Below are 113,635 nucleotides of genomic sequence, written 5' to 3' on the forward strand. Positions count from 1 at the left end.
TCTCTCGTGGGACTCTAAAAAACACCCCGCCCGCGGGGGGGGGGTGGGGTCTCCTCACCCCCCCCAGCCTTTGTGTGGTGTGATTGGGGGGGGCCCCCCCCCCCCCCCCCAAACCCCCCCCACACTCGTCTGCTCGCACCGGGTGACCTTCGGCGGTATCCGCCCGAGCCCGCTGCGAGGAGCATGCAGTCCATGCGCAGCCGTCACCAGATCGAGGGACACGCGGTGCTGGCCCGGGCGCGGCGCTTCACGGAAGCCCGCGGCAGGGAGCTCGCCGTGGGCGCCGCGCACTGGCGCTACGTCCGGCTCGGCAGCGGGCCGGCGGTGCTCTGGCTCACCGGCGGCCTCCGGCGGGCGGCCCTCGGGTCGGCCTTCCTCGAGCGGCTGGCGGCGACCCATACCGTCGTCGCCCCCGACTATCCTCCCGTGACCGCCTTCGCCGAGGTCGACGCGGGGCTCTCCGCCATCCTCGCGGCCGAGGGGATCGAGCGCTGCGACCTTGTGGGCCAGTCCTACGGAGGCCTGCTCGCCCAGGCCTTCCTGGCCGCCCACCCGGAACGGATCCGACGGCTGGTGCTCTCCAGCAGCGGGCCCGCCGACTACGGGCGCCGGTGGCTGCCCGTGCTCGCGCTCGCCGTCGCGGTGGTGCGGGTGCTGCCGCGGCCCCTGCTCACTCGTCTCCTCGTCCGAGGCCTCAGTGGCCTGCTGCCCTCAGGGCCAGGTCCCCGGGCGGAATGGACCGCGGTGCTGTGGCGCACCATCGGGCGGGACCTGACCCGTGCAGACGCGGTGTCCCACTTCGCCGTCGCCGCCGATGTGGTGCGCAGGGGACTGGTGCGTCCCGACCGGTTCGCGCGCTGGCCCGGGGACGTCATCGTGCTCCGCGCCGAGAACGACCCCACCCAGGCGGCCGAGGACGTCCCCCGGCTGGAGCGGCTGCTGGGCCGGCCCGTGCGGGTCATCTCCATGGGGTCTGCCGGCCACACAGCGGTGCTGCTCGCACCCGACCGCTACGCGCAGTGGCTCGAGGACGCGCTGGCTGTCCGGCCTCTGGACATGTGACAGGCGCGGATCAGCGCACGCTGCTAGCGTCGGGAGCGAACAGGACGGCGCCGCGGCCGCACCCTCCGCAGTCCGTGCGTCCGCCAGCCGTGCCTGTCGCCTGCAGTCGAAGGCCCACCGTAGACCGGTTTGCCCCGAATCCGAGGCCTGCCTCGGGAGAGGAAGGAAGCAGATGACCGACAACCAGCAGGGCGGATGCCCGGTGATGCATGACAGCGCAGCGGCCCAGGGGAGCGCGACGTCGAGCGGCAGCGAGAGCGAGAATCCCGCCATCGATGCCCCCACGGCCAAGACGGACCACCCGCGGAAGAACTCCGACTGGTGGCCGAACAGGCTCGACCTCTCGGTCCTCCACGCCCACCACCCCGCGGGCAACCCGCTCGGCACCGGCTTCAACTACCGCGAGGAGTTCGCGAAGCTGGACCTCGAGGCGCTCAAGCGGGACGTCATCGAGGTCCTGACCACGCCGCAGGACTGGTGGCCCGCCGACTTCGGCCACTACGGCGGCCTCATGATCCGGCTCAGCTGGCACGACGCCGGCACGTACCGGGTGTTCGACGGCCGCGGCGGCGCCGGCGACGGCAGCCAGCGCTTCGCCCCGCTGAACAGCTGGCCGGACAACGCCAACCTCGACAAGGCGCGCCGCCTGCTCTGGCCGGTCAAGCAGAAGTACGGCCAGAAGATCTCCTGGGCGGACCTGCTCGTCTACGCCGGCAACGTGGCCCTCGAGTCCATGGGCTTTGAGACGTTCGGCTTCGCGTTCGGCCGCGAGGACGTGTGGGAGCCGGAGGAGATCTTCTGGGGCTCCGAGGACACGTGGCTCGGCCCCGACCGCTACGTCAGCGAGGACGAGATGGTCCCCGTGGTCGGCGCGACGGAGATGGGCCTCATCTACGTCAACCCCGAGGGCCCCCAGGGCAATCCGGACCCCGCGGCCGCGGCGGTGTTCATCCGCGAGACCTTCGGCCGGATGGCGATGAACGACGAGGAGACCCTCGCGCTGATCGCCGGCGGCCACACGTTCGGCAAGACCCACGGCGCCGCCCCCGCGGACGCCCACGTGGGCCCCGAGCCGGAGGGCGCCGACCTCGAAGCGCAGGGCCTCGGCTGGCTGAGCACCTACGGCAGCGGCAAGGGCTCCGACACCATCACCTCGGGCCTCGAGGTCACCTGGACGGACCGGCCGACCGAGTGGAGCAACCGGTTCTTCGAGATCCTCTTCGGCTACGAGTGGGAGCTCACCAAGAGCCCGGCCGGGGCCTGGCAGTGGGTGGCGAAGGACGCCCCGGAGATCATCCCGGACGCGTTCGACCCGGAGAAGAAGCACCGGCCCACCATGCTCACCACGGACCTCGCGCTGCGCGTGGACCCGACCTACGAGAAGATCGCCCGCCGCTTCCTCGAGCACCCCGACGAGTTCGCGAAGGCCTTCGCGAAGGCCTGGTACAAGCTCCTGCACCGCGACATGGGACCCGTGGGCCCGCACATGCTCGGCCCCTGGGTGCCCGAGCCGCAGGTCTGGCAGGACCCGGTCCCGGCCGTTGACCACGAGCTGGTGGACGAGGCGGACGCCGCCGCGCTCAAGGCCCAGCTCCTCGAGGCGCTCCCGGCCCAGACGCTCCTGCGCACGGCCTGGGCCTCGGCGTCGACCTTCCGCAAGACCGACGGGCGCGGCGGCGCGAACGGGGCCCGCATCCGGCTCGAGCCCCAGCGCGGCTGGGAGGCCAACGAGCCGGAGCAGCTCGACTCCGCGCTGCGGGCCCTCGAGGGCGTGCAGGAGGAGTTCAACGCCGCCCAGACCGGCGGGAAGAGGATCTCCCTCGCCGACCTGATCGTGCTCGGCGGCGCCGCCGCGGTCGAGAAGGCCGCCCGGGACGCCGGCTTCGAGGCGACCGTGCCGTTCCGGCCCGGACGGACCGACGCCACCCAGGAGCAGACGGACGTCCAGTCCGTGGGCTACCTCGAGCCGCGCGCGGACGGGTTCCGCAACTACCTGCGCCCGGGGGAGAAGACCCCGGCCGAGAAGCTGCTCGTGGAGAAGGCCTACATGCTGGGCCTCTCGGCTCCCGAGATGACGGTCCTCGTGGGCGGCCTGCGGGTCCTCGGCGGCAACGTGGGCGGCTCGTCCCACGGCGTCCTCACCGACCGGCCGGGAGCGCTCACCACCGACTTCTTCGTCAACCTGCTCTCTCCGGGCACCCGGTGGAAGGCCTCGGAGACCGAGGAGAACGTCTATGAGATCGCCGACGCCGCCACCGGCCAGCTCAAGTGGACCGCCACGGCCGCGGACCTCGTCTTCGGCTCCAACTCCCAGCTGCGCGCCCTCTCCGAGGTGTACGCGAGCAGCGACGCCGGGCAGAAGTTCGTGGACGACTTCGTCGCCGCCTGGACCAAGGTCATGGAGGCGGACCGCTTCGACCTGCGCTGATACCCTGCGTTGACGGCGTCCGGCTGCTGACGGCCCACCGCTGACCGCTCAGCCGCACTGAGGGCGGAGCCTGCACCCGCAGGCTCCGCCCTCTCTGCTTGCCCGACGCGCCCCCACATGACTCCCCGTGACTCCCCGTGACCGCCCGTGAACCCACCCTTGGGCGGGCCCCCGCCGCTCGTCCATGCTTGAACGCATGATCCCGCAGACCCCCACCCGCACGGTGCGAATGCGCCGATGTCGGGCCCGTCGATAGGCCCCATCCGAGACCTGACGACCTGCGAGACCAAGGACTTCCCCTTCCATGAGCGAGACCACCAAGAACCCCGGGACCATCCGCATCACCGCCGACGCGGGGCCGCCGAAGCGGCGCCGCGGCCTCGCGCTCGGGATCGGTGCCGCCGTCGTCGTCGCCCTCCTCGGCGGGGCCACCGCGGTCGCCGCCGCCGTGATCGGCGGGGAGCAGCGCACGACGCCGGCCTCCGCCGCCGGGGTCCCCGCACCGCAGCTGCGGCTCGGCTACTTCGGCAACGTCACCCACGCCCCGGCGCTCGTGGGCGTCCAGGACGGCCTCTTCGCCAAGACGCTCAAGGACGCCGGCACGGACGGCTTCAGCACCCAGGTGTTCAACGCGGGCCCGGCCGCGGTCGAGGCGCTCAACGCCGGGGCGATCGACGCGGCCTACCTCGGCCCGAACCCCGCCATCAACTCCTTCGTGCAGAGCCACGGCGAGTCCCTCTCCGTGATCGCGGGGGCGGCCGCGGGCGGCGCGCAGCTCGTGGTCAGGCCCGGCATCACGGCCCCGGACCAGCTCAGGGGCGCGGTCCTCGCCACGCCCCAGCTCGGCGGCACCCAGGACGTGGCGCTGCGCGCCTACCTCGCCTCCAAGAACCTGAAGGCCAGCCCCAACGGCGGCGGCGACGTCACGGTCAACCCGACCGACAACGCCCAGACCCTCAAGCTCTTCCAGGACGGCAAGATCGACGGCGCCTGGCTGCCCGAGCCCTGGGCCTCCCGCCTCGTCCTGCAGGCGGGCGCGAAGGTGCTCGTGGACGAGAAGGACCTGTGGGACGGCACTGGCACGGGCAAGCCCGGCCTGTTCCCGACCACCATCCTCGTGGTCAACAGGGCCTTCGCCGCGCAGCACCCGCAGACCGTCGAGGCCCTGCTGCGCGGCCATGTCGCCGCCATCGACTGGCTGGGCCGAGCGACCGCCGCCGAGAAGGCCGCGACCGTCAACGCGGCGCTGAAGAAGGCTGCCGGCTCCGCCCTGCCCGCGAACGTGATCGAGCGCGCCCTGGCCAACATCACGTTCACCACCGACCCGCTCGCGGGCGCCTACCCCAAGCTCCTCGCCGACGGCGTTACCGCGGGCGTCACCAAGCCCGCGGACCTCCACGGCCTCTTCGACCTGCGCGCCCTCAATGCCGTCCTCGCCCGGGGCCCCGGGCACGCCAAGGCCAGCGCCGCCGGCCTGGGCCAAGACTGAAGACCCGGAACTGGAAGCCAGGACTGGGAAGAAGGGACCCCGACATGACTGTGGTGCTCGAGAACCTCGGCAAGCGCTTCGGCGCCGGCGCTCCGGTGCTGGACGGCGTCACGGCCTCGATCGGCCAGGGCGAGTTCGTCGCGCTCCTGGGCGCCTCGGGCTGCGGCAAGTCCACGCTGCTGAACATCATCGCCGGCCTCGAACGGCCCAGCGCGGGCGCGCTCGAGGTGCCGGCGGACGGCGCCGCCTTCATGTTCCAGGAGGCCGCCCTGTACCCCTGGCTCACCGCCCGCGGGAACATCGAGCTCGCCCTGCGCCTGCGCGGCGTGCCCAAGGGCGAGCGGCGGGCGCGCGCCGTCGAGCTCCTCGACCTCGTCCGCCTCGGCGAGGCCGCGGAGAAGCGCCCGCACGAGCTCTCCGGCGGCATGCGCCAGCGCGTCGCCCTCGCCCGCGCCCTGTCCCAGGACCGCCAGGTGCTCCTCATGGACGAGCCGTTCGCCGCGCTCGACGCCATCACCCGCGACCTCCTCCACGAGGAGCTCACCCGGATCTGGCGCGAGACCGGACGGACCATCATCTTCGTCACCCACAACGTCCGCGAGGCCGTGCGGCTGGGCCAGCGCATCCTGCTGCTCTCCTCGCGCCCCGGCCGCGTCGTCTCGGAGTGGGCGGTCGGCGACGCCGTCAAGCACGACGCCGGAGCCTCCGCCGCCCTCGCCAACGAGCTCACCGCCCGCCTCCGGCAGGAGATCGCCCGCCATGCCAAGTAACCCCACGCTCACGGAGCCGGCCTCCCTCGACGCCGAGCTCGCCGCCATCGAGGCCGGCCTGGACGAGCTCCAGTCGGACACCGTGCGGCGGCGCCGGGACCTCTCCCGGGTGCTCCTGCCGCTCATCGCCGTCGTGGTCCTCGTCCTCGCCTGGCAGCTCTACGTCACCCTCGGGCTCAAGCGCCGCGACCTCGTCCCCGGCCCCCTCGACGTCGCCGCCTCCCTCGGACAGCTGTGGGCCGAGGGCAAGGCCCAGGAGGCCGTGTGGACCTCACTCCAGCGCGGCCTGCTCGGCTTCGCCGTGAGCGTGGTCGTGGCCACCCCGCTCGGCCTGCTCCTGGGCCAGGTGAAGACGCTGCGCCGGGCGTTCGGACCGCTCATCTCCGGCCTGCAGGTCCTGCCGTCCGTCGCGTGGGTCCCCGCCGCGATCATCTGGTTCGGGCTCACCGACGCGACCGTCTACTTCGTGGTGCTCATGGGGGCCATCCCCTCGATCGTCAACGGGCTCATCTCCGGGATCGACCAGGTCCCGCCGCAGTACCGCTCCGTCGCGAAGGTCCTGGGCGCCTCCCGGGCCGAGCTCGCGCTCCAGATCATCCTCCCCGCGGCCCTGCCCGGCTACGTCGCCGGGCTCAAGCAGGGCTGGGCGTTCTCGTGGCGCTCCCTCATGGCGGCGGAGATCATCGCGGTGGGCGGAACGCTCGGCTTCGGGCTCGGCTCGCTCCTGGACCAGGGCCGCACGCTCAGCGACATGGGCGTGGTCATGGGTGCGATCCTGATCATCCTCGCCGTCGGCATCGCGATCGAGCTCGCGGTCTTCTCACCCCTCGAGCGGCGCCTCCTGGCACGCCGCGGACTTCTCACCGGAGGCACGCGATGAGCGGCATCGACCTGTACCCCACCTCCCTGCGACTGCTGGGCCGCGACGTGCTCGTAGTCGGCGGCGGGAAGGTCGCCGCCCGCCGCGCGCAGGGCCTGCTCGACGCCGGCGCGAAGGTGACCGTCGTGGCGCCCGAGGCGGCGCACGACGTCGTCCGCCTGGCGGAGGCTGGAGTCGTCGCCTGGGCGCGCCGCGGCTACGAGACGGCCGACCTCGAAGGTGTGTGGTTCGTCCAGACCGCGACCGGGGTGCCCGCCGTGGACGCGCGCGTCGCGGCCGAGGCCGAGGAGCGCCGGATCTGGTGCGTCAACGCCGCCGACCACGAGTCCTCCGCCGCCTGGACCCCTGCCACAGCCCGGGTCGACGACGTGACCGTCGCGGTGAACGCCGGGGGAGACCCTCGCCGCGCCAAGGCCCTCAAGGACGCGGTGGCCCTCGCGCTGCGCACCGGCAAGCTCCCGCTGCGCCGGCGCCGGCAGTTCGCAGGGCGCGTCGCCCTCGTCGGCGGCGGTCCCGGCGACACCGGGCTCATCACGGTCCGCGGGCGGACCCTCCTCGCCGAGGCGGACGTGGTCGTGGCCGACAGGCTCGGCCCGCGCGGACTCCTCGAGGAGCTCGGGGACGGAGTGCGCGTCATCGAGGTCGGCAAGGCCCCCGGCGCGCACACGGCCACCCAGGACGAGATCAACGAGATCCTCGTCCGCGAGGCGCAGGCCGGCAACGTCGTGGTGCGGCTCAAGGGCGGCGATCCCTACGTCCTCGGCCGCGGCGGCGAGGAGGCCGCGTTCTGCCGGCGCCACGGCGTCGACGTCGAGGTGGTCCCCGGGGTCACGAGTGCCGTATCCGTTCCCGCGGCGGCCGGGATCCCGGTCACCCACCGCGGCCTCGCGACCGGATTCAGCGTCGCCACCGGCCACGACGAGCTGACCGAGCTCCCCGCGCGGCCCGACCACACCATCGTCCTGCTCATGGGCGTGCGCCGGCTCGCGGACTCCGCCGCGGTCCTGCGCTCGCGCGGGCTCGGCGACTCGACGCCGGTCGCGATCGTCGAGCGCGGCTGGACCCCCGAGCAGCGCGTCACCATCGGCACACTGGGTACGATCGTTGATCGGGCCCGCGCCGTCGGCGTCGCGAATCCCGCCGTGATCGTCATCGGCGACGTCGTCCGCGTGAGCCCCTACGCGCCGTCGGACGTCGCCGAGGCCCCCCTCTCCACGAACCGCCAGTGACCCGAAGAAGAAGCCAGAAGGAAACCCCGTGACGAACTCCCAGCAGCGCCCGCTGCGCATCGCCATCATCGGCTCCGGCCCGGCGGGCGTCTACGCCGCAGACCTGCTCACCAAGAGCGCCCCCGTCGCCTCCGGCGAGCTGACGCTCAGCATCGACCTCTTCGACCGCTACCCGGCCCCGTACGGGCTGATCCGCTACGGCGTGGCCCCGGACCATCCGCGGATCAAGGGCATCGTCAACGCCCTGCACAAGGTGCTCGACCGCGGCGACATCCGCTTCTTCGGCAACGTGGACTACGGCACGGACCTGTCGCTCGAGGACCTGCAGCGCCACTACGACGCCGTGATCTTCGCCACGGGTGCCATCAAGGACGCCGACCTGAACATCCCCGGCGTCGAGCTGACGGGCTCCTTCGGCGCCGCCGACTTCGTCTCCTGGTACGACGGGCACCCGGACGTGCCGCGCGAGTGGCCGCTCACGGCGAAGGAGATCGCGGTGATCGGCAACGGCAACGTGGCCCTCGACGTGGCCCGCGTCCTGTCCAAGCACGCCGACGAGCTCCTCGTCACCGAGATCCCGGACAACGTCTACCGGGCCCTCAAGTCCAGCCCGGTCACCGATGTGCACGTGTTCGGCCGCCGCGGCCCGGCACAGGTGAAGTTCACCCCGCTCGAGCTGCGCGAGCTGTCCCACTCGCATGACGTCGACATCGTGCTCTACCCGGAGGACTTCGAGTTCGACGAGGCCTCGGACCGCGAGATCCAGACCAACAACCAGGTCAAGACCATGGTCGGCACGCTCACCAACTGGATCGCCGAGCAGCCCGAGGACCCGGCGGAGCTCACCGCGTCCCGCCGCCTCCACCTGCACTTCCTGCAGAGCCCGGTGGAGGTCGTGGACTCGCCCGAGACGCCCGGCCACGTGGCTGGGATCCGGTTCGAGCGCCAGGAGCTCGACGGGACGGGCAACGTCCGGGGGACCGGCGAGTTCGTGGACTACCCCGTCCAGGCCGTCTACCGCGCCATCGGGTACTTCGGCTCGGCCCTGCCCGGGCTCGAGTTCGACCACCGCCGTGGCGTCGTCCCGAACGACGGCGGCCGCGTCCTCGGCGCCGACGGCGAGTTCGTGCCCGGCGTCTACACGACCGGGTGGATCAAGCGCGGCCCCGTGGGCCTCATCGGCCACACCAAGGGCGACGCCCTCGAGACCATCGGCCACCTCCTGGCCGCGCGCGAGGATCTCCCCGCCGCCGCGGAGCCCAGCGAGGCCGCCGTCCAGGAGCTGCTCGAGGCCCGCGGCGTCGAGTACACGACGTGGGAGGGCTGGCTCGCCCTCGACGCGCACGAGAAGGCCCTCGGCGCCGCCGCCGAGCCCGCGCCCACGCACAAGGGCGAGGTCGCGCGCGAGCGCGTCAAGGTGGTCTCCCGCGAGGAGATGGTCGCGATCTCGAACGGCGCCCCCGTCGCCGGCTGACGGGCTCAGGCCTTGGCGACCTTCTTCACCGCGAGCGCGAGGTACAGCTGCACCCGGTCGGCGGTCACGGCCGGGTCGTACCCCGTGAGCTCGGCGATCTGCCCGAGCCGGTAGCGCACGGTGTTCCGGTGCAGGTTGAGCTGCTCGGCCACCTGCGCCACCGAGCCGTTGAGGTTCAGGTACGTCTCGAGCGTGTGCACGAGCTCCGAGCCGTGCTGCCGGTCGAACCGGACCAGCGGGCCCACGGCCTCGCCGGCCATGTCGGCGAGCGGCACGTCCTCGCTCGCGAGCAGCAGGGACGTGATGCTCAGGCGCTCGGGCTCGTTGACGTCGAGCCCGCGCCCGGCCGCCTCCTTGGCCTCGAAGTAGCTCCACCGCAGGCCGTTCGGCTTGGTGTACGAGCCGCCGATCCCGATCGTCGCGTGGATCCCCGCCTCGGTGAGGTGGTCGGACAGTGCGCGGCCCAGCCCGGGTGCGCGGGCGCCGTCGTCCTCCACCACGACGACGAGGTCCCGGTCGAGCGTCGCGGTGACCGCGCCGTCGAGCGCGGCCGGGAGGGTGGTGCCGCGGAGGTTGCGGTGGTGCGCGGCGGACTCGGCGAGGATCACCACGTTGCGTTTGGTCGAGTTGATCCCGGTCCCGGCGAGGCGGCGGGAGGCCTCGTCGGCGTCGAGGGTCCCGCGCACCACGTCGTTGACCACCTGCCCGGTCAGCGCCCGCTGGGCCTGGCGCTGCTTCATGAGGTTGCTGAGCTCGATGCTGATGAGGTTCTGGGCGTAGGAGATGATGCCCGTGTCCTCGAAGGGCTTCTTGGCCCAGAGGGTGCATGCGTCGCGGCGGCCGGTGGGAATGGGGAAGGGCACCCACCGGTCCATCGACGGCATGCCGGCCTCCGGGCTGGAGGCGTAGAGCTGGGCGGTGAACTGGGTCAGGATCAGCTCCGTGCCGAGCATGGAGCCGAGGTGGCGGAGCAGCTCTTGGAGGCCGCCGCCGGTCAGGAGCGAGCGGGCGAGCACCTGGTGGGCGGCGATGAGGCGCTCGAGGCTCGCGTAGTGGTCGGAGGAGTGCGAGTCGGCGACGAGCTTGCCGATGGCCATGAAGGGGGTGCGGTAGGGCACCTCGACCACGGGGACGCCCCACCGATTGGCCTCGGCGATGAGCGCCGGCGGGATGGAGTCGTGGCCGAGGGCCACGCCGAAGCCGATCCCGAGGGCGCCGGCGCGCTGGAGGACGCGCACGAACCGCCGCTGCTCGGCCGCGGTGCGCTGGCGCACGCCGGTGGTGAGGACGAGCTCGCCGCCGGTGAGGAACGGGGCCGGGTTCTCGAGCTCCGTGACGGCAACCCAGCGGATCTCCTCGCGCAGCGTCGAGGTGGCCGAGCCGGCGAGCCGCAGGCCGAGGTCGGGGTGCGCGAGAAGGTCGGCGAGGGTCAGGGCCATGCCCTCAATGATAGGGGAGCAGGCTAGCCGATCGCACGAGAGCGACGGCGAAGCCTCGTGCGATCGGCCATTCATCGTGTGGCGTGTCTCGCACTAGGTTGGGACCGACGAAAGGAACCCCAGTCATGGACATCCAGTACCGCCTCGAGCAGAAGCGCAAGGTCCTCGCGGACTTCCCCGGCCCCCGCTCCCTCGAGCTCGCCGCCCGCCGCGCCCAGGCCGTCGCCGCGGGTGTCGCCTCGTCCGTCCCGGTCTACGTCGCGGACGCCGACGGCGGCATCATCCACGACGTCGACGGCAACTCCTTCATCGACCTCGGCTCCGGCATCGCCGTGACCACCGTCGGCGCCTCCGACGCCGCCGTCGTGGGCGCCGTCAAGGAGCAGGTCGAGCACTTCACCCACACCTGCTTCATGGTGTCCCCGTACGAGGGCTACGTCGCCGTGGCCGAGAAGCTCAACCAGCTGACCCCCGGCGAGCACGCCAAGCGGACCGTGCTGTTCAACTCCGGCGCCGAGGCCGTCGAGAACGCCATCAAGATCGCCCGCATCGCCACCGGCCGCACCGCCGTCGTCGCCTTCGACCATGCCTACCACGGCCGCACCAACCTCACGATGGGCCTCACCGCGAAGGCCATGCCGTACAAGCACGGGTTCGGCCCGTTCGCCGGCGAGGTCTACCGGGCGCCCATGAGCTACCCGTTCCGTGAGGAGAACCCGCAGATCACGGGCAAGGAGGCCGCCGAGCGCGCCATCCTCATGATGAGCAAGCAGATCGGCGCGGACCAGATCGCGGCCATCATCATCGAGCCCATCCAGGGCGAGGGCGGCTTCATCGTCCCGGCCGACGGCTTCCTCCCGCGACTGGCGGAGTTCGCCAAGGAGAACGGCATCGTCTTCATCGCGGACGAGGTCCAGTCCGGGTTCGCCCGCACCGGCGAGTGGTTCGCCGTCCAGCACGAGGGCGTGGTCCCGGACCTCGTCACCACCGCCAAGGGCATCGCCGGCGGCATGCCGCTCTCGGCCGTGACCGGCCGCGCCGAGCTGCTCGACGCCGTCCACGGTGGCGGCCTCGGCGGCACGTACGGCGGCAACCCCGTCGCATGCGCCGCTGCGCTCGCGGCGATCGACACCATGGAGACCCAGGACCTCCGGGGCCGCGCCCGCGAGATCGAGGCCACCGTCAAGGAGCGCCTCGGCAAGCTCCAGGCGGAGCTCGGCGAGGCGAGCATCATCGGCGAGGTCCGCGGCCGCGGAGCCATGCTCGCCCTCGAGTTCGTCGAGCGCGGCAGCGCCTCCACGGCCAAGGTCCCGGACGCCGCGGCGACGAAGAAGATCGCCGAGTACTGCCTCAAGGAGGGCGTCATCATCCTCACCTGCGGCACGTACGGCAACGTCGTCCGCCTCCTGCCGCCGCTCGTGATCTCGGACGAACTGCTCGCCGACGCGCTCGACGTGCTCGAGGCGGCCATCCGCTCCGTCGCGTAGCGGCACAGGTCCTCCAGCGAGCCTCCGGCGACACGGCCCTCTGCGGGCCGACCGGCCGGTAGAGTCTGCGGTACCAAGCTGCAGACCGGACGAGGGCGCCCGGGATCCCGGGCGCCCTCGCCGTCTGCCGTGACGCGACCTGTGAAGGGGTGGCCCATGCGTTATGTCGTCGGATACCAGCCGGACCAGCGGGGTGCGGACGCGGTGGCCCTCGCCGTCGCGATCGCCCGGGCGCAGGGCGCCACGCTGGACCTCATGCTCGTGCTCGGGGAGGACGCCCCCTACATCGCGGCGAACCCCGACGGCCCGCGGGTCCACCCCGAGGAGCAGCGGACCCTCACCGCCCAGCGCCAGGCGCTGGCCCTCGTGCCCGCTGACGTCGAGGCCACCTTCCATGTGCGCCACGGCCACTCCTTCGCCGCGACCCTGATCGAGGCCGCGGTGGAGTTCGAGGCCGCCCTGATCGTGGTCGGCGCCGCGAGCAACGGGCTCTTCAAGCGGTACACGGTCGGCTCGGTCGCGAATGCGCTCCTGCACGCCTCGCCCGTGCCCGTGGCGCTCGCGCCGCGCGGGTACCACCGCACGGACCCGGTGGAGCGCATCACGGCGTTCATCGGCCGCCGCGAGGGGGCCGACGCCGCGGTCGACGTCGCGCTCATTGCCGCCGGGCGGCGCAATGTGCCGCTCCGCTTCGTCTCGCTCGTCGAGCTCGACGAGCGGGGGGACTCCGGGGAGAACATCAACGCGGCCCACCGCCACGCGAACACCGTCCTGACCGAGGCGGCGCGCCGCCTGCCCGCCGGCCACGAGGCGAGCGTGGAGGTGGCGCACGGCCGCACCCTCGAGGAGGCCGTGGACAGCCTCGACTGGCTCGAGGGCGAGCTCGTCATCATCGGCTCGAGCCGGCTCGCGCAGAAGAACCAGCTCTTCCTCGGCTCGACGGCGAACAAGGTCCTGCGCGCCCTGCCGGTGCCCATGGTCGTGGTGCCGCGCGACTACGAGCGGGCCGAATCCCACCCGCTGGGCTGAGCGCCATGGACTTCGCGGCCAGCATCAGCACCGCCGAGCCCGAGCAGGCGCCCCGCGCCGTCCCGACCGAGGGGCTCGTGATCGAGCATCACCGCACCCGGGCGGCCGAGGTCTCGTTCGCCGTTCCCTCCGGCGGGCACCTCCTGCACCTGGCGATCGCGACGTGCGTGTTCAACGACCTGCACGCCGCCGCCCATGCCCGGGGGATCACCCTCGGCCGGGTCCAGGTCCGCGCCGACGGCGGATTCGACGAGGCCCTGACCCGCTCGACGGGGGTCGAGCTCGATATTGAGGCCGAGGGCACCGGCCACCTCGACGAGCTCGGCGCCCTCGTGCAGGGCGTCGTCGAGAATGCCGTGATCGTGCGGATCGTCAGGGCGTCCGCCGAGGTGCGCCTCCGCTCGCTCGAACTGCGCTCAACGCCGCCCGGACCCGTCTAGCCCCCCCGTCCCCGGTCCCCGGTTTCGGGTACGCATCTCGTCGCGGCTCTGGCGTTTCTGGTACAGATCTCGTCGCCCTTTCCGGCTTTCGGGTACGCCCGACGGCGGTGCCCGGCCCGCGCGAGCCTGGCACCGCCGTCGGGCGTCGCCGGCGCCTTTACGCTCCGAGCGGGAGGGGACACCATGGACCATGAGCGCAGAACCGCACGCCGCGCCCCCGCTTCCCGCAGCCGGTGACGAGCGCGCCGCGCCTCCGCAGGCCCCGGGCGCATCCCCGGCGGTCCTCGCCACCATCCTCGCGACCGAGCACTGGAGCCTGCTCGGCACACGGGGCATGCTCTGGAACGAGCTCATGAGCCGGATCAGCATCCACCTCACGGTCTCCTCGGCGTCGCTTGTGGTGCTCGCACTCGTTGCGCAGGCGACGGGGTTCGGCGCCGGGTTCTGGGTGATGGCGATAGGGCTCGCGTCCATGCTCCTGGTGCTCGGGTCGCTGACGCTCCTGCGCGTCTCGATCGGCAGCCAGGAGGACCACCTGCTGATCGCCGGCATGAACCGGCTCCGCGGGGCCTACCGCGACCTCGCGCCCGGGATCGACGCTTCCTTCATCACCTCGACCTCCGACGACGCGGAAGGAACCTTCGTCACGTACACCCTGGGGGCGCGGCGTCCGGTGCTGCTGCATGCGGTCTCGAGCACGGGGTTCTTCCTCACGTGCTTCAACTCGATGGTGGCGGGGGTGCTCGGCGCTCTCATCGCGTTCGTCTCCGGCGGCTCGGCGCTCCTCGTCGCGCTCGTCGGGACGGCAGCGGGCGTCGCGTACCTCGCCGCGTCCACCCTCACCGCGGGGAGGATCTTCGGTCGTCTGGGCGCCCCGCCTGGACATGTGGCGACCGAAACCCGGAAAGACTAGCGGGTTCCGCGTGCGCGGACGGACGACGGCGCGTGGCCGGGCCGCGCGGGCCGGGAACCCGCCGTCGTGCGTCGGCGCGTGGTGCCGTGCGTACCCGGAACGCCGAAAGGGCGTCGAGATGCGTACCCGGAACGCCGGAAGGGCGTCGAGATGCGTACCCGGAACGGGTCAGGCGGGGCGGTGCGCCGCGTCCAGGCCGGCCCGGCGCAGGGCCGCGCGGCGGCGGCCGGAGACGAGCAGCATGTCCGCGGTCAGCACCGCGAGGGCGGCCCAGACGATCCCGAACCCGATCCACCGTTCTGGGGCCATGTGCTCGCCGAGGACCGTCACGGCCATCGTGAACTGCAGCAGGGGGGCGAGGTACTGGAGGAGCCCCACGGTCGTCATCGGCAGGCGGCGCGCGGCGGCGCCGAAGAGCAGGAGGGGGACCGCGGTGATGACCCCGCTCGCGGCGAGGAGCCAGAAGTGCCCGGCGCCGTGCCCGGTGAGCGTCAGCGTCCCGGCCGCCCCGAGCCACCCGACGACTCCGAGGGCGAACGGGGTGAGCACGATCGTCTCCATGGTCAGGCTCGTGACGGCGTCCACCTTGGCGCCGACGCGGTTCTTGACGAGCCCGTAGAAGCCGAAGCTGAAGGCGAGGATCAGGGCGATCCACGGGACGCGCCCGTAGGCCACCGTGAGGACCACCACCGCGACCGCGCCCGTGCCCACTGCTGCCCACTGGAGCGGACGCAGCCGCTCCTTGAGCACCAGCACGCCGAGGAGCACGGACACGAGGGGGTTGATGAAGTACCCGAGGGCGGCCTCGATCGTCTGCCCGCTCAGGACGCCGAAGGTGTAGGTCAGCCAGTTGACGGCGATGAGCCCGGCCGCGAGGGCGAGCGCCCAGAACGTCCGGCCGCTGCGGAACACGTCGGCGAGAGCCCGCCAGGAGCGGGTCACCGCGATGAGCACGAGGCACACGACGAGGGAGAAGAGGACGCGGTCCGCGACGATCTCGACGGGCCCGGCGGGGGCGAGCGTCATGAAGTAGAGGGGGAGGAGGCCCCACAGCCCGTAGGCACCGATGCCGTAGAGGAGGCCGGTCGTCCCGCCCGGGCGGGCGCGGTCGGCGGCGGTTCTCGTGGGGGCGGGGGCGGCTGCGGTCGGCTCAGAGGTCACGGCTGCAGCCAACGCTGCCGTGCGCCGGGTTATTCCCGCGCCTGCCCCCAGCCGCGGGACGTGCACAGCCACAGGGCGACGGCGGCGGCGAGCGCGTCGACGGCCAGGAGGGAGACGAGCACCACGAGCTGCACGATCGCGGCGTCGACGGGGCTCGCACCGCCGAGCACCATGCCCACGAACGCCCCGGGCAGGGTCACCGTGCCCACGGTCCGCGTCTGGTCGAGGGGCGGGACGAGGGCCTCCCGGGCCGTGTGCCGGGCGACGAGGAGCCGCGCCGCGGGCCACTCGAACCCGAGCGCCACGGCGGCCTCGACCTCTCCGCGCCGCCCCGCGAGCTCCGCCGCGACGCGGCGGCCGGCGAGGCTCGCCGTCGTCATCGCCCCGCCCACCTGCTGGCCCACGAGAGCGATGAGGGCCAGGCCCTCGAACGGCAGGACCCCGGTGGCCAGGAGCGCGGCGGAGGCCGGCAGCACCCCGGCGGCGATCGGCGCGGCGGCCCACCACCAGCGGGCCGGGTCGACGCGTCGTCCTGTCGTGGCGGTCGCGACGGCGAACATGAGCGCGGCGAACCCGAGCGCGAGCCACGGGCTCTGCCCGAGCTGGGAGACGAGGAGGGCGACGACGGCGAGCTGGCCGACGGCGCGGAGGCTCGCCGCGAGCGGGGGGATCCACCCGCCGCCGAGTGCCCAGCGGTGGACGGCCGCGGCGGCGGCGGCGAGGACGACGACGGAGACGACGACGCCGGGCCCGAGTCCCAGAAGCGTCCCGGTCTGCACGAGAACTACAATAGGGGGCTGGGCGCGCCCCACCCGCGCGCCGACCACCGGAAGGAATCCGACGTGTCCGAAGCCCCCGCCCGCCCGCTGCGTGTTGCCATCATCGGCGCCGGTCCAGCCGGCGTCTACGCTGCGGACATCCTGACCAAGTCCAACGAGGTCAAGGGCGGCGACGTCGAGGTCAGCATCGACCTGTTCGACCAGTACCCGGCGCCCTACGGCCTGATCCGCTACGGCGTCGCGCCGGACCACCCGCGCATCAAGGGCATCGTCAACGCCCTGCACAAGGTCCTCGACCGCGGCGACATCCGCTTCATCGGCAACGTGACGTACGGCCGCGACCTCACGCTCGCGGACATCCGCGGCTTCTACGACGCCGTCATCTTCGCCACCGGTGCCCTCAAGGACGCCCCGATGGACATCCCGGGCGTGGAGCTCGAGGGCTCGTTCGGCGGCGCCGACTTCGTCTCCTGGTACGACGGGCACCCGGACGTGCCGCGGGACTGGCCGCTCACGGCGAAGGAGGTCGCGGTGATCGGCAACGGCAACGTGGCCCTCGACGTGGCGCGCATGCTCTCCAAGCACGCCGACGACCTGCTGGTCACGGAGATCCCGGACAACGTCTACCGCGCGCTCAAGGCCAGCCCCGTCACGGACGTCCACGTGTTCGGCCGCCGCGGCCCGGCGCAGGTGAAGTTCACCCCGCTCGAGCTGCGCGAGCTCTCCCACTCCCGGGACGTGGACATCGTGCTGTACCCGGAGGACTTCGAGTTCGACGACGCCTCCGACGAGGCCATCAAGACCAACAACCAGGTCAAGACCATGGTCAACACCCTCGCGAACTGGATCGCGGAGGACCAGGACACCGGCGCCTCCCGCCGCCTCCACCTGCACTTCCTGCAGAGCCCCGTGGAGATCTACGACTCGCCCGAGACGCCCGGGCACGTGGCCGGCATCCGGTTCGAGCGCATGGAGCTCGACGGCACGGGCAACGTCCGCGGCACGGGCCAGTTCGAGGACTACCCGGTCCAGGCCGTGTACCGGGCCATCGGCTACCGCGGCTCCGAGCTCGCCGAGATCGAGTACGACGCCCGCCGCGGCGTGATCCCCAACGAGGGCGGCCGCGTCCTCGACGAGGATGGGAACCCGATGCCCGGCCTCTACACGACCGGGTGGATCAAGCGCGGCCCCGTGGGCCTCATCGGCCACACGAAGGGCGACGCCCTCGAGACGATCGGCTGCCTCCTCGAGGACCGGGACTCGCTGCCCGCGGCGGAGAACCCGGACGAGCACGCCGTCATCGCCCTGCTCGAGGAGCGCGGCGTCGAGTACACGACGTGGGAGGGCTGGAACGAGCTCGACGCCCACGAGCGGGCCCTCGGCGAGGCGTGGGCCGGGGACGCGGCCGACGCCGGTGCTGCCGCCGGCGCCGCGGGCGGCGGCGGGCAGGTGCGGCGCGAGCGCGTGAAGGTGGTGCCGCGCGAGGACATGGTCCGGATCTCGCGCAAGGCCGCCCGGGGCGCCTGAGTCCGAGCATCTGGGGCCGGGCCGCGGTGTCCGGACGCCTGGGACGCGGGGGCGCAGAAGGTCTCACATGGTGAGACCTTCTGAAGGTCTCACAGGCTGGACCCGTACAGTAGACAGGTTTGTTCGTCACTGAAGACCAGGAGTGTGGGATGCAGATCCTCCGCACGAAGCCGATCGAGGCCACGATCGCGGCTTCGCAGGAGTCCGGGCGCCGGCTCAAGCGATCGCTGAGCACGTGGGACCTCATGATCATGGGAGTCGCCGTCGCCGTCGGTGCCGGCATCTTCTCGGTCGGGGCCAAGGCCGCCGCCAGCTTCGCGGGGCCGGCCGTCACGGTCTCCTTCGCGATCGCCGCCGTCGCGTGCGCGCTCGCCATCATGTGCTACGCCGAGTTCGCCACGGCGATGCCGGTGGCCGGGTCGGCCTACGTGTTCACGTACGCCACGATGGGCGAGCTGCTGGCCTGGATCATCGGCTGGAACCTGATCCTGGAGCTCTTCACGGCAGCCGCCGTGATCGCCAAGTACTGGGGCATCTACCTCAGCAAGGTCTTCTCGCTCGCGGGGCTCGATGTCCCGCCGAGCATCCAGCTCGGCCCGGTCGAGCTCGTGTGGGGCCCGTTCCTCATCGTCGCGATCTTCACCGTGCTCCTCATCCTCGGGACCAAGCTCTCGGCCCGGGTGGGCAACGTCATCACGATGATCAAGATCGCCGTCGTGCTGTTCGTGATCGTGGTCGGGTTCTTCTACGTCAAGGCCCAGAACTACAGCCCGTTCGTCCCGCCGGCCGTCCCGGCGTCCGGTTCGGGGGGCACCGAGGTGCTCAAGCAGTCGTTCTTCTCCTTCCTCACCGGAGCCGCGCCCGCGCAGTACGGCGTGTTCGGCGTGTTCGGCGGCGCCGCCCTCGTCTTCTTCGCCTTCATCGGCTTCGACGTCGTGGCCACGAGCGCCGAGGAGGTCAAGAATCCGCAGAAGACCCTTCCGCGCGGCATCTTCGGCGGCCTGGCCGTCGTGACCCTGCTCTACATCCTCGTCTCGCTCGCGCTGACGGGCATGGTCCCGTACACGGTCCTGGCCAAGGCGGAGGCCCCCACGCTGACCACCGCCTTCGAGGCCGTCGGCAACACCGACGCCGCCAAGGTCATCGCGTTCGGCTCCCTCGTGGGCCTCACGACCGTGATCATGGTCCTGCTCATGGGCCTGGCCCGCGTGATCCTGGCAATGAGCCGCGACGGCCTGCTCCCGCGGGCGCTGTCCGTCACGAGCGAGAAGCGCGCCACGCCGGCGCGCCTGCAGATCATCTGCGGAAGCGCCGTGGCGCTCGTCGCGGGCCTGACCAAGGTGGACGTGCTCGAGGAGATGATCAACATCGGCACGCTCTCGGCGTTCGTCGTGGTCAGCCTCGGCGTCGTGGTGCTCCGCCGCAAGCGTCCCGACCTCAAGGCCGCGTTCCGCGTGCCCTTTGGGAAGGTGCTCCCCATCGTCTCGGCCCTGCTGTGCCTTTACCTCATGACCAACCTCGCGGTCGAGACGTGGATCTACTTCGCCGGCTGGCTCGTGGTGGGCCTGGTCATCTACTTCGCCTACGGACAGCGCCATTCGCGGCTCAACGAGCGCTTCGCGGTGGAACGCAGCTCGGTGTCGGATCCGGCGCAGTAGTCGGGGCCTGCTCTCTGGGAGTTTGCCCGGACCGCCACGTGCATTGCAGATACTGTCAACATCCGTGATGGTCCGCGTCTAGGATGGGGCCATGGCGAGACCTCCACGGCCAGAGCGGAAGTACGAGCTGCTCGACCAGATCCTCGACCACCTGCTCGACTCGACGCTGGCCGACCTGACGTTCCGCAGCCTCGCAGACGCGCTGGGTATCAGCAGCTATGTGCTCGTGTACCACTTCGGCAATCGGGAGCAGCTGGTCACCGAGATCATCCGCGGCATCATGCGGCGGCTCGAGCCGCTGACCACGCTCAGGCCCGCGTCCGACTCCCCGGAGGACGTGGTCGCCCTGGCCCGCAGGGCGTTCGAGCTGGGCCTCGACCACCGCGGCCGGCACCTGCAGCGGCTCGAGTTCGAGGCGTCGGTGCAGGACGTGGTCGCCGACGATCCGCGCCGGCCGTCTGCCGAGTCGTTGGAGCACTGGTGCGGGCTGCTGGCCAAGTGGCTGCGCGGCCGGGGCCTCCCTCCGCGCGCCGCCCGCTCGATGGCCCGCACCTACGTGGGCGCCGTCATGGGGCTGCTGTACGAGTTCGTGCTCTCGGGCGACCGGCACGCCGCGCTCGACTCGTTCGACGTGCTGGCCGACGGGTTCGTCGCCCACCTCGACCGCGCGGCGCACAGGATCGCCTCCTAGCCCCCCCGGTTCCGGGTACGCATCCCGTCGCGGTTCCGGCCTTCCGGGTACGCGGCCGGCGGGAAACGCCCGACGGCGGGGTCCCCACTCAAGGTGGGCACCCCGCCGTCGGGCGTTCAGGAGGCTACTGCCGGACTGCTGCTTGCCGAGCCGCTACTTGCCGAGCTCCGCTCGGAGCTTGGCGCCGAGCTCGGAGTCCACGTTCGTCCAGTACTGGATCGCGCGCTCCTTGATGTCCTCGCGCTTCACTCCGCCGACCGCACCGGCGATCGTGGTGAGGAAGCGGGCGCGGGCGGCGTCGTCGAACACCTCGCGGTAGAGGATGCCCGGCTGCACGAAGTCGCCGTCCTCGGCGTGGAGGGAGTGCGCGGCCAGGGTGAGCGCGCCGTCGTTCTCCCAGCCGCCGCCCGCGGCGCCCGCAGCGGGCTCGACGGCGGCGGGGCCGCCGGCCGAATTCGGGGCGTACACCGGCGTGCTCGGGGAGTTGAAGTGGATGCGCGCCGAGCCGTCCTGGCTGTAGTTGCGCACCTCGCTCTTGGGGGCGTTCACCGGCAGCTGCGCGTGGTTGGTGCCCACGCGGTAGCGGTGCGCGTCCGCGTAGGAGAAGATGCGCGCCTGGAGCATCTTGTCCGGGGAGGCCGCGATGCCCGGCACGAAGTTCGACGGCGCGAACGCGGCCTGCTCGATCTGCGCGAAGTAGTTCTCCGGGTTGCGGTTGAGCTCCATCGTGCCGACCTTGATGAGCGGGTAGTCCTTCTTGGACCACGTCTTCGTGAGGTCGAACGGGTTGTACCGGTAGGTCTTGGCGTCCTCGTACGGCATGACCTGCACGAAGAGCTCCCAGCTCGGGAAGCTGCCCTCCTCGATGCTCTCGTAGAGGTCCTGGATGTAGTAGTCGGCGTTCTCGCCGGCGATGCGCTCGGCCTCCTCGCCCGTGAGGTTCTCGACGCCCTGGTTCGTGTGGAAGTGGTACTTGACCCAGAACCGCTCGCCCTCGGCGTTGATCCACTGGTAGGTGTGCGAGCCGTAGCCCTGCATGTGGCGCCACGTCTTGGGCAGGCCGCGGTCGCCCATGAGCCACGTGACCTGGTGGGCGGACTCGGGGGAGAGCGTCCAGAAGTCCCACTGCATGTCGGCGTCGCGCAGGTGGCTGCCCGGGAGGCGCTTCTGGGAGTGGATGAAGTCGGGGAACTTGATGCCGTCGCGGATGAAGAACACCGGGGTGTTGTTGCCCACGAGGTCGTAGTTGCCCTCGGACGTGTAGAACTTGATCGCGAAGCCGCGCGGGTCGCGCCACGTGTCCGGGGAGCCGTTCTCGCCCGCCACGGAGGAGAAGCGGATGAGCATCTCGGTCTCGGTGCCCGGCTGGAACAGTGCAGCCTTGGTGTACTTCGAGACGTCCTCGGTGGTCTTGAAGACGCCGAAGGCCCCGCCGCCCTTGGCGTGGACCACGCGCTCCGGGACGCGCTCGCGGTTGAACTGGGCGAGCTTCTCGACCAGGTAGTGGTCGGTGAGGATGATCGCGCCGTCGGCGCCGACCGACTGGGCGTGGGCGTCCGAGACGACCGGGGCGCCGGACTGGGTGGTCGAGTAGTTGACCGTCATATCTCTCCTTCTGTTCCGCGCGTACTGCGCCGTACTGGGTTCGTGGGACGAAAGGCTGGTGGGCGGTGTCAGGCCGCCGGCTCGGGGGCGGGCTTCGCTGCGCACTCGGCGCAGACCCCGACGTAGGTCACGTCCGCGATCATGATCGTCATCCCGTGCGTGTCCGAGGGCGTCAGGCAGGGGGCGTGGCCCACGGCGCAGTCGACGTCCTCGACGCGGCCGCAGGCCGAGCAGATCGCGTGGTGGTGGTTGTCGCCGACCCGGGTCTCGTAGAGCGCGGGGGAGTGCGGCGGCTCGAAGCGGCGCAGCATCCCGAGGTCGGTCAGGTCGCCGAGGACCACGTAGACGGACTGCGGGGTGATGTCAGGCAGTTCCTCCCGGGCCGCGGCGAGGATGGCCTCGGCCGAGGAGTGCGGGTGGGACTCGACGGCGTCGAGCACCGCGAGGCGCTGCCTGGTCACCCGGCGGCCGTGAGCGCGCAGGGCCGTGGCCCATCCGCTGTGCTCCGTGCTCGGTTCCATGGCCCCATTAGAGCACTTATTTTGAGAAGCTCACAATAAGGCGAGCCTAAGCTTGCTCCCGGCGTCGGTAGGCTGGACTCGGTCCGGAACGGGGAGGCACATGGGAGAGTTCGAGGAGCACCGCCTGGCCGGCGGCGGCCACGAGGTGCGGGTGCGCTCGGGCGGAGAGGGCGCGCGGGACTACGTCCTGGTGCACGGCATCGGCGTCTCGCCCGCGTACTTCCGCCCCCTCGCGGAGGAGCTCGCGCTGCGGGACCGCGTGCACGCGGTCGAACTCCCCGGCTTCGGCCACACCCCGAGGCCGCGGCGCCCGCTCGCGATCGAGGACTTCGCCGCATGCGTCTGGGAGGCCCTCGACGCGCTCGGCGTGGCCGCGCCCGTCCTCGTCGGGCACTCCATGGGAGCGCAGGTGGCCGTCGAGATGGCCCTCCAGCGGCCCACAGGCCAGCTGCTCGCCCTCCTCGGGCCCACCGTCGACGCGGACGCCCACAGCGTGGTCCGGCAGGGGCTGCGCCTGGCCTGGGACACGGCGACCGAGCCCCCGGTGGTGGCCGCGACGATCCTGCGCGACTACTTCCGCTGCGGCCTGGCGTGGTACCTCGCCACGCTCCGAGGGATGATGCGGCACCGCATCGAGCAGAGGCTCGCGCTCGTCGCGGCGCCCGTGCTGCTGATGCGGGGCTCCCGGGACCGGATCAGCCCCCAGCGGTGGATCGAGCGCCTGGCCCGGTCCGCCCCGGAGGCGCACGTGCGCGTCGTCCCGCCGCACGCGCATGTGCTCATGTACCGCGGCGCGGCGGCGGTCGCCGACTGCCTGAGGGCCGAAGCGGCACGGGGCGAGGCATGAGCCGGGCGACGGACGCCCTGCAGGCGGCGCGGCGGGCGTGCGCCCGAGCCGCCTGGGTCACCGGCGGCATCGCCCTCGACGCCGCCTACGCCACGGCCCGGCAGGCTGCCGCCTTCCGGGCGCGCGGCGGCGGCCGGCGGGTGGCCACGGGGCCCGAAGGCAGCCCCACCGTGCGCACGACGTCGGAGCCTCCCCGCGGGGGCCGCCCGCCCGCCGTCGTGCTCATCCCCGGCATCTACGAGCCGGCGGCATTCCTCGATCCCCTCCGCGCCCGGCTCGAGGAGCGCGGGCACGTGGTCGCGGTGGTCGAGGAGCTCGGCTGGAACCTGCGCACGGTCCCCGACTCGGCCGCCCTCGTCGCCGAGAGGCTCCGCGAGCTCGGGCTCGCCGGCGTGCTGATCCTGGCCCACTCGAAGGGCGGCCTCATCGGCAAGGAGCTCCTCGTCACCGAGCCGTCCCTCGCCCGCGGCATGGTCTCGATCTCGACCCCCTACGGCGGCCATCCCTTCTCGCGCATCGCGCCCACGCCGGCCCTGCGGGCCTTCCGCGCCACGGACCCCGTGATGCTCGCGCTCGCGGCCGAACGCGCCGCCAACGCCTCCATCGTGTCCATCAGCGCCGAGGTCGATCCGATCGTGATCGGCGGGACCTGGCTCGAGGGCGCGCGCAACATCTGCCTGCCTGTGGTGGGCCACTTCCGGATCCTGTCCCACCCGGCCTTCCTCACGCTCCTCGACGAGCTGCTCGACGAGGCAGGCGCCGGCGGAAAATCCCCGCCACCCAGCGGAACCAAGCAGCAGGGCCGAATCGTTGAGTAGGCGGAGGTAACCGTGCACAACCACTACAACGGGCTCAAGACGGCGGCGCTCTTCGGCGTGCTCTGGGCGGTCCTGCTGGGCATCGGCGGTCTCGTGGGCGTCTGGTCCCGCAGCGGCTCGCCCGTCCTGATCTTCGCCGGCCTCGGCCTGATCATGACGTTCTACAGCTACTGGAACAGCGACAAGATCGCGCTGCGCTCCATGCAGGCCTACCCCGTGACGGAGCAGCAGGCGCCGGGGCTGTACCAGATCGTGCGCGAGCTCTCCCAGCGCGCCAACCAGCCGATGCCGCGCATCTACATCTCCCCGACGGAGTCCCCGAACGCCTTCGCCACGGGCCGCAATCCGCGCAACGCCGCGGTGTGCTGCACCGAGGGCATCCTGCGGCTGCTCGATGCCCGCGAGCTGCGGGGCGTGCTCGGCCACGAGCTCATGCACGTCTACAACCGGGACATCCTCACCTCCTCGATCGCGGCCGCTGTCGCCGGCGTCATCACCTCGGTGGCCCAGTTCGCCATGTTCTTCGGCGGCGGGGACCGGGACCGGAACGCGAACCCCTTCGCGCTCCTCATCCTCAGCCTGCTCGCCCCATTCGCCGCCTCGCTCATCCAGCTCGCGATCTCCCGCACCCGCGAGTACGACGCCGACGAGGACGGGTCCCAGCTCACCGGCGACCCGCTCGCCCTCGCCTCAGCCCTGCGCAAGATCGAGGGCGGGGTGCGCCTCGCGCCGCTGCCCGCGGACGACCAGAAGCTGGTGAACACCTCGCACCTCATGATCGCCAACCCCTTCCGCGGCGGGGCGGGGCTCACCCGGCTGTTCGCCACCCACCCGCCGATGGCGGACAGGATCGTGCGCCTCGAGCGGATGGCCGGCCGCGAACTCGGCCGCTGACGCCGGGCCCGCACGCTCCATGAAGATCGCGGTCATCGGAGCGGGCGCGATCGGCGGCACCCTCGCGGCCCTCCTGGACCGCGCGGGGCACAGCGTCGAAGTGACCGCGCGGGGCGAGCGCCTCGCGGCGATCAGGGCCGGCGGGCTCCGGCTCACCGGCCGATGGGGCGAGCACCGCGCACACGTCGCCGCCGGCGAGCGGCTCACGGCCGCCCCAGACCTCGCGCTCCTGTGCGTGAAGGCCCAGGACGAGCGTGCGGCCCTGCGCGCCAACGAGGCCGCGCTCGCCGGCGTCCCGCTCGTCGTGGTCCAGAACGGGCTCGACGGCGCGGCCGGTGCCCGAGGCGTCCACACCGGCCCCGCCATCGGGGCCATCGCCTTCTTCAGCGCCGACTGCCCGGTGCCCGGGGAGGCCCGGGTGCTCGTCCCGGGGCCCCTGTACCTCGGCTCGGGGTCCGCGCCGCCCTCGGCCGAGGCCGACGCCGCCGCCCGGGTGCTGTCCACGGCGATCCAGACCCGGGCCGTGGCCAACTTCGCCGGGTGCCAGTGGACCAAACTCGTGGTCAACCAGATCAACGCCATGCCGGCCATCACCGGCCTCAGCGTCCAGGAGACCCTCGCCGAGCCGGGGCTGCGGCGGATCATCCTCGCGAGCATGCGCGAGGCCCTCCGCACGGGGCGGCGCGAGGGCGTCACGTTCGGATCCCTCGAAGGCATGACCCCTCTCGCCCTGGGCATCCTCCGGTCCGCGCCCGCCCCGGTGGCCGGCGCCCTCCTGCGCATCATGGGCCGCCGGCTCGGCCGCGAGCCGGTCCTCGGCTCGACCCTGCAGAGCGTCCAGCGGGGCCTGCCCACCGAGATCGACCACCTCAACGGCGCCATCGTCGCGCGGGCCCGCGCCCTCGGTGCCGACGCCCCCGTGAACGCCGCGATGACCGCGCTCGTCCACGAGGTCGAGATCGACCACCGCTTCCGTACCCCCCACGAGGTCATCCGCCGGATCCGGCTCCCGTAGCCGGCCCCCGCGGGCGGCGGGACGGACGACGGCGGCGCGCGGCCGGCGTCGTCCGCCCCGCGTGCCGGGCGGGGCCGATGCCGAGGCTAGGCTGTTGCGGTGCGCAACTATCTGGCCGACACGAGTCCCCTCACGGAGAGCCCGGAGTTCAGGCGCCTCTGGTTCGGCCAGCTGCTGAGCATCCTCGGATCCCAGCTGACGGTCACGGCCGTGAGCCTGCAGATCTACGACCTCACGCGCTCGAGCTTCAATGTGGGACTGCTCGGGCTCGTGGCCCTCGTCCCGTTCGTGTTCGCGGGCCTCTACGGCGGTGCGATCGTGGACGCCCACGACCGCCGCACGGTCGCGATCGCCTCCTCGTGGCTCCTGTGGGGCACGAGCGCGCTCATCGCGCTCCAGGCGTGGCTTCGCCTCGAGAACGTCCTGCTCATCTACCTGCTCGTGGGCCTCCAGGCCCTCGGCACGGGCCTGAACATGCCCGCCCGCAGCGCGATCATCCCGCGGCTCCTGCGTCCCGAGAAGCTCGCGGCGGCCAACGCGCTGAACATGATCACCTTCGGCCTCGGCGGCGCCGCCGGACCGCTGCTCGCCGGCGCGCTCGTGGCGTCGGTGGGCTACGGATGGACCTACACCTTCGACGTGCTCAGCTTCACCGTGGCGATGTGGGCGCTGTTCCGCCTGCCGCCGCTGCCGCCCGAGGGCGCGGTGCGGCGGGCCGGAATCCGCTCCGTCGCCGAGGGGTTCCAGTTCCTCGGCACGCGGCCCAACATCCGCATGACGTTCCTGATCGACATCTGCGCCATGGTCTTCGCGATGCCGCGCGCCGTGCTCCCGGCCGTCGCGGCCCTCGCCCTCGGCGGCGGCGCGGCCACGGCGGGCGCCCTCCTGGCCGGCATCGCCGCCGGCACGTTCCTGGGCGGCCTGTTCTCGGGGCCGGTCGCGCGGCTGCGCTGGCAGGGCCGCGGCGTCCAGTGGTCCGTGGTGGCGTGGGGCGCGAGCATCCTCGCGCTGGGGATCGTGGTGCTCTCGGCCGGGCGCACCTCCCCGGACGCGCCGACGTGGTGGGTGCTGCCCGCGATGCTCTGCATGGTCGCGGCGGGCGCGGCCGACTCCGTGAGCGCCGCCCTGCGCTCCACCATCCTGCAGGCGGCCACGCCGGACTCGATGCGCGGGCGCCTGCAGGGCGTGTTCACCGTGGTGGTCGGCGGCGGCCCGCGCCTCGGGGACGTGTTCTCCGGCGGGATGGCCTCGTGGCTCGGCGAGGGCACCTCGATCGTGGTCGGCGCCCTCGTGTGCATCGCCCTCGTCTGGGTGCTGCACGTGGCGCAGCCGGGGTTTGCGCGCTACGACGCGGAGCACCCCACCCCCTAGCGGCGAGCCTCCAGGAGCGTCTGGGCTGCGGTCCAGGGCAGGAGGATGCAGCGGCGCCGCAGAGGAGCGACGGCCAGCTCAGCGAGCGCGAGCAGCGGCCCGGCGCAGGAGTCCTGGACGAAGGCCTCGTCGGAGCCCGGGGCTGGCCCGTCCGCTCCGACCCCCGTGAGCCGAGGGAGGGCTGACCGGTCCAGCGGCCGGCCGACCTCGCGGGCCGGGACCAGGACGGCGAGCAGGGCCGCAGCGTCCCGCGGCGCCATCGAGCGCACGGTGGCGGCCAGGAGCGACGCGGACGCACGCGAGAGGGTGCAGCCGCTGGCCGCTCCGCGGAGCACAGCCACCCCGTCCTCGACTGTCAGGGCCAGGTCCACCCTGTCGCCGCAGGTCGGGTTGACCCGCTCCAGACGCCGCGCATGGCGCAGGCCGTCTCCGTCGCCGAGAGGCGCCAGGCCGGGGGTGGTCCCTCCGTGCTGCCCGATGATCGCGAGGAGCTCCTCGCGGTCGAGGGCGTTCATCGGGGCCCCTCCGCGTCACGGACCCGCGGCGTCTGCTGCTCCTCGCGGGCGCGCAGTGCCGCATGGATGGTGTCGCGGGCGATCGGCGTGGTCGTGAAACGGATGCCGATGGCGTCGGCGATGGCGTTCGCCATGGCCGGCGCCACCGGGTTGAACGGCGACTCGCTCATGGACTTGGCCCCGCGGGGTCCCAGGGAGTCCTCGGTGTCGGCGAAGTACACCTCGCTGCGGGGGATGTCCGCGAAGGTCGGCACGTGGTACTGGCGCAGGATGTCGGAGGTGACCCGGCCGGCGTCGTCGATGCGGACCTGCTCGTGCAGCACCGCGCCGATGGCCTGGGCGATGCCGCCCTCGACCTGGCCGCGGCACTGGTGCGGGTTCATGACCTTCCCGGCATCGGCCGCCTGGACCGACTGCAGGATGCGCAGCTCGCCGGTGCCCGTGTTGACCGCCACGCGGAAGCCGTGGACGTTGAAGGACACCGACCTCGGGGTGCCGCCCCAGTGGCCCCGCCCCACGTAGCGCTCCTCATCGCTGCCCTCGGCCACGTCGCCGAGCAGTGCATCGAGCTCCACGTCGCCGTGCGGGGTGTGCACCACGGGTCCCGCGATCTCGCATTGCGCCGGGTCGCTGCGGGTGCGCGCTGCCGCGGCCTCACGGATCGTGTCCGCCAGCTCTCGGGCGGCGGCGTCGGTGGCGCGGCCGGCCACGACTGTCCCCGTGGATCCGAAGGCCCCCGTGTCGTGCTCCACGAGGTCGGAGTCGGACTGGCGCAGGACCACGTGCTCGGTGGTGGTCCCCAGCGCGGTGGCCACCAGCTGCGCATGCACCGTGGAGGTCCCGTTGCCGAACTCGGCGGTGCCCACCCGGGCCTCGTACCGTCCTCCGGGCAGCAGGCGGACGCGGGCGTGCGCGTGGTGGCCGCGCGGCGGCACCGTGTCGATCATGGCGATCGCCGTGCCCTCGCCGACCTTCCACTCCGGTCCGAGCGGGGTGCTGTGCCCGGCGGCCTCCGCCGCCGCCTCGCGGCCACGGCCGCGGGCCAGCGCATCGCGGACCAGGTCGATGCACTGGTCGAGCCCGTAGCTGCCGAAGTGGACGTCCTCCTCGGGCTGCTCGTGCATCGAGATCATCGGGTCCTCGATGCCCACGACGTTGCGCCGGCGGAATTCGAGGGGGTCCAGGCCCAGCTGGCGGGCGAGCTCGGACATGGCGGACTCGACGGCGAAGATCATCTGGCTCAGCCCGTACCCGCGGAACGCGCCCGACGGCACGTTGTTGGTGTAGACCACGCACGCGTCGACCTTCTTGTTCGGGGCGCGGTAGACCGAGAGGGACTCCCCGCAGCCGTGGAACATCACCCCCGGCCCGTGGTTGCCGTAGGCCCCGGTGTCGACGCGGACGTCCACGCCCAGCGCCGTGAGCCGGCCCTCGGCGTCGGCGCCGGCCCGGACGCGGATCCTGAAGGGATGGCGCACGGTGGTGGCGGTGAACACCTCGCTGCGCGAGAGCTCCACCTTGACCGGCCGGCCGGTGGCCAGTGTGGCCAGGGCTGCCAGATCCTCGGTGAGCACTTCCTGCTTCCCGCCGAAGCCGCCCCCCACCCGCTCGCAGAACACCCGGACCCTGTCCTGGGGCAGGCCGAGGATGCGGGAGAGCGTGCGGCGGACGAGGAAGGGGACCTGGGTGCTGGAGCGCACCACGAGCCGGCCCTCCTCGTCGGTCCACGCGATGGAGCCGTGCGTCTCGAGCGCCACGTGGGAGAGGCGGTGGGTGCGGTAGGTGTCCTCGTGGACCACCGCCGCTGCCGCGAGGCCCTCCTCCAGGCTGCCGATCTCGCCGTGGGCCACGGCGAGGATGTTCCGCTCTGGATCGGCGATGCGCGAGTCCTCGGCGTCGCGCCCGGCGTGGAGGGCGGGCGCGCCCGGGGCGTCCGCCTGCTCGGGATCCAGGACCACCGGGAGCACCTCGTAGCGGACCTCCATGAGCCGGGCTGCCCGATCGGCCGCCCGAGGGGTCTCGGCGACGACGAGGGCGACGCGCTGCCCGACGTGGCGCACCACGTCGTCGAGGATGCGAGTGTCGTCGGGATCATCGGTGTGCAGCTCGTGCTGCGCCGAGGAGAACCGGACGGCGGGCGCGTCCTCGTGGGTCAGGACGGCCACGACTCCGGGCTCCCGGAGCGCACGGGAGGAATCGATGCCCAGCACCCGGGCGTGGGCGTGCGGGGAGCGCACGATCGCCGCGTGCAGCAGCGGGGCCGGCAGGTCCGCGGGGCCGACGTCCATGGTGTAGCGCACCGTGCCCGTGACCACGCCGGGGCCCTGGGGCGCTCCGGTGCTGGCGCCGACCCCGCCATAGCCGTCCTCCACGTTCACACGCCCGTGCACGGCGTCCTCGATCGAGCGGTAGCCGGTGCACCGGCACAGGTTGCCCTTGAGGCTGCGGGGCAGGTTCGAGCGCTCCCGGTCGGTGAAGGCGGAGGCGGTCATGATCATGCCGGCGGTGCAGAAGCCGCACTGGAACCCCCCGGCCCGCAGGAACGCCTCCTGCGTCGGGTGCAGGTGCTCGGGCGTCCCCAGGCCCTGGATGGTCGTCACCGTGCGGCCGGAGGCCCGGTGGGCCGGGTAGATGCAGCTGTGCACGGGGGCGCCGTCCACGTGGACGGTGCAGGCGCCGCAGTCCCCGGCATCGCAGCCCTTCTTCACGCCGAGGGCACCGTTGTCGCGGAGCCAGGTGCGCAGGCACTGCCCCGGTTCGGGGCGGACGGGCACGGTGCGGCCGTCGACGACGGCCTCGCCGTCGCGGGGCGGCGGGGAGACGGGATCGCCGGTGGTCCTTTCCACGGTGATGTCGCCGGTGGTGTGCGCTGCCGCGGCGGACGTGCCGGGCAGCAGTTCGACGAGGATCTCTTCCCCGAGGCGATGGGTCATGGCGCGCCGCCATTCGGGGGCGCCGTGGACGTCGTCGTGCCAGCCTCCGTCTCCTACCGACGCGCCGAGGGCTGAGCGCCAGCCCGCGCCCGTGGCCGCCGGCTGCCCGTCCCCTCCGAGGTCGATCACGTGGGGGCGCCGCGTGGAGGCCGTCACGACGATGCGGACGCGGCCGGGCGCGGTGCGGCGGCCGATGAGCAGGGCGGCAGACCGGCCCCGTTCGGTCAGGGAGATCCGCCGGAACGCGGAGGGCTGGCGCAGGGCCGCAAGGGGAATGCGGAAGCAGCGGATGAGCTCGCCGTCGCGCAGCGCCGTGCGCGCCTCGTCGAGGACGAGGTCCGCGACTGCCAGCTCGCGGCGCGTGCCCTCGGGGCCGAGCAGGACGGCGACGGCATCGAGGCCGGCCAGCAGCGACGTCATGGGCCCGGCCGGGAGGGCCGTCGCCACGTTGCCGCCGACGGTCGAGACATTCCAGATCTTGTAGGAGGCGACGAAGGAGTCGCAGCAGGGCCGGAAGAGGTCCAGTCCGGGCAGCAGGTCCCGGGGCGCCGGCAGCTCTGCGGCGTCGGGCAGGGCGTAGACGTCGGCCACCCGGCAGGTGGCGGCCAGCTCGAGGGCGGGGACCGCGGGCGCGCCTCCGCTCGCGCCCTCCGGGCCTCCGCCGCTGGGGTGCCAGACCACGGCGGCCCATCCCGCGCCCGTGAGGTCCAGGAGGCGCCGCGGCCGGCCGCGGGTGATGTCTGTCCCATAGGAGAGCAGCACGGTGCCGCCGGCCAGCCACGAGTCGCCGGGCTGCCACTCGTCGGGGTCCGCGCTCATCAGCACCTCATCGACACTGGTCATGTCCATCTCGTCTGCACCTTTCGCGAGTCGGGTCCTGTGCGCGCGCCGCGCGCCGCGTGGACGGGTCCGGCGGTGCCGCTCAGGGGGAGCACGGCAGCGGCCCTCTCGCGCTTGGCCGCGATCACTTCCGCGAGGATCGCCACGGCGACCTCGCCGGGGGTCAGCGCCCCGATGTCCAAACCGATGGGGGAGTGGAGCCGGCGCAGCAGGGCCTCCGGCAGGCCGCCGCGGAGCAGGTCCTGCGCGCGGCGTTCGTGGGTGGTGCGTGAGCCCATGGCCCCCACATAGGCCAGGTCCATCCGCAGGGCCTGATCCAGGACGGCAAGGTCGAACCGGGGATCGTGGCCCAGGACGGCGACCGCCGTGCGGGCATCGACGCGGCCCGCCGCCCGCTCGGCCTGAAGGTGGACAGCCGGCGTCTCGGTCACGACCTCGTGCGCGCAGGGGTGGCGGGCCGCCGTGGAGAACAGCGGCCGGGCATCGCACACCGTGACGTGCCAGCCGAGGGGCCGGGCGGCCGCGGCCAGTGCCGCCGCGTAGTCGTTGGCGCCGTAGACGATCAGCCGGGGCGGGGGGCGGTGCGACTCGACGAGCAGGCGCCCGAGGACCGGGCACCCGTCCGCCTCGTCGGCGCGTACGGGCACGATTCTGGTGCCCCCGGCCTCCAGCGCTGCCCGCAGCTCCTGGGCGGAACGGTCCGGCAGCGCCGCCCGCAGCGCGGCGGGCAGGGCGACGGACGGGTCCAGGAGCGCCGGCGCCGGCAGGCCGGCGGCGGCCCCCGGGAGGGGGCGGACGAGGGCGACCGGCCGCGAGGGGGGCATTCCCGCCACCGCGGCCAGCGCCGGCAGCACGGGACCGAGGTCCGCCATCGGCTGGAGAAGGACCTGGAGGCTGCCCCCGCAGGTCAGGCCGATGCCCAGACCGTCCTCGTCGCCGTAGCCGAACTCGATGACGCCGGCGATCCCGGTCTCGAGGACCGTCAGGCAGGCGTCCACCACGGCGGCTTCGACGCATCCGCCCGACACCGATCCCACGGCGAGCCCGTCGCGCCGCACGGCCATGGACGTCCCGGGCGGCCGCGGGACGGAACCCGAGGCGGCCACGACGGTGGCGACGGCCCACTCTCGGTGCTCGGCGAGGGCCGGCGCGAAGTCCTGGAGGCGCTCGAGCATAGTCACCGCCTCCGGGCGGGGCAGGGGCATGCTGAAGGGAAGGTCACGGCGGTCAACTCCTCGGTGGCTCGCGTGGGCCGCCGCGGGGGCGGAGCGCCGGAACATCCTGAGGAGGCACCGGGGGCTCTCTGGCGGCAGGCCAGCGCGATGGCGTGGTTGCTCGCCCGGTAGATAGTCCAGTCAGGACCCGCCATGGGCTGGGTCACACCGTAGCGGAAACGCCTCGCCGACTGCAATGGCTTCCGGGTGCGCATGCCGAAAAATGGAAAAGTTTTTCCGCGGATGTGTTGCGCCTCACGGGCGGCTGCCCTACGGTTGTCTCAGCCAATGGCGGGCCCCGGTTGCAGGGGCTATCTACCGGGCATGATCTGACAGCCGGGTGGACCCGCCGACGGACATGAACCGTTCCCTTGGGTCCTCCCATGACGCACAGGACGTGAGCATCATGTCGACCACTCCCCAAGGAATCATTCGCACCGAGGACTTCCTCGAACGCGCCATCGACCTCGCGGCCCGGAACGCGGCCGCCGACGGAGGGCCGTTCGGCGCCGTCGTCGTCACGCCGGACGGGCGGGAATTCTTCGCCGTCAACCGGGTGACCGCGGACAACGACCCCACGGCGCACGCCGAGGTCATGGCGATCCGTACCGCGTGCACCGCGCTGGGCACCTTTGACCTCACCGGCTCGGTGCTCTACACCAGCTGTGAGCCCTGCCCGCTGTGCCTGTCCGCGTCGCTGTGGGCGCGGCTCGACGCCGTGTACTTCGCCGCAGACCGCCACGACGCGGCTGCCGGCGGGTTCGACGATGCGGAGTTCTACGAGTTCTTCGCGCGCAGCCCCGAGGAGAGGGACAAGGCCCTCCCGGTCCGCCACATCGCCGTGGAGCGCCGGACCGCACCGTTCGAAGCCTGGGCTGCCAACACCAGCCGCACCGAATACTGATTCCCCCCAACCCCCACCAAGATCTGGACACTTCCCGGCGGACGCCTCTCGGGGCCGGCGGGAACAACAGAGGATCGCCACACCTTGCGCGCCAGGCACCGCCTGCGCACTGAAGGAGGCTCCTTCCATGTCACCGACCACAACAGACGCTGGCAACCAGACCCCGGCCCGGGCGAGCCGCTGGGGACGTGCAGCACGCACGGGCCACGCTCCGGGCCCCGAGGACGAGAAGCTCCCGCTGGGGCGTACCGGCGCCTACGGCTTCCAGCACGTCCTCACCATGTACGGCGCCATCGTCGCCGTCCCGCTCATCATCGGCCAGGCCGCCGGACTCTCCGGCGAGAAGGTCGCCCTGCTCATCAGCTCCTGCCTGCTCATGGGCGGCATCGCGACCATCGTGCAGAGCGTGGGCGCCCCGTTCATCGGCTCGCGCCTGCCGCTCGTCCAGGGTGTCTCCTTCGCCGGGGTCGCCCCCATGCTGGCGATCCTGGCCGGCGGGCACGACCTCACCGCCATCTTTGGGGCCGTCATCGTCTCCTCGGCGGTGGGCTTCCTGACGGCCGGCGCGTTCTCGCGCATCATCCGCTTCTTCCCGCCGGTCGTCACCGGCACCGTCATCACGGTCATCGGGATCTCCCTGCTCCCGGTGGCGATCTCCTGGGCCGCCGGGCATGGCGCGGGCGGGGCCGCCGACCTGCGCAGCCTCGGCCTCGCCGGCGCGACGCTGCTCATCGTGCTCCTGCTGTCCAAGGTGGGCGTCGGGATGATCTCGCGCCTGTCGATCCTGCTGTCCTTCATCCTCGGCACCGGCGTGGCCGCGGCCCTGGGCATGGTGGACTTCTCGGGCGTGGGCCGCGGCGCCCCGATCACCTTCCCCACACCCCTGGCCTTCGGTCCGCCGACCTTCGAGGTGGCCTCGATCATCTCGATGCTCATCGTGGTCCTCGTGACCATGACCGAGACGACGGCGGACATCCTCGCCGTCGGCGAGATTGTCGGAGCCAAGGTCGACGCCCGCCGCGTCGCCAACGGCCTGCGCGCGGACATGTTCTCCTCCGCCTGCGCACCGCTGCTGAACTCGTTCACGCAGACGGCCTTCGCTGCCAACGTGGGCCTCGTCGCCGTGACCGGCATCCGCAGCCGCTTCGTGGTCGCAGCGGCCGGCGTCATCATGGCCATGCTGGGCATGTTCCCCGCCATCGGCCAGGTGGTCGCGGCCATCCCCGAACCGGTCCTCGGCGGAGCCTCGATCGTGCTCTTCGGCACCGTGGCCTCCTCCGGAGTGCGCACCCTGGCCAAGGTGGACTACCGGAACTCGATGAACCTGGTCGTCGTGGCGGTGGCGTTCGCCTTCGGCCTGATCCCGGTGGCCGCGCCGAACTTCTACCGCGACTTCCCCGCCTGGGCCCAGACGATCCTGGGCTCCGGGATCAGCGCCGCCGCGATCGTCGCGATCATCCTCAACCTCCTCTTCAACGAACTGCGGGCGGGCAACTCCCGGAACCAGTCGGTCCTTGCGGCCGCGCCGGTGCGGATCGTGCGGGCGGACGCGCTGACCCACCTGCGTGAAGGGGACCAGCTCCGCAACGGGGCCATCGTCGACTGCGACGGCACCGAGGTGGCGGTGGTCCCGGAGCACTGCTTCGAGGACGTGCACCGGATGATCGGGGCCGGCGAGATCACCGACACCGGTCAGGTGCACAGGATCCTTCAGGAACGGCAAGTGCCCCGGTGAGCCGCCCCTGCGTCGTCGTGCTCGCGGCAGGCCTCGGGAGGCGGCTGGGCCGCGGCCCCAAGGCCCTGCTGAGGCTCGAGGGGGAGACCCTGGCGGCCCGGGCCGTCCGGGTCGCCGCCGCGGCCGGCGGGCGCCCCGTCCTGGTCCTCGGGCCGCAGGCGGACGAGATCGCGGCGTCGGCGCAGCAGCCGGAGCGCGAGGGGGACCTGGTGGTCCTGCGCGTCACCGGATGGGAGGAAGGGATGTCCCGGGCCTGGCGGGCGGGCGTGGAGCACGCCGCGCGGCTGGAGCCCGGGATGCCCGTGGCGATCATGCTCGTGGACCAGCCCGGCGTCGGCCCCGAGGTCATCTCCCGGCTCCTCTCGGTCCACCGTCCCGGGCGGATCACCCGGGCCGCCTACCGGGGGCGGCCGGGCCACCCCGTGGTCCTCGACCCGTCCCAGGCCGCGGCCGCTGCGCGCGGGGCCCGGGGCGATACGGGAGCGAGGGAGTACCTGCAGGCCCACCTCGACGCCGTCGACACGGTCGAATGCGCCGACCTCGGCAGCGACGACGACATCGACGTCCCCGCGGATCTGGCACGCTGGCCCGGCCTCGGCTGAGGGAGGCAAGCACGACGCCGGCCGCCCACCCCGCACGGGGTGAGCGGCCGGCGTCGTGCTCGCGTGCCTCCTAGCGGAAGTTCACGAACTGGAGGTCGACGTCCTCGTAGCCCTTGAGCAGGGCGATGGTGGACTGGAGGTCGTCGCGGGACTTCGAGGAGACCCGGAGCTCGTCGCCCTGGATCTGGGCCTTGACGCTCTTGGGCGCCTCGTCGCGGATGAGCTTGGAGATCTTCTTCGCGTGCTCCTGCGAGATGCCCTCCTTGATGGAGGCCTCGATGCGGTACTCCTTGCCCGAGGCGAAGGGGTCGCCGGCCTCGAGCGACTTCAGGGAGATCCCACGCTTGATGAGCTTGGACTCGAAGACGTCGAGGACCGCCTTGACGCGCTCCTCGGCGTTGGCCTTCATGAGGATCTTCTCGCCGCTGAAGTCGATCTCGGCGCCCACGCCCTTGAAGTCGTAGCGCTGGGCGATCTCCTTCTGCGCCTGGTTGAGGGCGTTGGCGACCTCCTGCTTGTCGACCTTGCTGACAACGTCGAACGTCGAATCTGCCATGGGTAACCTCCGTCTGGACGGGTCTGGATGCTGCGACCCAGCCTAGCCGCTTGGGCTTCCGCGGGCCCGGGTAATATCCCGGCGGTACCGCGGGACGCCCACAGTTCACTCACAGCCGAAGCCCAGTCGGATCGCAAGCGCAACTGGGAGCGTTGGTACCACTGAAGGCTCGCAAGGGAGGATCCATGGCGGAGAACGCGCCACGCTCCGAGGACGGGGTTCCGGCGAAGGCGCCGTATGATGCAGCACCGAAGAAGTCGATCGCCGGCCGGGCGGCCGCAGCAGCAGGGGGAGTGGTCGCCGCCGCGACCCTCGCCGCCGGCATCGCGATGTCCCCGGCCCCCGCGGCCTCCGCACGGCTCGACGGCGTGCATGCGGACCTCGCGAGGGCCGTCGCGCTGAAGCAGATCACTGACGAGCAGGCGGCGTTCTTCGAGGCCCAGATTGCCCGCGCCATCGCCTCCGAGGAGGGGTCCCAGGCGGGCGACGGCGACGGCGCGGCCGCCGCTCGGACCGCCTGATCCGCGGGCCCATCCGCCGATTCGACGCTTGGGCGAATGTTCTGTAAGGTTGTCTTGCTCGCACCGCGGAACACGGCTTGGCCGGAGACCGCGGGGTGGCGTTCGGCAGATTACCCGAGCGGCCAAAGGGGGCTGACTGTAAATCAGCTGGCATTGCCTACGGGGGTTCGAATCCCTCATCTGCCACCGAACGAAGGGCCCGGCCTCATCCAACGATGAGGCCGGGCCCTTCTCGTGTCCGGAAACGTCGTCAGTTCTCGGCGGCCTGGTCGCCGGGGCGCAGCGCTGCGGAGCCCTGCACTCCGGACGCCTCCTGCATGCCGCCCAGGACGGCGGTGACCGCTTCCTGCGATGAGCGCCGGGGCTCCCAGCCGACCGCGGAGCGGATGCGGGCGGTGTCCATGATCGGCACCTGCACGGCCATGTCGATCCAGCCCGGGTCGGTGCGCTGGATCCGCAGCTTCCATGACAGCCACACGACGGCGCGCAGCGCCGCGGCCGGGAGCGGCACGGACTTCTTGGCGCCTAGGACCGGCGGGAAGGTGGTCGGGTCCAGGACGGGCTCGGCGGCCACGTTGAAGGCACCCCGGGCGCGGGCGGTCAACACCTTGGCGTAGGCGTCGGCGACGTCCTCGGCGTGGACCGCCTGGAAGACCATCGTGGGCGGCATGGGCAGCACCGGGATGCGCGAGCGGGCGACCTGCTGGGGGATGAAGCGGCCCAGGAAGTAGCGCCCCACCTCGGAGGCCTGCCCCGACTGGAAGATCAGGCCCGGGCGCAGCCGTGCCACAGTGACGTCCGGATGGTCCGCCTCGAAGCGGTCGAGCAGCCGCTCCACCGCCGCCTTCTGCCGGCTGTAGTGCGAGGTGTGGAGGCCGCCGGTGGGCCAGGACTCGTCGACGCGCTCGTCCTTGGGCCCCGGGCTGTACGCCCCCACCGAGGACGCGTAGACGAGCTGCTTCACCCCGGCCTCGGCGGCCGCCTCGAAGACCTGCCAGCTCCCCTCCACGTTGACCCGGTGCAGATCGTCCTGGTGGTGGTTGGGCTGGATGATCCACGCGAGGTGCACCACGGCGTCGCAGCCCCCGAAGGCGGTCCGCAGCGCCGGGACGGCGTCGGGGGAGCCGATGTCGACCTGGTGCCACGAGGCGCTCCGGTAGGGCTCGGCCGCGGGATCGGGAGCGCGGCGGGCGACGCCGACGAGCTCGTGCCCGCCCGTCGCGTCCAGTGTCCTCAGCAGCGCGGTCCCGACGTTCCCGGTGGCTCCGACGATGGCGATGCGCATGGTGGCTCCTAGCGTCATGGTTGTCGCTGTCCTGCTGCTCATTCCCCCTCGGCGCGGCGGGCAACCATCTCCAGCACGTCCGCGCCCCGCGCGCGGCCGTCGAGGGCGCGGGCGCGCTCGCCCATCCGGGCGGCCGCCTCGCGGTGGGGGCCGTCCGCGAGGAGCTCCTCCACGGCTGCCCGGATCCGCGCCGGCCGGGCCGACCGTGACAGGCGGCGCCCGACGCCGGCCCGCTGGACCGCCGCGCCGACCCACGGCTGGTCGGTGGCCCGGTCGAGCGGCAGCACGAGCAGCGGGACGCCGTGGGCCAGGGCGGCCACCGCCGTGCCGTGGCCGCCGTGGCTGACCACGAGCGAGGCCTCCGGCAGGAGCTCGGTGTGCGGGCGCCAGCCGTGCACCTCGATGCCGTCCGGCACTCGCAGCGCCCCGGCGGCGAGCCCGGAGCCCAGGGTCGCCACGACCCGGGCAGGGAGGCCCTCCACGGCATCGAGCACCCACTGCCACGTGGGCACGAGGGTCGGGTAGGGGGCGGTGCTCAGGGAGAGGACCACGGTCGGCGCGGCTGGCCGGGCCGGGATGGCGCGGACCATGGGCCCGAGGTGCACCACGTCTCCGTGGCCGCGGTCCAGCTCCGGGATCGTCGGTGCCAGGACCGGCCTGCCGGCATTCAGCAGGCGCAGGACGCGTAGGCCGCGCGCCCGCAGTACGACGTCGAGGGAGGGGAGCACCCGGCGCAGCACCCCGTCCAGCGTGTGCTCGAGGACCACGTACTCGCGGCCCGCCCGCCGCAGCGCGTCCATGACCCCGAACAGGGCCACATCCACCACCACGACGTCGGCCGGATGGGCGGCGAGGTCCGCGAGCACGTCGCGCTGCATCGCGGGGTCGGAGGCAATCCTCACCATGTCCAGGGGAGTGGACCCGGAGGGGAAGGTCCGGGTTGTGGAGAAGGAGGCGAAGCGCAGGCCGGCGGCTGCGAAGTCCGGCGCCTGCGCGGCGTCGCCGAGCACGCTGACCGCGTGGCCCCGCAGCGCGAGCTCCTCGGCGAGGGCCACGGCCGGGACCTTGTTGCCGCCGCCGTCCCACGTCACGAACAGGAATCTGGCCACTGTTTCCCTCCGAGGGCCGGTGCCGGCCCTTCCGCGCGCCATGCTACGGGCGCGGCCGCCCCGGGTCGAGCCGCCCGTCCGGCCGGCCTTGACATTAGGGTACCTAACTATTAGGGTACCTAAGTATGAACGAGGAGCTTGCCGCACTGGCCGAGGCCTTCCGCGACGCGATCCGCTACGGCACCTACATGGCCCGGCGGCTCGACGAGCTGTCCGAGCTCTCCGTGGCCCAGCTCAGCGTCCTGAACATGGTCGCCGGCGAGGGCCTGCGCATGGGCGTCATCGCCAAGAACCTCGGTGTCAGGGTGCCCACGGCCACCGAGCAGGTCGCCCGGCTCGAGAAGGCCGGCCTCCTCGAGCGGTGCAGCGACCCGCACGACGCGAGGGCCGTCGTCGTGCGCCGGACCCCTGAGGGCGACGCCACCGCGCAGCGTGCCAACACCCGCCGCACCGAGCGGATGGCCGCCGCCCTCGCAACCCTCGACGACGACGAGCGCGCGGCCCTCGCGGCCGCACTGCCCGTGATGGACAAGATCAACCAGTACGTGATGAAGAACCAGGAGCTGCCCGCATGACCGCCGAGACCGGCGTCCAGCCCGAATCCCACCCCGACTCCGCGCCCGCGCCCCAGCACGGCCCGGCCCCGCACGAGACCCTCGAGGCCGAGAAGGCCTCCTTCTTCCGCCAGCCCAAGGCCGTCTGGGCCACCGCCGCCGCCTCCGTCTTCGCCTTCATGGGCATCGGCCTCGTGGACCCGATCCTGCCCGCGATCGCCCAGAACCTCGACGCCAGCCCGAGCCAGGTCTCGCTGCTGTTCACGAGCTACTTCCTCGTGACCGCGGTGATGATGCTCGTCACCGGCTGGGTGTCCTCCCGGATCGGCGGCAAGAAGACCCTCCTGATCGGCCTGGCGCTCATCGTGGCCTTCGCGAGCCTCTCCGGCACGAGCCAGAGCGTCGCCGAGCTCATCGGCTGGCGCGCGGGCTGGGGCCTCGGCAACTCCCTCTTCGTCGCGACCGCGCTCGCCGTGATCGTCGGCGTCGCCTCCGGCGGGACCTCCACCGCGATCATCCTCTACGAGGCCGCCCTCGGCCTCGGCCTCTCGCTCGGCCCGCTCGCCGGAGCACTCCTGGGCGGCTGGCAGTGGCGCATGCCGTTCTTCGGCACCGCGACCCTCATGGCGATCGCCTTCATCGCCATCCTCGCGACCCTGCCCAAGACCCCGCCCGCGGCGAGGAAGACCCGGTTCCGCGATCCCCTCCAGGCCCTCGGCCACGCCGGCCTGCGCTCGGTGGCCGGCAGCGCGTTCTTCTACAACTTCGGCTTCTACACCGTGCTCGCCTTCGTGCCGTTCATCCTCGGCATGGGCGCCTACGGCATCGGCGCGGTGTTCTTCGGCTGGGGCGTAGCCCTCGCCCTCTGCTCGGTCTTCGTGGCCCCGCAGCTGCAGGCCCGCTTCGGCGACGTGAAGGTCCTGGCCGGCACCCTCGCCGGGCTCGCGGTGGTCCTGGTCGGCATGGCCGTCTCCGCTGCCGTCCACGCCGTCCCCGCCGTCGTGGTCCTGACGATCATCGCCGGGGCGCTGCTGGGCATCAACAACACCGTCTATACCGAGCTCGCGATGGGCGTCTCCGACGCGCCGCGGCCCGTGGCGAGCGCCGGCTACAACTTTGTGCGCTGGATGGGCGGCGCCCTCGCCCCCTTCATCGCGACCTGGCTCGGCGAGACCTACGGCGCGCCCGTCCCGTTCTACGCCTCCGCCGTGGCCCTCGTGATCGCCATCGGCATCGCGCTCGGCGGCAGGAAGTACATCCACGCGCACGAGCCCGCGGCGGTTTGAACCCCGGCCTGCGGGGAAGGACGCTGGGAGCCCGGACCCTCGGGAATGAAACCCCCATGGGTATCGTTGAGACTTTCGGACCACCCCCGCAGGGGTACCGCACAGAGAGCAAGGAGCGCGGCATGGCAACGAAGAACGTCACCGGCGAGGACTTCGCCGAGGTCATCGAGAAGAACGACATCGTCCTGGTGGACTTCTGGGCGTCGTGGTGCGGCCCGTGCCGCCAGTTCGCCCCGACCTACGAGGCCGCCTCCGAGAAGCACCCGGACGTCGTGTTCGCCAAGGTGGACACCGAGGCCGAGCAGATGCTCGCCGCCCAGGCCAACATCACCTCGATCCCGACCCTCATGGCGTTCCGCGAGAAGGTCCTCGTCTTCTCGCAGCCCGGCGCCCTCCCGGCCTCCGCCCTCGAGCAGGTCATCACGGCCGTGAAGGACCTCGACATGGAGGACGTCCACAAGAAGGTCGCCGAGGCGCAGGCCCAGGGCCCGCAGAACTGACGCACCGCTCCGCCGGCACGCGAACGGCGCCGCCCCAGCAGCTGGGGGCGGCGCCGTTCCTGCGTCTGGCGGACGCTGCATGCCCTGGGGACGCTACAGGCGCTCGATCTTCACGGGCTCGGCCAGCAGCGCACTCAGCGACTCGTTGAGGTCCTGCACGGCCACGCCCTTCGAGTGCCTGTCGAGGTCCTCCTCCGACGCCCAGAGCTCGGAGAGGACGAGCCGGTCGTCGGACTCGTCGGTGATCTCGTACTGGAGGCACCCGGGCTCGCGCTGGACCTCCTCGATCGCGATGTCGAGGGCGAGCTTGACGCGGAAGAACTCGCCGTCGTTGGGGATGAAGGTCGCCTTCAGGCGCACGGGATCAGTCATGGTCGCCAGCCTACCGAGTTGGTAGCTTTCATCCATGCAGAGCTCCTACACGGCAGGCGAGACGACGATGTCCCTGCTCGAAGAGACCATCGGCGCGAACTTCGCCCGCGCCGTCGGGCAGCATGCGGACCAGGAGGCCCTCGTGGAGGCGGCGGGAGACGGCCGCGCCGACGCCGCCCGCCGCTGGACCTACGCCGAGCTCGCGCACGACGTCGATGCCGCCGCCCGCGGGCTCCTCGCCGCGGGCGTGGCGAAGGGCGACCGCGTGGGCATCTGGAGCCCGAACTGCGCCGAGTGGACCGTGATCCAGTACGCGACCGCGGCCATCGGCGCCATCCTCGTCAACGTCAACCCGGCCTACCGCGCCCACGAGCTGCAGTTCGTGGTCCGGCAGAACGGCATGCGCATGCTCGTCGTCGCGCCCAGCGACCGGACGAGCGACTACGTCGCCATGGCCCGCGCCGCGGTCGACGAGTGCCCCGCCCTGCGGGAGCTCGTGTTCCTGCCGGCGCCCCACGCCCCGGGCGAGGCCGTGTTCGAGCCCGGCGTGCCGGCGTCGGACGGGGAGACCACGTGGGAGGCCCTCGTGGCCCGCGCCGGCGAGGTGCCGGCGTCGGCCGTGGCGGAGCGGGCGGCGACGTTGTCCGCGGACGACCCGATCAACATCCAGTACACCTCCGGCACCACGGGCTTCCCCAAGGGCGCCACGCTCACGCACCGGAACATCCTCAACAACGGCTTCGCGATCGGCGAGCTGCTCGGCTACACCCCCGAGGACCGGGTGGTCATCCCGGTGCCGTTCTACCACTGCTTCGGCATGGTCATCGGCAACCTGGCGGCGTACTCGCACGGCTGTGCCACGATCCTGCCCGGCCGCGGCTTCAGGCCCGACGCCGCCCTGCGCGCCGTGCAGGACTTCGGCGGCACCTCGCTCTACGGCGTCCCGACGATGTTCATCGCCGAGCTCGCGCTGCCCGACTTCGGCTCGTACCGGCTCGGCACGCTCCGCACGGGGGTCATGGCCGGCTCGACGTGCCCTGTCGAGGTCATGGAGCGGGTCATCTCCGACATGCACATGGAGGGGGTGGCCATCTGCTACGGCATGACCGAGACGTCCCCGGTCTCGACCATGACGCGCGCGGGGGACTCCCTCGCCCAGCGCACGGGCACCGTCGGACGGACCATGCCCAACCTCCAGAGCAAGGTCGTGGACCCGGCGACCGGCGAGACCGTGGAACGCGGGGTGATCGGCGAGCTGTGCACCCGCGGCTACGCCGTCATGGCCGGCTACTGGGACCAGCCTGACAAGACGGCCGAGGCCATCGACGCGGACGGCTGGATGCACACGGGCGACCTCGCCCGGATGGACGATGACGGCTACGTGATGATCGAGGGGCGGATCAAGGACATGGTGATCCGCGGGGGCGAGAACGTCTACCCGCGCGAGATCGAGGAGTTCCTCTACCGGCACCCGGCCATCCAGGACGTCCAGGTCATCGGGGTTCCCGATCCGGCCTACGGCGAGGAGCTCATGGCGTGCATCATCCTCCGGCCCGGGGCCCAGCCGCTGACCGCGGAGGACATCGCGGAGTACTGCCGGGGCGAGCTGGCGCACTACAAGGTGCCGCGCTACGTGGACATCCGGGAGTCGTTCCCCATGACCGTCTCGGGGAAGGTCCGCAAGGTGCAGATGCGCGAGGAGGCCGTGGCCCGGCTGGGGCTCGGGGCCAGCTGAGCCCCTGACCCTCGGGCGCTGACCCCCAGCGTGAGGCGTGCGAAGTCACCCCGTAGGTGCGTGAGGTCGCCCCGTGCGCGCGCGAGGTCGCCCCATGTGCGCGCGAGGTCGGGCCGTAGTGCCGGCCTGCGGGGCAGCTGTCGGAAAGGTGACTATGCCGGCGGTGGCGGTGGCGGTGGCCCGGGCCGCTCAGGGGGCCTCGGGTGCGGGGGGCCCGGGTGCCGGGGTGCAGGCGGCCCAGCGTGCGGCGGCCCAGCGTGTGGCGGTCCCGCGCGCGGCGGCTCCGGGTGGGGAGGATGGGGCGGGTGTGGGTGCACCGGCGGGCGCTCGTCCGGCGCAGGTGGCAACGGACGAGGCTGCCCACCTGCCTCGTCCGGGGCGGGAGCTTCCTGTGGCCCGACCTCGGCGTCCAAAGGCGTGACTTCGGCGTTCGGAGACCTGACTTCGGCGTCCTGAGGGGTGACTTCGGCGTCACGGGGGGTGACCTCGGGGGTGTCGGAGCTGTCGGCGTCCGCAGTCAGGCCGTAGTGCTCCCGGAGTTCTGCTGCCTGGTCCTTGCTGAGGCCGCCCCGGTCGGAGGCGACGCGCGGAGCGGACCGGACGGTGTCGGAGTCGAAGGCGACCCGCACGGCGGAGCCGTCCACACTCGCCCCGTCGAGCGGCACGAACCGGTGCGTGATCCCGAAGAAGCCGGCGCGGACGGACACGAAGGCGGGCGCGGCGCCGGAGGCGTCCAGCACGATCTGGTCGATCGAGCCGAGGTCCGTGCCGTCGGAGCCGATCAGCCGTCCGCCGGCCTCGAGGACTCCGTCAAGCTCTGCGCGGGTGACCATGCGCCGATCCTCTCACGCGCCCCGCTCCCGGTCATCCGAGAGCTGCGAGCAGGGCCGCCGGCACCACCATGAGGGGCACCAGCACCGCGCCGGCCGCGGCGTACCCCCACCACGAGATCCCGACGCCGAGCCGGCGGAGCTGCTCGTGCCAGATGAGCGTCGCCAGGGACGCCCACGGCGCCACGAGCGGGCCGGCGTTCACCCCGACGAGCAGCGCCACGAGCCGGGCCGGGCCCCCCGCAGCCTGCTCGAACGCGAGGTACGCGGGCAGGTTGTTGACCACGTTCGCTCCTACCGCGCCGACCGCGGCGACCCGCACGAGACTGCCCGGGCCGTCCCCGGTGCCGAGCACCACCGCCGCGAGCTCGCGGGCGCCCACGTACTGGAGCGCCTCCATGACGAGGAACAGGCCTGCGGCGAAGACGAGCAGCTGCCACGGCACGAGCGCCCACCGCAGCACTGCGCGGCGTCGGACGCCGAAGGCGACGAGGAGGACGAGGGCCGCCGCCGTCGCCGGGATCCACACGGGTACGCCCGTCACGAGGGCCGGGAGGAGCAGGGCGAGGACGCCGGCGCCGAGGCCGAGCAGCACCGGGTCCGTCGAGGACGCGGTGACGCGGCTGCCCCCGTCCGGGTCGGACTGGATCCGGCCGAGCCGGACGCTGTTGTACCGCCCCGCCAGTTCGCGGCGGAACATGAGCGCCACGGCCGCGACGGGCACAGCGGCGCACCACAGCGCGGGCAGCGCCATGCGGGCGGCGAACTCTCCCGGGGAGACGGATCCGAGTGCGTGCAGGGCGAGGAGGTTGGTGAGGTTCGAGACCGGCAGCAGGAGCGAGCCGGTGTTCGCGAGCCACACCGTGGTGAGCGCGAAGGGCAGCGGCGGGAGCCCGCAGCGCCGCGCGAGCACCACCACGATCGGGGTCAGCAGCACCGCCGTCGTGTCGAGGGAGAGGAACACCGTTGCGGCCAGGGACAGGCCGACCACGAGCAGCCACAGCACCCACACGCGCCCGCGGCCCCAGCGCCGGAAGTAGGAGGCCATCCACTCGAACAGCCCCGCGGCGTTCAGGAGCTCGGTCACCACCGTGATGGCGGCGACGAACGCGAGGATGGGCCCGACCCGCTCGGCAAGGGCGCCGACCGCCGGCCAGGGGAGGATGCCCGCGGCCGCAGCGGCGGCGCCGAGGACGAGCAGGAGGGCTCCGACGACGGCCAAGGGCATGGGCACAGTCTAGGGGCGCCCCTCAGTGCCGGCGGTGATCCTGGATCGTGATCCTCGCCCCATAGCGGGGGGCGCGCACGCCGGAGAGGCCGAGGAGCCGCACGATGCGCTGCCGGTGGCCCCGCCACGGCTCGAGGAGGCGCACCATGCCGGCGTCGTCGGTCCGCTCGCCGGTGAGGGCGTAGCCGACGAAGTGGGCGAGGTGGTAGTCGCCCACGGAGATCGAGTCGGGGTCCGCGTGCGTGCGCTGCGTGACCTCCGCGGCGGTCCACACCCCGATGCCGGGGATGGCCTGCAGGGCCGCCGAGGCCTCGGAGGCCGTGCGGGCCGCGAGCCGCTCGATCCCCGCGGCAGAGCGCAGCGCGCGCATCACGGTGTCCGAGCGCTGCGGCCCCACACCCGCCCGGTGCCACTCCCACGAGGGGACCCCGAGCCAGGCCCGAGCGTCCGGGGCGACCATGAGCCCTGCCGGGGCGATCCGCCCGGCACCGGGTGCCGGCGTGCCGTAGCGGCGCACGAGGTACCGGTAGGCCCGGCGCGCCTCGAGGGTCGTGACCTTCTGCTCGAGGATGGTCGGCACGAGCGCCTCCACCATGCGGCCCGTGGCGGGCAGCCGGAAGCCGGGATGGCGCCGCCTCGACTCCCGGACCAGGCGGGGGAGCCCGGCGAGGAAGGCCTCCTCGTCGAACGCCGACCAGTCGTCGGCCAGGCCCAGCATCGCGGGCGCCGCCGCGACGGCCGACGCCGCCCCCTCACCCCACGCACGGACCGTCACCACTGTGGGGCCTCCAGGGGCACGCCGGTGGGTAGCGAGGAGGGAGACCGGGCCCTCGGGGGTCGCGAAGGCGGCCCAAAATCCGCCCGGATGGGGCGCGAAGGTGGGGTCGCCGTCCCCGCGCTGGAGGGGGAACCACGTCGCGGCCAGGGAATAGTGCTCGGGGGCCTCCCAGACGCCCTCGGCGTCCGCGCGCCCGGGGCCGGCACTCCCGGCGGGTGGCACCGCGACGGGAGCCGCGGTGGGGGCCGCGGTCCGAGGGGGCGGGGGAGCGAGGGTCACCGGAGCATCATGCCACGCGCCGCCGACAGTCTCGCGCGGAGCAGGCTGTCTGAACCCTTGACCCCGGACGGGACGTGCCGAGAATGGCGGGTGTGGCGCCGGTCCGGCACTGCACCGCCCATCGAAGGAAGGCAGCACCATGTCTGGAAAGGTCGTGCACTTCGAGATCCCCGCCGACGACGGCGAGCGGGCCGCCACCTTCTACACCGAGGCCTTCGGCTGGAAGATGACGGGCGTTCCCGGGATGGAGTACGTCATGGTCGGCACCTCACCGAGCGGTGAGGACGGCGCTTCCGTGGAGCCGGGGTCGATCAACGGTGGCATGTTCGTCCGATCCGAGGAGTTCCCGCCACGGAGCCCGGTCGTCACCGTGGACGTCGAGGATATCGATGCGGCGCTGGCGAAGATCGGCGAGCTCGGCGGCAGCACCGTGGTACCCAAGATGCCCGTGGGCGAGATGGGCTTCTCCGCCTACTTCAAGGACACCGAGGGCAACATCCTCGGGCTGTGGGAGAGCCGCAGGCCGGAGGGATAGCCCGGACGCCCGAGACCGGTGGCGGGCTCACCGGAAGTCGCGGCTGGTGGTCTTCGCCTTCAGGGGCAGGGCCTCGAGCCGGTCCGCGACCAGGTTCGTCACGCCCTCCTTCGAGCGCTCCAGCATGCCGCGGATGACCATGGCGGGGGCTGCCTGGGCGACGCGCCGGTAGCGGGTCCAGACCCCGATGCTGCACACCACATTGAGGATCCCCGTCTCGTCTTCGAGGTTCATGAAGGTGATGCCCTGGGCGGTCTGCGGCCGCTGGCGGTGGGTCACGACCCCGGCCGCCTCGATCCGGCTCCCCGGCGCGGCGGTGCGCAGCTGGTCGATGCGCAGCACTCCACGCGCGTCGAGGCGGCCGCGGGCGTGGCGCAGCGGGTGGTCGTCGGTGGCGACGCCGGTGGCCCACAGGTCGTAGGCCACGGCGTCCTCCGCGGCCAGCTCCGGCAGGAGCGGCGGCTGGACGTAGGGCTGGGAGCCGGGGAGCTGGCCCGGCCGCTCGAGGGCCGCGGCGCCCGACTGCCACAGGGCCTCGCGCCGGGTGAGGCCGAGCGAGTCCAGGGCCCCCGCCGAGGAGAGCGCCTCGAGCTGCTCCGCCGTGAGCCCGGTGCGCCGGGACAGCTCGGCCAGCTCCCGGAAGGGGCCCCCGGCCTCGCGCTCGGCGACGATCTTCTCGGCGAGCTCCTGGCCGATGCCGCGCACGCTCGAGAGCCCGAGCCGCACCGCCCGGCTCCCGTCCCGCCGGTGGGCGTGCCCCTCGTCCGGCGCCTGCGGGTCGAAGGGGCCGATCGGGGGCTGGACCCGGTCCAGGCACGCGTCCAGGCCAGGGCTCCCCGGCGCCTGGGCCGCGGCCGCTGGCCCCCCGGCGCCCGGTGCGCCGGCCGCCGGAGCCTCCCCGCCGGCGTCGTGCGCCTCGAGGCACGCGTCCGCCCGCGAGCGGAGGATGTCCGGGCGGAGCACCGTGACGCCGTGCCTGCGCGCGTCCGCCACGAGGGTCTGCGGCGAGTAGAAGCCCATGGGCTGGGCCCGCAGGAGCGCGGCGAGGAAGGCGCCGGGGTAGTGCAGCTTGAGCCACGAGCTCGCGTACACGAGCACCGCGAAACTGATCGAATGGGACTCGGCGAAGCCGAAGTCGGCGAACGCAGCGATCTGGGTGTAGACCGCCTTCGACTCCTCGGGCGTCAGCCCGTTCGCGGCCATGCCGGCGAAGAGCTTCTCCCTCAGGCTCCCGATCTTCTCGACCCCCCGCTTGGAGCCCATCGCGCGGCGCAGCAGGTCGGCGTCCTCAGCCGTGCAGCCGCCGATCGCCATGGCCATCTGCATGAGCTGCTCCTGGAACAGCGGCACCCCGAGGGTGCGCTCGAGCACCGGCTCCAGCAGCGGGTGCGGGTACGTCACGGGTTCCTCGCCCGCCCGCCGGCGGATGTACGGGTGGACCGCGCCGCCCTGGATCGGCCCGGGCCGGATGAGGGCGATCTCCACCACGAGGTCGTAGAAGCACCGGGGCCGCAGCCGGGGGAGCGTGCTCATCTGGGCCCTCGACTCGACCTGGAACACGCCCACCGAGTCGGCGCGGCACAGCATGTCGTAGACGGCGGGCTCCTCCTTGGGGAGGTCCTCGATCCGCCAGCGCACCCCGAAGTGCTCCTCGACCAGGTCGAAGCAGTACTGGAGCGCCGCGAGCATCCCGAGGCCGAGCAGGTCGAACTTGACCAGGCCCATCCACTCGCAGTCGTCCTTGTCCCACTGCAGGACCGTCCGGTTCTCCATGCGGGCATGCTCGATCGGCACCACCTCTCCCACCGGCCGCTCCGTGAGGACCATGCCGCCGGAGTGGATGCCCAGGTGTCGCGGGTAGCCGAGGAACTGCTCGGCGAGCGCCACGACGCGAGGAGGGATCCCGTCGGCGTCGTCGGATCCCCCGGCCGAGAGCGCGTCCCACCGCTCGAGCCGCTTGGACCAGGCGTCCTGCTGGCCGGGGCCGTAGCCGAGGGCCTTGGCCGCGTCCCGCACCGCGTTCTTGGGCCGGTAGCTGATCACGTTGGCGACCTGGGCGGCGTTGGCCCGGCCGTACTTGGCGTAGACATGCTGGATCACCTCCTCGCGCCGGTCCGAGTCGAAGTCGACGTCGATGTCCGGCTCCTCCTCGCGCAGGCTCGAGAGGAACCGCTCGAACGGCAGCCGGTACGCGATGCTGTCCACCGCCGTGATCCCCAGCAGGTAGCACACCGCCGAGTTGGCCGCCGAGCCGCGCCCCTGGCACAGGATGCCGCGGCTGCGGGCGAACTGGACGATCTCGTGCACGATGAGGAAGTAGCCCGGGAAGTCCTTCTTCTCGATCACGGCGAGCTCCTTCTCCAGGCGCTCTCGGACCTCTTCGGGCGGTACAGGCCCCCGCCAGCCGGGCCCGGGGGTGCCGTAGCGGTCCGCGAGGCCGCGCTCCACGAGGTCCCGCAGGTGGGACATCGGCGTGCTGCCCGCCGGGACCTCCTGCTTCGGCAGCCTCGGGCGGGCCGCGCGCAGGGGGAAGGCCAGCGCCCCGGCGAGGCGCACGGTGTTCTCCACCGCCCCCGGGTAGCGCGCGAACCGGCGCGCCATCTCGGCCCCGCTGCGCAGGTGCGCGCCGTCGGTGGCGGGCAGCCAGCCGTCGAGCTCGTCGAGGCTGCGCCGGGCCCGCACGGCGGCAAGCGCGGTCGCGAGCGGGTGCCCCGACGGCGCGGCGAAGTGCACCGCGTTGGTGGCCACGCACGGAAGGCCCCTCCGGGCGGCGATGGCGGCGAGGGCGTCGTTGTGGTCGGTGTCGAGCGGGCTGCCCTGGTCGTAGAGCTCCACGGCGACGCCGTCGTGGCCGAACAGGTCCACGAGCCTCTGGACGGCGCGCTCGGCGGCGGCCTCCCCGTGGCCGACGAGGGCCCTGCGGACCGCGCCCTTGCGGCACCCGGTGAGCACGATGCAGTGCCCGCGCAGGCGCTCGGCGAGGTCTTCGAGGACGAACACGGGCCGGCCCTTCTCCGCCTCCCGGGCGAGCTGCCCGGCGGTGATGGCCCCGGCCAGCCGGTGGTACCCCTCCTCGCCGCGGGCCAGGACGAGCAGGTGCTCGCCCTCCGGATCGGGCCGGCCGTTCTGCGGGGCGGACAGGCCCAGCGAGAGCTCGGCGCCGAACACGGTGGCCAGCCCGTAGGCCTCGGCGGCCTCGGCGAGGCGCACCGCACCGTAGAAGCCGTCGTGGTCCGTGATCGCGATGGCGGACAGGCCCAGCCGGATGGCCTCCTCGACGAGCTCCTCCGGCGATGACGCGCCGTCGAGGAAGCTGTAGTGCGAGTGGACGTGCAGCTCCGCGTAGGGCACGGCGGGGTCGGCGGACGACGGCGCGTGGCCGCCGCGGTGCGCGCCCGCGCCCTCCGCGCTGGTACCGTCCCCGTCGCCCGCCCCGACCCCGGCGCCGGGGGAGAGCGCGGGGAGCGGGATGTAGGGCCCGCGCTTGCGGGACCAGGCCGGGCTGTCCCCGCCGTCGTGCTCGACCGGGGCCCGGCCGGTCCCGGTGCGTCCGCGGAGCTCGTCCGCGGTGACCTCCTTGCCGTCGAGGATGTCGTGGAGCTGCCGCCAGGGGATCGGCGGATTGGTCCACCCCATCGGTCCCTCCCTCAGTTCTCAGTCGTACAGGGTCTCAGTCGTACCGGGCCTCGGCCCACCATCGCCCGTCCTCGCCCAGCAGCAGCCAGGCCTCTCCCTCGCTGTCGAGGATCTGGAAGCGCTCCGCCCGCCGGCTCCCTTCCGCGTCCCACCACCTCTCGCGCAGCGGCCAGGGCCCCGCCCAGCTGCGCACCGCGCGCCGGGCCGCGCCCGGGTCCGGCGAGAACCAGGCGGGCGCGGAGGCGAGGTGCCCGCGGTCGTCCACCTCGAGCGGGCGCGAGTCGTCGCCGAACAGGGCGACGGGCAGGGGATCGGCGAACACCGTCGCGGGCAGGGGAGGCGGGACGGCCCCCGGCCAGGGGCGGGAGGCGAGGTCGGAGGTCCCGGCGGGGGCCTCCTCGCCCCAGGGCACGAGCAGGCAGCGCTCGGCCAGGAGCCGGCCGCCGGCTGCGGCCGCCTGCAGCACCGATCCGTGCCCCAGCATCGTCTGGAGGCGGTGCAGGCCGTGGTCGAGCCGCTCGTCCACGCCGCCGAACAGCGTCTGGGTGCGCCGCCCGAGGAGGTCCACCCGCTCCGGGGCCAGGCGGATCTGGACCACCGGGGCCGCCAGCGCCTCGCCCGTGGAGCGCCACGGCGTGCGGCCCCGGTGGCGGGCCGCCCCCTCGGGACCGCCGGACTGCAGCTGCCAGCGGACCCGGTCCACCGCGTCGCCCGGCCCGAACTGGTGCGGGTGCCCCCACGAGCGCTCGGAGCGGCCCCCGGCGTCGTCGGTGATCTGCACCCGCAGCTGTGTGCAGGCGAGCCCCGCGCGCACGAGCCCGGCGACGAGGTCCTCGGCGAGCGGGCGGAGGGCGAACGCGATCTGGTCGATGCGCTCGAGCCCGGGCTCGAAGTCCGCCGAGCGGTCGAGGGGCTCCGGCGGGACCCGGGGCACGATGGGCCGCGGGTCCCGGCCCCGGGCACGGGCGTGGGCGGCGAGGCCCTCGGCCCCGAAGCGGGAGCGGACCTCCGCGGCGGGCAGCGCCGCGAAGTCTTCGAGGGTGCGCAGGCCCAGCCGGGTCAGGAGGGAGGCGATCCTCGCATCGCCGAGGGCCGCGACGGGCAGGGGCGCGAGGAACCGGGCCGAGGCCCCTGGCTCCACGATCCGCAGGGGGGAGAGCTCCTGGCTGCCCCGCGCGGCCTGTTCCGCGGCGAAGACCGAGTCGGCGATCCCCGCCCGGGCCTCGAGCCCCAGCCGGGAGACGGCCTCGAGGGCGGCGCCACCGGCTCCCTGCTCGCTGCCGTAGTAGCGGGCCGCGCCCGGCGCTCTGAGGGCGCACAGGCCGGGGCGGAGCACGTGGACGCCCGGGACGGCGGTCTCGAGGGCCCGCACCACGGGCTCGAACTCCCGTGCCGAGCGCTCGGGGTCCGCGGGAACCGTGACGAGCTCGGGGCAGCGTGCCTGCGCCTCCCGCACCCGCAGGCCCCGGGCCACGCCGGCGGCCCGCGCCGGGGCGGAGCACACGGCCACGAGGCCCTTCTCGACTACGGCCGCGGCGGCCTGGTCCGGCACTTCCCCGGCCAGGTGCGCGGCCACGAGGGGCCAGTCTGGGAACCAGAGCACGAGCGCCCGGGGCGGCTGGGCGGAGCCCGCCGCCGGGCTCACGGCCGGCTCCCCGCTGCACTGCGCGGGCCGCGGACCGGCAGGGCCACCGTGTCGGGGGAAGCGAGGTCCACGGTCGCGGTGCGGACGCGCCCGCGGTGGTTCGCCCGGAGCTCCACCAGGTGGCGTGCCAGATGCCCGTGGCCCCGGCCGAGGCCCTCCCAGCTCGATCCCGTCAGGCTCAGCGTGGCCTCGCTCTGGGGCCACGGGCCCAGGACCAGCAGCACGCCGGCCCGCTCGCGCAGGCGTGAGGCGAGCCGGGAGGCCTCGCCGGGCCGCGCCGGCGAGGGCGGCCGGACCAGGACCACCGGCAGCACGTCGACGAGGGCGCCGACCGTGGCGAGCCAGTCTGCCCCCGGGTCCGGCACGAGCACGAGGCGGTCGAGGGCGATGCCGAACCCGGCGGCGGCCTCCGCGCCGAAATCCGGGACCCCGGCCACGCCGCACCACTGCCCCTCGGCGGACGGCGCGGCCAGGAGGGCCATGGCGACCGAGAGATGGGTGTCGAGGGAGTAGGCGGCCCCGCCGCGGAGCCCTGCGGGGAACAGGGGCGTCAGGCAGGGGAGCACGGGGTGGGAGCCCTCGCGGTTCCGCCGGCCCTGCAGGGTATGGATGCGTTCCTGCAGCTCGCGCAGCTGCCCCGCGGCGGCTGCCGCGGGATCGGTGCTGAGGGCGAGGGACATGCTCCAATTATCGAAAACATGTTCGAATACGTCAATCGGGGAGGATGCGCTGTTCGAAACTCGGCCCCGTGCGTGAACCCCTGAGTCGCCCGCCTCTGCGCGTCCCGGCCCAGAGGCTACAGTGGGGGTCGTGAAGTACGCCAAGTCCGTCGTCGAACTCATCGGGCACACGCCCCTCGTCCAGCTGAACAAGGTCACCGAAGGCATCAAGGCGACGGTCCTGGTCAAACTCGAGTACCTCAACCCCGGCGGCTCCATCAAGGACCGCATCGCGCTGAAGATGATCGAGCAGGCGGAGGCGGACGGCAAGCTCGGCCCCGGCGGCACCATCGTCGAGCCCACGAGCGGCAACACCGGCGTGGGCCTCGCCCTGGTGGGCCAGCAGAAGGGCTACCGGTGCATCTTCGTGGTCCCGGACAAGGTCGGCGAGGAGAAGCGCGCGGTGCTCGCGGCCTACGGCGCCGAGGTCGTCGTCACCCCGACCGCCGTACCGCCGGACTCCCCGCAGTCGTACTACGGCGTCTCCGACCGCCTCGTCAGCGAGATCCCCGGCGCCTTCAAGCCGGACCAGTTCTCCAACCCGGGCGCCCCGGCCAGCCACTACGAGACCACCGGCCCCGAGATCTGGGCGGACACCGACGGCAGGATCACGCACGTGGTCATCGGCGCCGGCACCGGCGGCACCATCACCGGCACGGGCCGGTACCTCAAGGAAGTCTCCAAGGACCGGCCCGCCGCCGAGGGCGGCCAGGTCAAGGTCATCGGCGCCGACCCGGAGGGCTCCGTCTACTCCGGCGGCACCGGCCGCCCGTACTTCGTCGAGGGCGTCGGCGAGGACATGTGGCCGGGGAACTACGACAAGTCCGTCCCCGACCAGGTCCTGGCCGTCACCGACGCCGAGTCCTTCGCCATGACGCGCCGGCTCGCCCGCGAGGAGGGGCTCCTCGTCGGCGGCTCCTCCGGCATGGCTGTGGCCGCCGCCCTGCGGGTGGCAAAGGACCTGCCCGAGGACGCGGTCGTCGTCGTCGTCCTGCCCGACTCCGGGCGCGGCTACCTCGCCAAAATCTTCAACGACGACTGGATGCGCTCCTACGGCTTCCTCCCGGGCCAGGACGAGAAGACGGTCGGCGACCTGCTCAAGGGCAAGGACGGCCGGCTCCCGGACCTCGTCCACACCCACCCCAACGAAACGGTCCGCGACGTCATCGACATCATGACCGAGTACGGCGTGGGCCACCTGCCCGTGCTCTCGACCGAGCCCCCCGTGGTCATGGGGGAGGTCCTCGGCGCGGTGGACGAGCGCTCGCTGTCCGCGAGCCTGTTCCGCGGCGAGGCGAAGCTCACCGACAAGATCTCCGAGCACATGGGCCCGCGGCTGCCCGTCATCGGCTCCCTCGAGGGCCAGGCGGAGCTGCGCAGGATGCTCAGCGAGGACGACGCCGTCATGGTCACCTTCGTCGGTGCCCCCGTCGGCATCCTCACCCGCCACGACCTCCTGGCCAACCTCAACAAGTAAGGGAGACCCCCATGCCTGAGCAGGGCGAGAAGACCACCGGATTCAACACGCGGGCCGTCCACGCCGGCCAGGAGTTCGAGCCGCGGACGGGCGCCGTCGTGCCCCCGCTGCACTTCTCCTCGACCTACGCCCAGGACGGCATCGGCGGCCTCCGCTCCGGCTACGAGTACGGCCGCGGCGGCAACCCGACCCGGGACGCGCTCCAGGAGCAGCTCGCAGCGCTGGAGGGCGGCTCCCACGCCTACTCGTTCAGCTCGGGCCTGGCCGCGGAGGACGCCCTCATCCGCGCCCTGTGCTCGCCGGGGGACCGGATCGTGCTCGGCAACGACGCCTACGGCGGCACCTACCGCCTCATCTCCCGGGTCCTCGCCCCGTGGGGGATCGCGAACCAGCCCGTCGACATGTCGGACCTCGACGGCGTGCGCGCCGCCGTCGCCGAGGGCGGGGCCCGCCTCGTGTGGGTCGAGACCCCCTCGAACCCGATGATGAAGATCACCGACATCGCGGCCCTCGCCGAGCTCGCGCACGACGCCGGGGCCCTCCTCGTCGTGGACAACACCTTCGCGTCCCCGTACCTGCAGAATCCCCTCGCGCTCGGCGCGGACGTGGTCGTCCACTCGACCACCAAGTACATCGGCGGCCACTCGGACGTGGTGGGCGGGGCCGTCGTCGTCAACGACGGCGAGCTCGCGGAGAAGATCGGCTTCGTCCAGTTCGCGGTCGGCGCCGTCTCCGGACCCATGGACGCGTTCCTCACCACGCGCGGCCTCAAGACGCTGGGCGTGCGCATGGAGCGCCACTCGGACAACGCCCAGAAGATCGCGGAGTGGCTCGTGGGCCGCCCCGGCGTCGAGCAGGTTCTCTACCCGGGGCTGCCCGAGCACCCGGGCCATGAGCTCGCGGCGAAGCAGATGCGCCGGTTCGGCGGCATGGTCTCGGTGCAGTTCGTGGGCGGGGAGGCCGCGGCCCGCACTGTCGCGGAGTCCACGCGCCTGTTCACGCTCGCCGAGAGCCTCGGCGGCATCGAGTCGCTCATGAACTACCCGTCGGAGATGACCCATGCGTCCGTGAAGGGCACCGAGCTGGCCGTCCCGGTCAACCTGCTGCGCCTCTCCGTGGGCATCGAGGACGTCGATGACCTCATCGCCGACCTGGACGCGGCGATCTCGAGGCTCTGACCCGGCCGCCCCTCCAGCCCTCACCCGCCCGCCCTCTCTGACCCATCCGCCCACCCTTAATCTCCCCAAGGACCCCCTCCATGCCGCAGACCTCTCCTGCGAAGTCCGGGCTCACCCGGGCGCCGTGGTTCCGGCCGACGGCGGTCGGCGTCGGAGCCGTCGTCGTGCTCGCCGTCGTCGTGCTCGGCGCGAAGTGGCTGCGCAGCACCGCGGCGGTCTCGCAGTTCATCGCGACCTACCCCGGCCACGCCCCGCTGCCCAGCTGGGCCCCCGACGGCCTGCCCGCGTGGTTGAACGTGCTGCACTTTCTGAACATGATGTTCCTGACGCTGATCGTGCGCACGGGCCTGCAGGTCCGGTTCACCACGCGACCCCAGGGCTACTGGAAGCGCAGCAACAAGGGGTTCTTCAAGACCAAGGGCCAGCCGAAGAAGATCAGCCTCGACCTGTGGCTCCACCTGTGCCTCGACGCCCTGTGGGTCCTGAACGGGCTCGTGTTCTTCGTGCTCATGTTCGCCACCGGCCACTGGGTGCGGCTCGTGCCGACCTCCTGGGACGTCTTCCCGCACGCGGTGTCCGCGGCCCTGCAGTACGCCTCGCTCGACTGGCCGCTCGAGGACGGCTGGGTGAACTACAACGCGCTCCAGCAGCTGACCTACTTCGCGGTCGTGTTCCTCGCCGCCCCGCTGGCGATCCTCACGGGCCTGCGCATGTCCGCCGTCTGGCCCACCAACGCCAAGGCGCCCCGCCTCAACAAGGCCTACCCGATGGAGTGGGCCCGCCGCGTCCACTTCCCGGTCATGGGATTCTTCGTGGTCTTCGTGATCGTCCACGTGGTCCTCGTGCTCACCACCGGGGCGCTGAAGAACCTCAACCACATGTTCGCCGCGCATGACGGCGGGGACTGGCTCGGGTTCATCCTCTTCGCCGTCGGCGTGCTCGTCATTGCGGGCCTCTGGCTCCTCGCGCGTCCGCTCTTCCTGCGGCCCGTGGCGTCCCTCATGGGCTCGGTGACCCGGAACTGACCCGGGCCCGCCCCGGGCGGCGGCCCGGCGCCGGCCGGCCTGCCACAATGGCCGCATGAGCCAGCGGATCCCGTTCCTCCCGGCGCCCGAGCACCGGCTCCGGCTCGCGGAGCTGGGCGTCCTCGACCGCCGCCGCACGCTCCTGGGGCTCGCCCTCGCCGTCGTCCTGCCGGCGCTGGTGCAGCTCGCTGCCGCCCCGCTGCTCGCGGACGGCCGCGGCGGCAGGGCCCTCGCGACCGTCGAGCTCCTGCAGCTGCTGGCCGCCGTCCTGGTCGCGCTCGTGGGCGGCCTGTGGCCCGCGGTGGTCGCTGCCGTGACGGGCAGCCTCGTGCTCAACTGGTTCACCGCCGACCCCGTCGGCAGCCTGAGCGTGGCGCACCCGGAGGCCGTCGTCGGGCTCCTCGTCTTCCTCGCCGTGGCCTGCGCTGTGGCCCTCGCCGTGGGCGCCGCGACCCGCCGCTACGAGCAGGCGACCCGCGCGGCCGCGGAGGCGGACGCCATGACCGAGCTCGCCCTGGGCATCCTCGGCTCGGCCGGCGGGACCGAGGAGTTCCTCGAGCGGGTCCGCTCGACCCTCGGGCTGCGCGCCGTCACGCTGCTCGCGCGGCGCCCCGCGGAGGACCCCGCTGCCGGGTCCGGGCGGGCCTCGGGCTGGGACGTGCTCGCCACCGCCGGCGAGGCTCCCCCCGTCTCGCACGCGGCGGCGGACGACGCCGTGGCCCCGGACGGCTACTACACCCTCCTCGCCTCCGGGCACCCGCTCGACCCCGGCGAGCGGCGCACGCTGGAGGCCTTCGGCGTCTACCTCGTCGCGATGCGCGAGCGCGCCCAGCTGGCCCGCAGCCGCGAGGCCAACCGCCGCCTCGAGGAGGGCAACTCAATCCGCACCGCGATCCTGCAGGCCGTCTCCCACGACCTGCGAACCCCGCTGGCCGGGATCAAGCTCAGCGTGAGCAGCCTGCGCCAGGCCTCGGTCGAGTTCAACCCGGAGGAGGAGGCGGAGCTCCTGGGCACCATCGAGGACTACACGGACCGCCTCTCCCACGTGGTGGGCAACCTGCTGGACATGTCCCGCATCTCCGCGGACACCGTCCGCCCGCTCCTGCGCCCCGTCACCTGGCGCGAGGTCCTGCCCCGGGGGCTCGCCGGCCAGGACCGGGTGGCGGACCTCATCCCGGCGAACGCGCCGGCGGTCGACGCCGACCCGGTGCTGCTCGAGCGGGCCGTGGCCAACCTCGTCGAGAACGCCCTGCGGTACGCCCCGGGCGCCGCCGTCGAGCTCACCGCCCGCAGCGGCGCGCAGGACGAGCGCGGCCGGCCCTGCGGGGTGCTCCGGATCGCGGACCACGGAGCCGGCATCCCGCCCGAGGATCTCCTCGTCGTCTTCCGGCCCTTCCAGCGCCTCGGCGACTTCGCGGCGCAGGGCGGCGTGGGCCTCGGGCTCGCCGTCGCCAAGGGCTTCGTGGAGGCGATGGGCGGGCGCATCGAGGCCGAGGAGACGCCCGGGGGAGGGCTCACCATGTCCGTCTCCCTCCCGCTCTCCCAAGGGGCGCCGGCGGCGGAGACCCGGAGTGCGCCGGGGGCGGGTGCGTTGGCACCGGGGGCGCCGGCGGCGGAGACCCGGAGTGCGCCGGGGGCCGGCGCGTGAGCCACGCAGCGCAGGCCCCCGCGCCCACCACGGTCCTCATCGTGGAGGACGAGGCGCGGTTCGCGCGGGCGCTGCAGATCAACCTGCGGGTCCACGGGTACGAGGCCATCACCGCGCCGACGGGGGAGGACGGACTCGAGATCGCGGCGGCGCGCGGCGTGGACATCGTGGTGCTGGACCTCGGCCTGCCCGGCATCGACGGGATCGAGGTGATCCGGCGGCTGCGGGCCTGGACCGACCTGCCCATCATCGTCCTCTCCGCCCGGCACGGCTCCGAAGACAAGGTCGAGGCCCTCGACGCGGGCGCCGACGACTACGTGACCAAGCCTTTCGGGCTCGAGGAGCTGCTCGCGCGGCTGCGCGCCGCCGCCCGCCGGGGAGCCAGGACGGGGGAGGCCCCGCGCCTGCAGGCCGGCGACCTGAGCGTGGACCTGGCTGCGCGGCGCGTGGTCGTCAGGGGCACCGAAGTCCGCCTCACGCCCACGGAGTGGAACATCCTGGCCCTCCTCGTGCGGCGCGCGGGCCAGCTCGTGACCCAGCGCGAGATCCTCACGCAGGTGTGGGGCCCGGCGTATGCGAAGGAGACCCAGTACCTGCGCGTGTACCTCGCCCAGCTGCGGCGCAAGCTCGAGGAGGATCCCGCCCGCCCCCGGCACCTGCACACGGAGGCCGGCATGGGCTACCGCTTCGACCCGTGAGGGGTCCGGCCCGCGGTGCCGCGGGTACGCTGGTGGCCATGAAGACCGCCCGCGTCGTCGCCGTCTGCCGCGTCCACCAGCTGCTCGCCGATGCCGGATCGGTGGGGGTGACGGCGATCGACAAGCGGCCCGTCGACGGCCCGGTCCGGATCCGCCGGCTCGGCCTCCACGGCGACGTCCAGGCCGACCGGGCAAACCACGGCGGCGAGGACAAGGCGGTGTACGCCTACTCGGAGGACGACGCCGCGCTGTGGGCCCGCGAGCTCGGCCGCGACATCCCGCCGGGGCTCTTCGGCGAGAACCTGCGGGTCGACGGGATCACCGCGAGCAACGCGGTGATCGGCGAGCGCTGGCGCTTCTCCTCCGGGGCGGTGCTCGAGGTGACGATGCCGCGGATCCCGTGCGCGACCTTCGCCCGCCGCATGGGCGAGGACGGCTGGGTCCCGTGGTTCACCCGCGCCGGGCTCTCCGGCGCCTACCTCCGGGTCGTCACGCCGGGGGACGTCGAGGCCGGCTCCCAGTTCGGGATCGAGCACGTGCCGGACCACGGGGTCCGCGTCGGGGCGTGGCTCGCCGACCCCACGGCCGAGATGGCCGAGGCGCTCCTCGACGCCGAGGCCGACGGCGGCCTCCGCCTCGCCCCCGCCCTGCGGACGTACGTCGTGGCCGCCGCCGAGCGCGGGAGGGACTAGCGGCCCGCCTCGCCGCGCGACTGTGCCCGACCTCACGGCGGCAGAACCGCCCGAGGCGAGGGGCGGCGTCGTGCGTCCTGTATGATGGATGCATCCCCCACTTTCCGGAATTCCCTTCTCCTGCCCAATTCTTGAGGCAGGACTGGTGCGTGTTGGGGCCCGCGATGCGGGCAATTGCATAGGGGAGTCCGGCTGAAGCAAACGCTGTACGGGTGCATGTGGTGCCGAATGCAGCGTAGGAGCCCTGCCTGGGATTGAGAGAGCGCCGGGCCTGAGTAACTGACCGACGACGAGCCTCCCCGGCTCCCCACTGCGAGGACACACGCATGCCTGAAACCATCGAGAAGCCCGAGACCAACGAGATGTCCGAGGCCATCGAGACCCCCGAGACCACCACGCCCGACGCCGAGGTCACCCCGTCGGACGCCGAGGTCACCCCGTCGGACGCCGAGGTCACCCCGTCGGACGCCGAGGTCACCCCTCGCGACTCCGCGGACGACGCCGCTCCCTCCTCCGAGGACGACGGCACCCCCCGCTTCGCTGACCTCGGCATCGACGGCCGCGTCCTCGCGGCCCTCGCCGACGTCGGCTACGAGAAGCCGTCGCCCATCCAGGCGGCGACGATCCCGCTCCTGCTCGAGGGACGCGACGTCGTGGGCCTGGCCCAGACCGGCACCGGCAAGACCGCCGCGTTCGCCGTCCCCGCGCTCTCGCGCCTGGCCGAGCTCCACGACCTCAACGGCCCCTCCCGCGCGACCCAGGCGCTCGTGCTCGCCCCGACCCGCGAGCTCGCGCTCCAGGTGGCCGAGGCCTTCACCTCCTACGCCAAGCACCTGGACGACTTCACCGTGCTGCCGGTCTACGGCGGCTCCGCCTACGGCCCGCAGCTCGCCGGCCTGCGCCGCGGCGCCCAGGTCGTGGTCGGCACGCCAGGCCGCGTGATCGACCACATCGAGAAGGGCTCCCTGGACCTCTCCGAGCTGCAGTACCTCGTGCTGGACGAGGCTGACGAGATGCTCCGGATGGGCTTCGCGGAGGACGTCGAGCGCATCTTCCAGGAGACCCCGGACGGCCGCCAGGTGGCGTTGTTCTCGGCGACCATGCCCTCGCAGATCCGCCGCATGTCCAAGCAGTACCTCAACATGCCGGAAGAGGTCACGGTCAAGTCCCAGACCACGACCGGGAAGAACATCCGCCAGCGCTACGTCCAGGTCATGGGCCCGCACAAGCTCGATGCCCTCACCCGCATCCTCGAGGTCGAGGAGTTCGACGGCGTCATCGCGTTCGTCCGCACGAAGATGGCCACCGAGGACCTCGCCGAGAAGCTCAAGGCCCGCGGCTTCCAGGCCGCCGCGATCAACGGCGACATCGCCCAGGCCCAGCGCGAGCGGACCGTCGAGGCGCTGCGCGAGGGCAAGATCGACATCCTCGTCGCGACCGACGTCGCCGCCCGCGGCCTCGACGTCGAGCGCATCAGCCACGTCGTGAACTACGACATCCCGCACGACACCGAGAGCTACGTGCACCGGATCGGCCGCACCGGCCGTGCCGGCCGCAAGGGCGACGCGATCCTGTTCATGACCCCGCGCGAGAAGTACCTCCTGCGGGCGATCGAGAAGGCCACGCGCCAGGCGGTCGAGCAGATGCACCTGCCGACGGCGGAGACGGTCAACTCGTTGCGCATGAGCAAGTTCGCCGACCGGATCACGGAGACCCTCGAGTCCGAGGACGTCTCGATGTTCCGCGACCTCATCGCCTCCTACGAGAACGAGCGCGAGGTCCCGGCTGCCGAGATCGCCGCCGCGCTCGCGGTCATGGTCCAGGGCGACACCCCGTTCTTCGTCAAGGAGCTCCCGTCCGCCCCGGATCACCAGAAGCGCGATCGCAACAAGGACGGCTTCGGCTCCCGCGGCCCGTCCCGCTCGATCACCGAGGGCAACGCGACGTACCGCATCGCCGTCGGCCGTCGCCAGCGGGTCATGCCGGGCTCGATCGTGGGCGCGCTCGCGAACGAGGGCGGCTTCCACTCGAGCCAGATCGGCGGGATCGACATCCGCGCGGACCACTCCCTCGTGGAGCTGCCTGCGGAGCTCTCCTCCGACCAGTGGAAGGCCCTGTCCAAGACCCGGATCGGCGGCGAGCTGATCAAGCTCGAGCTCGACTCGGGCCGCCGCCCCAACCGGGACGGCGACCGCAACGACCGTGGCGGCGAGCGCGGCTTCCGCGGCCGGAACGACCGCGGCGACCGTGGCGGCGACCGCGGGTTCGGCGGCCGCCCCGACCGCGGTGGCCGCAGCGGCAGCCGTGACCGTGACGACCGCGGGTACGCGGGCCGCGGCGGGTTCGGCGACCGCAAGCCGCGCCACGGCAAGGACAGCAGCCGCAGCCGCGCCTGGTGATCCATCGCGCCTGAGGGCGAGCCCGTCCCCGGACACCCCGGGGGCGGGCTCGCCCCGTTTCCCGGGTCCGCAGGGTGCGGCAGCGCGCGCCCGGACGGGGGAGCAGGAAGCGGTCCCGTCGATTTGGTGAGGCCGCCGCTCTTCCGGTAAAGTATCTGTCTGTTGCCCCCCTAGCTCAGTGGTAGAGCGCCATCTTGGTAAGATGGAGGTCACGGGATCGATTCCCGTGGGGGGCTCTCGCAAGGAGGGTCCGCGTCAACCGGTGTTGACCGGATGGCGCGGCCTTTTTCCTTGTCGTGGCGGTGTAGCTCAGCTGGTTAGAGCGCACGACTCATAATCGTGAGGTCCCGGGATCGAGTCCCGGCACCGCTACAGCAGGACCCCCGGGAGACCGGGGGTCCTTTTTCTCTCTCCGGGGCGGCCGATCCTGATTCCTCCCGGGGCCCTCTGGGTAGGCTTCCTCAAAATGGTCCCAAGGCATCTCCGCTACACTCTCTCGGACCCGAACGAGAGGAAAGCATGACGGCAACAGCCACTGTCAGTTCAGCAGCGCCGGCCCGGCCCCGCGCGGGGAGCCTGGGCCATGTGCCGGCGCTCGACGGCATCCGCGCCCTCGCCATCGTCCTGGTCGTGGTCTACCACGCCGTCATGCCGGTGCACTTCGGCGGCGCCGGCGGCGTCGACATCTTCTTCGCCCTCTCGGGCTTCCTCATCACCACCCTGCTCCTCGAGGAGCACGACGCGCACGGGGGCATCTCGCTGCGCCGGTTCTACCTGAGGCGCGTCATCCGGCTGTACCCGCCGCTGCTGATCATGCTGGCCGTGGTGTTCGTGCCCATCGCCGTCCTCATGGGCACGGGGAACGCCGTCTGGGGCTCGCTCATGGCGCTCTTCTACCTCATGCCAGTCGGCGCCGAGACGGGTGCCGACAGCCTCTCCGCCTACGCCCACACGTGGACGCTCGGGCTCGAGGAGTGGTTCTACTTCGTCTGGCCGATCGCGCTCGTGCTCCTCGTGAAGGGGGCGCGGACGGTGCATGGGCGACGCCGGCGGCGCGCCATCGCCGCCGCGGCCGTCGCGGCCGTCGGGCTCGGGGTGTGGGCCCTCGTGCTCGAGGCCACCACGGGCCACATGTCCTTCATCCTCCGCACGAGCGGCCTGTTCGCCGGCTGCGCGCTGGCCCTCGTCCTCCACGGGTCCCAGCGTGCGGCGCGTCCCTGGCACGGCCTGCTCGGCCTGGCCCTCATCGGCTTCTCCGTGGTGCACTCCTCGATCGTGCCGCTCTCGATCGTCCACACCCTCGCGGCCGCGGCCGGCACGCTGCTGCTCATCGTCGCGATCGTGCGCGGGGGCGACGGGCCGCTGCGCCGCATCCTCTCGCTGCGGCCGCTGACCTACGTGGGGCGCATCAGCTACGAGATCTACCTCTGGCACTACCCGGTCCTGTGCCTGCTCGGAGTCATGGCACACTCGCAGTTCCTCGAGGTCGGCGCGATTGCGGGGCCGCTCTCGTTCGTGCTGGCGGCCGGAGCGCACGCCGCGACCAAGCCGCTCGTGGCCTGGCTGAGGGCCCGGACCGCCACCTGGGCGCCCCGGGCTGCCGTGGCCGCCGGAGCCCCCGCCTGACGCAGCCGGCCTCCTAGGGCCCGTGCGCCGGGCCTCCCTGCTAGGGCAGCGCGATCGCCAGGGCGCGGTCGGCCACGTCGTCGAGCGCTCGGCGCACCGCGCCAAGGGCCACCGCGTCGCCCCCGAGCGAGGAGACCTCGACACGCGGCGGGGTGTCCGTCAGGTGCGGGAGCTCACGGCGGATCCCCGGCAGCAGGGCCGCGGCCGCCCCCGCTACGGCGCCGCCCAGGACCACGAGCTCCGGGTTCAGGAGCGTGCCCAGCACCGCGACGACGCGGCTCATGTGCTCCGCGAGGCGGTCCAGCACGCCCAAGGCGCCCGGATCGCCGTCGCGCGCCGCCGCGAAGACCGCCTCCGCCGTGACCTCGCCCGGCGCGAGGTCCGCGAGCGCGCCCTCGGCCGCCGCCTCGGCGCCCCACGCCCGCGCCAGCTGGCCGATGCCGTGGGGCCCCGCGGCGCCCTCGACGAGGCGCAGGAAGGACAGCTCGCCTGCGCCGCCGTGGCGGCCCCGCAGGAGACGTCCGGATTCGAGCAGCCCCGCGCCGAGGCGCTCTCCGGCGAGCACGACGGCGACATCGTCCACGCCGCGGGCCGCTCCGCGCCACTGCTCGGCCAGGGCCGCGAGGTTCGCGTCGTTCTCGAGGATCACCGGCCAGCCGTGGCGCGCCTCAAGGCCCTCGGCGAGGCCCACGTCGAACTGCTCCCAGAAGTCCCTCGGGGTGGCGATCCGGCCGTCCCGGTCGACGGGGGCGGCGACGCCGGCGGCCACCGCGAGGACCCGACCAGGCCTCGTGCCGGCCGCGGCGAGGGCTGCGAGCGCCGTCGCGCTCACCGTGTCCACGCGCCCGGCGGCGCCTGCCCCGGGGAAGGTCCCGGTGGCCGAGCCGAGGGGACGGCCGCGGAGGTCGGCCACGAGCGCTGTGGTCTTCCCGGCGCCCATGTCGAGGCCCAGGACCACGCCGGCGTCGGCGCGGAAGGCGAAAGTGCGCGGGGGCCGCCCCCGCCCGGCCTCGGCCCGCTCGGGGTCCAGCCCGATGGCCCAGCCCCGGCGCACGAGGTCGTCGCCGACGGCGATCACCGTGGCGCGGCTCAGGCCCGTAGCGTCCACGAGCTCGGTTGCGGTGAGGCCAGCGTCGGGTGCTTCCCGGAGCCTCCGCAGCACCGTCTCGGCGTTCGCGAGCCGCACCACGTGCGGCCCGGCCGCGGGTCCTCTCCTCATGCGCTTGACCTCCCCCTCACACCGACCGAATAATGGACTCCGGCATTGATTTAGATTCTAAATATAAAACGCGGGGCCGCGCTGCGCACCCTGCGGCAGACCCATGGAACAGGAGGACCGGTGCCCACCACCGCCCACGAGCCCGACCGCACGAACCCGTCCGCCGACTGGTGGCGCCAGGCCGCCGTCTACCAGATCTACCCCCGCAGCTTCGCCGACTCGAACGCCGACGGCCTCGGCGACATCCCGGGCATCACCTCGCGCGTGCCCTACCTCGCGAAGCTCGGGATCGACGCCGTCTGGCTCAGCCCGTTCTACCCCTCGGCCCTCGCCGACGGCGGCTACGACGTCGACGACTACCGCGACGTTGACCCCCGGCTCGGCACCCTCGAAGACTTCGACGAGATGGTCGCCGCGCTCCACGGCGCGGGCATCAAGGTGATCGCGGACATCGTGCCGAACCACACCTCGGATCGCCACGCATGGTTCCGGGAGGCGCTGGCCTCGGCGCCCGGTTCGACGGCCCGCAACCGCTACATCTTCCGCGACGGCCGGGGCGTGAACGGCGAGCTGCCCCCGAACGACTGGACGTCGATCTTCGGCGGCGGGGCGTGGGAGCGCGTCACGGAGCCGGACGGGACGCCCGGCCAGTGGTACTTCCACCTGTTCGCCAAGGAGCAGCCGGACCTCAACTGGGACAACCCCGAGGTCCATGAGGACTTCCTGACGACCCTGCGCTTCTGGTCCGACCGCGGGGTCGACGGCTTCCGCGTGGACGTCGCGCACGGCCTCAAGAAGGACATGGACGCCGCACACGACGACCTCGCCACCATCCACCGCGCCGACCTCTTCGCCCTCGGGGAGCACCCGCTGTGGGACCGCGACGAGGTCCACTCGGTCTACGCCGAATGGCGCAAGGTGTTCGACGAGTACAACCCGCCGCGCGCAGCCGTCGCCGAGGCCTGGGTCCATGCGGACCGCCGCGCCCGCTACGCCTCGCCGGAGGGCCTCGGGCAGGCCTTCAACTTCGACCTCCTCCAGTCCGACTTCGACGCCGCCCAGTTCCGCGAGGTCATCACAAAGAACCTCGCCGAGGCGGCTGCGACCGGCGCCTCGTCGACGTGGGTCTTCTCGAACCACGACGTGGTCCGGCACGCTACCCGCTACGGACTCCCCAAGGGCACCGGCCGCGGCGGCGCCGGCACCGACGGCAAGGACTGGCTCCTTGACGGCGGGGACCCGGCCGAGGTCGACGCCGCGCTCGGGCTGCGCCGGGCCAAGGCCGCGACCCTGCTCATGCTCGCGCTGCCGGGCTCCGCCTACCTGTACCAGGGGGAGGAACTCGGCCTGCAGGAGGTGGGCCGCATCCCGGAGCAGGACCGGCAGGACCCCACGTACTTCCGCAACCGCGGTGTGGAGATCGGCCGCGACGGCTGCCGCGTCCCGCTGCCGTGGGAGCCCACGGGCACCTCGTTCGGCTTCGGGGCCAACGGCTCGCACCTGCCGCAGCCGGCATGGTTCAAGGACTACGCCGTGAGCGTCGAGGAGCAAGATGCCGGCTCGACCCTCGCCTTCTACCGCCGGGCCCTCGCGCTGCGCCACGAGCTGACCGGCGAGGAGCACCTCGAGTGGATCGACACCGCGGACGGGGACGTGCTGCACTTCGCGCGGACGGCTCCGGATGGCGGCGCCTGGCACGTGGTGGCCAACTTCGGCGCGGCTCCGACGGAACTGCCCGAGGGGGAGGTCCTGCTCTCGAGCGCGGAGGTCGAGGGCGGCAAGCTCCCCGGCGACGCTACGGCTTGGGTCCGCGCACGGTCCTAGCGCGGGAGAGGGCGAAGGGCCCTTCCGCGCCCGCGTGCTCCGTGGGAGCCTAAGGGGAGACCACCGACGGGGAGGGGCCATGGCCGACGTCAACGCGGACTTCCACTACGGGCCGGGGGCCCGCCACGAGGACTACGAGCTGGACGCCGAGCAGTGCTGGTCACTGCTCGGTTCCTCCGGTGTGGGACGCTTCGCCTTCGTCCACGAGGGCCGCGTCGCGGTCTATCCCGTGGGGTACCTCGTCTACGGCGGCGCGGTCCATTTCCGCACGTCGCCCGACGGGAGCGTGGCGCACAGCCTGCCCCAAGAGGGGGCGGCCCTGCAGGTGGACGCGATGCAGCCTGCCGTCCAGGCGGGGTGGTCGGTCCTCGCGAGCGGCCGGGCCGAGATCGTGGAGGACGCCGGCGAGCTCACCGCGCTGTTCGGCCAGATGGTGGACGAGCCGTGGGCCGGGGGAGTGCGGGACCTCTTCGTCCGGGTCCGCCCCGACCGTCTCAGCGGCCGGCGCGTGTACCTCGCCCAGTAGCGGGACGGCGCCCGGCGTGGTCACAGCGGCCGCGCCGGGCGCCGTCGCGCGCTATTAATAAAGTCGCTTGACATATTGCGGCCGCAGGCGTCCACTTGATGCATCGAGGTTGGCTGGGGAGCCCGATTCTTCGACCGTTCATCTGTCAGGAGAGTCCCGTGGCCGAGCAGGAGACCGTCACCAGCCCCACCCCGCACGAGGCATCCCGTCCCCTCGAGAGGCGACCCAAGCCCGAACGCCGCCGGGCCGACTCCGTGCCCTCGTGCGTCCCCCAGCTCCCCGCCGGGATCCGCTGGTGGGAGGCCTGCGGCGGCTGGAAGGCCGGCTACCAGCTGGGCGTCTTCTGAGCGCGCCCGGCGGGGGCGGCCAGGCGGCCCCGCCGATGTGCCAGCCGGGCCCCTGCGGCGATACGGTGGACCCATGACGTCACCTGCTTCCGCCGATTCGACGCGCCCCGTGGGCGCCGACCGCCCCGCCCGCCCCGCGCGCGAGATCAGCCCGGAGATCGCCCGCTCCTGGCTGCTCGTCAACGCGATGCGCACGGAGCTGTTCGACGAGTCGGCAGGCTCCCGGGCGGATGCCATCATCCTCGACATCGAGGACGCCGTGGACCCCTCGCACAAGGACGAGGCCCGCGAGAACGTCACGCGCTGGCTGACCGCCGGCGGCCGCGCCTGGGTGCGCGTCAACGACGCCACGAGCCCGTTCTGGGCCGACGACCTCGCCGGCCTGCGCGGAACCCCGGGCCTGCTCGGCGTCATGCTCGCCAAGACCGAGTCCGCCGACCAGGTGACGGAGAGCTTCCACCGCATGGACGGCAAGACCCCGGTGATCCCGCTCGTCGAATCGGCCGTGGGCATCGAGGAGGCCAACCGCATCGCCAAGGCCCAGGGCGCCTTCCGCCTCGCGTTCGGCTCGGGCGACTTCCGCCGCGACACCGGCATGGCCGCGACGCCAGAGGCCATGGCCTACCCGCGCGCGAAGCTCGTCGTCGCCTCCCGCGTGGGCAACCTCCCGGGCCCGATCGACGGCCCCACCGTGGGCACGAACCACCCGATCCTGCGCGAACAGAGCGCGATCACCGTCATGATGGGCATGACCGGCAAGCTGTGCCTCGCGATCGACCAGACCACTGTGATCAACGAGGTCATCTCCCCGACGCCGACCGACGTCGCCTGGGCCACCGACTTCATGCGCGACTTCGAGGCCAACGGCCGCGTGATCCGCGACGGCTCGGACCTCCCGCGCCTGGGCCGCGCCGAGAAGATCATGAAGCTCGCCACGGCGTTCGGCGTCCAGCCGGCGGTCTAGGCACCGGCCGCCTGCCATGGAAGGCGGGCCCTGGCTCGTCCACGGCATCGCGTGGGACGGCCCCGCCGAACAGGGCGGGGCCCCGTCCCTGCGCATGGCGGCCGCGGACGGCGCCGAGCACGAGGTCGCCCTCACCCCAGGACTGCGCCTCGGCTGGCGCGTGCTGGACGGACGAGTCCACTGCCTCGGCTTCACCCGGGTGCACTCGGCCCGCACCCGCACCCGCGTCCCCTGTCCCGACCGCGCGCTCGCGGCCCACGGCGCCGCGTGCCCTGCCTGCGAGCAGCGCGACGACACGCGCCTGATCCACGCCTTCCACCGCACCGGGAAGGTCCCCGAGGGGCTGCGCGACTACCTCATGCAGCCGCACTGGCTCTATGTCGCCATGAGTGCCGCCGGGAAGGTCAAGATCGGCACCGCGAGCTCGGCTCGCCGCTGGAACCGGCTCGCCGAGCAGGGGGCAGCCGCCGCCGTGTACGTCGCAGCTGCGGCCGATGGCCGCGTGGTCCGGGTCCTCGAGGACGCGGTGACGGCCGGGCTCGGCATCGGCCAGGCGATCAGCTCCGCGGCCAAGCTGGCGGCCTTCGCCAGCCCGCTCCCCGCACCGCGCCTCGCCCAGCTCCTCGATGCGAGGGCCGCCGAGGTGACCGGGCTGCTCGGCGAGGTGGGAGGCATCGGAGGGTTCGACGTCGTCCGCGAGAGCTGGCAGCCGCCGGCAGCGGGGCGGGGCCTGCTCTCGGAGACGCCGAGGAGCGTCTATCCCGCCGACCCCGCCCAGGGGGACCACGCCCTCACGCTCGCCTCAGTCCTCGGCCCGTTCGCCCTCGGCTCCGCCGGGCCGGCGGGGGAGTCCTTCGTCGCGCACCTCGGCCGCCTCCGGGGCAGGGTGATCGGGCTCGGGCCGTTCGAGAGCGCCCTCCAGCCCCGGCAGACCCCGCTGTTCTGAGCAGGGCGCCCGCCCGCCTAGACTGGACGCCGTGCCGAACGACTACTGGGAGACCGCCTCACCGCTCTACAGGAAGGTCGTGTTCTCGGGCATGGCCTTCCTCGGCATCGGGATCGTGCTGAGCATCGTGGCCAACCTCGGCCACGTCACGTGGCTCCTGTGGCCGTCGATCGCGGTCATCGGGATCGGCCTCATCGTCCACATGGTCGGGCTCGGGATCCGGGTCCGCGAGGCGAAGCGGCGGCTCAAGCGGTAGCGCTGGGCAGCCTGGCCCGCCGCACATGGCTGCGGGCGTGCTCCACGGCCTCATCGAGCGAGTCGAAGAGGTGCCGGTGGTGCCGCAGCTCGGCGATCACCCCGACCCGGCGCACCAGCTCGAGATGGTTCTCCTGCACCCCCTTGAGGAGCACGGTCACGCCCCGCGCCTCGAGCGTGCGGATCGCCTCGACCAGGGTCTGGGCCCCGGTCGCGTCGAGGTAGCGGAGCTGGGACAGGCGCAGGACGACCACCTCGACGCCGTCGGCCGACGAGGTGCGGGTGACCTCCTCGAGGACCCGCTCCGCCGCGCCGAAGAACATGAGGCCATCGAGTCGGAAGACGGCGATGTGCTCGTCGCCGTCGTGCGCCGGCCCGGGGATCGGCTCGCGCCGTACGCTCCCGAGCTTCGCGAACTGGCGCAGGGTCAGCAGGGCCGCGGCGACGAGGCCGATCTGGATCGCCACGATGAGGTCGAAGGCGACGGTGACGACGGCGGTGAGCACGAACGCCACCGCGTCCTGCCGCGTCGAGCCGAGGATCCGGCGCGCGGTCCGCACGGAGACCATGCGCCCGGCCGTGACCATGAGGACGCCGGCCAGGGCCGCGAGCGGGATCTGGGCGACGAGCGGGGCCGTGAGGTAGACCACGCCGAGCAGCACCAGGGCGTGGGCGACCGCGGCCATCCGGGACCTCCCGCCTGAGCGCACATTCACCGCCGTCCGCGCAATCGCCCCCGTGGCGGGCATGCCGCCGAAGAGCCCGGCGGCGAGCGAGGCGAGCCCCTGGCCCACGAGCTCGCGGTCGGGGTTGTACGGGCCGGTCGTCCGCCCGTCGGGGCCGGTGAGCCCGGACGCGACCCGCGCCGAGAGGAGCGACTCGATCGCGGCCAGGGTGGCGACCGCCACGGCCGGCCCGGCCAGGGAGGGCAGGTCCGAGAGGGCGAAGCCGGGCAGCGCCGGCGCCGGGAGCGAGGACGGCAGGGCACCGATGCGCTCGGCGTCGTCGAGGCCCAGCAGCCCGGCCCCCAGCGAGGCGACGAGGATCGCGAGGAGGCTCGCCGGCAGGGCGCGGTGGATCCGCGGCACCAGGAGGGTGGTGGCGGCCACGAGCACGACGACGCCGAGGCTCGCCGCGGCGCGGGGCCACGGCGCAGCCGCCACGGCCGCCGCCGCCGCGACCGCCGTGTTCTGCCCGGGGGCGACGTGGGCGGACACGGCGAGGGGAACCTGCTGGAGGAAGATGATCACGCCGATCCCGAGTGTGAAGCCCTCCACGACGGGCCACGGGATGTAGGCGACCGCCCGGCCCAGCCGTGATCCGCCGAGGGCCACGAGGATGATGCCGGCCATGACGGAGAGCAGGGCGACCGCGCCCGCCCCATGCGACGCCACGATCGGGGCGAGGACCACGACCATGGCGCCGGTGGGGCCGGAGACCTGCACGTGCGAGCCGCCGAAGACGGCCGCGACGAGCCCCGCCACGATCGCCGTCACCAGGCCGGCCTCGGCCCCCACGCCCGAGCTCACCCCGAAGGCGAGAGCGAGGGGGAGGGCCACGATGCCCACCGTGAGCCCCGCGACGAGGTCGCCGCGCCATGTGCGGCGCGCCCCCGCGTAGTCGGAGGCCCGCGGGAGGAGGGTCCGGAGGGCGCCAAGCCCTCTGGCCGCGATGCCGCGCACCGAGGCCGGCAGGCCGGGGGCGCTCACCGGGCGGCGCCGTCGCGCACGGCGACCGAAGGGAGGGCGGAGGCGGCCTCGAGCTGCTCGCGGGTCTCGGCGAGCGTGTCGAGGAGGAAGGCGCGGGCGATCGCGAGGAGCTCGGCGATCGAGGGGTGCGCGAGCGAGTAGGTCACCGAGTTGGCCGTGCGCACGCTGGTCACGACGCGGTGGCGGCGGAGCGTCGCCAAGTGCTGCGAGAGGTGGGAGGCCTCGAGGCCGGTGCCCTCGAGCAGCTCGCTCACCGGGCAGGACTGCCCGGGGGAGTCCGTGAGGATCTCCAGGATGCGGATCCGGGCCGGGTGGGCGAGGCCCTTGAACAGGTTTGCCTTGATCTCGTAGAGCGGGGCCTCGCGGTCGCTGAACATGCTGCCTCCAGATGACGGCTTGATGGATTCATCATACCGTCTGATCCTCAGGAGTGTCAGTGCCAGCGGATAGGCTTTCCCCATGGCCATCAACCCCGACCTCGCCGGTCGCGTGTACCCGCCCGCCGAGGTGTACGACGTCGCCCGCGAGAAGATCCGCGAGTTCGCCCGCGCCGTCAAGGCAGAGCACCCCGCCCACTACGAGGTCGACGCCGCGCGGGCCCTCGGACACGCCGACCTCGTGGCCCCGCCCACGTTCGCGATCATCGTCGCCCAGCGCGCCGACGCCCAGCTCATCGCGGATCCCGAGTCGGGCATCGACTTCTCCCGCGTGGTCCACGCTGAGCAGCGCTTCACCCACCACCGCCCGATCGTCGCGGGGGACCGGCTCACCGCCGAGCTCCACGTCGACACCGTCCGCGCGATGGGCGGCGGCGCCATGATCACCACGCGCGCCGAGATCCGCGCGCTGGGCGCCGGGGACGCCGGCGGCGAGAGCGTCGCCACGACCGTCTCGTCGATTCTCGTGAGGGGAGAGGGCCAGTGAGCACCGAGGACAGCACCCAGGCCGGAACCGCCGTGATGCCCGTGTTCGACCAGCTCGAGAAGGGCCTCGAGATCGGCCGCCGGGAGGTCGCCGTGACCCGCGCAGACCTCGTCCGGTACGCCGGGGCCTCCGGCGACTTCAACCCGATCCACTGGAACAACGACTTCGCCGTCGCCGTCGAGCTCCCGGGCGTGATCGCCCACGGCATGTTCACGATGGGCGCCGCCGTCCAGCTCGTCGTCGACTGGGCCGGAGATCCGGGCGCCGTGGTGGACTACCAGACGCGCTTCACCAAGCCCGTCCCGGTCCAGGACACCACCGGGACCGAGGAGCCGGGGGCGGTCCTCGAGGTCGTCGGAACCGTCGGCGCGCTGGACCCCGAGGCCCGCACGGCCCGGATCGACCTCACCGTCACCAACGCCGGCCAGCGCGTGCTGACCAAGGCGCAGGCACTCGTCCGGCTGGCCTGAGCCGCCCCATGGCCCGGCTGCCAGCGCCGCGGACCCCGGCCCCGCGGACCCCGGCCCCGCCCGTGCCCGCCGAGGTCCGGCACTGGCACCTCGCCGTCATCGTCGCGTACGGCGCGAGCGGCGTCGCCTTCTCGAGCTGGGTCTCCCGCGTCCCGGCGCTGCGCAGCGACCTCGGCCTCAGCCCTGGCGGCGTCGGCCTGCTCCTGCTGTGCATGACACTGGCCTCCTTTGCCTCGGTCTCGGCGTCGGGGCTCGTGGTCATCCGGATCGGCTCCGCCCGCACCATCCAGGCCGGCGCCCTGATGGTGGGCCTCGGCCTCCTCACGCTGGGCCTCGGCGCGTCCGTGCTCCGCTCGCCCGTGGCCGCCGCCGTGGGCTTCGCGGTGGTCGGGCTCGGGACGGCGAGCTGGAACACCGCGTCCAACGTCGAGGGCGCCGCCGTCGAGCGGGCGCTGCGCAGGTTCATCATGCCCAGGCTGCACGGCTCCTTCAGCCTCGGCACCGTCCTCGGCGCCGTGGTCGGCACGTGGGCCGCTGCCGCTGCGGTGCCGCTCGCGTGGCACCTGGGCGCCGCCGGCGTGGTCGTGGCCGTCGCCGTGGCGGCCGCCGGGACCTTCCTGCGCGCCGACCGTGCTGCCGGCACCGCGCACGACGGCGAAGTCCCCGCCGCCGGGGAGCACCCGCCGTCGTCCGTGCTCTCCTCGCCCGGCGAGGCCGACGGCGCCGTCGCCGCCGGAACCGCCCCTGACAGCGCCGGCCCGGGCGGGCGGGCGCAGGTGGCGGCGGCCTGGCGCGACCGCCGCACCGTGCTGCTGGGCGTGATGGTCCTCGGGCTCGCGCTCGCCGAGGGCGCGGCGGGCGACTGGGTCGCGCTCGCGCTTGCGGACGGCTACGGCGTCTCCCAGGCGGTGGGCGCCGTGGGCTACAGCGTCTTCGTGTGCGCGATGGCCGCGGGACGGTTCCTCGGCACCCCGGTGCTCAACCGCCACGGCCGCGTGACCGCGCTGCGGGCCTGCGGGGTGCTCGCGCTGCTGGGGCTCGCCGTGTTCGTGCTCGCGCCCGCGCTGTGGCTCGCGTTCGCCGGCCTCGTGGTCTGGGGGCTCGGCGCCTCGCTCGGCTTCCCGGTGGGGATGTCAGCCGCCGCCGACGATCCGGTCCACGCCGCGGCCCGCGTCTCGGTGGTCTCCACGATCGGCTACGGCGCGTTCCTGTGCGGGCCGCCGCTGCTGGGCTTCGTGGCCGAGTTCACCGGTGTGCGGTACTCGCTGCTGACGGTCCTGCTCTTCGTCGTCGTCAGCGTGGCACTTGCCGGGCAGGCAGCCCGCAGGGGCGCCCCGGCCGTGTGACTAAGCTGGACGGGTGAGCCAGACCCTCCTGTCCTCCCTGACCACCTCCGCCGTCGGCGGCCCGGCCGCCCGCTTCGAGGAAGCTCACAGCGAGGCCGAGATCATCGACGCCGTCCGCACCGCCGACTCCGCCGGGGAGCCGCTGCTGATCATCGCCGGCGGCTCGAACCTCCTCGTCTCCGACGACGGCTACCCCGGCACCGTCCTGAAGATCGCCTCCGAGGGCCTCGTGGTCAACTCCGCGGACACGTGCGGGGGAGTGTCCGTCAAGGTCCAGGCGGGCCACCCGTGGGACGCCCTCGTGGACCACGCCGTGCACCACGCGTGGAGCGGGATCGAGGCCCTCTCCGGCATCCCGGGCTCCACGGGCGCCACCCCCGTGCAGAACGTCGGCGCGTACGGGCAGGACGTCTCGCAGACCGTCTGGCAGGTGCGCACGTGGGACCGCGAGGCGAACGCCGTGAAGACCTTCGTCCCCTCCGAGCTGGCCTTCGGCTACCGTGACTCCGTGCTCAAGCGGACCACCGCCAACGGCTCGCCCCGCTACGTGGTCCTCACGGTCGAGTTCCAGCTGGCCCTCGGGCGCATGGGTGCTCCCGTGCGGTACGCCGAGCTCGCCCGTGCCCTCGGCGTCGAGCCGGGCCAGCGCGCCTACGCGACGGACGTGCGCCGCGAGGTCCTGCGCCTGCGCGGCTCGAAGGGCATGGTCCTGGACCCGGCGGACCGCGACACCTACTCGACCGGCTCCTTCTTCACCAACCCCGTGCTCACCGAGGCGGACGCCGCGTCCCTCCCCGAGGGTGCCCCGCGGTACCCGGCCGGCGACGGGCTCGTGAAGACGTCCGCGGCGTGGCTGATCGAGCACGCGGGCTTCCCCAAGGGCTACGGCCTCGACGCGGACAGCGTCACCGGCGGCCGGGCCTCGCTCTCCACGAAGCACACGCTCGCCCTGACCAACCGGGGGGACGCGACCGCGAAGGACCTCCTCGCCCTCGCCCGCGAGGTGCGCGACGGCGTCCGTGCCCGCTTCGGGATCGAGCTGCACAACGAGCCGCTCCTCATCGGGCTCGAGCTGTGAGCGACGCCGCCCGCCGCCGCCTCGACGTCGCGGCTGCCGCCGTGCGGCTCTACGCCGAGCACGGCTACGAGGCGACGAGCGCGGACCAGATCGCCGCGGCCGCGGGCCTGTCCCGGAGCACGTTCTTCCGGCAGTTCCGCTCCAAGGAGGACGTGGTCTTCGCCGACCACGACACACTGCTCGAGCAGGCCGAGGCCTTCCTCGCCGAGCCCCACGACGATCCGTGGGAGGCCGTGTGCCGCGCCGCGGGCCTCGTGTTCGAGCACTTCGCGGGGCTCGGCGACCTGGCACAGCTGCGCTACCGCGTGGTGAACCGCGAGCCGGGCCTGCGCGACAAGGAGCTCGTGACGACCTTTCGCTACGAGCGGCTCTTCCAGCGCTACCTCCGCGCCGCCGTCCCGGGCATCGCGCCCCTCGACGCCGTCCGGTTCGCCTCGACCGTCATCGCGACCCACAACTACTGCCTGCGCCAGCTCATGCGCGGCGAGCCCGGATTCGACGCCGCCCGGCTGCGGGCCGAGCTGGACGCCGTGCGCCGCCTCTACGGCGTCGCCCCGGGGGAGGCCTCCACGCACGACGCCGGCCCCGTCGCCGCGGGCGCTGACCGCGCCTCCCGCACGGAGGACTCCATGGCGGCGCGCCCGGACGACGTGGTGGTCGCGGTCTTCCCCCGCAGCGCGGCCCCGGCGGACATCGCCCGGAAGATCCGGGAAGCCCTCCAGACCGGCCCGTGACACTCCGTATCACTTGACCTGAGACTGAGTTTCACGGTTACATGGTGGCGTGCCCCACACCGCTGCCGCCTCGCCCGCCCCTGCCGCCTCGCCCGCCCCTGCCGCCCAGCGCGCCTCCGCTGCCCGGCCGGCCTCTGCCGCCGCAGCGCCGCCGCGCGCGATCCGGGCGGTCGGCGTGGTCGGCGCCGGGCTCATGGCCAGCCAGCTCGCCACGCTCTTCGCGCAGCAGCTCCGGGTCCCCGTGACGATGAGCGACCTGTCGGCCGAGCGCGTCGAGGCCGCCCGGGCCGGCATCCGCGCCCGCCTCGACCGGGCCGAGGCCAAGGGCCGGCTCGCCTCGGGCGAGGCTGCCGAGATCGCCGCGCTCATCTCCGGCACGACCGACCCCGCCGACTTCGCCGGCTGCGACGCCGTCATCGAGGCCGTGTTCGAGGAGCTCGAGGTCAAGCGCGCGGTGTTCGCCTCCGCCGAGGCCGCCATCGCCCCGGACGGCCTCCTGCTGACGAACACGTCCTCCCTCTCGGTCGAGGCCATGGCCGAGGGCCTGGCGCACCCGGAACGCGTGGTCGGCTTCCACTTCTTCAATCCCGTCGCGGTCCTGCCCCTCCTCGAACTCGTCCGCACCCCGGTGGCCTCGGCGAAGGCCATGGCCGCCGCTGCAGGCCTCGCGGCGGCGCTCGGCAAGACCGCGGTCCCCGTCGCGGACGCGCCGGGCTTCGTGGTCAACCGCCTCCTGACCCGGCTCTTCGCCGAGGTCCTGGCCGAGATCGAGGCGGCCGCGGCTGCGGGAGGCGACCCGCTCGCCGTCGACCGCGCCCTCGCCCCGTGGGGCCTGCCGATGACCCCGCTGACCCTCATCGACTACATCGGCACCGCCGTCCAGCAGCACATCTGTGCCACGATGCACAGCTCCTACCCGGACCGGTTCCCGCTCTCGCCGTGGCTGGCCGCCGCGGCGGAGTCCGGCGTCCGCCGCCTCCTCGCGGATGACGGCGCGCTCGTACCCGAGGCGTCTGCCCTCCTCGAGCGGGTAGCAGCCGCCCGCTCCGGCGCCGCCCCGGAGCCCGTGGACGGCACCCGCGTCCTCGAGCGTGTCCGCGCGGCCCTCGCCGAGGAAGTCGGGCTCACGCTGGCCGAGGGCGTCGTGGACTCCGCCGAGGACATCGACCAGTGCATGGTCCTCGGCGCCAACTACCCCGCCGGCGGCCTCACCCCGCTGCTGGCCACGCCCGCCCGCTGATCCGCTCCCCCCTGAACCGCCCCTTCACCCCACGCCGCGACCCCACGCCCTGACCCCGGAGGATTCCGATGCCCGACTACGACGTCTCCGCAGCCCTCGACACCGACTACTACTCGGTGTTCTCCGCCTTCGGCACACTCAGCGACGAGGACCGCGTCCACTGGGCCCGCGCGCGCGCCTTCAGCGACGAGGCCCTGCCCCAGATGAACGAGTACTGGGATCGGGCCGAGTACCCGCTGCACCTCGTCAAGCGCATGGGGGAGCTGAACCTCCTCGCTGACGGCATCGAGGTGCCCGGCCTGGAGCCCATGAGCCCGCTCGCCGCCGGTCTGGTCAACATGGAGGTCTCCAGGGCCGACGGCTCCCTCGGCACCGTCGTGGCCGTCCAGGGCGGCCTTGCCCTCCGCTCGATCGCCTACCACGGCTCGGCGGAGCAGAAGGAGCGCTGGCTCGGGCCGCTGGCCCGCGGCGAGGAGCTCGGCGCGTTCGCACTCACCGAGCCGGACCACGGCTCGGACTCGGTCTCCCTCGAGACCACCGCGCGCCTCGACGGCGACCACTGGGTCCTCGACGGTGAGAAGAAGTGGATCGGCAACGGGGCCTCTGGGGGCGTGACGGTGGTGTGGGCCCGCGACGAGAAGGGCAACGTGCGCGGCTTCCTCGTCGAGCAGGACACCCCCGGCTACGAGGCCGAGGTGATCGAGGGCAAGGGCTCGCTCCGCGCGATCCACCAGGCCCGCATCCGCCTCACCGGGGTCCGCATCCCGAAGGACAGCGTGCTGCCGGGGGCGAAGACGTTCAAGGACACCTCGAAGGTGCTGGTCGCGACCCGCCTCGGGGTGGCGTGGTCCGCCCTAGGCCACGCGACCGCGGCGTACGAGGCCGCCGTGAACTACGCGGGCCAGCGCGTCCAGTTCGGCAAGCCGCTCGCGAAGTTCCAGCTCGTGCAGGACCGGCTGTCCCAGATGCTCGCCGAGCTGACGAGCATGCAGCTGCACTGCGTCCATCTGGCCCGCCTCGACGCGGCCGGCCAGATGCGGCCCACGCAGGCGTCCATGGCCAAGTACCACAACACCCGCAAGGCCCGCTTCATAGCCCAGACCGCCCGCGACCTGCTCGGCGGCAACGGCATCCTGCTCGAGAACCACGTGGTGCGCCACATGATGGACATCGAGTCGATCCACACGTACGAGGGCACCGAGAGCGTCCAGGCCCTCCTGATCGGGCGCGACGTCACCGGCGTGGGCGCGTTCGCCTGAGCCGGGGACGAGCTGCCATGCAGGCCAACTTCTCGGCGCTGAGCCCGCTGCGCTTCCTCGAGCGCTCCGCCGCGGTCTTCCCGGACCGGATCGCGATCGAGCACGGATCCCGCCGCTACACTTACGCCGAGTTCGGCGCCGAGGCGCAGCGCCTCGCCAAGGCCCTCGCGGCCCGGATCCGGCCCGGGGACAGGGTCGCGTTCCTCGCTCCCAACGTGCCCGAGACGCTCATCGCGCACTTCGCCGTGCCCCTCGCCGGCGGCGTGCTCGTGGCGCTCAACACGCGCCTCGCGGCGCACGAGGTCAAGTACATCCTCGAGCACTCCGAGGCTGCGCTGCTCTTCGCGGACACCGAACTGCTCGCCACGGTCGAGGGCGTCGCGCGGCTGGGCGGCCCGGCCGCCGCGGTGCCGGTCGTCGTCGTGCCCGACGCCGAGGTGCCGGGCGCGCACGAGGAGGCGGCCGGCGTCGTGCGCGAGGACGGGACGGGAGCGCGCGAGCTGTACGCCGACCTCCTTGCCGGCGCGCCGGACGGGCCCGACCTGCCGTGGGGCGTCGACGACGAGCAGTCGCCCATCACGCTCAACTACACCTCCGGCACCACGGGCAGACCCAAGGGAGTGCTGTACTCGCACCGCGGCGCCTACCTCAATGCGCTCGGCGAGGCGCACCACCAGGGCTTCGACGGCGGCACCCGGTACCTCTGGACCCTGCCCATGTTCCACTGCAACGGCTGGTGCACGCCGTGGGCGGTGACCGCGGCCGCCGGCACCCACGTGTGCCTGCGCGCCGTGCGCGCCGAGGCGGTCTGGGCCGCGCTCGACGACGGCGTGACCCACCTGTGCGGGGCCCCCACCGTCTGCTCGATCATCGCCGACGCGGAGCAGGCGCACCCGCTCGCGGCGCGCGGCGCCGGCCCGCTGCGGATCACGACGGCGGGGGCACCCCCGTCGCCCACGATCATCCGCCGGCTGGGCGACCTCGGCGCCCGGGTGGTGCACGTCTACGGCCTGACCGAGGTGTACGGGCCCTACACGGTCTGCGAGTACCAGGAGGCCTGGGACTCCCTGGACCCCGACGAGCGCGCGGCGAAGCTGTCCCGGCAGGGCGTGGGCATGGTCCAGGCAGAGGCGGCCAGGGTCGTCGAGGTCGGCACGGGCGGCGAGCTCCGGGACGTCGTCGCGGACGGCGAGACGCTCGGCGAGATCGTCCTGCGCGGGAACAACGTCATGCTCGGCTACTATCGGGACCCTGAGGCCACCGAGCGGGCGTTCGCGGGCGGCTGGTTCCACACCGGCGACCTCGGGGTCATGCACCCCGACGGGTACATCCAGCTCAGGGACCGCGCCAAGGACATCGTTATCTCCGGCGGCGAGAACATCTCGACCATCGAGGTCGAGCAGGCGATCGTGTCCCACCCCGACGTGCTCGACGCCGCCGTGGTCGGCATGCCGGACCAGCGCTGGGGCGAGCGCCCCGTGGCCTTCGTGGTGCGCGCGGGCGGCTCGGCGCTCACGGCCGAGGCCTTGTCCGGCCACGTGCGCGGCCTCATCGCCGGGTTCAAGGTCCCGCGCGAGATCCACTTCACCGACGAGCTGCCCAAGACCTCCACGGGCAAGACCCTCAAGCACGAGCTGCGCGCCCTCGCCGCGGCGGAAGGAGCACGATGAGCACCTCGGAGACCCAGAATGCCGGCGCCGACGCGCAGGGACATGACCCCTCAACGGTGGGGGGTCATCTCCCTGCGCTGGCCGCCCCCGACGACGTGGTGATCGTCGGCGCGGCCCGCACGCCGCAGGGCAAGCTGCTCGGCCAGCTCGCCGGGCTGACGGCAGTGGAGCTCGGCGGCACTGCGATCACCGGGGCGCTGGGGCGCGCCGGGGTCACGGCCGAGGACGTCGAGGCCGTGGTCATGGGCCACGTCCTGCAGGCCGGCGCGGGGCAGAACCCGGCGCGCCAGTCCGCCGTCGCGGCCGGCATCCCGCTCACCGTGCCCGCGGCCACGGTGAACAAGGTGTGCCTCTCGGGGCTCTCCGCCGTCATCGAGGCCGCGCGCATGCTGCGGCTCGGCGACGCCCGGGTCGTCGTGGCCGGCGGCCAGGAGTCCATGAGCCAGGCCCCGCGCCTGGTGGCCGGCACGCGGGCCGGGACGGCCTACGGCTCCATGGAGCTCCTCGACGTCACGGCCCACGACGGCCTCACCGACGCGTTCGACCATGAGGCCATGGGGCTCGCGACCGACCGCGCCAACGCCGAGCTCGGGCTCACCCGGGAGGAGGCGGACGCCGTCGCGGCGGCCTCGCACGTGCGCGCCGGCGCCGCGGCGGCCGCCGGGGTGTGGGCGGCCGAGATCGTGCCCGTCAAGGTACCGCAGCGCAAGGGCGCCGTGCTCGAGGTGGCCGAGGACGAGGGCATCCGGCCCGACTCGACCCCCGAGACGCTCGCGAAGCTCCGGCCGGCCTTCTCCCCGGAGGGCACCGTCACCGCGGGGAACGCCTCCCCGATCTCCGACGGGGCGTCTGCGCTCGTGCTGACGACCCGCGCGGAAGCCGAGCGGCGCGGGCTGGAGGTGCTCGCCGTCGTGCGCGCCCACGGCCAGATCGCCGGGCCGGACACGACGCTTCCGGACAAGCCCGCCAAGGCCATCTCCGCGGCGCTCGCGCGTGAGGGCTGGTCTGTGGACGAGCTGGACTTCGTGGAAGTCAACGAGGCCTTCGCGTCCGTCGCCGCGCACTCGGCGGCGCTGCTCGGCGTGCCGATGGAGCGCGTCAACGTCAACGGCGGGGCGATCGCGATCGGCCACCCGATCGGCGCCTCGGGGGCGCGCGTAGTCGTCACGGCCGTGCACGAGCTGGTGCGCCGCGGCTCCGGTCGCGCCGCCGTGGCGCTGTGCGGCGGCGGGGGACAGGGCGACGCGCTGCTCCTCGAGCGCTGACCCCCAGAACGGGATGCGGACCATTGCTGTCCGCATCCCGGGCGATGATGGACCCATGAAGTCTTCCGTGGTGCCGCGCGGGCTGCGCACGACGGCGGTGGCGCGCCTCAGGCTCGCCGCGCAGGGGCTGCTTCCGGTCGCCTCGGCAGGCGGCGCGCTGGGGCCCGCGGCCGATCCGGTCTCGGCGGTGCGCCGCATGGGAGCCCTGCAGAGCCAGGACCTCCAGTCGGGGCTCCTCGCGGTCGGCCTGAGGACGAGGGGCAGCGCGGCCTCCGAGGTCGCCGGCGCGCTGGCGAGCGGCGCGATCGTGCGCACGTGGACGATGCGGGGCACGCTCTTCACCGTGGCGGCGGAGGACGTGCGGATGTTCGTGGGCCTCGCCCACGAGCGCGTCATGCGCACGGCCTCGGCCCGGCACCGTGACCTCGGCATCGGCGAGGAGGACGTCGCCGTCGCCCGCAAGACCGCGGAGAGCAGGCTGGCCGGCGGCGTGGGGATGACCCGCGCCGAGCTCTTCGAGGCCTTCGAGGCCGCCGGGCAGCCCACGGCAGCCCAGCGCGGCATCCATCTGGTCTCGATCCTGAGCCACCGCATGGTGCTCGTGCAGGGTCCCCTGCGGGGGCGGCAGCAGGAGTTCCGGCTCGCCGACGAGTGGCTCCCGCCTGGCGCCGGCCTCGCGGGGGACGACGCGCTCGAGCACCTCGCCGAGCGGTACATCGCCTCGCACGGGCCGGTCGACGAGCGGGACTTCGCCTGGTGGCTCGGCCAGCCGCTCGGCGCGGTGCGGGGGCCCTTCGCGGCGGCCGCGGCGCAGGCCGAACGGGTGACCTGGGAGGGGCGGATGCTGTCCTGCGCGCCCGAGGTGGCCGCGCTCGCGGACTCCCGGGCCGGCACCCGCGCCGTCGCCGCGGTGCCCGGCTTCGACGAGCTGGCCATCGGCTACCCGGACCGCTCCGTGGCGATCCCGGACGCGTACCTCCAGCGCCTGATCCCCGGCCTCAACGGGACCTTCAAGGCCATGGTCACCGTGGGCGGCCGGGCGGTGGGCACATGGACCAAGGGCGGGCGGCCCGCCGCGCCCCGCGTGGAGCCGGTGCTCTTCGAGGACCTCGGCCCCGCGGCGTCGGCTGCGCTGGCCAAGGCTGTGGCCCGTATCGAGTCCTACTGGGCCAGGTAAGCCGCTGCCCTCGCGCGCGTGCGCATGATCGGTGCAGCACCGCACGATCGGTGCCGCACCGCATGATCGGCGCCGCCCAGCACCGATCATGCGGCCGAGGACCGCTCACGCTCAGGTTCCGGTGCAGAACGTCGCCCGGGGGACTCCGAGTTATCCACAGAGGCCGGCGGTCAGCTCGAACAGCCGCCCCGATTGCGCCAGACTCCGAGCATGGAGGCTGCAGCTCTTCGCTCACTCGTCGAGGTCCGCTGGCCCGAGTCCGCGGTGGCCACCACGGACGTGCTCGCCACCGCCGGGATCACGGACCGAGTCCTGACCTCGGCCGTCCGCGCCCGCTGCGTGCACCGGGTCCGCCGAGGTGCCTACGTGCTCATGGCTGTGTGGAACGCGGCGGCGCCCTGGGAGAAGGACCTGTACCGGATCGACGGGCACGCCGCTACCCGGGCGACGCCGGCCACGTACAGCCACACGACCGCAGCCCGCCTCCTCGGATGCGCGGTGTGGGATGTGGGGGAGCGGATCCATCTCACGGTTCCGTATGCCTCGTCGGCCCGGAGCCACGGGCCGGATGTCGCAGCCCACCGGCAGCCGGTCGGCGACGAGGACCTCGTGCACGTCCTCCGCAGCGGAAGGATGCTGCGCCTGACGTCGGTCGACCGGACGGTCGCCGACTGCGCGCGCATCCTCGACCTCGAGCGGGCCGCGGTCGTGGGGGACCACGCTCTGCGACGCGGTGCTTCCGTCGAGGGGATCGCCGCGGCGGCAGAGCGGTCCGGGCTGGTACGCGGGGCCCGCAGAGTCGAGCGGCTGCTCGGGGCGCTCGATCCCCGGGCCGAGTCCCCGGGCGAGACGCGCACGCGGATCGCGCTCGCGGCCGCCGGCCTGCCGGCACCTGAACTGCAGTTCGAGGTGATGACCGAGGAGGGCCTCTACCGGGCGGACTTCGCCTGGCCGGAGCTCAAGGTCATCCTCGAGTTTGACGGCGACAGCAAGTATTTCGCCTATCGCCCCACGGCGGAGGTCCTCCTCGCCGAGCGCAGGCGCGAGAACGCACTGGCCGCCGCCGGATGGGTGGTCGTCCGGGTCCGGTGGGCCGATCTCAGCACGCCAGGAGTGATCGCGGCGAAGGTCCTCGCCGCGTTCGCCCGCGCCACGAAGCTCGCCAGCTGACGCCTGCGCTACACGATCGGCCCCCGGCGGCACGATCGGCGCCGGTCAGCACCGTTCATGCGGCCGAGGGCCGTTCGTGACTCCGTACCGGCACACGGCCGGTACTCAGCGGCGCGGAAGCCTCAGAGGGTCCCCGTGGCGATCTTGAGCATGCGGCGCAGCGGCTCGGCAGCACCCCACAGGAGCTGGTCGCCCACGGTGAACGCCGAGATGTACTGCGGCCCCATCTCGAGCTTGCGGATGCGGCCTACGGGGATGTCGAGCGTGCCGGACGCCGCGACGGGGGTGAGCTGGTCCATCGAGGCCTGCTTCTCGTTGGGCACCACGTGCGCCCATTCGTTGTCGGCGTCGATGATGCGCTCGATCTCGCCCACGGAGAGGTCTTCGCGCAGCTTAAGCGTGAGCGCCTGGGAGTGCGAGCGCATGGCGCCGATGCGCACGCAGAGGCCGTCCATGATCACCGGCTCGATCGGCGCGCCCGCACCGGTTCGGAGGATCTTGTTGGTCTCGACGCCGGCCTTCCACTCCTCCTTCGACTGGCCGTTGCCGAGGTCCGCGTCGATCCAGGGGATGAGCGAGCCGGCGAGGGGGACGCCGAACTGGGTCGCGTCGACGCCGCCGCGCTGGGCCGCGAGCACCTTCCGGTCGATCTCGAGGATGGCCGACGCCGGGTCGGAGAGCTCCGCGGCCACGGCACCGTTGAGCGTGCCGAACTGCGTGAGGAGCTCGCGCATGTGCCGCGCCCCGCCGCCGGAGGCGGCCTGGTACGTCATCGACGTGCCCCATTCGACCAGGTTGTTGCGGAACAGGCCGCCGAGCCCCATGAGCATGCAGGAGACGGTGCAGTTGCCGCCCACGAAGTCCTTCACACCCGAGGCGAGGCCCTCGTCGATGACCTTCCGGTTCACGGGATCGAGAACGATGATCGAGTCCTCGTTCATGCGCAGCGTCGACGCCGCGTCGATCCAGAGGCCGTCCCACCCGGCGGCGCGCAGCTGGGGGTGGACCTGCTTGGTGTAGTCGCCGCCCTGTGCCGTGACGATGATGGGCAGCTTCTTCAGCGCCTCGACGTCGTACGCGTCCTGGAGGGCGCCGGCGCCCTCAGCGAACGCGGGGGCCGCGCCGCCCGCGTTGGATGTCGAGAAGAACACGGGATTGATCGAGGCGAAGTCGCCCTCATCCTGCATGCGCTCCATCAGGACGGAGCCGACCATGCCACGCCAGCCGACGAAGCCTACCGAAGAAGTCATGCCCTCCATTCTACGGGGGCACCGCATGGGCCGCCTGTGGGATGCATCTCACCCGGTAGGGCTAGGCGGTGTCGCCGCGGACTGCCCGGAGCGTGACCAGGAGGTCGGCCTCGTCTGCGGGGTACTCCGTGGGCTCCTCGCCCTCGGGCACCGACTGGCCGAGTAGCCACCCGCCGTCGTCCGCGCGCCGGACGGTGAGGGAGACGCCCTGGCCCTGGAGGTGCCGCTCAACGGTCACCCGGCCCGCCGGGTGCTCGGCGAGGTGCCCGCGGACCAGGCTGAGGGTGGCCTCGGCTCCCGGCACGTCTGCGGGCTGGGGGAGCGCCCACCAGGTCCCGTAGGCGCGGGGCCGAAGGAGGATCGCGACATCGGAGGCCTCGAGCAGGACGATCCTGTCGCTCCATCCGGGAGCCTCGAGCGTGAGGACCATGCGCCGCTCGGCGGCGCCGAGCGCGACGGCGATGCCGGCCACCGCCCCTTCGACCGTGAGCTCTCCGCGGGGGTCGACGAGCGCGTAGCTGCGCGCGACGAGGGAGGAGGCCCCGGCCGAGATGAGGTCCTCGACGTTGGCGAAGTGGTCCACCCCGAGGAGCTCGGCCGTCGCCGGCACGGAGTCGCCGCCGTGGAATGCGAGCAGCGCAAGCACCTCGGCGAAGCCGAGGCCGATCTGCTCAGGCGCCGCCGCCGAGGCGTCGCGGGACGAGGTGCCGTCAGAAGGGGTGGGGTGGGTCGCCGTCGTCATGGCACCAGCTAACTACATCCCGGGGCGCCGGACGCGGAAGGGCTCACCCTGCCGGGCCCGCCGAGGGCCGCGGCTACTTGATCGGGTCCGGAAGGCCGCGGCGGCGGCGGAGGGCCTTGGCCCTCAGCTCCGCCATGGCGGCCTTCCCCCCGATCCATGCGAAGGAACCGAGGACCACGGCTCCCGCGATGCCGAGCCAGGCCGGGCCCCCGCCAGCGCCGAACGAGACGACGAAGGCGACCAGGCAGACGAGCGCGAGCACCACGAGCACTGCGGCAAGCGCTGTCATCCCCCAGACGCTGCGCACCTGGGACTCGAGCCCGTGGGTGGAGTTCCCGTACTCCTCCGGCGAGTAGCTGTGGAGTTCCCCGTCGCGCCCCCGGGCAAGGATGCGCCCGCCTCCGAGCGCCCGGTGGCGTGCGCGGGCCTCCTCGTCGCGGCGGGCGCGGTCCGGGTCCTTGGCCACCGTCACGCTCCCCGGATGTCCGTGATCGCCGCGAGGAGAGCGGGGTCGTCGGCAGGGGATTCCTCGACCTCCTCGAGGCCGGGACGGTAGAAGCCGATGGTCCAGGGCGCTTCCCCGCCCTTGACAAGGAGCCTCCTGCCGGAGGGGTCGCCGTGGCGGACCAAGGAGACGCCGGACTGGGGGTGCTGCCCGAGGTGCTTGCGGATCACGAAGGCGATGGCCTCCGCCCTCGGGAGGTCCGCGCGCTGTGCCATGGCCCACCAGGTCAGGGCGGCGCGCTCCTGGAGGAGGATGGCGATGTCGGGGGCCTCCACGAACCAGATCCGGTCGATCGAGTCCGGGGTGAGGAGGGAGAGCTCGAGGATGCGCTCCGTGGTCCCGAGTGCCAGCGCGATGGCGGCGAGGGGTCCCGTGACCTCGATCTCGTCGTCCGGTGTCGCCGAGGCGTAGCCGTGGGCCACGAGGGATGACGCGCCTGCCGAGACGACGAGCGGGTTGCCCCGGTGTTCGGCGAGGCCCAGGGCGGCGGCCGTCGTCTCCGCCGCATCGCCGGGCGCCAGGCTCATGAGCGCGATCACTTCAGCGAAGCCGAGCCCGATCTGGTCCGGATGGGTGTCCGGTACGGGGACCGTGTCTGCTGCCATGCTGGTCATGCGGGTATCTCCTGTCGGGTCAGAAGCCAAAGAAGTGGGCCACGGACTTCGCGCCGTCGGCGACGGCGCCGCCGACGGCCTCCGCGCCATCTGCGACGGCGCTGCCGACGGCCTCGGCGCCGTGCGCGACCGCGCTCGCGGCCCCGTCCACCACGTTCTTCACGGCCGGGACATTGTCGTAGAGCGACCATCCCGCGGTGATGACGCCGGCGATGACGTTAGCAGGAGGAGGGGCGAAGACGGTGGCGACACCGAGGCCGGCCTTGATGGAGGAGGCGATGCCCCCGTCGATGTTGCCGTCCCTGAACTTGTTGATGGCTGAGAGGCCGTCGAGCCCCGCCCCGAACAGTCCGAGGCCCTTGGTCGCCACGTTGAAGGCCTTGAAGGCCTTCGCGTCCTCGGCGAGGCCGAGCACCTTGTGCCAGTTCCCGCTGACCGCGTCACTGGAGGCGTTGAAGGCCCGGCTCAGCCCGGTGGTGAGGAGCTCGTCGGGCCAGTTCTGCGGCCTCGCGAGGCTCCACGCCAGGCGCGCGCTCGAAGAGAAGGGGTTGAGCGCCCCGACGCCGAAGACCTTCGCCATGGCGCCCAGGTCGAACAGCCCTGCCCGGAGCTTGGGGAACGCCTTGATGAGCGACCAGGTGGACCACGCCGTCCGGAAGGGCGAGTGCTTGTCCTCGAGCCAGTCCGGCACCCCGGGGAGGTTGCTCGGGGAACCGGCTCCCACGGGCGCAGGCACACTCGGGCCGGGCCCCTCGGGGCCCCCGCCGGGGGAACGGCCGTCGAGTTCGGCGCTTGTGCGCTCCTGAGCGTCCGCGTTGGCCGCGAGCGTCCTGGCGCCCTCGCCCAGGTCCGCGGCGAGCTTGATGAAACCGGGCCGGTGGATCTGGGCCCACTGGCGGGTGAACTCGTCGGCGTCGCTGCCGGCCCACACGTTCGACAGCCTCGACGCGAGCTGGTCGATGGAGCGCTGGGCGTTCCTGATCGAGGTAGACCGAAGAGCGAACTGCTTCCCGAGCGCCCGGAGCTCCTCCGGGTTCGCCCCCTGCTGAATTGCCACGCTTCCCCCCTGAAAGGTCCTTGCGCCCACGCTAGCCGCGCCCCGTGCGGCGCCGCGATGGGGACGACTCCCCATCTCCGCCGGCATGGCCCTTAGTCCCGGCGGAACTCGACGATGCGGTAGGGGACGCCCGTGGCGGAGGTGAGCCACCCGCCGTCGTCCGGGAGGACCGAGCCGAGCTGCCAGCCTGCGCCCAGATCGGGAGCGAACGTGTCGCCGTCGACGTCCAAATCGAGGATCGTCACTACTGCGAGGTCGGCGAGCGGCAGGGCCTGCTCGAACAGCTCGCCGCCGCCGATCACCCATACGCGCTCGGCGCCCTCGGCCTCCCCGGCGGCGCGCAGCCCCTCCTCGAGGGAATGCACGACGACGGCGCCGCTCGCCTCCCAGCCGGGCTGGCGGGTGACCACGATGTTGGTGCGGCCGGAGAACGGCCGGAAGCGCTCGGGGATCGAGTCCCACGTGCGCCGGCCCATGACCACGGGGTGGCCGGTGGTGGTTGCCGCGAAGTGCTTCATGTCCTCGGGGACGTGCCACGGCATGGATCCGTCGCGGCCGATGACGCCGCCCTGCTGCGTCTGGGCCCAGATGAGCCCGATCCTGCGGTCCGCGCCGCGCTGCTGGGCGCTCATACGGCGATGGGCGCCTTGATCGTGGGGTGGTGCCGGTAGCCGAGCACCTCGAAGTCCTCGTACTGGTAGTCGAAGATGCTCGCCGGGGTGCGGGTGATCGCGAGCCGCGGCGCGGGGTACGGCTCGCGGGAGAGCTGCTCGCGGACCTGGTCGAGGTGGTTGTCGTAGATGTGGCAGTCCCCGCCGGTCCAGACGAACTCGCCCACGCCCAGCCCGAGCTGGTCCGCCACGAGGTGGGTCAGGAGCGCGTAGGAGGCGATGTTGAACGGCACGCCGAGGAACAGGTCGGCGCTGCGCTGGTACAGCTGGCAGGAGAGCTTGCCGGGCTGGCGCCCCTGCGGACCCTCGGCGCCGGGCTCGACGTAGAACTGGAACAGGGCGTGGCAGGGCGGCAGCGCCATCTGGTCCACCTCGGCGGGGTTCCAGGCGGTGACGATGTGCCGGCGCGAGTCCGGGTTGGTGCGCAGGGACTCCATGACCTTGGCGATCTGGTCGATGTGGCCGCCGTCCGGCGTGGGCCACGAGCGCCACTGGACGCCGTAGACGGGACCGAGCTCGCCGGCGTCGTCCGCCCACTCGTCCCAGATGGTCACGCCCCGCTCCTGAAGCCAGCGCACGTTGGAGTCGCCGCGGAGGAACCACAGCAGCTCGAGTGCGACCGACTTGAAGTGCACCCGCTTGGTCGTCACGAGCGGGAACCCCTCGGCGAGGTCGAAGCGCAGCTGCCGACCGAACACGCTGCGGGTGCCCGTGCCGGTGCGGTCGCCCTTGTGGGCGCCGTGGGCGAGCACGTCCCGCAAGAGGTCCTCGTAGGGGGTGGGGATCATGCGTTCCAGCCTAGTCTCTTCAGTCGTCATAGGCCTTGACCTGCTCGACGGCCACGACGTCCCGCCGGCCGTCGGCCGGAACGTGGAACACGATGAGCTCGCCGGGGGTCAGGTAGGGGTCGGAGGTGGGCAGCTTCGAGGAGAGGCCGGGGTCGAGGTGGGCCCGGAACTCGTCCAGGAGGACGGGCAGGACCGGGCGGTGGGTGCACAGGACGGCGGGCTTGCCCTTGTCGAAGAGGCGTCCGACGGCGGCGGCGGCCTTCCGCGGCTTCCTCGCCGCGCGGTGCTCGGTCAGGTCGTCCACGAGGCGCATCTTGACCTTGGTCGGGGACGCGCGCACGTAGGGGAGGACCGTGTCGACGCAGCGTGTCCACGGGCTCGTCACCACGCGGACCGGCTTCCACACGGTCAGGAGCCGTCCCACGGCCTGGGCCTGGCGCAGGCCGCTGGCCGCGAGGGTCCTGTCGCCCTCGGCCTTCGTCCAGGAGCTGCGGGGCTTCGCCTTCGCATGCCGCAGGAGGATGAGCGGCACGGTGGCGAGGGCGCCCTGCTCGTGGGCGCGGACGAGGGCCTTGAGCGGTCCGACGTCCGACTGGTTGCTCAGGAGCAGCTCCGCCTCCTCCGGTGTGCACCAGTGCACCTGGTCCACTTCGTCTCCGTCCGGCCGGACGGGGACGGACTTCTCGAGCCGCAGGGCCCAGTAGTGGACGGACTTCAGGCCGGCTGCCACCCGGTAATGGGCCGTCGGCAGGGGGATCCCGAGGCGCGCGTCGACACCGATCTCCTCCCGGACCTCGCGTGCAGCGCACTCGGGCAGGGTCTCGCCAGCATCGATCTTGCCCTTGGGCCAGGACCAGTCGTCGTAGCGGGGGCGGTGGATCAGCAGGACCTTGAGCTCCTCGCCGTTGGCCCGCCAGGGGATCGCCCCAGCAGCCCGGACGGCGACCTGCTCGCCCGGGTGCTCGGCCTGGTCGATGACAGGGGCGTCGGACATCAGCGCATGCTCACTGCCCGCTGGCGGGCGCGGGAGGCGAGGAGCCAGGACTGGATGTCCTCGAGCGGGCGTCCGGTCTCGTCGACGTGGTGCCGGGTCCAGTGCCCCTCGCGGTCCAGGTGCCACGAGGCCGTGGTGGGCGCCATGTAGAGGTCGAGCAGCGCGATGAGGTCCGCGATGTCCTCGCGGTTGCGCAGCTGCACGAGGGCCTCCACGCGCCGGTCCAGGTTGCGGTGCATCATGTCCGCCGAGCCGATGTAGACCACGGGGTTGCCGCCGTTGGCGAACGCGAAGACGCGGGAGTGCTCGAGGAAGCGCCCCAGGATCGAGCGCACGGTGATGTTCTCGCTCAGCCCGGGCACGCCCGGCCGCAGCGCGCAGATGCCGCGGACGATGATGTCCACCGTCACGCCCGCCTGGGAGGCGCGGTAGAGCGCGTCGATGATCGCCTCGTCGACCATCGAGTTGACTTTGATGACCACCCGCGCGCGCAGGCCGGCCCTGGCGTTGCGGATCTCTGTCTCGATGCGGTCGATCAGGCCCGAGCGGACCGAGCGCGGGGCCACCAGGAGACGCTTGAACGTGGACTTCGGTGCGTAGCCGGAGAGCTGGTTGAAGAGCTTTGAGAGGTCCTCGCCCACCTGCTCGTCGCACGTGAGGAGGCCGAGGTCCTCGTAGTACCGGGCGGTGCGCGGGTGGTAGTTGCCGGTGCCGATGTGGCAGTAGCGCCGCAGGCCGTCGTTCTCCTGGCGGACTACGAGGGAGAGCTTGCAGTGCGTCTTGAGCCCCACGATCCCGTACACCACGTGCACGCCCGCCTGCTCGAGCTTGCGGGCCCAGGAGATGTTGGCCTGCTCGTCGAAGCGCGCCTTGATCTCCACGAGCGCCAGGACCTGCTTGCCGGCCTCGGCTGCGTCGATGAGCGCGTCGACGATGGGCGAGTCGCCGGAGGTCCGGTACAGGGTCTGCTTGATCGCCTGGACCTTCGGGTCGGCGGCGGCCTGCTCGAGGAAGGCCTGGACCGAGGTGGAGAACGAGTCGTACGGGTGGTGCAGGAGGATGTCGCGGCGGCGCATCGCGGCGAAGACGTTCGCGGCCTTGGCCGTCTCGGACTCGTTCAGGAACCGGGACGTGTGCGCCAGCTGCTTCGGGTAGTGCAGCTCGGGACGATCGACCCGGGCGATCACGGAGAGCCCGCGCAGGTCCAGCGGGGCCGGGAGGGAGTACACTTCCGGCTCCTCGACGCCGAGCTCGCGGACCAGCAGCGCGAGGACGTTGGGGCTGATGTCCGTGGTGACCTCGAGGCGCACGGGCGGGCCGAAGCGGCGCCGCAGGAGTTCCTTCTCGAGCGCCTGGAGGAGGTTCTCGGCGTCGTCCTCCTCGACCTCGAGGTCCTCGTTGCGGGTCACACGGAACGTGTGGTGCTCGAGCACCTCCATGCCCGGGAAGAGCTGGTCGAGGTGGACGGCGATGAGCTCCTCGAGCGGGATGAAGCGTGCGCTGCGGCGGCTGCCGGGGCGTGGGCCGTCCACGGAGATCAGGCGCGGGAGCTGGTCCGGGACCTTGAGCCTGGCGAAGAGCTCCTTCTCGCTCACCGGGTTGCGCACGATCACCGCGAGGTTGAGCGACAGGCCCGAGATGTAGGGGAAAGGGTGGGCGGGGTCCACGGCGAGCGGGGTCAGGATGGGGAAGACCTGCTCGGAGAACATCGCGCTGAGCTGCTCGTGCTCCGCCTCGCCGAGGTCGCTCCAGGACACGAGGCGGATGCCTGCCTCCTCGAGGGCCGGACGGATCTGCTCGGCGAAGACCCGGGTGTGCCGCTCCTGGAGGACGTGCGCCGCCTCGGAGATCTGGTCCAGCACCTCGTGCGGGCTGAGCCCTGCCGGGGAAGGGACGGCGAGGCCGGTCGCGATGCGCCGCTTGAGTCCGGCCACGCGCACCATGAAGAACTCGTCGAGGTTGGAGGCGAAGATGGACAGGAAGTTGACCCGCTCGAGCAGGAACAGGTCGGGGTCCTCGGCGAGCTCGAGCACGCGGGCGTTGAACGCGAGCCAGCTCAGCTCGCGGTCGAGGAAGCGGTCGGGGCCGTGCTCGCCCTCGGGGGCCAGGCTCGGCTCGGCCTCCGGGATGTAGATGCGGTCCTCGGTGGCCCGGGCGGCGGGCACCTCGGAGGAGCCGAAGACGGGGGCGGGGCGAGTCGCCGTCGTGCCCGCTGCGGGCGACGGCGCGGCGGCGGGGCTGCTGCTCTGGGCGGCTTCAGTCATGGGTTCTCCCGGGAGCGCAAGGGGGCGGTCTGGTGCTGTTCCAACCCTACTAGGGCGGGGGCGCTAGGGAGCCGGTGTGGCGCGCGCTTCCGCTCCGGCCGTGGCCGTGCTGTAGAGGATGTCCCGGTCCCACACGGTGAACCCGAGGCGCCGGTACATGGCCACGGCCGGGATGTTGTCCGCGTCCGTGTAGAGCATGACGGTCCCGAGGCCGAGCGCGTGGAGGTAGTCGATGCCCTTCAGGGTCAGGACGCGTCCGAGCCCGCGCCCCTGTGCCTCGGGGACCACCCCGACGGCGTACACCTCTCCGAGCGCACGGTGTTCGCCATGGGCCGGGTGGACCTTGGTCCAGTGGAATCCGAGGATACGGTCCTCGTCGTCGACCGCGAGGAAGAAGCCCTGGGGGTCGAACCACTCCTCGGCCATCCGCGCCTCGAGGTCGCTGCGCCGCAGCTGGCCCTGCTCGGGGTGGTGCGCGAAGGCCGCGCGGTTCGCGGCCAGCCACGCGTCCTCGTCCCGGCCGGGCTCGAAGGCACGGACCCGGACGCCCTCGGGCAGGGCCGGCGTGGACTCGTGCGGCCGGCGGACGAGGACCATCTTCCACAGCTCGCGCTCGGGGACGAACCCGTAGGCGGTGGCGAGCTCCGCGGCGGCCTCGTGGTTGCCGTGGGACCACGCCTTCAGCCCGGTGAGGCCGGTGGCGCCGCGCAGCTCCTTGATTGCCTCCACGAGCCGGGCGCCCACGCCCTGGTTGCGGTAGTTCGGGTGGACGGCAAGCTCGACCACGCCGACGCCGTCGGGCCCGAAGGCGATGCCGGCGATCCCGGCGAGGTCCTCGGGCGCGGACGACCCCGAGGTGTCGTCCAGGGCGTGCACGGCGACGGTCAGGATCTCCTCCGACCGCGTCTCGGGCGACTTCATCAGCACGGTGGTCTGCTCCGAGAGCGAGGGGTTGCCGTCGGCGTCCTCCGCGGCCTCCAGCAGGGCCCGGGCCTCGGCCCACAGCGCCTGGGGGATGCGGCCCTCGACCACGGTGACTGGCCAATCCTGCGGGTATGCGCTGGTCATGGAGCAAGGCTAGCGAACGGCGGGTGGATCCGTGTGGTTTGCCGGGCGCGGGGCGGTGCGGTAAAGTCGTCGTCTGCCGCCGGGAAGCCGGCGGGCACGGGGGATCCACCAGTGGGGTGGCCTTGATACGTTCGACCCGTATGTCCTCCACCGTGGCGAAGGCCCCGCACTCCAGTGCGGGGCCTTCGCGCTTCTGCGCCTGCGTGGCCCGGCGCCTCAGGCCTCGCTGAGCTCGTCCTCGGCCAGACGTGTCAGGGTGAGCCGGTAGCCGACGTTCCGCACGGTGCCGATGAGGCCCTCGTGGTCCGTTCCGAGCTTCGCGCGGAGCCGCCGCACATGCACGTCGACCGTCCGGGTGCCGCCGTAGTAGTCGTAGCCCCACACCTCGGTGAGCAGCTGCTGGCGGGTGAACACCCGGCCGGGATGCTGGGCGAGGTACTTGAGGAGTTCGAACTCCTTGAACGTCAGGTTGAGCGCCTCGCCGTTGACCTTCGCGGTGTAGCTCGCCTCATCGATCACGACGCCGGCCGCCCGGATCTCCGTCTCGGGCTCCTCCACCGCTGCGGCGCGGGAGGTGGCGAGCCGGATCCTCGCCTCCACCTCCGCGGGGCCGGCGGAATCGAGCACGATGTCGTCGACGCTCCAGGCGGGGGAGACGGCGGCCATCCCGCCCTCGGTGAGGACGAGGATGAGGGGGGCGCTGAGCCCGGTGGCCCGCAGCAGCTGCGTCAGCGAGCGGGAGCCCACGAGGTCCTTGCGCGCATCGAGGAAGATGACGTCCGACGGGTCCGCGTCCAGGAGGGCGGTCGGCTCGGCCGGGAGGATGTGCACGCGGTGGTTGAGCAGCTCGAGGGCGGGGAGGATGTCGACTGACGAGCCGGTGGCGTTCGTCAGGAGCAGGATGTGCGACATGGTTCCTCCGTAAGGATCTGTCTGCACTGCGTCGGGCAGCGGCCTATCTCGCCGATGAGCCGATTATAGGGCGCAGGGCCGGTCCGCCCGTTGAGCCCGTGTCACATTCGCACCCGGCGTGAGGCAGGATGGCAGGGTGACTAGCGCAGACCAGAGGGCCGCACGGTGAGGGCATGGACCCGCTCCGTGGCGGGCGGGGCCGTCGCGATCGCCGGTATCGCGGTGGCCGTCGGCACGGGCCTCGGCGGCGTCGCGGTGCAGTTCGCCGGCGTCGCCGCGGTGGCCGTCGTCGTCGGATTCGGCTGGCCCCATTTCCTGGGCATCCCGGCGAAGAAGACGAACGGCGCGGTGATCTCCCTGGCGGGCATCGCCTCGGCGGCCGCGACGGCCTTTGTGCCCGGGCCGCAGTACCTCGCGTGGACGCCTCTGGCGATCGCCGTGGGCGTCATGGCCGTCGTGGTCGTCCAGCTCATCCGCGGAACGGGCCAGAGCCATCGCCTCGAGTCCGCCTTCGGGGCCAGCGCCGGGGTGCTGCTGTGCGGCCTCGGCGCGGGGTGGATCGCGACCGCCCGCCTCACCGGCGCCGGGTCGATGCTCCTCGTCGCGGCCATCAGCACCGTGGTCGCGCTCCTGCTGGGCATGATCCGCTGGCCGGACACCATCATCGCGCCGGCAACCGTGGTCTTTGCCGGCCTCGCCGCCCCGCTCGCCGGACTGGTCCTGACCGACGTCGCCGTGCTCCCGGCGACGATCGCGGGCGTCGTGATCGGCGCGGTGCTCGCGGCCTTCCGGGCGCTCAACAGCGCCCGCCCGGACCGCGTCGCCGCTGCAGGGTTCGTGGCCATGGGCCTCGCGCCCGCCTTCGCGGTCGGCGCGATCGCGTACTTCCTGGACCGGATGCTGGTGGTCTGAGCCCGCTGCGGGCGGCCGCCGCTGTGGCGCCCCTCACGCTCGGAGCCCGTCTGCGAGGCGCTACGATGGCAGCTATGAGCGTTGCTGCCTTCGAGATCTTCTTCCTCGTCCTCCTTGCCGTTGCGTCCGTCTCCATGGCCTGGTTCGCCGGCCTCGTCGTGTGGAAGCTGTTCAAGGGCCAGCGCTGAGCTAGAGCCCAGTCCGCCCGCGGCCAAGGAGCCAGTACGTGCCCATTGAGATCCCGTCCGGCCTGACCCCCGAGCTCGTCCCGCTGTCGTGGCTCATCGGGGAGTGGGAAGGCCGTGGCCGGCTCGGCGCGGGCGAGGGGGACGACGAGCACTTCGTCCAGCACGTCGTGTTCGCCCACAGTGGCTTCCCCTACCTGAAGTACACGGCCGAGAGCTGGCTCGCGGACGAGGACGGCAAGCGCATCCGGCCGCTCGCCACCGAGGCCGGGTACTGGCAGCTGGACCGTCCGGTCCAGGACGCCGACGGCGGCCCGGGGCTCAGGCCCCCGGACATCGTCCCGGCCTACACCTCGGCGGACGAGGTCGAGTCCCTCCGCAACAGCAGCGACGGCTTCGACATCACCGTGACGATCGTGCACCCGGGCAGCATCGCCGAGCTGTACTACGGCCAGATCAGGGGCCCACAGATCCAGCTGAGCACCGACGCTGTGCTCCGGGGTGCCCACGCCCGGGACTACAAGGCGGCCACCCGCATCTTCGGGCTCGTCAACTCGGACCTCTTCTGGCGCTGGGACGTCGCCGCCGGCGGCGAGCCGCTCGCGCCGCACGCCTCGGCGATCCTCCACCGCGTCTCCCCGCCCGAATCCGGCCGCGCGCCCACTGAATAGCACGACCGGGCAGCGCCTCCGGCGCACGCCGGGCGGATGCGCCGGGAGTGAAATCGGCCCCGATCTCGTTGGAACGGATATGACCCAGGCTTCCCCCCTCATGGCACGACCCGGCGCCGTCGCGGCGCACGGCCCCGACGAGGGCGTCGCCGCCCACTACGGCGACCCGGTGCGGGAGCAGCGTGAGCTCGCCGCCGGCCGCGCCGCTGTGGACCTCTCCTACCGCGGCATCGTCACGGTCGCAGGTCCTGACCGGCTCTCCTGGCTGACGACCCTGTCCTCGCAGCAGCTCTCCGGCCTGCGTCCGGGCCAGTCCAGCGAACTGCTCCTGCTCAGCGTCCAGGGCCGCATCGAGTTCGATGCGCGCGTGGTGGACGACGGCGAGCGGGCCTGGCTCCTCGTCGAAGCCGGCGAGGCGCAGGGCCTCGCGGCGTGGCTCGAGTCGATGAAGTTCATGCTCCGCGTCGAGGTCGAGGACGTCTCGGCGCGCTGGGGCGTCCTCGGCGCGACGCGGCGCCTCGAGCAGCTCGCCGCGTTCGCACCCGGCGGCCGCGGGCTGACGTGGGAGGACCCCTGGCCGCACGTCGCGGCCGGCGGCTTCAGCTACACCGCCGTCGACGAGGCCCACCATCCGGGGCTCGAGCGGCCCTGGTTCGAGCACGTGGTGGAGCGTGCCCGCCTCGCGGAGGCGGTGGCCGCGCTCGGGTCCGACGGCGTGGGGCTCGCCGGGGCCATGGCCTCCGAGGCGCTGCGCATTGCGGCGTGGCGCCCGCGCTGGGGCCTCGAGACCGACGAGCGCACCATCCCGCACGAGCTCGACCTCCTCCGGACTGCCGTGCACCTGGCGAAGGGCTGCTACAAGGGCCAGGAGACCGTGGCCCGGGTGCACAACCTCGGGCACCCTCCCCGGCGGCTCACCCTCCTGCAGCTCGACGGGTCCGCGCACACCCTGCCCGCGCCCGGCAGCGCCGTCTTCCCCGCAGGCGCCGAGGCTGGGGCGCGGCCGGTCGGCACCGTGACCTCGGTGGCCCTCCACCATGAGATGGGCCCGGTGGCGCTCGCCGTCCTCAAGCGTTCCGTGGACCCGAGCGTGGCCCTCGTGGTCCGCGGCGAGGCCGACGGCGAGGAGTACGCGGCCGCCCAGGAGATCATCGTCGCCCCCGAAGCCGGCCAGGTCGTCGGCCGGCCCACCGGACTGCTCAGGAGGAACGCATGAGCGAGAATGCCCAGATTCCCGAGGACGTCCTCGCCCTCGCCGGGAAGCTCTTCGACGCCGCCCGCGCCGGTGATGCCCCCCTGCTGCGCGCCTACCTCGAGGCCGGCGCCCCCGCCACCCTGGTCAACCAGGCAGGGGACACGCTCGTCATGCTCGCCGCCTACCACGGCCACGCCGAGACCGTCCGCCTCCTGGGCGCGCACGGCGCCGACGTCGGGACCGCCAACGACCGCGGCCAGACCCCGCTCGCGGGCGCCGTGTTCAAGGGGTACGCCGACGTGGTGGACGCCCTGCTCGACCTCGGTGCCGATCCCGATGCGGGGAGCCCCACCGCCCGGCAGGCGGCCCACATGTTCGGCCGGACGGACCTCATCGACAGGTTCGGCACCGCCGGCTAGCCTCCCGCGAGGTCGCCCCGTGGGACCGCGAGGTCGCCCCGTGGGACCGCGAGGTCGCCCCGTGGGACCGCGACGTCGCCCCGTGGGGCCGCCGGTCCAACCTCGCGCATGGGGAGTTCTCCCCCCGGCCTCGGCAGCGCGGACGGCCCTTTGGTACCCTCGGGGTGCCGCCTGCCCTCTCGGGGAGGGCTGCGGCGATCTGAACCGCAGGGGACCGGGCCACTCATGATGAGGTCCGCGGGTGCGGCACATCGACAGGAGAAGGCCAGTGCGACGAGCCGGGGGGCTGCGCCATCGGGCGACAAGACTCGTTGTATCGACGGCGATGGCGGTGGCCGCGGCACTGCTCGCGGCGGCGGCAATCCTGTACCCGGGGTTCACCTCCGTGTCCGCCGACCTGAACGACGGCGGAGTCTGGGTCACCAACGGCTCCGTGAACATGGTGGGTCACCTGAACTTCTCCTCGAAGGTCCTCGACGGCGGGGTGTCCGCCCGCTCGGACAGCTTCGACGTCGTCCAGCAGGGCCGCTCCGTCGCCGTGCAGGACAAGGGAGTCGCGACGCTGAGTCCTGTCGACGTCGCCGAGGTGCGCCTCGCCGGAGACCTCCCGTTCGCCGGCACGGGCAGCTCGGCGTTCGGCACGACGACGGCCGCCCTCGCCGATCCGGGCACGGGGCGGCTGTGGGCCCTCCCGCTCGACCGGCTGAGCGGCTTCACCCCGCAGAACACCGAGCCGACCGTCCAGGACGTCCCCGGCGCCGTGGCGACCGTGTCCTCCCAGAACGAAGTGGTCGCGGTCTCGGCCGCCCGCACCGAGATCGTCCGCATCCCCGAGAACGGCGAGCCCACCTTCACGAAGGTCGACGGGCTGTCCACCTCCGCAAAGGTGCAGGTCGCCGCGGTAGGAGGGGACGTCGTCGTGCTCGACACCGGAGCCGGCACGCTCTTCCTCCCCAACGGCCAGCGCATCACGCGCGACGACTTCCGCAACGCCCAGCTGCAGGACACCGGTCCGGAGGCGGATGCGGTCGCCGTGGGCACCGCGAAGGCACTCGTGACCGTCCCGCTGGGCGGCGGCGACCCGCGGGTGATCGAGGCTGCGGCCGGCCGTGCGGGCCTCCCGGCCCGACCCGTACAGCAGGGCGGCTGCATCCACTCCGCCTGGGCGGGGACCGGCGTCTACCTGCGCCAGTGCGGCGGGGGCCAGCCGGACATCAAGGACATTCCCTCGGCCCGCCCCGACTCCGAGCTCGTCTTCCGGACCAACCGGGACGTCGTGGTCCTCAACGACGTCCACGGCGGCAACGTCTGGCTCGTCACCGAGCAGATGCAGCTGGTCAACAACTGGCAGGAGATCGTCCCCCAGAAGACGGTCAAGAACGGCGACAAGGAGGACTCCGCCGAGATCATGCTCCAGAAGGAGCTGCCCAAGCGCGATGAGGAGAACAAGCCGCCCACGGCCATGCCGGACGACTTCGGGGTCCGCCCGGGCCGGACGGTGATCCTCCCCGTGCTCCTCAACGACTCCGATCCGGACGGCGACGTCCTCACAGTGCGGCCCTCGGGCCAGGCCGCGCACATCGGCGCGGTGCAGCCGATCTTCAACGGCGCAGCCCTGCAGATCGTGGTTGCCGCCGACGCGAAGGGCAACGACGCCTTCGACTACGAGGTCTCGGACGGCCGCGGCGGCACCGCCACTGCGAAGGTCACCCTCGCGGTCAGGGACAACGCGGCGAACACGCCGCCGCGCCAGATGCGGGCCAACACGATCGCGGTCGAGCAGGGTACGTCGGTCTCGCAGAACGTCCTCGGCGACTTCGTGGACCCTGACGGCGACGAGATGTTCCTCGCGGGTGCCTCCACGTCCGGCACCGGCGACTCGGTGCGCTTCCAGCCCGACGGGACCATCACCTTCACCGATGGCGGCACCTCGCTCGGCAAGAAGGAGATCACCCTCAAGGTCTCCGACGGACGCGACGTCACGGAGGCTACGATCACGGCGGACGTCCGCTCGCGCGGCTCCCTGCCGCCGCAGACCACCCCCGACCATGTCCGCACGGGCGTGGACGAGCCCATCGTCGTCTCGCCGCTCGCCAACGACATTGACCCGTCGGGGACCGGCCTGCGCCTGCTCAAGGTCGAGCCCGTCCCTGGACTCGACGTCGTCATGAACTCCGAGGACGGGACGTTCTCAGCGAAGGCCGCCGAGCCGAAGGTGTACTACGCCGTCTACCTCGCCTCGAACGGGTCGGCCACCGCGCAGGGGCTCGTCCGGATCGATGTCGAGGCGAAGACGGCCGACGACGGCGCGCCCGTCGCCGTGCGCGACGTCGCCCTCCTTCCTTCCGGCGGCAACGTCCTCGTGGACCCGCTCGCGAACGACACCGACCCGGGCGGCGGCGTGCTCGTCGTGCAGTCGATCTCGCTGCCGCAGGACGCGCCGGTCACTGTCTCGGTCATCGACCACGCGATCCTGCGGATCACGGACACGCGGGGGCTCAAGGAGCCGCTCTCCTTCGGCTACGTGGTCTCCAACGGTGACAAGACGGCCAGCTCGACCGTCACCGTGACACCGGTGCCGCCGCCCGCGAAGCTCGACCCGCCGGTCGCCAAGCCGGACTCGGTGGTGGTCCGGGCAGGCGACACCGTGACGATCCCCGTGCTCGCCAACGACTCGCACCCCAACGGGGCGCCCATCAAGCTCGACCCCAAGCTCGTCGAGGTCCCGGACCCGGCCTCGGGCCACCTCTTCGTCGACCAGGACAAGCTGCGCTTCTCTGCCGGGCCGAACCCGGGGACCGTCTACGGCATCTACCAGGTCGTCGACCCGGCCGGGCAGAAGGACTCCGCGAAGGTCACCATCACCATCCGGCCCGCGGACCCCGCCCAGAACGGCATGCCCGTCCCCAAGAACCTCACCGCGCGCGTGCTCGCCGGCCATGCCGCGAAGGTCGCCGTCCCGCTCGACGGCGTCGATCCGGACGGTGACTCCGTGACCATCACCGGCATCGAGAAGCCCCCGGCCCTGGGCACCGCGATCGTCAAGGACGGGTACATCGAGTACACGGCGGCCAATGACGCCAGCGGCAAGGACACCTTCACCTACGTGGTCGAGGACCGGTACGGCGGCCGCGGGGTCGCGACCGTCCTCGTCGGCGTCGCCGCCGTCCCGAACACCAACCAGAAGCCCATCCCGGGCGACGACAAGGTCTCCGTGCGTCCCGGGCGCCCAGTCTCTGTCGACGCGCTCGCGAACGACACCGACCCCGACGGCGACACCGTGCGTCTCGTCGCCGACGGCTTCGAGCTCCCGCAGGGGACCACCGCGAGGGTGGACGAGGGACGCGTCGTCGTCACGCCGCCGTCGGCCCCCGGTACCGTCACCGCCCGCTACACGGTCGACGACGGCCGCGGCGGCCGGGCGGTCGGCAACATCATCGTCACGGTGGATCCGAACGCCCCGCTCAAGGCCCCGATCGCACGCGACGACCGCGTCAACCCCATGGACGTGGCCGGCAAGAAGACCTTCGCAGTGGACGTCCTCAAGAACGACGAGGATCCCGACGGCGTCGCGAGCGACCTTAAGGTGGCCATCCCGCCGAGCGCCGCGGCCCCGGGCACCACCGTGGACGGCGGGAGGGTCAACGTCGCGCTCACCGAGGCTCCCCAGGCCATCCCCTACACCGTCACAGACTTGGACGGCCTGCGGGCCACGGCGATCATCTGGGTGCCGGGCCTGCGCGACCAGCGGCCGGTGCTCAAGACCCTCGATCCGGCACACGCCAAGGCCGGGCAGCCGCTCGAGCTCAAGCTCGCCGACTACGTCACTGTGCGGCCGGGCAGGAGCCCGCGGATCACGGGGGAGAGCGCCGTCTCGGCGGTCGCCGCCGACGGTTCCGGCCTCGTCAAGGACGCCGGCACCCTCCGCTACACCCCGCGGAAGGACTACGGAGGCCGTGCCTCCATCACGTTCGAGGTCACGGACGGCTCCGGCCCGGACGACTCCGACGGGCTCAAGAGCGTCCTGACCATCCCGATCGACGTCGAGCCGACCGCGGACAAGCCCAACACCGCGCCCACCTTCGCCACCAGCATCCTCGAGGCGGCCCAGGGCGAGGACGCCGGCCAGCTTGACCTCCGCGCAGCCACGACCGACCCGGACCCGGGCGACATCGACCGCGCCTCCTACAAGCTCACCGGGGCCGCGCCCGAGGGCGTGGACGTTTCCCTCGACGGCTCGGTGCTCAAGGCCAAGGTCACCTCCGCCCAGCGCGGCACCTCCGGGAGGGTCGGCATCCAGGTCGACGACGGCCGCGGCGGGAAGGCCGACGGCACCGTCGAGGTGCGGGTGGTGCGCTCGACCCGGCCGCTCGCCGTCGCCAATCCCGACGCGGTACCCGATGCCCAGGCGGGCAAGCCCGTCGACATCCCCGTCCTCGCCAATGACGCCAACCCGTTCCCCGGCAAGCCGCTCACAGTGGTCCGCGCGGGCGTCGGCAGCGGCGGCGGCGATGCCCGGGTCGAAGGCGACCACGTCGTCGTGACCCCCGCCTCGGGATTCCACGGCCAGCTGACGGGCACCTACCGTGTCGGCGACGCGACCGGGGACACCGAGCGCGAGGTCGAGGGCACGTTCACCGTGACGGTCCGCGACAAGCCGGACGCGCCGAGCGCCCCTGTCGTCGACGGCATGTCGAGCCGGCAGGTGGTGCTGCACTGGACCCCGCCGTCGAACAACGGCGCGGAGATCAGTGCGTACCGGGTCAACTACGCGGGCGGCAGCCAAACCTGCCCGACGACCACCTGCACCGTCACTGGGCTCACCAACGGCACCAAGTACACCTTCACGGTCGTCGCGACGAACGCCGTCGGCGACTCCGCGCCGAGCCCCGCCTCGGCCCCCATCACCCCGGACGCCAAGCCGTCCCAGCCCGGACCCCCCGTGCTGTCCCGTGGCGACAAGCGCATCTCGATGACCTGGACCGCGCCCGCCAACGAGGGCACCCCGATCCAGAGCTACACGATCGAGCTCTCCTCCGAAGAGGGCGTCCAGCGCCGCACGGTCGGTGCGGTCACCCAGCTGAGCTGGACCGGCCTCACTAACGGCGTCGAGTACCGCGCGCGGATCCAGGCCAAGAACGGCGCCAAGGACCCGTCCGACTGGTCCTCGCTTTCAGCTGCAGCCAAGCCGGCAGGCGCTCCGCTCGCGCCCGCGGCACCCACGGCGACCCGCTCGACGTCGGCCGTCAACGGCGGCGTTGTGGACGTGGCGTGGGCCTCGGAACCGCTCAAGAACAACGGAGAGCCGGTGACGTCCTACGACGTGCTCGTCTACCGCGGAGGATCCGTCGCGAAGACGGTGACCGGAGTGACCGGAACGCGCCAGCAGGTCACGGGCCTCGACAACTCCTCGACCTACACGTTCGCGCTCGTGGCCCACAACAATGTGGGCGCCTCGCCGCAGGGTGCCCGCAGCAACCCGGTGACGCCGTACGGGCGTCCGGGCGCGGTCACCAACCTCAGTGCGACGCCGGCGAACACGACGGGCAGTGGCAACCAGGTCCAGCTCGCCTTCAGCCCCGCCGCATCCAACGGTGACCCGATCTCCGGCTACCAGTACTCGATCGACGGAGGCAGCAGCTGGAGCGGGCTGGCCTCGAACAAGATCGTCGGTGGCCTGCAGAACGGCACGGCCTACTCGTTCCTGGTGCGCGCGGTGAACTCCGCCGGGCCGGGTCCCAGCAGCAACCGCGCGGCCGCCAACCCGTACGGCCAGCCGAAGACCCCCGTGGCCAACGCGGCGACCAACGGCATCCACGTGAACATGACCTGGAACACCGGCGGGTACAACAACGGCAGGCCGAGCACGGTGACCGTGACGATCGACGGCAACACCGTGGCGAACGACGGCGCCGCGACCGTGGGCAATGGGCCCGACGAGGCGCATTCGATCACTGTCAAGGCCTGCGTCCAGGGCGAGCCCACCAACTGCTCGAGCAAGTCCGACTCCGCGCGCACTGCCTCGCCGAGCGCGACCCTCGCACAGGGCCCGCGTGCGAATGATCCGCAGTGCGCGTCGAGTGCGTGCTACTACTTCGACATCACAGCACGGAATTTCCATCCGAATTCCAGCGTGTTCGTTCAGTGCTGGAACGACGGCGGCGGTGCTCATGTCTTCGCGTCCTACCACGCGACGACCGATGGGAACGGGTACTTCCGCCACAACAGCAACTGTTTCCTCGGACACGCCAACGACCTAAACAACAACAATAAGTGGAGCAAGGGCTGGGCGACCCTCGACGACGGCCGGGGCGGAACAGCCAGGACCAACGACGCCACCTGGTAGCCGTGACGCTCGCCACGGGGGAGCCCCTGCGGACAGCCGCGGTCCTGACGAAGTGAGACCCTTGTCCGGTGGAAAACATCCAACGGCCATGGGCCGCCCTGTGGGCGCTGGTCATCGGCTTCTTCATGATCCTCATCGACACCACGATCGTGTCGGTGGCCAACCCGGCGATCATGCGGGCGCTCGGTGCCGACATCAACTCCGTCATCTGGGTCACGAGCGCCTACCTGCTCGCCTACGCCGTGCCGCTGCTCATCACGGGCAGGCTCGGCGACCGGTTCGGGCCCAAGCGGATGTACCTGTTCGGGCTCGTCGTCTTCACCCTGTCCTCACTGTGGTGCGGCCTGTCCGGGAGCATCGTCTCGCTCATCGCCGCGCGCGTGGTGCAGGGCCTCGGTGCCTCCTTCATGACCCCGCAGACCATGGCGGTGATCACCCGCATCTTCCCGCCTGAGCGGCGGGGCGCAGCGATGAGCGTGTGGGGCTCCACCGCCGGCGTCGCGATGCTCGTGGGCCCGATCCTCGGCGGCATCCTCGTGGACGGCTTCGGCTGGGAGTGGGTGTTCTACATCAACGTGCCGGTCGGCGTCATCGGCTTCATCCTCGCCGCCCGTCTCGTCCCCACGCTTCCCACGCATTCGCATCGGTTCGACTGGCTCGGCGTGGTCCTCAGCGGTGCCGGCATGTTCCTCGTCGTCTTCGGCATCCAGGAGGGCCAGACCTACTCCTGGGGCACCATCAACGGGCCCATCACCGTCTGGTCGCTGATCATCGCGGGGGTCGTGGTGATGGCGCTGTTCGTGGTCTGGCAGGCCGTCAACAGGGCCGAGCCCCTCGTGCCGCTCGGACTCTTCCGCGACCGGAACTTCTCCATTGCGAACCTGGGGATCTCGACGGTCGGCTTCGCCGTCACCTCGTTCGGCCTGCCGACGATCTTCTACTACCAGCTCGTGCGGGGCATGACCCCCACCCAGTCCGCGCTCATGAGCATCCCGCTCGCCGTGTTCTCCGGCGCCCTCGCGCCGTTCGCCGGCAAGCTCGTGGACCGGGGCCACGCCAAGATCATGAACATCTGCGGCATGCTCGTGTTCGCCGTCGGCCTCGTCCTCTATGCGGTGCTCATGACGCCGGAACAGCCCATCTGGGTCCTGCTCATCCCGAGCGCGGTGGTCGGCGTTGCGAACGCCGGGATCTGGGGCCCGCTCGCCACCCTGGCCACCCGCGGCCTCCCGCCTCAGCTGGCTGGCGCCGGGTCCGGCATCTACAACACGACGCGCCAGGTGGGCGCCGTGCTGGGCTCGGCGGCGATCGCCGCGCTCATGGAGGCCCGACTCTCGGCCGAGCTCCCCACCGGCGGCCGCGCGGCCCCCGCGGGCGAGCTCGCCTCCGGGCACCTTCCGACGTTCCTCCAGGCAGGCTTCTCAGCCGCCATGGGGCAATCGGTGCTCCTGCCCGCCGCGCTCGGCGTGGTCGGCCTGGCGGTGGCGCTGTTCTTCGTCAAGGTCCCGCCGGCGGTCGGGAGGCCGGCCGCCGCGGAGGACAAGGTGGCTGAGGGCCGCCGCTGACCCTCCTCCCATCCCGCCGAGGTCACCCCGTGGGGCGCCGAGGTCACCCCGTGGGGCGCCGAGGTCACCCCTTGGGGCGCTCCGCGACCGGACGGACGACGCCGGCCTGCCACCGTCCGCTGGCCGGTCCCGGCACGGCGGGGTGATGTCGGGCTCCTAGGGGGTGACGTCGGGCTCCTGCGGGGTGATGTCGGGCTCCTGTGGGGTGGCGTCGGGCTCCTAGGGGGTGACGTCGGGCTCCTCGGGCGCGCGGTCAGCGGGGCGGGAGCGAAACCGCCGCGTACCGCCCCTGCGCCTGTATTCCGAGCGAGTCGGCCAGACGCAGGCCGGCGAGCGCGTGGGACGGGACTGCGGCCTGCACGATGAGGCCGTCCGCGAGCGCCTCGTGGGCTGCGACCGAGGCAGCGAGCCGTCCGAGTCCCCGGCCCCGCAGCGACGGGGCGACGAGCACCCCGAGGTCTGCCAGGAGGCCGTCCTGCACCGAGTACGCCGCGCACGCTGCGGGGCCCTCGGGGAGCATGATCGTGAACCGGTGATCGCGGTCGGCAAGGCCGGCGGACGTGACGTCGTCCGGCGGGCAGCGCATCTCGAGCTCGATCGCCTCCGGAGTCCCGCGGGAAACCTGCGGCTCCGTGTCCGGCTGCTCGAGCGGCAGGTCATCGGCGAAGCCGAGCACCGCGGTGCGCAGCCCGTGCGCGCGCGGACCGGCGGCGCGCAGCAGCGCTCCGCCGTCGAGCAGTTCCTCCGCCTCGAGCTCGGCCGCCGCCTCCACAAGCCCGGTCGGACCGACGAGGGCGAGCTGGCCGAAGAGCATGACGGCGACCAGGTCTGAAGCGCCGTCGTGGCACCCGAGGAGGGTGCCGCCGTCGTCCGCGAAGCTCAGGTCCGGGAGGCCGAGCCGGCGCGCCCAGGCGAGCCGGACGACGCCCCGGCTGCCCGCGTTGAACGTCTGAGACACCACAGTGCGCCCGTCCGGTCAGCCGAACAGGACGGCGGCCTCGTCGTAGCGGTGCTGCGGTACGACCTTGAGCCGGCCGAGGGCCTCCTCGAAGCCGACATGGGCGATCTCGGTGCCGTGCAGCGAGACCATGGTGCCCCAGCGCCCCTCCACGACCGAGTCGATCGCGGCCATGCCCAGCCGGGTGGCGAGGACCCGGTCGAACGCGGTGGGGACGCCGCCGCGCTGGATGTGGCCCAGGATCGTGGCACGGGTCTCGATGCCGGTGCGCGCCTCGATCTCCGGTGCGAGCTGCTCGGCGATGCCGCCCAGGCGCGGGCGGCCGAACGTGTCGAGGCCGCGCTCGGAGTGCGGGGCGTCCATGCCCTCGAGCACGAACCCCTCGGCGACGACCACGAGGGGAGCCCTGCCGCGGTCGCGGGCGAGCTTCACCCAGGTGGCGATCTGGTCCATGCTGACCTTGTGCTCGGGGATGAGGATCGCGTGGGCGCCGGAGGCCATCCCGGAGTGGAGCGCGATCCATCCGACGTGGCGGCCCATGACCTCGGCGATCATGCAGCGGTGGTGGGACTCGCCGGTGGTGCGGAGGCGGTCGATCGCCTCGGTGGCGATCTCCACCGCGGTGTCGAAGCCGAACGTGTAGTCGGTGGCGTCGAGGTCGTTGTCGACGGTCTTGGGGACGCCGACGATCTTCAGGCCGGCGTCGGTGAGGCGCCGCGCCGCCGCGAGGGTGCCCTCGCCGCCGATGGCGATGATGGCGTCGATGCCGAGGCGCTCCATCTGGGCCTTGATGACGTCGGGGCCGCCGTTGTTCTCGAAGGGGTTGGTGCGCGAGGTCCCGAGGATCGTGCCGCCCTGCTTGGCCAGGCCGCGGACCGCGGTGCGCGGCAGGTCGATGACGTCGCCCTCGACCACCCCGCGCCAGCCGTCCCGGTAGCCCACGAACTCCTGGCCGTGCACGGCGATGCCCTTGAGGACCGCGCCGCGGATGACAGCGTTGAGGCCGGGGCAGTCGCCGCCGGAGGTGAGGATGCCGATCTTCATGCAGGGGGCCTTCCCGTGGGGTGCGGCCGGGCCGTGGGGCGGCGGGCCGTCGGTGGTGTGCTTGAGGCGCCCCGTTGAGCCCACGCCGATTGTAGCCGCGGGCTGTTGGTGATGCACGCCACAGGCAGCGGCGGCCGCTCCATGACGGAGCGGCCGCCGCTGCGGGCCATCTCAGGGGGTCAGCTCACGCGGCCGGGCCTCCTGCGCCGGGGCCGCCCGCGCCGGGCCCCACGGGGCCTGCGCCCGGGCCGCCGGGGCCGACGCCCTTGGGCCGGACCCACTCCTCGAGGATGATCCGGCCGTCCTGGTCCGGGATCACGATCCAGGCCACGAGGTAGACGAGCACCGCGGGCCCGGGGAGGAGGCAGAGGATGACGAAGACGATCCGCACGAAGGCGGGGTCGACGTTGAGCCTGTCGGCGATGCCGCCGAGCACGCCGCCGATGATGCGCCGCGGGCCGCGCTTGAGGCCCATCGAGCGGAGTGAGTCGAAGAACTTGTCCATGGTCTCTCCCTAGGGTGTGAAGGGTTGATGGGATGCTGCTGGTCTTCAGTCTGTCGTTCCCGGGCCCTCGCCGCGAGGCCCCGGAGTCTCGTACGGGCTCGGGCGGGGGGCGGGCGCGGCCTGGTGGGAGCCAGGCTCGCCGGGGGCGCCCGCTGCGTCGTCGTCCGGGAGGGCCCTGCGCCGCCGCGCGGCGAGCACGCCGCCGACCACGAGGCCCAGCCCGGCCAGGAGCAGGACTCCCGCGGCCGCGTAGCCGGGATCGATCGTCAGCCAGCCGAGGCGGTTGGCGAACATGAGCGCCCCCATGACGATCACCACTGCTCCCCACACGATCGTTCCGACGGCCGGGCCGGAAACCTCGGGCCGGCTCTGCTGCTGGGTGCTCATCTCAGTGCTCCTCGTTGACGGTGACCGAGCTCAGGGTGGCGTCGAGTTCGACGACGAGCCGTGGCCCGGGTCTGCCGGAGTTGTAGGTGGTGGTGTCGTGCCGGCTCATGCCGGTGGCCTTCTGGCCGTTCGTCGTGACACCCGCGAGCGTTGCGGACGTGCGCACCTCGACGGGCACGTCCTTCGGCACGGTGATCGTCAGATTGCTCATCGTGGCCTTGACGGGGACCTGGGTCTCCTCGGCGAGCGGGCCGGCGCTGTCGAGGCGGGAGAGGTCAAGGCTGCCGGTCGACATGGCGATGTCGTAGCCCTTCGTGGCCTCCTGCAGGCTCGTGGGGGAGAAGGCGACCGGGAGGGAGTGCACACTCGCGAGCCGGTCGGCTCCCTGCGAGACGGCGCTGCCGACGAGCGCGAGGATGGCGAAGAGCGTCAGGATCCCGGCCCGGCGTCCGCGGAGGCCGGAGACGAGGATGCCGAGGCCGAGGACCACCGCGACGGCGGTCCAGACCGCCCCCGTGGTGAGCGGGAGGACGCCGGTGGCGATGAGGGCACCGAGGGAGCCGGCGGCGAGCGCCGCTGCGCCGAGGACCACGAGCAGGTACGGGGCGGTGGGGCGGGGCCGCCGTGGTGGGCGCGGCACGGTCCGGACCGGGGCATAGGCACCGGCGTAGTGGGGGCCGCTGTAGGACGAGCCGCCGTAGTACGCACCGCCGTAGTACGGCGGGGCCGGGGGGCTCACTTCGGACTGCGGGGTCCCGTAGTAGGGGACCCCGTCGCCGGCGGGGGTCGCCTCGCCGTACGACGGCGGTGTCCCCGGCTTGGTGTAGGCCGCGTCGCCGGCGCTGGGCACGCCTGCAGCGAAGGGACTGCCCTGCTGCCCTCCGGGGGCCGGGGTGGAAGGACCCTGCCGCTGCGCCGGCGGCACGGGCGCGCCGGCGCCGTGGGCCTCGGCGTTCCGATACGCGGAACGCCTCCGGCTCCCGCGCACGGCGCTGTAGATGCCGAAGCCCACCACGGCGACCCAGAACAGGCCCCAGAAGGCCCCGCCGATGCCGCGGTCGCCGAACCAGAACCCGGCCCGTGCGCCGCCGAGGCCGATGATCGTGACGATGACGCCGACGGTCATGCCCGCCGTCCAGCGGCCATGGGCTGCCTCCTGGGCGTGGATGCGGCCGTCCGGCTCGGGCAGGAGGAGCCACAGGAGCCCGTAGGCGAGGACGCCGACGCCGAGGAAGATCGCGGCGACGATGAAGAGGCCGCGGACCAGGATGGGGTCGACGCCCCACCGGTGGGCGAGGCCGCTCGCGACCCCGCCCATCCAGCGGTCGCCGCCGCGGACGACTCCGAGTCCGCGGATCCAGCCGAAGAAGTCGCCCCCGCGGGGCGGGAGCGGGCGGGGTGCAGGGCCCGTGCCGCCCGGGGTGGGGCGCGCCTCGGGTCCGGGCTGCGGAAGGGGGTCCGGCTGCTCGCCGGGGGACTGTTCGGTGCTCATGCCTCCATCCTTCCGCCGCGCCCCGCGCGCACCCATGGGGGGAGACCCTGAACGAACCCTGAACGGACCCCGGGAACGGGGGCGCGGGCCCCCTGAGGGCAGGCAACAGTGCTTGGATGGATGCATGAACGCCGTGCCCGTCCGTCCTCCCCTCGTTCGGGGAGAGGACCGCCTCATTGCAGGGGTGTGCTCCGGCCTCGCGCGGCATCTGGGGATGCGCACCGACGTGGTGCGCTGGATCATGGCCGGCGCCGCGATCCTCGGCGGGGCCGGGATCGTCCTCTACGGCTGGCTGTGGGTCATGGTGCCGACGGCGGCCGAGGCGGAGCGCCGTGCCGCCCGCCGCCCCGCGTCGCCGATCGCCCCCGCGGTGTCCGAGCCGGTCCTTGCCCCGGCGGCGCCCAGGCCCGCCCCCCACGTGCCGCGGTACGCGCGCGAGGTGCTGCTCGGCATCGTCCTCCTCCTCGGTGCGGTGGCGCTGGGCGGTTCCCTCATCGGGGTGCAGGTGCCGCTGGACACGATCGTTCCGGTCGCCGCCATCCTCGGCGGCGCCGCGCTGGCCTGGATGCAGCTCGACGAGGCGCGGCGCGAGCGGCTCGTCCGCGGCGCGGGGACCGAGCGCTGGACGGGCTGGCTGCGCCTCGGGGCGGGGATCGCGCTCGTCGTGGCGGGCGTGACCCTCGCGGTATCGGGGAGCCAGTGGAATGTGCTGGGGATGGCGCTGCTGGCCTCGTTCGCCGTGCTCGCCGGGGTGGCCCTCGTGCTGCTGCCCTGGGGCGTGAAGTTCTGGCGCGAGCTGGGCGCCGAGCGGGCGGCGCGCGTGCGCGAGGAGGAGCGGGCAGAGATCGCCGCCCACCTGCACGACTCGGTCCTGCAGACCCTGGCCCTCATCCAGCGCCGCGCCGGCAGCGAGGCAGACGTGATCCGGCTCGCCCGCGCCCAGGAGCGCGAACTGCGCGAGTGGCTCTACCGTGACTCCCGCAGCGGGGAGGGAACGTTCGCGGACCGGATCGCCGCGCTCGCGGGCGAGGTCGAGGACCTGCACGGCGTCCCGATCGAGGTCGTCACGGTCGGCGAGCCCGAGGCCACCCGGACCGGCGGCACCGCGGCCCGCGACCGCCAGGACGCCCTCCTGCAGGCCGCCCGCGAGGCGATGCTCAATGCGGTCCGCCACGGCGCCGGCCCCGTCTCGGTCTACGCGGAGACTGGCAGGGACGCCACCGAGGTCTTCGTCAAGGACCGGGGCGACGGCTTCGACCCGGACGCGGTGCCGGAGGACAGGCTCGGCGTGCGGGAGTCCATCGTGGGGCGCATGCGCCGGCACGGAGGCGAGGCGACGATCGTGAGCGGGCCGGACGGCACCGAGGTGCGGCTGCGGCTGCCCAGGACGGAGGAGACATGAGCACAGGACAGGGCGCGGAGCCCGTGGACGTCGTCATCGTGGACGACCACACCATCTTCCGCTCGGGGCTGAAGGCCGATCTCGACGAGCGCGTGCGCGTGGTGGGCGAGGCCGGGACCGTCGAGGGCGCCGTCGAGGCGATCGAGCAGCTGCGGCCGCGCGTCGTCCTCCTGGACGTCCACCTTCCGGGCGGCCTCGGCGGGGGAGGGCGCGAGGTCCTCACGCGCTGCGCGCCGCTCCTGCAGTCTGTGCGCTTCCTCGCCCTGAGCGTCTCCGACGCGGCCGAGGACGTCGTCTCCGTCATCCGCGCAGGCGCCCGCGGCTACGTCACGAAGACCGCCTCGGGCCGCGAGATCACCGACGCCGTGCTGCGCGTCGCGGACGGCGACGCCGTCTTCTCGCCCCGCCTCGCGGGGTTCGTCCTCGACGCGTTCGGGACCCAGTCCGTGGCCGACGACGAGCTCGACAAGCTCTCCGCCCGCGAGCTCGACGTCATGCGGCTGATCGCCCGCGGGTACTCCTACAAGGAGACCGCGAAGGAGCTGTTCATCTCGGTCAAGACGGTCGAGACCCACGTCTCCGCCGTGCTGCGCAAGCTCCAGCTCACCAACCGCCACGAGCTCTCCCGCTGGGCCGCCGACCGCCGCATCTGGTAGCCCCCCGACGTACGACGGCGGTGGCGCGCCTCCCGCGGGAGGCGCGCCACCGCCGTCGTGCTTCAGGAAGGGGGAGGGCCCTACTTGGCGGTCCCGAGGAGCTCCTGGATACGGCCCACGCCCTCGGCGAGGTCGTCGTCGCCGAGCGCGTAGGAGAGGCGGACGAACCCGCTCGGGCCGAAGGCCTCGCCGGGCACGATCGCCACCTCGACCTTGTCGAGGATGAGGGCGGCGAGCTCGGCCGAGGTGGCCGGGCGGATCCCGGCGATCTCCCTGCCGAGGATCCCGCGCACGTCCGGGTAGACGTAGAAGGCACCCTTCGGCGTCGG

At 72.8% G+C, this 113,635-nt stretch carries 99 protein-coding genes, 3 tRNA genes and 1 pseudogene (1 of these 103 cut by a window edge); 64 read left to right on the top strand and 39 right to left on the bottom strand.

Annotated features, from left to right (window positions below):
• Positions 1-192: 192 nt before the first annotated feature.
• The 7 genes from J2W21_RS10755 (at position 193) to J2W21_RS10785 (ending at position 9,332) form a co-directional block, all read left to right on the top strand.
• Positions 193-1,062, top strand: coding sequence for an alpha/beta fold hydrolase (locus J2W21_RS10755; protein ID WP_307114517.1), 870 nt, complete (start codon positions 193-195; stop codon positions 1,060-1,062).
• A 172-nt stretch (positions 1,063-1,234) separates the two neighbouring features.
• Positions 1,235-3,490, top strand: a complete 2,256-nt coding sequence (gene katG, locus J2W21_RS10760) for a catalase/peroxidase HPI (protein WP_307114518.1) — start codon at positions 1,235-1,237, stop codon at positions 3,488-3,490.
• 304 nt (positions 3,491-3,794) lie between these two features.
• Positions 3,795-4,979, top strand: a complete 1,185-nt coding sequence (locus J2W21_RS10765) for an ABC transporter substrate-binding protein (RefSeq protein ID WP_307114519.1) — start codon at positions 3,795-3,797, stop codon at positions 4,977-4,979.
• A gap of 44 nt (positions 4,980-5,023) precedes the next feature.
• On the top strand, positions 5,024-5,749 hold the full coding sequence (locus J2W21_RS10770) for an ABC transporter ATP-binding protein (RefSeq protein WP_307114520.1): 726 nt from the start codon (positions 5,024-5,026) through the stop codon (positions 5,747-5,749).
• Positions 5,739-6,629, top strand: a complete 891-nt coding sequence (locus J2W21_RS10775) for an ABC transporter permease (protein WP_307114521.1) — start codon at positions 5,739-5,741, stop codon at positions 6,627-6,629. The genes J2W21_RS10770 and J2W21_RS10775 overlap by 11 nt, the downstream gene beginning before the upstream one ends.
• Positions 6,626-7,858 (top strand): uroporphyrinogen-III C-methyltransferase, encoded by a 1,233-nt coding sequence (gene cobA / locus J2W21_RS10780; protein WP_307114522.1) that lies wholly within the window; start codon positions 6,626-6,628, stop codon positions 7,856-7,858. Before J2W21_RS10775 ends, cobA begins: the two co-directional genes overlap by 4 nt.
• Positions 7,859-7,886: 28 nt before the next feature.
• Entirely contained in the window at positions 7,887-9,332 is a 1,446-nt protein-coding gene (locus J2W21_RS10785; RefSeq protein WP_307114523.1) for an FAD-dependent oxidoreductase, read from the top strand.
• A 5-nt stretch (positions 9,333-9,337) separates the two neighbouring features.
• Here the strand turns inward: J2W21_RS10785 and J2W21_RS10790 are convergent, their stop codons facing one another.
• Positions 9,338-10,771 carry a PucR family transcriptional regulator gene (locus J2W21_RS10790; RefSeq protein ID WP_307114524.1) on the bottom strand — a complete coding sequence of 478 codons (1,434 nt, stop codon included), beginning with the start codon at positions 10,769-10,771 and terminating at the stop codon, positions 9,338-9,340.
• 125 nt (positions 10,772-10,896) lie between these two features.
• On the opposite strand from J2W21_RS10790, the gene gabT reads away from it, so the two are divergent.
• The 4 genes from gabT to J2W21_RS10810 all read left to right on the top strand — a co-directional run bounded on the left by gabT (position 10,897) and on the right by J2W21_RS10810 (position 14,640).
• A complete protein-coding gene (gene gabT, locus J2W21_RS10795; RefSeq protein ID WP_307114525.1) occupies positions 10,897-12,258 on the top strand; it encodes a 4-aminobutyrate--2-oxoglutarate transaminase in 1,362 nt (453 codons plus the stop codon).
• 156 nt (positions 12,259-12,414) lie between these two features.
• The gene (locus tag J2W21_RS10800; RefSeq protein WP_307114526.1) at positions 12,415-13,287 is read left to right on the top strand and encodes a universal stress protein; all 873 of its coding nucleotides are present in this window, start codon (positions 12,415-12,417) and stop codon (positions 13,285-13,287) included.
• A 5-nt stretch (positions 13,288-13,292) separates the two neighbouring features.
• A complete protein-coding gene (locus J2W21_RS10805; protein ID WP_307114527.1) occupies positions 13,293-13,727 on the top strand; it encodes an OsmC family protein in 435 nt (144 codons plus the stop codon).
• Between the two features lie 190 nt (positions 13,728-13,917).
• Positions 13,918-14,640, top strand: a complete 723-nt coding sequence (locus J2W21_RS10810) for a hypothetical protein (RefSeq protein WP_307114528.1) — start codon at positions 13,918-13,920, stop codon at positions 14,638-14,640.
• A gap of 168 nt (positions 14,641-14,808) precedes the next feature.
• Here J2W21_RS10810 and rarD read toward each other — a convergent pair whose 3' ends face one another.
• Positions 14,809-15,801 (bottom strand): EamA family transporter RarD, encoded by a 993-nt coding sequence (rarD, locus tag J2W21_RS10815; RefSeq protein ID WP_307114529.1) that lies wholly within the window; start codon positions 15,799-15,801, stop codon positions 14,809-14,811.
• A gap of 29 nt (positions 15,802-15,830) precedes the next feature.
• On the bottom strand, positions 15,831-16,580 hold the full coding sequence (locus J2W21_RS10820; RefSeq protein WP_307114530.1) for an ABC transporter permease: 750 nt from the start codon (positions 16,578-16,580) through the stop codon (positions 15,831-15,833).
• A gap of 63 nt (positions 16,581-16,643) precedes the next feature.
• Here J2W21_RS10820 and J2W21_RS10825 point away from each other — a divergent pair, with 63 nt between their 5' ends.
• The 3 genes from J2W21_RS10825 to J2W21_RS10835 all read left to right on the top strand — a co-directional run bounded on the left by J2W21_RS10825 (position 16,644) and on the right by J2W21_RS10835 (position 20,456).
• Positions 16,644-18,107 carry an FAD-dependent oxidoreductase gene (locus J2W21_RS10825; protein ID WP_307114531.1) on the top strand — a complete coding sequence of 488 codons (1,464 nt, stop codon included), beginning with the start codon at positions 16,644-16,646 and terminating at the stop codon, positions 18,105-18,107.
• Positions 18,108-18,256: 149 nt separating this feature from the next.
• Positions 18,257-19,765, top strand: coding sequence for an amino acid permease (locus J2W21_RS10830; RefSeq protein WP_307114532.1), 1,509 nt, complete (start codon positions 18,257-18,259; stop codon positions 19,763-19,765).
• A 91-nt stretch (positions 19,766-19,856) separates the two neighbouring features.
• Positions 19,857-20,456, top strand: coding sequence for a TetR/AcrR family transcriptional regulator (locus J2W21_RS10835; RefSeq protein ID WP_307114533.1), 600 nt, complete (start codon positions 19,857-19,859; stop codon positions 20,454-20,456).
• A 153-nt stretch (positions 20,457-20,609) separates the two neighbouring features.
• Here J2W21_RS10835 and J2W21_RS10840 read toward each other — a convergent pair whose 3' ends face one another.
• Positions 20,610-22,061: a catalase gene (locus J2W21_RS10840; protein ID WP_307114534.1), complete on the bottom strand. Its 1,452-nt coding sequence runs from the start codon at positions 22,059-22,061 to the stop codon at positions 20,610-20,612.
• Between the two features lie 68 nt (positions 22,062-22,129).
• On the bottom strand, positions 22,130-22,582 hold the full coding sequence (locus J2W21_RS10845) for a Fur family transcriptional regulator (RefSeq protein ID WP_307114535.1): 453 nt from the start codon (positions 22,580-22,582) through the stop codon (positions 22,130-22,132).
• Positions 22,583-22,682: 100 nt separating this feature from the next.
• On the opposite strand from J2W21_RS10845, the gene J2W21_RS10850 reads away from it, so the two are divergent.
• The 5 genes from J2W21_RS10850 to J2W21_RS10870 all read left to right on the top strand — a co-directional run bounded on the left by J2W21_RS10850 (position 22,683) and on the right by J2W21_RS10870 (position 27,527).
• Positions 22,683-23,429, top strand: coding sequence for an alpha/beta fold hydrolase (locus J2W21_RS10850; RefSeq protein ID WP_307114536.1), 747 nt, complete (start codon positions 22,683-22,685; stop codon positions 23,427-23,429).
• A complete protein-coding gene (locus J2W21_RS10855; protein WP_307114537.1) occupies positions 23,426-24,247 on the top strand; it encodes an esterase/lipase family protein in 822 nt (273 codons plus the stop codon). Before J2W21_RS10850 ends, J2W21_RS10855 begins: the two co-directional genes overlap by 4 nt.
• Before the next feature lie 12 nt (positions 24,248-24,259).
• Positions 24,260-25,141 (top strand): zinc metalloprotease HtpX, encoded by an 882-nt coding sequence (htpX, locus tag J2W21_RS10860; RefSeq protein ID WP_307114538.1) that lies wholly within the window; start codon positions 24,260-24,262, stop codon positions 25,139-25,141.
• 19 nt (positions 25,142-25,160) lie between these two features.
• Complete coding sequence (locus J2W21_RS10865; RefSeq protein ID WP_307114539.1) at positions 25,161-26,156, top strand: ketopantoate reductase family protein; 996 nt, start codon at positions 25,161-25,163, stop codon at positions 26,154-26,156.
• 99 nt (positions 26,157-26,255) lie between these two features.
• Positions 26,256-27,527 (top strand): MFS transporter, encoded by a 1,272-nt coding sequence (locus tag J2W21_RS10870; protein WP_307114540.1) that lies wholly within the window; start codon positions 26,256-26,258, stop codon positions 27,525-27,527.
• Here J2W21_RS10870 and J2W21_RS10875 read toward each other — a convergent pair.
• The 4 genes and pseudogenes from J2W21_RS10875 to J2W21_RS10890 all read right to left on the bottom strand — a co-directional run bounded on the left by J2W21_RS10875 (position 27,524) and on the right by J2W21_RS10890 (position 32,990).
• Positions 27,524-28,042 carry an iron-sulfur cluster assembly scaffold protein gene (locus J2W21_RS10875; protein ID WP_307114541.1) on the bottom strand — a complete coding sequence of 173 codons (519 nt, stop codon included), beginning with the start codon at positions 28,040-28,042 and terminating at the stop codon, positions 27,524-27,526. The two genes, J2W21_RS10870 and J2W21_RS10875, sit on opposite strands and share 4 nt — an antisense overlap.
• Positions 28,039-30,888 (bottom strand): molybdopterin-dependent oxidoreductase, encoded by a 2,850-nt coding sequence (locus J2W21_RS10880; protein ID WP_307114700.1) that lies wholly within the window; start codon positions 30,886-30,888, stop codon positions 28,039-28,041. Before J2W21_RS10880 ends, J2W21_RS10875 begins: the two co-directional genes overlap by 4 nt.
• A 366-nt stretch (positions 30,889-31,254) precedes the next feature.
• Positions 31,255-31,824: pseudogene (locus tag J2W21_RS10885) on the bottom strand (FAD binding domain-containing protein); the annotation flags it as partial.
• On the bottom strand, positions 31,815-32,990 hold the full coding sequence (locus J2W21_RS10890; protein WP_307114542.1) for an XdhC family protein: 1,176 nt from the start codon (positions 32,988-32,990) through the stop codon (positions 31,815-31,817). The gene J2W21_RS10890 and the pseudogene J2W21_RS10885, both read right to left, overlap by 10 nt.
• Before the next feature lie 445 nt (positions 32,991-33,435).
• Here J2W21_RS10890 and J2W21_RS10895 point away from each other — a divergent pair, with 445 nt between their 5' ends.
• The 3 genes from J2W21_RS10895 (at position 33,436) to J2W21_RS10905 (ending at position 36,270) form a co-directional block, all read left to right on the top strand.
• Positions 33,436-33,933: a nucleoside deaminase gene (locus J2W21_RS10895; RefSeq protein ID WP_307114701.1), complete on the top strand. Its 498-nt coding sequence runs from the start codon at positions 33,436-33,438 to the stop codon at positions 33,931-33,933.
• Between the two features lie 127 nt (positions 33,934-34,060).
• Positions 34,061-35,668 (top strand): nucleobase:cation symporter-2 family protein, encoded by a 1,608-nt coding sequence (locus tag J2W21_RS10900; protein WP_307114543.1) that lies wholly within the window; start codon positions 34,061-34,063, stop codon positions 35,666-35,668.
• A complete protein-coding gene (locus tag J2W21_RS10905) occupies positions 35,665-36,270 on the top strand; it encodes a nucleotidyltransferase family protein (protein ID WP_307114544.1) in 606 nt (201 codons plus the stop codon). The genes J2W21_RS10900 and J2W21_RS10905 overlap by 4 nt, the downstream gene beginning before the upstream one ends.
• 70 nt (positions 36,271-36,340) lie before the next feature.
• On the opposite strand, the gene J2W21_RS10910 is transcribed toward J2W21_RS10905, so the two are convergent.
• Complete coding sequence (locus tag J2W21_RS10910; protein ID WP_307004670.1) at positions 36,341-36,826, bottom strand: YajQ family cyclic di-GMP-binding protein; 486 nt, start codon at positions 36,824-36,826, stop codon at positions 36,341-36,343.
• Positions 36,827-37,011: 185 nt separating this feature from the next.
• Between J2W21_RS10910 and J2W21_RS10915 the strand changes: the two genes are divergently transcribed.
• Positions 37,012-37,347 carry a hypothetical protein gene (locus J2W21_RS10915; protein ID WP_307114545.1) on the top strand — a complete coding sequence of 112 codons (336 nt, stop codon included), beginning with the start codon at positions 37,012-37,014 and terminating at the stop codon, positions 37,345-37,347.
• Positions 37,348-37,451: 104 nt separating this feature from the next.
• Positions 37,452-37,533: transfer RNA gene (locus tag J2W21_RS10920), tRNA-Tyr, on the top strand.
• 64 nt (positions 37,534-37,597) lie between these two features.
• Here the strand turns inward: J2W21_RS10920 and J2W21_RS10925 are convergent.
• Together J2W21_RS10925 and J2W21_RS10930 are read right to left on the bottom strand one after the other, a co-directional pair.
• Positions 37,598-38,632 (bottom strand): NAD-dependent epimerase/dehydratase family protein, encoded by a 1,035-nt coding sequence (locus J2W21_RS10925; protein WP_307114546.1) that lies wholly within the window; start codon positions 38,630-38,632, stop codon positions 37,598-37,600.
• A gap of 38 nt (positions 38,633-38,670) precedes the next feature.
• Positions 38,671-39,741, bottom strand: coding sequence for a glycosyltransferase (locus J2W21_RS10930; RefSeq protein ID WP_307114547.1), 1,071 nt, complete (start codon positions 39,739-39,741; stop codon positions 38,671-38,673).
• Between the two features lie 125 nt (positions 39,742-39,866).
• Here J2W21_RS10930 and J2W21_RS10935 point away from each other — a divergent pair, with 125 nt between their 5' ends.
• From J2W21_RS10935 to trxA, 3 genes are all read left to right on the top strand, one after another.
• Positions 39,867-40,316: a MarR family winged helix-turn-helix transcriptional regulator gene (locus tag J2W21_RS10935; RefSeq protein WP_307114548.1), complete on the top strand. Its 450-nt coding sequence runs from the start codon at positions 39,867-39,869 to the stop codon at positions 40,314-40,316.
• Positions 40,313-41,581: an MFS transporter gene (locus J2W21_RS10940; RefSeq protein ID WP_307114549.1), complete on the top strand. Its 1,269-nt coding sequence runs from the start codon at positions 40,313-40,315 to the stop codon at positions 41,579-41,581. Before J2W21_RS10935 ends, J2W21_RS10940 begins: the two co-directional genes overlap by 4 nt.
• 122 nt (positions 41,582-41,703) lie before the next feature.
• Complete coding sequence (trxA, locus tag J2W21_RS10945; RefSeq protein WP_066499745.1) at positions 41,704-42,081, top strand: thioredoxin; 378 nt, start codon at positions 41,704-41,706, stop codon at positions 42,079-42,081.
• Between the two features lie 93 nt (positions 42,082-42,174).
• Here trxA and J2W21_RS10950 read toward each other — a convergent pair whose 3' ends face one another.
• The gene (locus J2W21_RS10950; RefSeq protein ID WP_307114550.1) at positions 42,175-42,453 is read right to left on the bottom strand and encodes a putative quinol monooxygenase; all 279 of its coding nucleotides are present in this window, start codon (positions 42,451-42,453) and stop codon (positions 42,175-42,177) included.
• 34 nt (positions 42,454-42,487) lie between these two features.
• Here J2W21_RS10950 and J2W21_RS10955 point away from each other — a divergent pair, with 34 nt between their 5' ends.
• The gene (locus J2W21_RS10955) at positions 42,488-44,188 is read left to right on the top strand and encodes an AMP-binding protein (protein WP_307114551.1); all 1,701 of its coding nucleotides are present in this window, start codon (positions 42,488-42,490) and stop codon (positions 44,186-44,188) included.
• 152 nt (positions 44,189-44,340) lie between these two features.
• On the opposite strand, the gene J2W21_RS10960 is transcribed toward J2W21_RS10955, so the two are convergent.
• Genes J2W21_RS10960 through J2W21_RS10970 form a run of 3 tightly spaced genes read right to left on the bottom strand, consistent with a single transcriptional unit; the run spans position 44,341 to position 47,303 of the window.
• Positions 44,341-45,021 (bottom strand): hypothetical protein, encoded by a 681-nt coding sequence (locus J2W21_RS10960; RefSeq protein ID WP_307114552.1) that lies wholly within the window; start codon positions 45,019-45,021, stop codon positions 44,341-44,343.
• A 31-nt stretch (positions 45,022-45,052) separates the two neighbouring features.
• Positions 45,053-46,246, bottom strand: a complete 1,194-nt coding sequence (locus tag J2W21_RS10965) for an SLC13 family permease (protein ID WP_307114553.1) — start codon at positions 46,244-46,246, stop codon at positions 45,053-45,055.
• 22 nt (positions 46,247-46,268) lie between these two features.
• On the bottom strand, positions 46,269-47,303 hold the full coding sequence (locus J2W21_RS10970) for a DNA-3-methyladenine glycosylase family protein (RefSeq protein ID WP_307114554.1): 1,035 nt from the start codon (positions 47,301-47,303) through the stop codon (positions 46,269-46,271).
• A gap of 139 nt (positions 47,304-47,442) precedes the next feature.
• On the opposite strand from J2W21_RS10970, the gene J2W21_RS10975 reads away from it, so the two are divergent.
• Entirely contained in the window at positions 47,443-47,838 is a 396-nt protein-coding gene (locus tag J2W21_RS10975) for a VOC family protein (protein ID WP_307114555.1), read from the top strand.
• Between the two features lie 27 nt (positions 47,839-47,865).
• Here the strand turns inward: J2W21_RS10975 and J2W21_RS10980 are convergent, their stop codons facing one another.
• The 3 genes from J2W21_RS10980 to J2W21_RS10990 are packed head-to-tail and all read right to left on the bottom strand — an operon-like array spanning position 47,866 to position 53,799.
• Positions 47,866-51,474: an error-prone DNA polymerase gene (locus J2W21_RS10980; protein WP_307114556.1), complete on the bottom strand. Its 3,609-nt coding sequence runs from the start codon at positions 51,472-51,474 to the stop codon at positions 47,866-47,868.
• A gap of 34 nt (positions 51,475-51,508) precedes the next feature.
• Positions 51,509-53,119: a DNA polymerase Y family protein gene (locus J2W21_RS10985; protein WP_307114557.1), complete on the bottom strand. Its 1,611-nt coding sequence runs from the start codon at positions 53,117-53,119 to the stop codon at positions 51,509-51,511.
• On the bottom strand, positions 53,116-53,799 hold the full coding sequence (locus J2W21_RS10990) for a hypothetical protein (RefSeq protein WP_307114558.1): 684 nt from the start codon (positions 53,797-53,799) through the stop codon (positions 53,116-53,118). Before J2W21_RS10990 ends, J2W21_RS10985 begins: the two co-directional genes overlap by 4 nt.
• A gap of 130 nt (positions 53,800-53,929) precedes the next feature.
• On the opposite strand from J2W21_RS10990, the gene J2W21_RS10995 reads away from it, so the two are divergent.
• The 10 genes from J2W21_RS10995 (at position 53,930) to J2W21_RS11040 (ending at position 64,581) form a co-directional block, all read left to right on the top strand.
• Positions 53,930-55,315, top strand: coding sequence for a cystathionine beta-synthase (locus tag J2W21_RS10995; protein WP_307114559.1), 1,386 nt, complete (start codon positions 53,930-53,932; stop codon positions 55,313-55,315).
• An 11-nt stretch (positions 55,316-55,326) separates the two neighbouring features.
• Entirely contained in the window at positions 55,327-56,493 is a 1,167-nt protein-coding gene (locus tag J2W21_RS11000; RefSeq protein ID WP_307114560.1) for a cystathionine gamma-synthase, read from the top strand.
• A gap of 80 nt (positions 56,494-56,573) precedes the next feature.
• A complete protein-coding gene (locus J2W21_RS11005) occupies positions 56,574-57,518 on the top strand; it encodes a cytochrome b/b6 domain-containing protein (protein WP_307114561.1) in 945 nt (314 codons plus the stop codon).
• A gap of 55 nt (positions 57,519-57,573) precedes the next feature.
• Positions 57,574-59,166, top strand: a complete 1,593-nt coding sequence (locus tag J2W21_RS11010; protein WP_307114562.1) for a sensor histidine kinase — start codon at positions 57,574-57,576, stop codon at positions 59,164-59,166.
• Positions 59,163-59,864 carry a response regulator gene (locus tag J2W21_RS11015; RefSeq protein WP_307114563.1) on the top strand — a complete coding sequence of 234 codons (702 nt, stop codon included), beginning with the start codon at positions 59,163-59,165 and terminating at the stop codon, positions 59,862-59,864. The genes J2W21_RS11010 and J2W21_RS11015 overlap by 4 nt, the downstream gene beginning before the upstream one ends.
• Before the next feature lie 38 nt (positions 59,865-59,902).
• Positions 59,903-60,556, top strand: a complete 654-nt coding sequence (locus tag J2W21_RS11020) for an MOSC domain-containing protein (RefSeq protein ID WP_307114564.1) — start codon at positions 59,903-59,905, stop codon at positions 60,554-60,556.
• 326 nt (positions 60,557-60,882) lie between these two features.
• The gene (locus J2W21_RS11025) at positions 60,883-62,955 is read left to right on the top strand and encodes a DEAD/DEAH box helicase (RefSeq protein WP_307114565.1); all 2,073 of its coding nucleotides are present in this window, start codon (positions 60,883-60,885) and stop codon (positions 62,953-62,955) included.
• A 164-nt stretch (positions 62,956-63,119) separates the two neighbouring features.
• Positions 63,120-63,191 (top strand) — tRNA-Thr (locus tag J2W21_RS11030).
• A gap of 62 nt (positions 63,192-63,253) precedes the next feature.
• A tRNA-Met gene (locus J2W21_RS11035) sits at positions 63,254-63,327 on the top strand.
• Between the two features lie 147 nt (positions 63,328-63,474).
• Complete coding sequence (locus J2W21_RS11040) at positions 63,475-64,581, top strand: acyltransferase family protein (RefSeq protein ID WP_307114566.1); 1,107 nt, start codon at positions 63,475-63,477, stop codon at positions 64,579-64,581.
• 40 nt (positions 64,582-64,621) lie between these two features.
• On the opposite strand, the gene J2W21_RS11045 is transcribed toward J2W21_RS11040, so the two are convergent.
• A complete protein-coding gene (locus J2W21_RS11045) occupies positions 64,622-65,800 on the bottom strand; it encodes an ROK family protein (RefSeq protein ID WP_307114567.1) in 1,179 nt (392 codons plus the stop codon).
• A 120-nt stretch (positions 65,801-65,920) separates the two neighbouring features.
• On the opposite strand from J2W21_RS11045, the gene J2W21_RS11050 reads away from it, so the two are divergent.
• The 6 genes from J2W21_RS11050 to J2W21_RS11075 all read left to right on the top strand — a co-directional run bounded on the left by J2W21_RS11050 (position 65,921) and on the right by J2W21_RS11075 (position 70,663).
• Positions 65,921-67,624 (top strand): glycoside hydrolase family 13 protein, encoded by a 1,704-nt coding sequence (locus J2W21_RS11050; RefSeq protein WP_307114568.1) that lies wholly within the window; start codon positions 65,921-65,923, stop codon positions 67,622-67,624.
• Between the two features lie 79 nt (positions 67,625-67,703).
• Entirely contained in the window at positions 67,704-68,150 is a 447-nt protein-coding gene (locus J2W21_RS11055) for a pyridoxamine 5'-phosphate oxidase family protein (RefSeq protein WP_307114569.1), read from the top strand.
• A 158-nt stretch (positions 68,151-68,308) separates the two neighbouring features.
• Positions 68,309-68,497: a hypothetical protein gene (locus J2W21_RS11060; protein ID WP_307114570.1), complete on the top strand. Its 189-nt coding sequence runs from the start codon at positions 68,309-68,311 to the stop codon at positions 68,495-68,497.
• Positions 68,498-68,570: 73 nt separating this feature from the next.
• The gene (locus tag J2W21_RS11065; protein WP_307114571.1) at positions 68,571-69,461 is read left to right on the top strand and encodes an HpcH/HpaI aldolase/citrate lyase family protein; all 891 of its coding nucleotides are present in this window, start codon (positions 68,571-68,573) and stop codon (positions 69,459-69,461) included.
• 16 nt (positions 69,462-69,477) lie between these two features.
• A complete protein-coding gene (locus J2W21_RS11070; protein ID WP_307114572.1) occupies positions 69,478-70,407 on the top strand; it encodes a DUF2797 domain-containing protein in 930 nt (309 codons plus the stop codon).
• 31 nt (positions 70,408-70,438) lie between these two features.
• Positions 70,439-70,663 (top strand): DUF3188 domain-containing protein, encoded by a 225-nt coding sequence (locus J2W21_RS11075; RefSeq protein WP_307114573.1) that lies wholly within the window; start codon positions 70,439-70,441, stop codon positions 70,661-70,663.
• Here J2W21_RS11075 and J2W21_RS11080 read toward each other — a convergent pair.
• Positions 70,653-72,371 (bottom strand): SulP family inorganic anion transporter, encoded by a 1,719-nt coding sequence (locus tag J2W21_RS11080; RefSeq protein ID WP_307114574.1) that lies wholly within the window; start codon positions 72,369-72,371, stop codon positions 70,653-70,655. The two genes, J2W21_RS11075 and J2W21_RS11080, sit on opposite strands and share 11 nt — an antisense overlap.
• Positions 72,368-72,748: an ArsR/SmtB family transcription factor gene (locus J2W21_RS11085; protein WP_307114575.1), complete on the bottom strand. Its 381-nt coding sequence runs from the start codon at positions 72,746-72,748 to the stop codon at positions 72,368-72,370. The genes J2W21_RS11080 and J2W21_RS11085 overlap by 4 nt, the downstream gene beginning before the upstream one ends.
• A gap of 82 nt (positions 72,749-72,830) precedes the next feature.
• Here J2W21_RS11085 and J2W21_RS11090 point away from each other — a divergent pair, with 82 nt between their 5' ends.
• From J2W21_RS11090 to J2W21_RS11140, 11 genes are all read left to right on the top strand, one after another.
• On the top strand, positions 72,831-73,295 hold the full coding sequence (locus tag J2W21_RS11090; RefSeq protein ID WP_307114576.1) for an FAS1-like dehydratase domain-containing protein: 465 nt from the start codon (positions 72,831-72,833) through the stop codon (positions 73,293-73,295).
• A 35-nt stretch (positions 73,296-73,330) separates the two neighbouring features.
• The gene (locus J2W21_RS11095) at positions 73,331-73,765 is read left to right on the top strand and encodes a MaoC family dehydratase (RefSeq protein ID WP_066502660.1); all 435 of its coding nucleotides are present in this window, start codon (positions 73,331-73,333) and stop codon (positions 73,763-73,765) included.
• 8 nt (positions 73,766-73,773) lie between these two features.
• Positions 73,774-75,111, top strand: coding sequence for an MFS transporter (locus J2W21_RS11100; RefSeq protein ID WP_307114577.1), 1,338 nt, complete (start codon positions 73,774-73,776; stop codon positions 75,109-75,111).
• Between the two features lie 13 nt (positions 75,112-75,124).
• A complete protein-coding gene (locus tag J2W21_RS11105) occupies positions 75,125-76,189 on the top strand; it encodes a UDP-N-acetylmuramate dehydrogenase (RefSeq protein WP_307114578.1) in 1,065 nt (354 codons plus the stop codon).
• Entirely contained in the window at positions 76,186-76,923 is a 738-nt protein-coding gene (locus J2W21_RS11110) for a TetR/AcrR family transcriptional regulator (protein ID WP_307114579.1), read from the top strand. The genes J2W21_RS11105 and J2W21_RS11110 overlap by 4 nt, the downstream gene beginning before the upstream one ends.
• A 49-nt stretch (positions 76,924-76,972) precedes the next feature.
• Positions 76,973-78,163 (top strand): 3-hydroxyacyl-CoA dehydrogenase family protein, encoded by a 1,191-nt coding sequence (locus tag J2W21_RS11115; RefSeq protein WP_307114580.1) that lies wholly within the window; start codon positions 76,973-76,975, stop codon positions 78,161-78,163.
• A 68-nt stretch (positions 78,164-78,231) separates the two neighbouring features.
• Positions 78,232-79,422: an acyl-CoA dehydrogenase family protein gene (locus J2W21_RS11120; RefSeq protein ID WP_307114581.1), complete on the top strand. Its 1,191-nt coding sequence runs from the start codon at positions 78,232-78,234 to the stop codon at positions 79,420-79,422.
• Positions 79,423-79,439: 17 nt separating this feature from the next.
• A complete protein-coding gene (locus tag J2W21_RS11125; RefSeq protein WP_307114582.1) occupies positions 79,440-81,092 on the top strand; it encodes an AMP-binding protein in 1,653 nt (550 codons plus the stop codon).
• Positions 81,089-82,357 (top strand): acetyl-CoA C-acetyltransferase, encoded by a 1,269-nt coding sequence (locus tag J2W21_RS11130; protein WP_307114583.1) that lies wholly within the window; start codon positions 81,089-81,091, stop codon positions 82,355-82,357. The genes J2W21_RS11125 and J2W21_RS11130 overlap by 4 nt, the downstream gene beginning before the upstream one ends.
• 55 nt (positions 82,358-82,412) lie before the next feature.
• Positions 82,413-83,534: a winged helix DNA-binding domain-containing protein gene (locus J2W21_RS11135; RefSeq protein WP_307114584.1), complete on the top strand. Its 1,122-nt coding sequence runs from the start codon at positions 82,413-82,415 to the stop codon at positions 83,532-83,534.
• A 210-nt stretch (positions 83,535-83,744) separates the two neighbouring features.
• Complete coding sequence (locus J2W21_RS11140; RefSeq protein WP_307114585.1) at positions 83,745-84,704, top strand: hypothetical protein; 960 nt, start codon at positions 83,745-83,747, stop codon at positions 84,702-84,704.
• A 122-nt stretch (positions 84,705-84,826) separates the two neighbouring features.
• Here J2W21_RS11140 and asd read toward each other — a convergent pair whose 3' ends face one another.
• The 11 genes from asd to J2W21_RS11195 form a co-directional block, all read right to left on the bottom strand.
• Positions 84,827-85,954: an aspartate-semialdehyde dehydrogenase gene (gene asd, locus J2W21_RS11145; protein WP_307114586.1), complete on the bottom strand. Its 1,128-nt coding sequence runs from the start codon at positions 85,952-85,954 to the stop codon at positions 84,827-84,829.
• Positions 85,955-86,015: 61 nt separating this feature from the next.
• Complete coding sequence (locus tag J2W21_RS11150) at positions 86,016-86,696, bottom strand: hypothetical protein (RefSeq protein ID WP_307114587.1); 681 nt, start codon at positions 86,694-86,696, stop codon at positions 86,016-86,018.
• 73 nt (positions 86,697-86,769) lie between these two features.
• Complete coding sequence (locus J2W21_RS11155) at positions 86,770-87,168, bottom strand: hypothetical protein (RefSeq protein ID WP_307114588.1); 399 nt, start codon at positions 87,166-87,168, stop codon at positions 86,770-86,772.
• Positions 87,165-87,815: a hypothetical protein gene (locus tag J2W21_RS11160; protein ID WP_307114589.1), complete on the bottom strand. Its 651-nt coding sequence runs from the start codon at positions 87,813-87,815 to the stop codon at positions 87,165-87,167. The genes J2W21_RS11155 and J2W21_RS11160 overlap by 4 nt, the downstream gene beginning before the upstream one ends.
• Positions 87,816-87,834: 19 nt before the next feature.
• Positions 87,835-88,872, bottom strand: coding sequence for a WXG100 family type VII secretion target (locus J2W21_RS11165; RefSeq protein WP_307114590.1), 1,038 nt, complete (start codon positions 88,870-88,872; stop codon positions 87,835-87,837).
• 92 nt (positions 88,873-88,964) lie between these two features.
• On the bottom strand, positions 88,965-89,504 hold the full coding sequence (locus tag J2W21_RS11170) for a dihydrofolate reductase (protein ID WP_307114591.1): 540 nt from the start codon (positions 89,502-89,504) through the stop codon (positions 88,965-88,967).
• Positions 89,501-90,331, bottom strand: a complete 831-nt coding sequence (locus J2W21_RS11175) for a thymidylate synthase (RefSeq protein WP_307114592.1) — start codon at positions 90,329-90,331, stop codon at positions 89,501-89,503. Before J2W21_RS11175 ends, J2W21_RS11170 begins: the two co-directional genes overlap by 4 nt.
• Before the next feature lie 19 nt (positions 90,332-90,350).
• Positions 90,351-91,328 (bottom strand): NUDIX hydrolase, encoded by a 978-nt coding sequence (locus J2W21_RS11180; protein ID WP_307114702.1) that lies wholly within the window; start codon positions 91,326-91,328, stop codon positions 90,351-90,353.
• Entirely contained in the window at positions 91,325-93,589 is a 2,265-nt protein-coding gene (locus J2W21_RS11185; RefSeq protein WP_307114593.1) for an RNA degradosome polyphosphate kinase, read from the bottom strand. Before J2W21_RS11185 ends, J2W21_RS11180 begins: the two co-directional genes overlap by 4 nt.
• A gap of 63 nt (positions 93,590-93,652) precedes the next feature.
• Positions 93,653-94,657 carry a mycothiol synthase gene (gene mshD, locus J2W21_RS11190; RefSeq protein WP_307114594.1) on the bottom strand — a complete coding sequence of 335 codons (1,005 nt, stop codon included), beginning with the start codon at positions 94,655-94,657 and terminating at the stop codon, positions 93,653-93,655.
• Between the two features lie 216 nt (positions 94,658-94,873).
• Positions 94,874-95,569 (bottom strand): winged helix-turn-helix transcriptional regulator, encoded by a 696-nt coding sequence (locus J2W21_RS11195; protein WP_307114595.1) that lies wholly within the window; start codon positions 95,567-95,569, stop codon positions 94,874-94,876.
• A 165-nt stretch (positions 95,570-95,734) separates the two neighbouring features.
• On the opposite strand from J2W21_RS11195, the gene J2W21_RS11200 reads away from it, so the two are divergent.
• The 6 genes from J2W21_RS11200 (at position 95,735) to J2W21_RS11225 (ending at position 106,862) form a co-directional block, all read left to right on the top strand.
• Positions 95,735-96,481: a permease gene (locus J2W21_RS11200; RefSeq protein WP_307114596.1), complete on the top strand. Its 747-nt coding sequence runs from the start codon at positions 95,735-95,737 to the stop codon at positions 96,479-96,481.
• Positions 96,482-96,707: 226 nt separating this feature from the next.
• On the top strand, positions 96,708-97,337 hold the full coding sequence (locus tag J2W21_RS11205) for an FABP family protein (protein WP_307114597.1): 630 nt from the start codon (positions 96,708-96,710) through the stop codon (positions 97,335-97,337).
• Positions 97,338-97,416: 79 nt separating this feature from the next.
• Positions 97,417-98,553 carry a CAF17-like 4Fe-4S cluster assembly/insertion protein YgfZ gene (gene ygfZ / locus J2W21_RS11210; RefSeq protein ID WP_307114598.1) on the top strand — a complete coding sequence of 379 codons (1,137 nt, stop codon included), beginning with the start codon at positions 97,417-97,419 and terminating at the stop codon, positions 98,551-98,553.
• Complete coding sequence (locus J2W21_RS11215; protein ID WP_307114599.1) at positions 98,550-98,951, top strand: ankyrin repeat domain-containing protein; 402 nt, start codon at positions 98,550-98,552, stop codon at positions 98,949-98,951. The genes ygfZ and J2W21_RS11215 overlap by 4 nt, the downstream gene beginning before the upstream one ends.
• Positions 98,952-99,219: 268 nt before the next feature.
• Positions 99,220-105,297, top strand: a complete 6,078-nt coding sequence (locus J2W21_RS11220; RefSeq protein ID WP_307114600.1) for an Ig-like domain-containing protein — start codon at positions 99,220-99,222, stop codon at positions 105,295-105,297.
• A 68-nt stretch (positions 105,298-105,365) separates the two neighbouring features.
• Positions 105,366-106,862 (top strand): DHA2 family efflux MFS transporter permease subunit, encoded by a 1,497-nt coding sequence (locus tag J2W21_RS11225; RefSeq protein WP_307114601.1) that lies wholly within the window; start codon positions 105,366-105,368, stop codon positions 106,860-106,862.
• A 253-nt stretch (positions 106,863-107,115) separates the two neighbouring features.
• On the opposite strand, the gene J2W21_RS11230 is transcribed toward J2W21_RS11225, so the two are convergent.
• From J2W21_RS11230 to J2W21_RS11250, 5 genes are all read right to left on the bottom strand, one after another.
• A complete protein-coding gene (locus J2W21_RS11230; RefSeq protein ID WP_307114602.1) occupies positions 107,116-107,820 on the bottom strand; it encodes a GNAT family N-acetyltransferase in 705 nt (234 codons plus the stop codon).
• A gap of 18 nt (positions 107,821-107,838) precedes the next feature.
• Positions 107,839-108,864, bottom strand: a complete 1,026-nt coding sequence (locus J2W21_RS11235) for a 6-phosphofructokinase (protein WP_307114603.1) — start codon at positions 108,862-108,864, stop codon at positions 107,839-107,841.
• A 184-nt stretch (positions 108,865-109,048) separates the two neighbouring features.
• Positions 109,049-109,369 (bottom strand): PspC domain-containing protein, encoded by a 321-nt coding sequence (locus J2W21_RS11240; RefSeq protein ID WP_373423101.1) that lies wholly within the window; start codon positions 109,367-109,369, stop codon positions 109,049-109,051.
• 45 nt (positions 109,370-109,414) lie between these two features.
• On the bottom strand, positions 109,415-109,756 hold the full coding sequence (locus J2W21_RS11245; RefSeq protein ID WP_307114604.1) for a hypothetical protein: 342 nt from the start codon (positions 109,754-109,756) through the stop codon (positions 109,415-109,417).
• A gap of 1 nt (position 109,757) precedes the next feature.
• On the bottom strand, positions 109,758-111,248 hold the full coding sequence (locus J2W21_RS11250) for a PspC domain-containing protein (protein WP_307114605.1): 1,491 nt from the start codon (positions 111,246-111,248) through the stop codon (positions 109,758-109,760).
• 124 nt (positions 111,249-111,372) lie between these two features.
• Between J2W21_RS11250 and J2W21_RS11255 the strand changes: the two genes are divergently transcribed.
• Positions 111,373-112,650, top strand: a complete 1,278-nt coding sequence (locus J2W21_RS11255; protein ID WP_307114606.1) for an ATP-binding protein — start codon at positions 111,373-111,375, stop codon at positions 112,648-112,650.
• The gene (locus J2W21_RS11260; protein ID WP_307114607.1) at positions 112,647-113,306 is read left to right on the top strand and encodes a LuxR C-terminal-related transcriptional regulator; all 660 of its coding nucleotides are present in this window, start codon (positions 112,647-112,649) and stop codon (positions 113,304-113,306) included. The genes J2W21_RS11255 and J2W21_RS11260 overlap by 4 nt, the downstream gene beginning before the upstream one ends.
• 80 nt (positions 113,307-113,386) lie before the next feature.
• Here J2W21_RS11260 and J2W21_RS11265 read toward each other — a convergent pair whose 3' ends face one another.
• Positions 113,387-113,635, bottom strand: the final stretch of a protein-coding gene (locus tag J2W21_RS11265) for a pyridoxal phosphate-dependent aminotransferase (RefSeq protein ID WP_307114608.1). Its footprint extends 957 nt past the window's final position; the window shows 249 of its 1,206 coding nt (coding positions 958-1,206); its start codon lies off the right edge, out of view — the gene reads right to left on this strand; it ends in the stop codon at positions 113,387-113,389.

Source organism: Sinomonas atrocyanea, from assembly GCF_030811715.1.
Classification (GTDB): domain Bacteria; phylum Actinomycetota; class Actinomycetes; order Actinomycetales; family Micrococcaceae; genus Sinomonas; species Sinomonas atrocyanea_A.

What these genes read in the sequence shown, in the direction of transcription:
- J2W21_RS11160 (WP_307114589.1), bottom strand. Translation starts at nt 87,815, where the DNA reads ATGACCAGCATGGCAGCAGACACGGTCCCCGTACCGGACACCCATCCG.
- ygfZ (WP_307114598.1), top strand. Translation starts at nt 97,417, where the DNA reads ATGACCCAGGCTTCCCCCCTCATGGCACGACCCGGCGCCGTCGCGGCG.
- J2W21_RS11010 (WP_307114562.1), top strand. Translation starts at nt 57,574, where the DNA reads ATGAGCCAGCGGATCCCGTTCCTCCCGGCGCCCGAGCACCGGCTCCGG.
- J2W21_RS11185 (WP_307114593.1), bottom strand. Translation starts at nt 93,589, where the DNA reads ATGACTGAAGCCGCCCAGAGCAGCAGCCCCGCCGCCGCGCCGTCGCCC.
- J2W21_RS10835 (WP_307114533.1), top strand. Translation starts at nt 19,857, where the DNA reads ATGGCGAGACCTCCACGGCCAGAGCGGAAGTACGAGCTGCTCGACCAG.
- cobA (WP_307114522.1), top strand. Translation starts at nt 6,626, where the DNA reads ATGAGCGGCATCGACCTGTACCCCACCTCCCTGCGACTGCTGGGCCGC.
- J2W21_RS10900 (WP_307114543.1), top strand. Translation starts at nt 34,061, where the DNA reads ATGTCACCGACCACAACAGACGCTGGCAACCAGACCCCGGCCCGGGCG.
- J2W21_RS11135 (WP_307114584.1), top strand. Translation starts at nt 82,413, where the DNA reads ATGAAGTCTTCCGTGGTGCCGCGCGGGCTGCGCACGACGGCGGTGGCG.
- J2W21_RS10925 (WP_307114546.1), bottom strand. Translation starts at nt 38,632, where the DNA reads ATGCGCATCGCCATCGTCGGAGCCACCGGGAACGTCGGGACCGCGCTG.
- J2W21_RS11100 (WP_307114577.1), top strand. Translation starts at nt 73,774, where the DNA reads ATGGCCCGGCTGCCAGCGCCGCGGACCCCGGCCCCGCGGACCCCGGCC.
- mshD (WP_307114594.1), bottom strand. Translation starts at nt 94,657, where the DNA reads ATGACCAGCGCATACCCGCAGGATTGGCCAGTCACCGTGGTCGAGGGC.
- J2W21_RS10940 (WP_307114549.1), top strand. Translation starts at nt 40,313, where the DNA reads ATGACCGCCGAGACCGGCGTCCAGCCCGAATCCCACCCCGACTCCGCG.
- J2W21_RS10935 (WP_307114548.1), top strand. Translation starts at nt 39,867, where the DNA reads ATGAACGAGGAGCTTGCCGCACTGGCCGAGGCCTTCCGCGACGCGATC.
- J2W21_RS10975 (WP_307114555.1), top strand. Translation starts at nt 47,443, where the DNA reads ATGTCTGGAAAGGTCGTGCACTTCGAGATCCCCGCCGACGACGGCGAG.
- J2W21_RS10800 (WP_307114526.1), top strand. Translation starts at nt 12,415, where the DNA reads ATGCGTTATGTCGTCGGATACCAGCCGGACCAGCGGGGTGCGGACGCG.
- J2W21_RS11255 (WP_307114606.1), top strand. Translation starts at nt 111,373, where the DNA reads ATGAACGCCGTGCCCGTCCGTCCTCCCCTCGTTCGGGGAGAGGACCGC.
- J2W21_RS11150 (WP_307114587.1), bottom strand. Translation starts at nt 86,696, where the DNA reads ATGACGACGGCGACCCACCCCACCCCTTCTGACGGCACCTCGTCCCGC.
- trxA (WP_066499745.1), top strand. Translation starts at nt 41,704, where the DNA reads ATGGCAACGAAGAACGTCACCGGCGAGGACTTCGCCGAGGTCATCGAG.
- J2W21_RS11130 (WP_307114583.1), top strand. Translation starts at nt 81,089, where the DNA reads ATGAGCACCTCGGAGACCCAGAATGCCGGCGCCGACGCGCAGGGACAT.
- J2W21_RS10960 (WP_307114552.1), bottom strand. Translation starts at nt 45,021, where the DNA reads ATGGTCACCCGCGCAGAGCTTGACGGAGTCCTCGAGGCCGGCGGACGG.
- J2W21_RS11095 (WP_066502660.1), top strand. Translation starts at nt 73,331, where the DNA reads ATGCCCGTGTTCGACCAGCTCGAGAAGGGCCTCGAGATCGGCCGCCGG.
- J2W21_RS11045 (WP_307114567.1), bottom strand. Translation starts at nt 65,800, where the DNA reads ATGAGGAGAGGACCCGCGGCCGGGCCGCACGTGGTGCGGCTCGCGAAC.
- J2W21_RS11215 (WP_307114599.1), top strand. Translation starts at nt 98,550, where the DNA reads ATGAGCGAGAATGCCCAGATTCCCGAGGACGTCCTCGCCCTCGCCGGG.
- J2W21_RS10980 (WP_307114556.1), bottom strand. Translation starts at nt 51,474, where the DNA reads ATGGGGTGGACCAATCCGCCGATCCCCTGGCGGCAGCTCCACGACATC.
- J2W21_RS10850 (WP_307114536.1), top strand. Translation starts at nt 22,683, where the DNA reads ATGGGAGAGTTCGAGGAGCACCGCCTGGCCGGCGGCGGCCACGAGGTG.
- J2W21_RS10910 (WP_307004670.1), bottom strand. Translation starts at nt 36,826, where the DNA reads ATGGCAGATTCGACGTTCGACGTTGTCAGCAAGGTCGACAAGCAGGAG.
- J2W21_RS10965 (WP_307114553.1), bottom strand. Translation starts at nt 46,246, where the DNA reads ATGCCCTTGGCCGTCGTCGGAGCCCTCCTGCTCGTCCTCGGCGCCGCC.
- J2W21_RS10765 (WP_307114519.1), top strand. Translation starts at nt 3,795, where the DNA reads ATGAGCGAGACCACCAAGAACCCCGGGACCATCCGCATCACCGCCGAC.
- J2W21_RS10990 (WP_307114558.1), bottom strand. Translation starts at nt 53,799, where the DNA reads ATGTCCCTCGCCCTCAGCACCGATCCCGCGGCAGCCGCCGCGGGGCAG.
- J2W21_RS11235 (WP_307114603.1), bottom strand. Translation starts at nt 108,864, where the DNA reads ATGAAGATCGGCATCCTCACCTCCGGCGGCGACTGCCCCGGCCTCAAC.
- J2W21_RS10790 (WP_307114524.1), bottom strand. Translation starts at nt 10,771, where the DNA reads ATGGCCCTGACCCTCGCCGACCTTCTCGCGCACCCCGACCTCGGCCTG.
- J2W21_RS11005 (WP_307114561.1), top strand. Translation starts at nt 56,574, where the DNA reads ATGCCGCAGACCTCTCCTGCGAAGTCCGGGCTCACCCGGGCGCCGTGG.
- J2W21_RS10875 (WP_307114541.1), bottom strand. Translation starts at nt 28,042, where the DNA reads ATGAACGCCCTCGACCGCGAGGAGCTCCTCGCGATCATCGGGCAGCAC.
- J2W21_RS10805 (WP_307114527.1), top strand. Translation starts at nt 13,293, where the DNA reads ATGGACTTCGCGGCCAGCATCAGCACCGCCGAGCCCGAGCAGGCGCCC.
- J2W21_RS11125 (WP_307114582.1), top strand. Translation starts at nt 79,440, where the DNA reads ATGCAGGCCAACTTCTCGGCGCTGAGCCCGCTGCGCTTCCTCGAGCGC.
- J2W21_RS11140 (WP_307114585.1), top strand. Translation starts at nt 83,745, where the DNA reads ATGGAGGCTGCAGCTCTTCGCTCACTCGTCGAGGTCCGCTGGCCCGAG.
- J2W21_RS10955 (WP_307114551.1), top strand. Translation starts at nt 42,488, where the DNA reads ATGCAGAGCTCCTACACGGCAGGCGAGACGACGATGTCCCTGCTCGAA.
- J2W21_RS10845 (WP_307114535.1), bottom strand. Translation starts at nt 22,582, where the DNA reads ATGGAACCGAGCACGGAGCACAGCGGATGGGCCACGGCCCTGCGCGCT.
- J2W21_RS11245 (WP_307114604.1), bottom strand. Translation starts at nt 109,756, where the DNA reads ATGAGCACCCAGCAGCAGAGCCGGCCCGAGGTTTCCGGCCCGGCCGTC.
- J2W21_RS10895 (WP_307114701.1), top strand. Translation starts at nt 33,436, where the DNA reads ATGTCGACCACTCCCCAAGGAATCATTCGCACCGAGGACTTCCTCGAA.
- J2W21_RS10950 (WP_307114550.1), bottom strand. Translation starts at nt 42,453, where the DNA reads ATGACTGATCCCGTGCGCCTGAAGGCGACCTTCATCCCCAACGACGGC.
- J2W21_RS10755 (WP_307114517.1), top strand. Translation starts at nt 193, where the DNA reads ATGCGCAGCCGTCACCAGATCGAGGGACACGCGGTGCTGGCCCGGGCG.
- J2W21_RS11175 (WP_307114592.1), bottom strand. Translation starts at nt 90,331, where the DNA reads ATGATCCCCACCCCCTACGAGGACCTCTTGCGGGACGTGCTCGCCCAC.
- J2W21_RS11040 (WP_307114566.1), top strand. Translation starts at nt 63,475, where the DNA reads ATGACGGCAACAGCCACTGTCAGTTCAGCAGCGCCGGCCCGGCCCCGC.
- J2W21_RS10770 (WP_307114520.1), top strand. Translation starts at nt 5,024, where the DNA reads ATGACTGTGGTGCTCGAGAACCTCGGCAAGCGCTTCGGCGCCGGCGCT.
- J2W21_RS11055 (WP_307114569.1), top strand. Translation starts at nt 67,704, where the DNA reads ATGGCCGACGTCAACGCGGACTTCCACTACGGGCCGGGGGCCCGCCAC.
- asd (WP_307114586.1), bottom strand. Translation starts at nt 85,954, where the DNA reads ATGACTTCTTCGGTAGGCTTCGTCGGCTGGCGTGGCATGGTCGGCTCC.
- J2W21_RS11065 (WP_307114571.1), top strand. Translation starts at nt 68,571, where the DNA reads ATGACGTCACCTGCTTCCGCCGATTCGACGCGCCCCGTGGGCGCCGAC.
- J2W21_RS10890 (WP_307114542.1), bottom strand. Translation starts at nt 32,990, where the DNA reads ATGCTCGAGCGCCTCCAGGACTTCGCGCCGGCCCTCGCCGAGCACCGA.
- J2W21_RS11260 (WP_307114607.1), top strand. Translation starts at nt 112,647, where the DNA reads ATGAGCACAGGACAGGGCGCGGAGCCCGTGGACGTCGTCATCGTGGAC.
- J2W21_RS11195 (WP_307114595.1), bottom strand. Translation starts at nt 95,569, where the DNA reads ATGTCGCACATCCTGCTCCTGACGAACGCCACCGGCTCGTCAGTCGAC.
- J2W21_RS10830 (WP_307114532.1), top strand. Translation starts at nt 18,257, where the DNA reads ATGCAGATCCTCCGCACGAAGCCGATCGAGGCCACGATCGCGGCTTCG.
- gabT (WP_307114525.1), top strand. Translation starts at nt 10,897, where the DNA reads ATGGACATCCAGTACCGCCTCGAGCAGAAGCGCAAGGTCCTCGCGGAC.
- J2W21_RS10840 (WP_307114534.1), bottom strand. Translation starts at nt 22,061, where the DNA reads ATGACGGTCAACTACTCGACCACCCAGTCCGGCGCCCCGGTCGTCTCG.
- J2W21_RS10855 (WP_307114537.1), top strand. Translation starts at nt 23,426, where the DNA reads ATGAGCCGGGCGACGGACGCCCTGCAGGCGGCGCGGCGGGCGTGCGCC.
- J2W21_RS10865 (WP_307114539.1), top strand. Translation starts at nt 25,161, where the DNA reads ATGAAGATCGCGGTCATCGGAGCGGGCGCGATCGGCGGCACCCTCGCG.
- katG (WP_307114518.1), top strand. Translation starts at nt 1,235, where the DNA reads ATGACCGACAACCAGCAGGGCGGATGCCCGGTGATGCATGACAGCGCA.
- J2W21_RS10915 (WP_307114545.1), top strand. Translation starts at nt 37,012, where the DNA reads ATGGCGGAGAACGCGCCACGCTCCGAGGACGGGGTTCCGGCGAAGGCG.
- J2W21_RS11170 (WP_307114591.1), bottom strand. Translation starts at nt 89,504, where the DNA reads ATGAGCGCCCAGCAGCGCGGCGCGGACCGCAGGATCGGGCTCATCTGG.
- J2W21_RS11070 (WP_307114572.1), top strand. Translation starts at nt 69,478, where the DNA reads ATGGAAGGCGGGCCCTGGCTCGTCCACGGCATCGCGTGGGACGGCCCC.
- J2W21_RS11085 (WP_307114575.1), bottom strand. Translation starts at nt 72,748, where the DNA reads ATGTTCAGCGACCGCGAGGCCCCGCTCTACGAGATCAAGGCAAACCTG.
- J2W21_RS11025 (WP_307114565.1), top strand. Translation starts at nt 60,883, where the DNA reads ATGCCTGAAACCATCGAGAAGCCCGAGACCAACGAGATGTCCGAGGCC.
- J2W21_RS11090 (WP_307114576.1), top strand. Translation starts at nt 72,831, where the DNA reads ATGGCCATCAACCCCGACCTCGCCGGTCGCGTGTACCCGCCCGCCGAG.
- J2W21_RS11120 (WP_307114581.1), top strand. Translation starts at nt 78,232, where the DNA reads ATGCCCGACTACGACGTCTCCGCAGCCCTCGACACCGACTACTACTCG.
- J2W21_RS10810 (WP_307114528.1), top strand. Translation starts at nt 13,918, where the DNA reads ATGAGCGCAGAACCGCACGCCGCGCCCCCGCTTCCCGCAGCCGGTGAC.
- J2W21_RS11250 (WP_307114605.1), bottom strand. Translation starts at nt 111,248, where the DNA reads ATGAGCACCGAACAGTCCCCCGGCGAGCAGCCGGACCCCCTTCCGCAG.
- J2W21_RS11240 (WP_373423101.1), bottom strand. Translation starts at nt 109,369, where the DNA reads ATGGACAAGTTCTTCGACTCACTCCGCTCGATGGGCCTCAAGCGCGGC.
- J2W21_RS11020 (WP_307114564.1), top strand. Translation starts at nt 59,903, where the DNA reads ATGAAGACCGCCCGCGTCGTCGCCGTCTGCCGCGTCCACCAGCTGCTC.
- J2W21_RS10775 (WP_307114521.1), top strand. Translation starts at nt 5,739, where the DNA reads ATGCCAAGTAACCCCACGCTCACGGAGCCGGCCTCCCTCGACGCCGAG.
- J2W21_RS11000 (WP_307114560.1), top strand. Translation starts at nt 55,327, where the DNA reads ATGCCTGAGCAGGGCGAGAAGACCACCGGATTCAACACGCGGGCCGTC.